This window comes from uncultured Vagococcus sp. (assembly GCF_963518325.1).
Classification (GTDB): Bacteria; Bacillota; Bacilli; order Lactobacillales; family Vagococcaceae; genus Vagococcus_D.
The window spans coordinates 1-92053 of record NZ_CAUQJB010000016.1 but is presented as its reverse complement, the minus strand read 5'-3'; the positions used below and the strand labels follow the sequence as shown (position 1 = coordinate 92053).

Below are 92053 nucleotides of genomic sequence, written 5' to 3'. Positions count from 1 at the left end.
TCATCAACTAATTTAATCACATCTTTTATATAAGTTTTTGCCGTCTCTTGTACCATACCGAAAACAAAACAATCAACCCAATCAACTAACTTAGGTGGGACATTCCCATTAATTTTCGGTAATTCAATAAAAGTCATTTGCATTAAAGAGGTACCATCTTTACTACGTAAAATATGTTGGTGTTCAGCATCATAAATGTGGAACGTACGCCGTAAATCCTGATCATCGGGAAACATCACATAGTCTAGAATACTGATGACAAAAACAGGTTTCAGTGAGCGGTATTTGATATCCTCTTTTTCAGTATGGGCGTAATTAGCATTAAATCGTTCGCCCCAATAATAGAGGAGTCGCTCGGGGAAAAAACGCCGAGACTGGAGTTGCAATTCAATAATAATGGAAATGCCGCCTTGTATTTTGGCGGAAATATCAACGCTAGTATACAACAAACGATTTTGTTTATGGGCGTCACGGAATGTCTGAATGTTAAAGGGATTTTGAATCTCAAGTGACTCAATTTGAATGTCTAAACTATCAGTGAGAAGCCCTTTTAATATGCGCTTATTGGCTGGCGAGCCGAAAATTTTTTTAAACAATAAATCGTTTTTGACTGTCATTCTTTTTTGACCCATCAATTAACCTCAACTTTCTAATGGTTGACTTGAAATCAGAGAGTATTTATTCTTGACGGGTCTTATTTTTATGCCCCCATTATAAGCGGAAATTCATTAAATATCCAGTGTTTTACTAACATTTTTCTAGTTTTTTATGGCATCATGGCAGACCTCCTTTCTTGAAATGATGCGCTTACTATATTATTCGCAAAAAAGGGGTAATTCCGTTTTTAAAATGGTGAAAAATGAAAAGAGGAAGAATGACAAGGTTAAAATAGAGGTTTTGATGGGAATTCATGAGGATAAGAGCTTAAAAGGAACGGTCTCATCTATTCAGACAGGTAACAAACGCAAGCTAAATCATAAAAAGCTGATTAAATCACACGATAATTCACCTTTAATGGCTACCCTCATGGCCTAGTTAGGTGTGTTTAGCAAGTGAACAAACGTCAAGCGATTTCGTGAATTTGCTACGAGGAGTGATAATTGAAGCCTTCTATATCAGTTTAGCCAATAGTTTGAGAGAGACCGTCAACGTCAACAGTTGCCATAACCGTTTTTTAGAAAAGAGAGACGACCTGTTATATGATCGTCATTTCGATTGAAAAACAATTATATGAGACAAGTTGTTATCTAATTTTTCATTGTTTTTTAGCCTAAATCCGAAATCAGATGATGCTGTTCTATGCTAGCTTTTTGATGAAGCAACTGTATAGCGTTGATATGAAGGTATTTCATAACGGTTTAGCTAATTGGGTTATTAGTTTTGTTTTAAGTGTCATTAGGTCATTTGTGGTAACTGATTATTGCAATCAAATCAATTGATTAATAGGTGGATTCTCTTTAGAAAGGTTCATCTCTAGCCTCATTATTTTACGTCATGCATCACTTGTATTGATCAAAGAAGGTATCAAAATAGTGTGCTATCTTAGTATTAGCATATGTTTAGTTTCTTGTAAAAGTAGCTAACCGACTCTTTTTCACTTGTGAATTTTCAGATAGTTTACGTATAGAGTTAAACTATTGAACAGTGAAGGGCTTTGGTTAAAAGAACGAAATGTATCTCATTAACATTAGGAGCAAAAAGAGGTCAGTTAAGCTAGTTGGAAGGATTGTATTAGTTTAAGGCAGAGGTCAACAAAAATACGTTCATATTGAGGCAGCGAAGTGTTTGGATAGGAAGGTGGAAGAATTATTACAAGTGGAGAATAGCTCTTCAGATAAAGGCTACTAAGATGCAAATCACTTGAATATTACAATGAACGAGGCTGTATAATTGTGGTGAAAAGGATATGCAAAACAAATATATACAAGGGAGTGAGTGGTAGCGAATGAAGTAAAAGAGACAAGCTCTAAAGGGGGGATTTAAATAAGGAAAGACACGGCTCATACATCGTGTCTTTCCTTATTTTTATTCAATGATATATTCTACACCATCGGTATCTTTAATTCGCTTGCTATCTACTCTAGTGTAGGTTTCGTTGAAACTATCACCGGTGACGAGGTATTGGTTCTCAGAGATGGTTACCATGATGTGTTGGTAGGTGCGAAAGTCATCCACTTTTCCTGATTCTTTCATATCATTCGTTGTTTTTGATACTTTTTCGGGAGTCGTATCTGGTTTAATTGGTTTATATTTTTTAAAGAGGTTGAGGCTGTCTTTAGAAAAATCCAAATAAGCGTCGGCAATTTCGACTTTGGGATCATACGCAAGTCTAAAACGATGGGATAATAAATCGTTGGGAGCTAAACCATGTTCATTCCGTCGAGAATTACTGAGGCTGGTTATCAGATTTGCGCTAATTATTATCAGTAATATCAGACTTAAGCAAAGAATAAGTCGTTTTCTAGTTTTGCTTTTTTTTATGGCGTTGCTAAAGGTATCCACCATGTCATTGTCTTCTTTAATCAAGTCGTCTAAAGAAATCTTATAATAATCACTCATTTTGATTAGAACATCAATATTAGGATAAGTTCTGCCATTTTCCCAACTGGAGATGGTCTGTCTGGAAACGTGAAAGAGATTCGCCATGTCCTCTTGTGTTTGATGATGATCTAAACGGATTTTCTTTAACTTTTCTTTGATGTCCATTGAGTATTCCTCCATCTGTATCAGGTAAGTCTAGTATAAATGATAAAGGAGCTCGTTGCTAGATTGACTACTGAGCTATTGGGTTTTTAGTGCTTTCCTTGGTGCTCCATTTTGTTGCGTGGCGTCATGAGGGGAAGTGAGCCAAAAAACCATCAGTTATAAACGCATAGAGGCGCGAGGAGTAGTCATTATTTAGCATCGACCTATTAATGTAACCTTTAAACCTACCGATATAGTTAAAATGAGATTTTTTAGTTTATTCAGGTATTGAATAGAAGGAAAAATAAAAATAGTACTAGCGACGAGTAGTCAGAAAGAAGTGACTTATAATGAAAACAATCTGTCAGAGTTGTGGCATGCCACTGCTGAACCACAATCGAGCTGTGGAACAAGGGACCTTTCTATCGGGGAGATATTGCGACAAATGCTACGACAACGGTTGCTTTATTGATCGAGACTTGAGTATCGATGACATGAAAAAAATTGGACTGACACACATAAAAAAAAGCAAAGACCTTTCTGGCTTGAGACGAGCGGTTATGTTGGTTTATTATCCCTTGATGCTAAAACGTTTGGACCGCTGGACTCCTGGCAGTAAATAGGTTGTTTTCTGTTGTGGGAGTGTGTCACGACTTAAGTAGGCGTAAGTAAAATAGAATAATTACCGTGTTTTATCAAGAGGCCTGTCAAATTTCCGACAGGGCTCTTTTTTTACGCACCGATACGTTAATTCGTTCTTGATTATGTTAAACTTACCGTATAAACGCAGTTATCCTAGAAAGGATAAGAGAATAATCCGTTACATCAATGAAGGGAAGGAGACAATATGTATGACGTAATAATCATCGGTTTAGCTTTATTAGTGTTGAGGCCTGTTAAGGCGTTGGCCCAAGGTCACCTTGCTTATTCTAATGAAGCAGGAGTAGAGGTGGAGCGGGCATCGTGGATGGGGGGGATTGGGGATGAGCGGTTATTATCTTCTTTATCGTTGCCAGGAACCCATGATTCGGCCTCTAATGGTCCAGGAGGAATTCTTGTTAGAAATCAACGAAAAAGCATAAGAGATCAATTATTGTCAGGAATCCGATTTTTGGATATTCGGGCCAGGTTGTACCAAGGGGACTTTGCTATTCATCATGATTTGGTTTATTTGAATAAAAATTTTGCTGATGTATTGCGGGAAACCACTGAATTTTTGAAACAGTATCCTAGTGAGACGGTTTATATGCGAGTGAAGCAAGAGTACAGTAAGGAAAGTGATGATGAGTTTGCTAATCGCTTTGAGAGGTATCTCGAGGAGCTTGCTGATTATGGGCTGATTTATATGGCGTCCAATCGAAATCCGCGACTAGGGGATACTCGTGGAAAATTGGTGTTTCTCAGGGATTTTAAAGGCTCATCTTATGGCCTTAATTATGCTGACTTTGAGATTCAGGATAGGTATCAGTTGCGATCGATTTGGGACATGTATAAGCATAAGTGGCTGCCGATAAAAGGACAGTTAATTAGAGCAGATGAGGACCGACAACAGCGTCAATTTATTAATTACCTCAGTGGTAGTGGTGGCGTATTTCCTTATTTTGTAGCCAGTGGGCACATGTTTCCAAAGACAGATGGCAGGCGTTTGCTGATGGGGTTAACGACTCTGAAATGCCAGATTTATCCAGATTTTCCAAGAGTTAGGCTTGTTCTGGGCCTCTCGGCGATTGTTTTTGAAGGAACGAACACACTGACTCAAAACTACATAATGATCCAAGGCCTTCAGCATGTGGGGATTGTGGTGGCAGATTTTCCTGGTCCGGGATTGATTGAGGCGATTATTACACGGAATTACGACAACTAATTGAAGCACGAGAGATATCTTGGGTAGAAAAACAGTCTATTCAAGGTGTCTTTTTCTTTTAATATCTATTAATTTGAAAGGAAGTGGGTGACAAAAAAAGTCATTGAATAAATTGAAAGCGTGTACAGACTTTGCTAACATTGTTCATAGAGAGGTCTGCCTAAGGTCTCGTGTGGTTGGAGGCTTTGGTCATTCGTGGGGAGGTTAGTTGGAAAATATGGAAAAACAGGAGTTGATGTCTCGTGGAAAAAGCGTTAGGAAACTATTCCTTAAGTTTGTCACCGGATATGACAAATGGTCATGTTGAATATAAAGTGCCAATTCCGAAGGGATTAGTGAGGTTACACATCGATTACGTTGTCGAGAAGATTTGGGAGGAGGATCCCAAACGGATTGAGGGGGAATGGCGTCGTTATGTTGGGGCTCATCCCACTTACAGGGAGCACCCAGCAGAAGGTGAGGGTATCCGCAATTTAGTGACGGTTAGTGTTTCTTCACCGTCTTGTTATTTCGGGGCATCTCATCGTTTTATGGAACAGGAGGCCATAACCATTGGCAAGGAGCACTCGTCACTGGGGTTTATACATGGGGAGTTAGAGGCTGGAATGTGGCGGATTTCCTTTAATTGTCATGCAGTCGTGACGGAAAAGCTGGTAGTCGATTGTCGAATTTATGGAGAGTTTGACGAAGTGGAGCCAAGTAAGGAAGCCTTTAAAGTGAACTTGCCTGAGAAAGCGAAAAAGGCCCGTCCTATTCGAGATTTATCGGAAATAAGCTATCACAAGGTTGAATTGCACACTCATACTTGTCACAGCGATGCGGTATTCACGACTCAGGAATTGGTGGATGCAGCCGAGACGGAAAACATTGAATACTTGGCGATTACGGATCACAATACGATGGCTCCCTTTTATGACAAGTTAAAAGTAGAGGTAAGCCTTATTTATGGCATGGAACTAACGACTTTTTTTGGTCATATTTTGCTTCATAAGGGAGAATTTTTTGAAGGGGTAGACTGGACAGAAATCAGTGAAGAGCGAATTGAACAGGTGCTGGCAGATTTAAAAACACAAGGGCTGTTTATTGGGATGGCTCATCCTTTTAGTATGGGGACGCCGTATTGTACTGGCTGTCAGTGGAATTATGTGCTTAATAATTTGGAGTCGTTGGATTATATTGAAGTTTGGAATTCCTTTGGGCCTCACTTAGAGCCGTGTAATTTAGATGCCTTTGCGAAGTGGACTCAGCTCTTGGATCAGGGAGTTCAGATTCCGGCAACTTGTGGGCGAGATTGGCATGGAGTGGAAAGGCAAAAGGCGCCCTCTAGTTTGTATGTTCAATGTGAAGCTGATGCCAGTCCCCGAGCTGTTTTAGAGGCGATTGCTATGGGACAGAGTTATGTGACCGTGGGACCGCGGTTAGAAGCAATGGTTAATGAGTTGTATTCTATAGGTGACTCCCTGCCCCGTGGAGAAATTCAGCTAGTAATGTCTGTGGAAAATGATGGGGTTGAACGAGGGGCGACCTATGTGGTGGAATCTAATGAGGGCGTCTTGGCAATGGGAGAAGTTAGTGAGGTTATGAGTATTCAGTTAGAGGTTCCGGTAGCCTGTCGTTATATGCGCCTTAGTTTGTTTAATGAAGCCGGGCTGCGTGTGGCATTTACTAATCCATTTTATTTTGATTAGGGACGAACTAGGTTAGAGTGAGGAAAGGATGGCATTCAATATGACGAAATCAGTAGCAAAAACTAAAAAAGGGTATTTGTGGAAACGAATAAAAATGCATCGTGCGTTTTATTTTATGTTGTTGCCCTGTCTGGTATTTTTTATTGTATTTTCTTATATGCCGATGAGTGGGTTGGTCTTGGCATTTAAGGAGTTTCGCTATGATCGAAGTATTTTTGGTGGTGATTGGGTAGGTCTGACCTATTTCAAACGTTTTTTTGCCGATCCAAATAGTTGGAAATACATCAAGAACACCTTAATTATTAGCGGGATGAAATTGATTTTTGCATTGCCTTTTCCAATTGTGTTGGCTTTGTTATTTAATGAAATGAAGTTGACTAAGTTGCGAAATGTTTTTCAGAGTATTGTTTATCTCCCCCATTTCTTATCCTGGGTAGTCGTTGTCGGGTTAGTCCAGCGGATCTTGGCTCCCGATGTGGGGTTGGTTAACAACGTGATTAATTTATTAGGTGGCGACGGTTCTCGTTTTTTTATGATGGAAGAAAGCAGCTTTCGTCCGGTTATGTTTGCTAGTTATATTTGGAAAGACATTGGTTGGAACTCCATCATTTATTTTGCGGCAATTATGGGGATTGATTTGTCTTTGTATGAGGCAGCCGCGATTGATGGGGCCAGTAAGTTGAAGCAGATGTGGCATATTACGTTAACGGGGATTCGCCCGACGATTATCATCTTGTTTATCTTGTCATTAGGGAATGTTTTGTCGGCGGGTTTTGATCAAATCTATTTATTGCAAACCCCGGGGAATACGGAACTATCAGAAATTATCGATACTTATGTAATTAAAACTGGGTTACAAGGTGGCCAGTTTGGTTATGCTACCGCAGTGGGAATGATGCAGGGGGTTATTGGATTGGTGATGGTACTAGCAGTTAATACGGTTACGAGTAAAAAGTTTGAGACATCACTTTGGTAAAGGAGAGAAGAAACGATGAGGTTGAAAAAATGGTTGCTGGCATTAATGGTAATTGGGGCAATAGGTTTAGTGGCTTGTGGTAAAAAGGAGGAGCGAAGTCAGGAGAAACCAAAGGACGCACCGGATACATGGATTGCGGATCGTAAAATAACCGGTTTAGTTTTTTCCAGTGATGCAGAGACGAAGTTAAATCCGGAGTTAATGGCTGAAATAAAAAAACGGACTGGGATTGAGTTAGAGCTACAAACGGTTTCGGCTAATAGTTCCTTGGAAGGGTTGACAGCAGGTTTGGCAGCAGGGGATTTGCCAGATTTTGTGTCCTATTATTTAAATAATAGTGGACGTCCTGAGATGCCGGTTATCCTAAAAGCTGCTCGTGAGGGGCAGTTTGCAGATATTGGGCCTTATCTGAAGGAGTCCAATGTTTATGGTAAGTATTTTGAAAAGGGGTATTTGCCGAGAGATACGGAAGAAAATATCATGTTCCGCGAAGAATTTGATGGGAAGGTCTATTTTGTTCATATGGAGATCCCTCGCTATCCGGGAACAGTTAAGCGGAAATTTGTTGGGGGCAGTTATGTCTTACAAGATGTGGTGGATCAGTTAGGCATTAAACCAGAGGAAATTACCACATCGGAACAGGTTCATCAGTTGCTTAAAGAGATTAAAGGACTGGGCCTAAAGGATAATAATGGTCGTGAGATTACGCCCTTGGGACCAACAATCTGGGGTGGAGCGGATCGTCGCTTCATTTACAATGATTTAACGTGGAATGGTGAAAGCGATGAATATTTCTTAGGGGACAAGGATGGAAATTTGGTGTTTGAAAGTCAGACGGATTATCCGGAACGGCGGGTTGCGTATGTCAGGTCATTGCTTGCAGAAGGTCTGATGCACAAGGAGTTTTATACGATGGAAGAGAATAAGGCGACAGAGGGTGTGATTAATAAATCTTTTGGTGTCATAGCCGATATTCACAACTTTATGCCACAAAACAATGAGTTGAAGTATGTGCCTTTGGGGCCACTTGACACCGCAGAAGGTCCCTATCGTATGGCGTTGGCTTATAAGACAGGCTACAATGGCTGGTCGGTACCGGTGACAACTGAAAATCCGGAAGAGATTGTGAAGTTTGCTGATTTCCTAGCTAGTCGTGAAGGGAAGTTATTGGCTCAATATGGCTTAGAAGGTCGGGATTACGATCTGGACAGCGCTGGCAATCCAGTGGTTAAGGACAGTGTCAGACAGTTGTTGAAGGAGAAACCTGATGAAGCTAAAAAATTGGGCTTTGCAGGGGTTGGCAATCATTGGGCGGAAATTTTAGGTAATACTGATATCGCCAGTCAAGAGGATTTTGGGGAAGAGGAGTGGGGAGCTAAGGACGAATCGGGTCCATCCCAAAAGATTATTGAGTTATTTAATTACGATGAAAAGTTTAAGAATGCGGAAGTTGTTGACGGTTTGTCGCCGAAATCTTTTTTATCTGAATTTGATACAGATGACAAATTAAAAATTGCCTTTGATACCTATACTGATAATTTATTGCGGGCTTATTATGCCAAGGACGAGGGGGAAGTGAAAAAGATTTTGAAGGAAAGTCGGGAGTTGTTAAATGGATCGGGCTTGGCGGACTATATCGCCTTTGTGGAGAAAAAAGTGAAGGATGAGAAGTTGGAACTAAGGTATTAACAGCGTGGTGCAGGTGTTAAGTGGTTGGGGGCCTGAACACTGACAACAAAGGAGGTAGGCAGCAGATGAAAGTAAAGGAAACCCTCTCGGAGAAGGTTTTTAAGGTTTTTAATTATACCGTGGTAACGACTCTTTGTTTAACGATTATTTTGCCTTTTCTCAATATTATGGCATTGAGTTTTAATAAAGGGGCCGATTCGGAAAAAGGTGGTATTTATTTTTGGCCAAGGTCTTGGACTCTTGAGAACTTTCAGGAGGTTTTTAAGACATCAGATATTATTAATGCTATAGGAATCTCTGTTTTTCGGACTGTGGTTGGCACTTTTTTTAGTGTCTTTCTGACAGCGATGGCAGCTTATGCCTTAAAGAAAAAAACTTTACCAGGTAGACGGGTGCTGACTTTTTTCGTGTTCTTCACCATGCTATTTAGTGGAGGGACGATTCCTTATTATTTGGTCTTAAAAACCCTTGGCATTACCAATACGATTTGGGTGTATATTTTACCTAGTTTATACAGTGTCTACAATATCATGATTATGCGGACTTTTTTCATGTCGATTCCAGAGAGTCTGGAAGAGGCTGCCCGAATCGATGGGGCTAGTGAATTTGGCATATTTTTTAAGTTGATTTTACCAATGAGTAAACCGGTGGTTACGACGGTGGCCTTATTTAATGCTGTTGGTCATTGGAATGATTGGTTCACAGGGTCTTTTTATGTCAGAAATGCGAATTTACGACCTTTATCGACTTTGTTGCAAGAGATGCTGACGAAGCAGCAGGCGTTAACAGAGGCTTTGCTTAAGGGGACGGCCTCTTATGATTCTCTGTCTAAAATTACGATTACCGGTGAGTCTTTAAAGATGGCCACGATTATTGTGGCGGTGGTACCGATTATTATGGTCTACCCTTTTGTCCAAAAACATTTTGTCAAAGGGGTTTCGATCGGATCGATTAAGGAATAGGAGTGAAGAGGTGGGCAGGCGAGTGTATCAGATCAGTACAGTGATTTACAGTTTCTTCTATTTAAATGTCTTATGGTGTTTTTTTACCTTACTGGGTGGTGGTATTTTTGGGCTTTTCCCAGCGACGCTGACCGTGTATACAATGCTGAGGTGTCAGTTAACCACTGGGGAATGGGTGGTGAGCTTTCGAGAGTTTTGGCTGATTTACCGGGCTAATTTCAGGCCGATGATCAAGCCGGCGTTGTTGATGTACGGTGTGGGGTATGTCTTGCTGTTAAACAATCAGTACTTAGAGGGACTGGCGGGAAGACCTTTAGGTTACGTCAGTTTATTGTTGGGGCTGTTATTTGTTGCTTACTGTCTGATCTTTTTTCCGGTTCACGCTCATTTCAAGTTGAGTTTTAAAGAAGGCATGCTGAAGCCTTTTTATGTCTTGATGGCTAACCCTGTTTTAGGAATGGTGTCAATCTTAATGTTCCTTTTCAGCGAATGGGCTGTAATCCATACAGCTGGAGTATTTTTGTTGTTTGTTATCTCTGTGCCAGCTTATGTTTGCATGCGCTTGTACTGGCTTTACTTTGAAAAACTGACGCTTAAAGGGATGTGAGTCAAGAAAGGGGGGATCTTCGTGCCAATTAAGACGGTGTTAATCAGGTTGTTGCTGGCAATTTTGGTAGGTGGGGTTGTCGGCTCAGAGCGGGAAAATAAAAATAGCCCGGCTGGTTTTAGGACTCATATTTTAGTGTGTCTAGGGACCACGATTATTTCCTTGATTTCCCTTGAGATGTTGGCGGCGTCTTTACTGTTAATTAAACAGAATCCATTAGGGGCGAATGTGGTGAAGGTAGATGTTGGCAGACTGGGGGCTCAAGCGATTACGGGGATTGGCTTTTTAGGTGCAGGGACGATTATTCAATCTAAGGGGTTGATTCGTGGGCTAACAACCGCTGCCACTCTTTGGGTGGTGGCTGTTATTGGTCTGGCTACAGGGATGGGTTATTATCGGATTGTGATCTGGGGGACGGTGGCCGTTTTTTTGACCCTAGTTACCTTAAAAAAGTTTCAAAAGAAATACATGATGCGACCTAAAGTCGAAACAATTGAGGTCTATTTTAATGACGAGGCAAAGGGGGCTTCGTTTATCGATTATTATTTTTCTACCCATAATATGGTAGTGGAAGAGGTTCAGAGGTGTTACGACCCAAAGCGTCGTTTTGAACCTGATGCAGAGGTTATTCGGGGAAGTCGTTACAGCTTTCATTTGCCATCAAATTCGACGATTCAAGGGATAATGGGGGATTTGAATCGGGAGTTAAGTGTCGAAAGGGTTCGTTATCGGGCTGATTTAAAGGGCGGTGATTTGCTGAATTAGAACGATATTTTGATAAACGCTGGCAGACAGTAACTTCCCTGTCTGCCAGCGTCTTTTTGAGGGGAGCTTTTCCTGAAAAATGCTATACTATTAAGACAAGTATTGATTAGGAGGAGCTGGAAAATGGAAATCGTCGTGGCGGAGTTAGAAGATATTAACGAGTTAAGTGAGTTATTTAATGCTTATCGGGTGTCCTCTCAGCAAGACAGTGATTTGGCAGGAGCTGAGGATTTTTTACGACAGGGATTGGAAAATCAGGAGTCTTACAGTTGGCTGGCGATACCGGAGGAACAAGTGGTTGGCTTTGTTATGCTATACCCAAGTTTTTCTTCAGGGAAGCAGGCTCAGCAGTGGCAGTTAAGCGATCTTTATGTTACCCCAAGTGCCCGTGGACAAGGTGTGGCTCAAGCCTTAATTAAAGAAGTGTTGGCTTTTTCTCAGGGGACGGAGAGTCCGATTTTTATAGAAATCCCTGAGGATCAATCGGTGACTCAAGGATTATATGAGTCGATGGGCTTTATTCGTGAAAAAAATGATCTCTTTTTTTATGGTACTGAACGTAACGATTAATAAAAACTTATAGTTAATTATTTTTTTCACAATATCTCTTAAAAACACTTTATTTTTGGCCGACATAGGAGTATAGTAGCAACGTTAGCAAAAATAGCTATCCGAAACAAAATGATGATAGAGAAATAAGTGGTAACCCTTTTGGGTGCCAATTAGATAAGTGTTTAAAAGAAAGAAGGATTAACGATGACCGTTATATTAGCGTCACAATCACCGAGAAGAAAAGAGTTACTGGCTAAAATTATCGAGGAGTTTCAAACGATGCCTGCGGACATTGATGAAAGTATTGTTGGAGAATTAACGCCACTGGATTATGTTCTTGAAATGGCTCAAAAAAAAGCCCAATTAATTTGTAAGCAAAATCCTCACAATTTAGTAATTGGTAGTGATACAATCGTAGTAGTTGGCGATGAAATACTAGGAAAACCTCAAGATGATCAGGAAGCTTTTGAGATGTTACGTAAGTTAAGTGGCAGAAAGCATCATGTTCATACTAGCGTTTATATGATGAATCCAACGCGGATTGAGCAACAGATTGTCTCTGCTGAAGTGACTTTCTTTGATTTAACAGATGCTGAAATTCATGAGTACATTGCTACCGGGGAGCACTTGGATAAGGCAGGAGCTTATGGGATTCAAGGTCAAGGATCATTGTTGGTCGAAGCGATTAAAGGAGATTATTACGCGATTGTCGGCTTTCCAGTGGCTCAAGTTAAACGAATGTTAGCTAAATTCCAAGACTAAGAAAGAAGGATTGCGAATGAAACCGTCAGAAGATGAATTACGTCAAAAATTGACGCCGTTACAGTTCCAGGTAACTCAGGAAAGTGGTACGGAACAGCCCTTTAGCAGTGAGTATGATGCCCTTGATGAAGAAGGGATTTATGTTGATATCGTAGGTGGTGAAGCCTTGTTTTCTTCTAAAGATAAATACGATGCCGGTTGTGGATGGCCTTCATTTACCAAGCCGATTGCGACGATTAAAGAATTAGAAGATTTAAGTTTAAGCCGTGCTCGCGTGGAAGTTCGCAGTAGCGAGGCAGATTCCCACTTAGGACATGTCTTTAACGATGGTCCGGAAGAGTTTGGAGGCTTACGCTATTGTATTAATGGAGCGGCCTTACGATTTGTGCCAGTCAGTCAGCTAGATGCTGAGGGGTATGGTGAATACAAAGTGTTATTCGACTAATTAAAACGTTGGAGAATCTATTAGATATCTCTGACGTTTTTTATTGTCTCAAAGCCTTTCCAGATTAGTCGCGACAATCGGAGCGTCTTCCTTTAAGTTTATTTTTAAGTAAGCCAAGTAACTTTGAACCACAGACTCAACGAGTATTTTCTTAGATCCATTTAGTTCAAAAAGTGTGAGTCAAAGTATTTAAGCGGCGGAAGAGACTTTTAACCGTAGTTTCAGGTATGAAGATTGATTCTTGATGGCAAACCATTCTTTCTCAGAAACTTTTATGGTACAATTGGAGGGAACGCATGTGCTCATATTTGAAAAAAGCCTGAGCCATGGATACTGGAGGAGAAAAGTGTGTACGAATATATTCGTGGGAAGATTACCCATATTAGTCCTTATTATATTGTGGTAGAAGCGGCTGGCATCGGCTATCAAGTGGCGGTGGCTAATCCTTTTCGTCATTCCGCTGATTTTGGCATGGAAACGTTAATTTATGTTTATCAGGCGGTGCGGGAAGATTCGTTAACGCTCTATGGTTTTAGTGGACTGGAAGAAAAACAATTATTTATCAAATTGATCAGTGTATCAGGAATCGGGCCAAAAAGCGCGTTGGCGATTATGGCAGGTGATGATCACGGTGGGTTGGTTAATGCAGTGGAATCGGAAGACTTTAAGTATTTAACCAAATTCCCGGGAGTAGGTAAAAAAACGGCTCAACAGATGGTCTTGGATTTGAAGGGCAAACTTGGGGACTTAGCTATGAGCGAGTTGGCGGTTGAGGCTATGGCGAAAGAGACTAGCCCCAATACCATTTTGGAAGAAGCTTTGGAAGCTCTGGTTGCCTTGGGTTACAGTGAACGTGAAATCAAGCGGATCAGTAAAGAGCTGGAATCCGTTGAAGCGAAGACGACAGATGGTTATCTGCGTCACGGTTTGAAGTTGTTAATGAAAAAATAAAGGAGTTGACGTGAGATGACAGAAGAGGAACGACTGCTGGCAGGTGAAGCAACCCCCGAAGAAGAAGTTATTGAAACGTCACTTCGGCCCCAACGTCTATCCCAGTATATTGGCCAAGAAAAGGTCAAACAGGAATTGAGTATTTACATTCAAGCAGCTCGTAGTCGGTCGGAATCTTTGGATCACGTTTTGTTGTATGGACCGCCGGGATTAGGTAAGACGACGATGGCCATGGTAATTGCCAACGAGATGGAGGTACAAATCCGAACGACCAGTGGGCCAGCGATTGAACGTCCAGGTGATTTAGTGGCGATGCTGAATGAGCTGGAGCCTGGTGATGTGCTATTTATTGATGAAATTCACCGGTTGCCTCGGGTGGTGGAAGAGATGTTGTATTCCGCTATGGAAGATTTTTACGTGGATATTATGGTAGGTCAGGGGACTACCTCTCATCCGGTTCATTTTTCTTTGCCGCCCTTTACGTTGGTGGGTGCCACGACTCGGGCGGGCATGTTGTCGGCGCCTTTGCGGGACCGTTTTGGCATTGTGTCTCATATGGAGTATTATGAAACGGCAGATTTGCGGGAAATTGTTTTGCGGACGGCGGACATATTTAATACGGAAATCGTCGATGAGGGGGCTTATGAAATTGCTCGTCGCTCTCGAGGGACACCGCGAATTGCCAACCGTCTGTTAAAAAGAGTCCGTGATTATGCGCAAGTTCAAAGTGATGGGGTCGTCAATCGTCAAGTGGCGGATCAAGCTTTGGCGATGTTGCAAGTGGATCATGAAGGCTTGGATTATGTGGATCAGAAAATTTTACGAACGATGATTGAACTCTATCAAGGGGGGCCAATTGGCTTAAGCACATTGGCTGTTAATATTAGCGAAGAGATGGAAACGGTGGAAGATATGTACGAACCTTATTTGATTCAAAAGGGCTTTATTAAACGGACTCCCCGAGGTCGTGTGGCGACTCAAATTGCTTATGAACATCTTGGCTATAAATATTTTGGCGAGTAATTATGACGGGTGGGCCTATAAAGTGGCGGAATAAGGTGATTTAAAAGCTTTCTCATTAGCCAGTACTGGCTAATGAGAAAGCTTTTTTTGACGATGATCAATGGATAAAACGGGTGGTAATAAAATCTTGACTGGCGGCAATGCGCTTGATATTTTGCTGAATGTTTTTCCAATCGTGCATGGTTGGCACGGCATTAATACAAATGACATGAGCGTCCTCTGGATCGAAGCAAGATAGGTTGGTAATGAAGAGGTCATAGTGCTGCTTTTCTAGTAAGGCCTCCCTTTCAGTCTGGGCAGTTAAGATTGTGATGTTAATGGAGTTGCCAAAATGAAAAGTAATTAATTGTCCTAAGAAATCGGAGTGCTCGGTGTCATAGTCACAAAAAATGCCAATGGAGATGGTAGCGTAAAACTGTTCCAACTTATTATTAAGATTAGGCCAATGGATTAAAATCATGTAGAGAACTTCGTCCAGAGCCGAGTCGGTCCATTTATGTTCCATAACAGCTGTCAGTTGAATTAATTCGCTTCTAAGGAGCGGAATCAGCAAAGGGTATTCTGCCAAGGCGTTCTGCCGAAAGGCTTTTTTCTTATTAAAGAGGATAAAGTTGTCGATTAAAAAAACCCGCTGAACGTTGTATATCTCCCAAGTGAGAAACTCCTTGTTTTCTAAGGGGATAGATAAACGCTGGGAAAGGCTATCCAAGCTGGTTTCAATGGTCTGGACGATTTTCTTGATTTGAGGATTTGCTGGTACTAAGGACTGATATAGATAGTCGACTGTTAACGCGTAATCGTCTCGCAAGAAAAAATAAAAAAGGTCGATGAGGTCATCGGGTTGTATCGCTAATTGGAACTGATCTGCCAGTCTTTGAATAGCGTCGGTTTGCTTTAGGAGTAGCTGGAAGATTGGGTGCTCACTGGTTTCTAGCTGGTGTTTTTGGACATGGCCATTTTTTATGCGAATGATACCCGTAGCAATCGTTAAGCGAATTAACTTTAGATCGGGAAAGGTCAAGTTGATGTTTAGGGTGCGAGCCAATAGTTTAATAAAGCGATCGATGGTGGTCTGCTGTTCAATCGTAATAGGGGATGCTGTCCCCAAGTATCGTTCATAGAAATAATGAATAAAAAAGAAGCGAATAGCGGCTTCATCACCCTTGAGTTCATAGGGGGAGGTGGCGATAGTAAAGCCTAGTGGTGCTAGTTTGCTGTTAATTTTCTTAATGGTGCGATGAATGGAGGAGGAGCTGATATACAGTTCTTCCGTTAAATCATCCAAGGTGAGGGCATTATTAAAAAAGAGTAATTCCAATAGTTGGAATTCGGTACTGTTTTCTAAAATCGAGGCGTAAATGAAATCGATGGAATAATTTTGTGGGTATTCCAAGAGAATCCCATTTTTTTGGGAGACATTGATATGAAAAGGACTATAGAGCTCGTTAATCGCTAAGAGATCGCTGCGGAGAATGCGACTGGAACAGTCGAGCTCTTTGGCGAAGGAGTCGACTGGTTGCCAGTTTTGGGTCGCAAAAAGAGCTTCTAAAAAAGAAAGTTGTCTTAGGGTGTTAGAATTTAATATGTGTCTCATAGTAGGGTCTCCTAGTTGGTGGTGTGGTTATTTTTAGTTATTATGACTCATTTTTTTTGAAGAAGTCAAGAAAATATTGGCTAGAAAAGGCTTGAAATTACAATCTTAATATTAGTGGAGCGTTTGATGCCGTCTTTTGTTGAATGCTTGCTATAATTGAAAGGTAGTTTTTAGATGAAAGGTAGCGAGAAGATGATTGAAATTACAGGTGGTCTGACCCTTATTGGAACGGATAGTCAAGTAGGTTTTCCAACAGATTTAGAAGGGCCAGCAGTGGAGCTGGTGATTCCCAGTTTTTTTATTGCTGCCACAACTGTGACTAATGCGGAATTTCAGCAGTTTGTAAGGGCTACAGGGTACCAAACGGATTCGGAGAAATTTGGTTGGTCCTTCGTTTTTCATGCTTTTTTGAGCGAGGATCAGCAACGACGCTCACAAAAGATGCCAGGGACAAATTGGTGGTATGCCGTAGTAGGGGCTAGCTGGTGTTGTCCAGAAGGGCCGGGCTCCAGTCTAGTTGACCGGTTAGATCATCCCGTGGTTCATGTTTCACGGAATGATGCGGTTGCTTATTGTCAGTGGTCGGGTATGCGCTTGCCAACAGAAGCAGAGTGGGAAAAGGCAGCTCGTGGTGGTCTAGTAGGTAAAACCTATGCCTGGGGGGACCAGCTACTCGATGGGGAGCACCACTGCAATATTTGGCAAGGTGATTTTCCGCTGAATAATACCCTTGATGATGGTTTCTTAGGGACGGCACCGGTCAGGACTTACGAACCCAATGGCTATGGCTTATATCAAACAGCTGGCAATGTTTGGGAGTGGTGTGCCAATCCTCGCCATCTTCCCTTAAGTGAGTTTCAGCAAAGTGGTCAGGAAATGTGGCAGCAGCACCAAGGCTATAGTACGGCAGCTTTTGCCATTCGCGGTGGATCGTTTTTGTGTCACGAGTCTTATTGCAATCGGTATCGAGTGGCAGCTCGAAATGGTAATACGGCAGATTCGGCTAGTAATAATATGGGGTTTCGCTGCGTACGGGACTAAGGAATTAAGAAAATTAGCGGAATTCAGCGAAAAATGATAAACTAGCATGAGTAAATTGATGGAGAAAGAGTGAGTAGTAAATGACCTTAACAACAGAGGATTTTGATTTTGATTTACCGGAAGAATTGATCGCCCAAACCCCTTTAGAAAACCGGGAAACGTCTCGTTTGCTTGTTTTAGATAAGGCAACGGGAGATATTCAAGATAAACACTTTTACGATATTTTAGATGAATTACAGGCAGGAGATGCTCTTGTCATGAATAATACCCGCGTTTTACCGGCCCGTTTATACGGTGAAAAGCCGGAAACAGGGGGTCACTTAGAGGTGTTATTGTTGACAAACACCAAAGGCAATACGTGGGAAACCTTGATTAAACCAGCCAAGCGAGCTAAAGTTGGCACGATTATTTCCTTTGGTGATGGTCGTTTAAAAGCAGAGGTGACGAAAGAACTGGATCACGGTGGACGGATTGTTGAGTTTAGCTATGAAGGTGTCTTTTTGGAAATATTGGAATCCTTGGGAGAAATGCCTTTACCGCCATATATTAAGGAACGACTGGAAGATCCAGAACGTTATCAAACTGTTTACGCAGAAGAAAATGGGTCAGCGGCTGCCCCGACAGCAGGGTTGCATTTCACTCAAGAACTGTTAGGGAAGATTGAAGCGAAAGGCGTTAAACTGGTTTATTTGACATTGCATGTGGGTCTGGGAACCTTTAGACCTGTTAGTGTGGATAATATCGCCGAGCATGCCATGCACAGTGAGTTTTATAAGCTGACGGAAGAGTCGGCGGCTAGCTTGCGTCAAATAAAAGCTGAGGGCGGTCGAATCGTAGCGGTAGGAACCACGTCGATTCGGACCTTGGAAACGATTGGCACGAAGTTTGGCGGAGAAATTCAGGCGGACAGTGGCTGGACAGATATCTTTATTACCCCTGGTTATAAGTTTAAATTGGTCGATGCCTTTTCAACGAATTTCCATCTACCAAAATCAACTTTAGTGATGTTAGTCAGCGCTTTTGCCACTAGAGAAAACACATTAGCAGCTTATCATCATGCCATTGACGAAAGGTATCGCTTCTTTAGCTTCGGCGATGCCATGTTTGTTAAATAGGTTAATTAAGAGATTTCCTTAGCGGTTTACAGGTAAGCGCACAAAAAAAGAGTCAAGCTTCTCGATTAGCTTGACTCTTTGTTGCTTTGGAAAGGAAACAGAAAATAGTTTGTTGATACTTTTTGATTTTTAAGTCATGTAAAGTATGTCGAATTTCTTTACTTGTTAAACAAATTTTTTGTCTGCTATACAACTTCTCAACATTTGTTCGTTGTTAATTTAACATCTGTATCTAACGTATTCACTTTCTACATTTATTAATTAATTGTTTATTTAAACACGCATTCACTATTCTTTTTATACAACAGTTTTAATACTTTACACGTTTCAACTAACAGTGGTGAATCTGTACATATACAACTTTATTGTTTACCTTCTAAGCTCGTGTAACACTTTTATCGAGAAATTCATCTATTTTCTGTTTATGCTCCTTTCTTATACTCTTATTAAACCATATATATGAAGCGTTTGCAAATGATTTGACTTAAAACTTAATAAAAAGTGAAAATTCTTTCTGTGACGAGCGTGACGACCGGAAAAACTTGCTAAAATCCCTTATCCAGAGTATGATATTTAACGTATCTAAATCCTGAGAATGACAGATCAATGTCTGTCAGGATGGTCGTATGTTAGAGTATATTGAGAGAAAGTAGGGCAACGAAATGACCGAACCAGCCATTCGTTATCGATTAATAAAAAAAGAAAAACACACGGGAGCCCGTTTAGGCGAAATTATTACGCCTCACGGAACCTACCCAACACCGATGTTTATGCCAGTTGGCACGTTAGCAACGGTTAAAACCATGGCGCCGGAAGAGTTAAAAGAAATGGGCGCAGGGATTATCTTAAGTAACACCTACCATTTATGGTTAAGACCTGGAGAAGACTTGGTTGAAAAAGCAGGTGGGCTTCACAAGTTTATGAACTGGGATCAAGGGATTTTAACGGATTCGGGTGGTTTCCAAGTCTGGTCATTAGCGGACATGCGGAATATCACGGAAGAGGGCGTCAATTTTAAAAACCATTTAAATGGCTCTAAAATGTTTTTATCACCAGAGAAAGCCATTCAGATTCAAAATAAATTGGGACCTGACATCATGATGAGTTTTGATGAGTGTGCGCCTTTTTATGAAAGTCACGACTATGTGAAACGTTCAATTGAACGAACGACTAGATGGGCTGAACGGGGATTGAATGCTCATGCGAATCCAGATCGACAAGGGCTGTTTGGCATCATTCAAGGAGCCGGTTTTAAAGATTTACGAATTCAAAGTGCGAAGGATTTAGTCAGTTTAGATTTCCCTGGATACTCCATTGGTGGCCTATCCGTAGGTGAAACTAAAACGGAGATGAATCAGGTGTTGGAATACTTAAACCCACTGATTCCGGAAAATAAGCCACGCTATTTGATGGGCGTTGGTACAGCCGATTCATTAATTGACGGAGCGATAAACGGTGTGGACATGTTTGATTGTGTCTTGCCAACGAGAATTGCCCGCAATGGGACGTGTATGACTAGCCAAGGGCGTTTAGTGATAAAAAATGCTAAATACGCTGAAGATTTCCGACCATTAGACGAGAAGTGTAACTGTTACACTTGCCGTAACTATTCACGAGCCTATATCCGTCACTTGATAAAATGTAACGAAACCTTGGGAATTCGTTTGACGTCTTACCATAATTTGTATTTCTTATTAAACGTTATGAAACAAGTTCGCCAAGCGATTATGGATGATAATTTATTAGAGTTCAGACAAGCTTTTTTTGATGAGTATGGCTTTAATGATGAAAATCCTAAGAATTTTTAGTGAATTTAGAGAAAATACTAGTAGTTTCGACTAATATTTGATAGAGTTATGTAGAGACATTAGAAAAAAAGAGGTGAAGTAAATGGGAGGATTAGGTTCTTTCTTACCGATGATTGTCATCATGGGTGGAATGGTTTGGTGGATGTCACGTTCACAAAAGAAACAACAACAAAAACGTCAAGATTTATTAAACACAATGGATATTGGCAGTAAAGTTGTGACAATCGGAGGATTGCACGGTGTGATTTCTGAAGTTAATACAGATAAAAGCACAGTGGTATTAGATTGTGAAGGCATCTTTTTAGAATTCAATCGATCTGCAATTTCAAGTGTCACACCACCAGAAGTAACAGAAACAATAGTACCTGATGGGATTATGCAAGAAGCACCAGCAATCGAAGTCGAAGAAGAAATCGTAGAAGACACAACTGACGAAGAAGTAACAGTAGTAGACACGATTGAAGAAGAAACAAAAAAAGAAGAAAATTAATCAATTAAAGGAGAATCGTAAAGATTTTCCTTTTTGCTTTGAGACACAGCGATATAGGAGCAACGCGCCTTAATTCTTAGTGCTTTACTACGTTGTCCCTTGCCTCTAAGCATTAAAATGTGAGTGATTGCCAGGCAATGAGCCACCAACACCTATTCAAGAGAGGCTGTTTTGGCGTGGAGAGTGAGTAGAGCACCTAGTCACGAAACGGATGAAAATGACCTCTTATACTATAAGCGAATGGATACGACTTAATGGAAGCTAACAGAAGTTGGAAAGATAAACTTTTTTTAAATAAAACAGTGAAAGCTAAATGCAGAGAATTTCATGAAAATGGCTATCCCAGTGTTCAAGAATTAGATATGTGGGAATATTTAATTACGTATCGATGGGTTAGGAATGATGACTTAGCCTTATCTGAGAAGAAACAAGATGTCTCAAATGTCACGTTCAATGATTTTTTTGATTTTCAACGTATTAAAGCTCAAACGAGAGATGTTAAGCGATTTGATTGGAATGATATTCAAGACCTCTTATAAAAGTTAAATACATCACAATAAAAGTCAGGCAGAGATAATGAATTATCTGTGTCTTTTTTTGTTTTTATACGAATGTAAATACACTAATGGCGGTGTTCGTCATAATTTATGGGATAAACTGTGAAAAACATCACAGAAAACTATTTACAAATAAAAATAAATATAGTATGATGATTGTGAAAGATATAACAAAAGAAATTTTCAAGGAGGATTTACATAATATGGTAGCGAAAAAAGAACAGACAATTGATGTTCCAAAAATGATTGATGAGTTAGTCGTCAAAGGGAACGAAGCATTAGCGATTATGGAAGATTTTGATCAAGCAAAGGTGGATCACATTGTCCATCAAATGGCGATGGCAGCTTTAAATGCTCATATGCCATTGGCAAAATTAGCGGTTGAAGAAACTGGTCGTGGTATTTATGAAGATAAGGCCATCAAAAATATGTATGCCTCAGAATCTATCTGGAACAGCATTAAAGATGACAAAACAGTTGGGATTATCAATGAAGACGATCAAAAAGGGATTATCGAAATTGCGACACCAGTCGGTGTTGTTTGTGGGGTAACACCTACTACTAACCCAACATCTACAACTATCTTTAAATCAATGATTTCAATTAAAACTCGTAACCCAATTATTTTCGCTTTCCATCCAAGTGCCCAAAAATCTTCTGCTGAAGCGGCTCGTATCGTTTTAGAAGCAGCAGTTGCGGCTGGGGCTCCTGAAAATTGTATCCAATGGATTGAACATCCATCATTAGACGCAACAAGCGGTTTGATGAATCACCCTGGTGTGGCAATCGTCTTAGCAACGGGTGGTGGCGCCATGGTTAAATCAGCTTACTCAACTGGTAAACCAGCTTTAGGTGTAGGTCCTGGTAACACACCAGCTTATATTGAAAAAACGGCTAAAATCAAACGTGCGGTGAACGATTTAATCGTCTCTAAAACATTTGATAACGGCATGATCTGTGCATCAGAACAAGGCATGATCGTGGATAAAGAGATTTACGATGAAGTGAAAGCGGAATTCCAAGCACATCAAGTGTACTTTGTGAAACCAGCTGAATTGAAAAAATTAGAAGCAACGGTGATGAATGCAGCTAAAACAGCTGTTAACCCAGCGATTGTGGGTCATTCTGCTGATGCGATTGCGAAACTTGCAGGCATTAAAGTGCCGACTGGTACGAAAATTTTAGTGGCTGAATTAGAAGGCGCTGGAATTGATTACCCATTATCATTAGAAAAATTATCACCAGTTTTAGCCATGATTAAAGCGGATAGCCAAGAACATGCCTTTGAATTGTGTGAAAAAATGTTAGCATTCGGTTTAGGCCATACAGCAGTTATCCACTCTGAAGACCAAGACTTGCAAATTAAATTCGGTATGAAGATGAAAGCATGTCGTGTGCTAATCAATACACCAGCATCTGAAGGTGGAATTGGTGATATCTATAACGAAATGATTCCATCATTAACATTAGGTTGTGGCTCTTACGGTAAAAACTCAGTCTCTAAAAATGTGTCATCAATTAACTTGATCAACATTAAGACATTGGCGAAACGGAGAAATAATATGCAATGGTTTAAACTTCCACCAAAAATGTATTTCGAAAAAAATTCAGTAGCGTACTTAGAAACAATGGAAAACGTTGAACGTGTCTTCCTAGTTTGTGACGAGGGGATGGTTAAATTTGGCTATGCAGACCTTGTAATGGACACGCTAAGAAAACGCAAAAACAAAGTTCAAATCGAAGTCTTCTCCGATGTTGAACCAGATCCATCAAGCAACACTGTTTACAAAGGAACCGAAAGAATGGTTGAATTCAATCCAGACACTGTTATCGCTTTAGGTGGTGGTTCAGCAATGGATGCGGCTAAAGGCATGTGGATGTTCTTCGAGCACCCAGATACAGAATTCTTTGGCGCGAAACAAAAATTCTTGGATATCCGTAAACGGACTTACAAGATTCAAAAAGCCGAAAAAACGCAATTTGTTTGTATCCCAACAACATCAGGTACAGGTTCAGAAGTAACACCATTTGCGGTTATTACAGACAGCGAAACTGGGGTTAAATACCCATTAGCTGATTACGCATTGACACCAGATGTGGCGATTATTGACCCACAATTTGTGATGTCAGTTCCAAGATCCGTGACAGCTGATACAGGTATGGACGTCTTGACTCATGGTTTAGAGTCTTATGTCTCTGTGATGGCATCTGATTACACCCGTGGTTTAAGCTTACAAGCAATCAAATTAGTCTTTGAAAACTTAGAAGCGTCTTGCGATACACCAAACGAAGATAACCGTGAAAGAATGCATAACGCTTCAGCACTTGCTGGGATGGCTTTTGCCAATGCTTTCTTAGGCATTAATCACTCATTAGCACATAAATGTGGTGCTGAGTATCATATTCCACATGGCCGTACGAATGCGATTTTATTACCACACGTGATTCGTTACAATGCGAAAGATCCATCTAAACATGCCATGTTCCCTAAATATGACTACTTCCGCGCTCATGAAGATTACGCAGATGTAGCGAAGTTCTTAGGTCTTAAAGGCAATACAACTGAGGAATTAGTTGAAGCGTTAGCGACAGCAGTTGCTGACTTAGGTAAGCGTGTTGGAATCGACATGAGCTTTAAAGCTCAAGGCGTAACCAAAGCTCAGTTAGATAAAACAGCGGATAATTTAGCTGAATTAGCTTACACTGACCAATGTACGACAGCAAATCCAAAAGAGCCATTAATTAGCGAATTGAAAGAAATCATCGTTCAAGCATACAATGGCATCAAATAATTAATATCAAAGCCAACTCATTGAGTTGGCTTTTTTTATAAGGTTAAAAAGATTATAATGTTTATGTGAATTGGCTTCTTTCTATGTTAAAATTTAACTCATATAAAGGTAGGAGGAGAATCTCTGTGGAAAATGAAACATTGCTGGTTTTTGATTTTGGCGGTTCGGCCATAAAGTATGGGGTCTGGCACAATCAAACTTTAAGGGAACAAAATCAAGTGGCAACACCTAAAACACTGCCCGAATTTTTAAAGACGTTAGTGACCGTGAAAGACGGGTTAGGGAAGTACTCCTTTACCGGTTGTGCCTGTAGCTCACCAGGGGCAGTCAATCAAGAGCAACGGGTGATCAAGGGTAACTGTGCGATTCCTTTTGTCCATGAGTTGACTTTTTATGACTCTTTGGAGCAGGCGCTGAATCTACCAATAGCAATTGAAAATGATGCGAACTGTGCGGCCTTAGCTGAAGTGACTTATGGGACAGCTGCTGGCAAAGAAGATGTTCTGGTCGTCGTAATTGGATCTGGAATTGGCGGTGCGGTCATCAAACACGGCAAAATTGAAAAAGGGCATCATCTATTTGGTGGTGAGTTTGGTTTTATGTTGTTAGAGGGGCAATGGAATTTCAGCCAGTTAGCAACGCCAGTAGCGATGGCGAAACGGGTCTCGGTTATGAAAGGGCTAGAGGAGACGGCTCTAACAGGGAAAGAGGTCTTCGAATTGGCAGAAGCAGGGGATTCGATTGCTAAGGGTGAAGTCCAGCAGCTGTTCTACTATCTGGCTGTAGGCTTGTACAATTTACAAACGAGTATTGATCCAGAAATGATTGTCATCGGCGGGGGGATTTCGGCCCGAGCTGATTTACTGGAAAAAATCGAGGAGCAAATGATGGTTATTTTTAATCGTGGTCAAAAAACAGCCATCAAACCTGATATTCGCTTATGCCAATTTAAAAATGATGCTAATCTTTTAGGGGCAGTGGCTAATTATCAGGGATGATAGCCTAAACGCTAGTGGGTGTAAAGTATTCAGCAAGAATTTTTCTTTATAATTATAAAATTGTGATAAGAATGGTGAAATTGATGATGAATCTTCAAGAACTTTATAGAAAATGCCAGTGATTAATGGTAAAATGGTTGAATGTATGTAGGTGGTTTGTTTCCTATTGTCTAAATAGAACGGAGTAGCCTAAAAAAATCAATCAGATAGTTGATTATTGACAACGCGTCTAAAGAACAGAAAGTATCTTGAGGTGGAACAGTGAAGAAGTTCAATTCTAGTAAAAATATAATTATCGCCATTATCATTGTGATTATTGTGGTGTTTGTTGTGACCTTTAGTTCTCAACAGCGGAATCAGTCAAAAGATTCAGGTGTGGCTCAGTCTCTGACCAGTGACATTGCCGCAACCGTTGACAAAATTGTGTCATTTCCTTTGCGAGCCGTTGAGGGTGGTATTCGATCCATCGGCAATTTATTTAGTACGTATGAAGAAAATGATCGTTTGAAAAAACGCATCGATGAGTTTTCTGCCATGGAAAGTGAAAAACAAAATTTAACAACCGAAAATAATGCATTAAAAGAGCAGTTAGAGTTAAATGCCACTATTTCAAACTATGAGAAAGTGACGGCTAGTGTCATTAATCGTTCACCAGATACTTGGCAAGATATTTTGATTATTGACCGTGGTAAAAATGATGGCGTAGATGTTGGTATGCCCGTTCTTGGGAATAAAGGCTTAATCGGTCGTGTGATTGTGGCCAATGCGGCTTCGGCTAAAGTGGAGTTGCTAACCTCGACGAATCAGAATTCCGATCATTTTCCAGTGATGATTTCGCCGCAAGAAGGTGAGTCGGTTTATGGCTTGATGGAAGAGTACGATGAAGAAGAGGGTGCTTTTATCATTACCCGCCTAACTTCCCTAGATGGGCTTAAAGCAGGCGATAAAGTAACCACATCTGGTTTAGGTGGTGCGTCACCAAAAGGTTTGTTGGTAGGCGAGGTTAAAAAAGTTAAAGACACTAGCTTCGGATTGGATAAGGAAGCCTATGTGACGCACGTATCTTCCATGTACGATATTCCATTTGTGACAGTGGTGAAACGTCTAGCAGGAAGTGATAATTAATATGGAAAAAAAGACCATCATGAAAATTATCTTACCGTTTATCTTGATTGTTCTGATGTTACTTGACGGACAGATTAGTAATTTATTACGTGTGGCAACGAACAATACTGTCTATTTAAATAGTCATTTATTATTAATTGGTTTAATATTAGGGTGCTTAAATTTAAATAAGCAATATATTGTCATTATGTCAGTTATTCTGGGTATTATTTTTGATGTCTATTATTACAGTATTATTGGTATTAATATGGTGTCATTACCTTTAACTGTCATGCTGATTTATGTGGTTTTTGATTATGTACGACCATCAATCCTCTCGATACTACTTAGTCTGGTGATTTTTATAACCATCATGGACAGTAGTGCGTACTTAATTCAAGCTATTTTTAAGTTGATAAATGGAGATTTGTTAGGCTTTATAACAAGAAATCTGGGACCTACTCTGATAATGAACATCTTCCTCTTTATTATTTTAAGCTATCCGATTAAAAAAATCGCTAAGCTGTAATTTATTGAGCAAGAAAGACTCTTTGAAACATTTTTGTAACATAGATATTATCTGACTGACATGTTGCTATGTTACAATTCATTCATTGATGAGGAAAACAAGTTAAATTTGTAATACATATAAAAAACGAGTCGGGGGAATGACCAGTGAAAAAGCGTCTTATATCTGCTATCATGGTAAGCACAATTTTGTTAGGGACAATTGCATTGCCAGTAGTAGGATTAGCAGATGATGTTGATACAAAAATTCAACAGTCTGAAAACAAAATTAGCGAATTAAGTGGCCAGGAAGCAGCAGCTTCAGCACAATTAGAAACGGTAAAATCAAACATTGAGAGCATTAAAGCTCAATCAGCAGAGTTGCAAGAGCAACAAGCTAAATTAAACCAAGAAATCACTAAATTAGGAACTGAAATCGAAGACTTAACAGTTAAGATTGACAAGCGTGATGCAACGATTAAAGATCAAGCTCGCTCAGTTCAAGTTGACGGTAAAGCGACTAATTACATCGACGCTGTCTTATCAGCTGATTCTGTATCAACTGCTATTACACGTGTTTTCGCCGCGTCTACAATTGTTAACGCAAGTAATGACATGATGAAACAACAAGAAAAAGACAAAAAATCTGTTGAAACTAAAAAAACAACATCAGAGACTAAAGCCCAAGAATTAAACCAAACAGTGGCTGATATTGAAGCGACAAAAGGTCAATTAATGGATCAAGAATTGCAACAGCAAGCATTAGTCAGTGGCATTGCTGCTGAACGTTCAACGGAAGAAGGCAAAAAAGCTGGATTCTTGAAAGAAAAACAAGAAGCGGAAGCAGCTCGTGCTGAACAAGCTCGTCTAGTGAAAGTAGCTCAGGAAGCTGCTAAACAAGAAGAAGCTCGTGTAGCTCAAGAAGCGTCACAAGCACCAACTAACACAACTAACCAAGGCTCTGATAACCCGAGCAATGGTAATTCTGACACACCTGCACCGAACCCAGGTAACGGCAACGGTAATGGTAATGGTAACGGAATTGTGACACCTCCGAAACCAGAAATCCCTGCACCAGCACCAAATCCAAGTGGTGGCGCAGCAGCAGTTCTTGCTGAAGCAGCTAAGCACATTGGCAAGCCTTACGTATTAGGTGGTAAAGGTCCAGATGTATTTGATTGTTCTGGTTTTACTTCATACGTTTATCGTATGGCTGTTGGCCGCGAAATTGGTGGCTGGACTGTTCCTCAAGAGGGAGCGGGCACACAAATTGCAGTGTCTCAAGCAGTAGCAGGCGATTTATTGTTCTGGGGTAGCCGTGGTGGTACTTACCATGTAGCTATTTCAACTGGTGGCGGTGGGTATATTCACGCACCAGCACCAGGTCAAAACGTCACTTACGGTTCATCAGCTTACTTTGCACCTGATTTTGCAGTAAGAATGTAATTTAATTAATCAAAGCGAACTCTTGATAGAGTTCGCTTTTTTGATTTAAAAGGGTCTCTGATTAAACTGCCAAATCAAATAGCTGATTAAGGCCCCCGCAAGAAAAGGGACGAATGGAATAGGGGTGGATTTAGTGGCTCTTGTGATTCCCCAAAGTAGAGCAGCGAGGCAGGCCGCTACGATGATTAAGTTCAACCCATAAGCACCTAGAAAAAGGCTCCAGGAGCTTAAAAGCAAAATATCTCCGTAACCCAGACTGTTAGGAAGTAGGAATGAGACAGCTGTTAAAACAGCTGTAGTAAAGAGACAGTCAATTAAGTGGAAGCTGAAAGGTGTTTTCAGTAACCAGATAGCTAGTGCTGTACAAAGGGTCAGTGGGAAAAAAATGAGGGGTTCAACAAGCAAATATAGACTATCAGTGAGACTTAGTAAAAGAGCCATTAGCATTAACAGCAAACCCGGGATAAACATAAGTGTCCAAAGGTGTGAATAGGTTAGTAAGCAAAAAAGTAACCCAGTGACGATTTCAGCGATGAAGGAGGTCTTTGGGTAAGTAAGGTGACAATAGCGACAACGACCGCCTAAACGAAGATAAGAGACTACTGGGACGAGATCACGAGCTTTCAGAGAGGATTGACAGTTGGAACAGTGAGAAGCGGGGGTGATCAGTGAAATTCCCAAAGGAAGTCGCTCACTAATTACTGAAAAAAAAGACCCAAAACAGCTACCAAGCCCAAACAATAGTAGATAAGTTAACATAAATTCACTCCTTTTTAATTTTGCCTATATAATAAGATACGAATAAATAGCGAAAACCTTTGAATTTTTTCAGATAATCAAGGATAATAATAAATGAGTCCCTTGTTAAGGTTGAAATACGGAGAACTATGGAAGGTGATAAGTACATGAAATACACAAAAAGAAATCTATTCATTATGTTAGTCGCCCTTGTTGTCTTTCTAACAGGCTGTCAAAAAGCAATAGAACCAGAAGAGGCTGGCGTTTTATTTGTTAATCGCTTTATATATGAAGTAAAAGATGAGCGTTTTGAGAAGAATTTTGTACAAGGTATGGAGCTTGATATAAAATTAGAGGAACAGCGTAAAGAGTTAATTGAAGACTTGGTGACAAGTTTTAGCGAGTTTGGAGGCGTCATTTCACCTAAACAGACCGAAGCCTTTTTAAAACAGTGGCTTGAGATGGTTCAGAGTCATGCGAAGTATGATGTATCTTCAGTAAAAGAGAATCGCAAAGAAAAAAATGTGACGATTACTTACAGTGTAAGAGGCATTGATTTTCAGGATGTCTACAAGTCAACTATGGAGAAGTTGATCGAACGGATGTTAGCTGATTCTGAATTAATGAGCAACAATGTCAAGTTAGGTGATTTGATTGTTCAGCTGTTGATGGAGTCGATGAAAGACGCGAAGATCATTGATAAGCCAATTAAGGTTTCAGTGACGATGGAGCAAGTGAAGAAAAAATGGCAACTAGGAACCGGTAGCGAAACGGAAACGGCGAACTTATTGCTGGCGTTTATGGCGGGTGTTAAAGATTTGGATACCTATGCGGCTAATATGAGTATTGCGGTTAATGAAGCAATTGCCGAGGCTAATAAACAAGTCGATCAAGAGTTTTCGCCAACACCAGTAGATGGTAAAGAAACTAAAAAAGAAACCAAAGAGGTAAGTGATAAGCTGACGGAAGCTGAAAAAGCTGCGGCTGAAAAGAAAGCAAAAGAGAAAAAAGAAGGTACTGTTGAGACGGTTGAAACAATTGAGACCTATGACGACAGTGAAAAAGATTAAGTGAATGAGACTGATTGTGTCAATAAGGCTATTGTCGACACAGTCAGTTTTTTTAGCGTGTTATTTAATTCGAGTTTAGCGCTACATTTTATCGTTTGAAACTTAACTTTTTAATCGTTCGTCACGTCCTGAACGATTGATGTTACTGACTTTTAGTAGGTAAGTGGTCGCCGTTGCTCATCGATGAGCAAAAATAGAGCAGAAAGTATGTGATGTTATGAATTAGAATGATAGACGTCGCAAAGAAAGGCTGGAGAAATGAAAAGTAAATTAACGAAAAAAATGATCGTCACAATCGTCGTTTTAGCAGTTGCATTAGTGGGTGGGGTTGTAGGCGCATCAGCTATGGCAAATTGGGGTGGCGAGGTTGATGTCGCTGCCATTAAGACTGCTGTTGCAAGTCTAGATAATAAATTAACTGCAAAAGAGCAATTGGCAAAAGAAGGGCAAACAAAAGTAACTGATTTAAGTAATAAGTTAGCAGCTTCAGAAAGCACTTTGAAACAGTCACAAGCAGAAGTCGAAAAGTTAAAATCTGAAAATGACTTATTAAAAGACGCCAAGTCAAGAGCAGATACATTAAATCAAACGATTACTGAGTTGAACAATCAAATCGTTCAACTTAATAATGGGATTCAACAAAAAAATGATACGATTAAACGCAATGAAGACCAGTTTAAGGAGCAACTTCAACAAAAACAAGATGAAATAGCTCGTAAACAACAAGAAGTGGATGGTAAGAATGGCGAAATTAATCAAAAAAATCAAGAGAATGAGCAATTAAGACGAGACGTCGAGGGGCAAAAAGCGCTAGCCGCTCAAAAACAAGCGGAGTTAACGACGGCTCAAAACAACGTAACAAGTATCAATAATGACTTAGTTGCTAAACGAGCAGAACTGACTAGAAAAGAAGCTGAGTTACAGGCTAAACAAGCGGAGTACAATACCTTAAGAGACCAATTAACTGCAAAAGAAACCGCAGTTAATCAGTTACAACAGGAGATTTCTCGTTTAACGGCAGAACGTGAGCAATTGTCTAATCAAAAGAATGATTCAGATGCCAAGCTACAACAAGCTCAAGTAGATGTTAAAACATTAAGAGACTATGTTCAGAGCGTGGATGCCAAACATTAACAACTAAAAGAAAATGCGGATTTGCGACATGATATGGGGGAAAAACAGCTAGGAAGAAGTTCCTGGCTGTTTTTGTGACGTTATAGGAAAGTATCTAGCTTTCTCTATATCGTAGTCGGCGTTAAGCGTAGCTCATCAATCACTACATAAATTTTGTTGTCTTGAACACTACGCAAGTAAACTTGCAAAAGTATGGCTCTCCGCTGCGCATAGATGACCCTTGTCTCTAATTGCAGCCGTTATTCTTAGTGGTTTACCGCTTAGAAATAAAGGACAACGTAGTAAAGCAATAAGAACAACGGCAGCGATTCGTGAAGCTCTTCTGACAAAAAAGTCTGATTGGTCAACTTTTCCTTGAGTTAGTGATATACTAATAGTGAAGAAGTTTGTCAAATAGCCACTTGTATGAGGTGGTAAGTAAAAGGAATGATCAGCCGTGAATGACCGTATAAAAAGTAAATTAGCCTTGCTGCCTGATCAGCCTGGCTGTTATTTAATGAAAGATAAAAACAAGACGATTATCTACGTGGGAAAAGCCAAGATCTTAAAAAATCGCGTGCGTTCTTATTTTACAGGTAGTCATGATACGAAGACTGAAAGACTGGTCAGTGAGATTGACGATTTTGAATACATTGTCACAGAGTCGAACATTGAAGCCTTGCTTTTAGAAATTAACTTAATCCAAAAAAATAACCCTAAGTATAATATCATGCTAAAAGATGATAAAAGCTACCCCTTTATTAAAATAACGAACGAAAAATACCCGCGACTGACCATTACCCGCCAAGTGAAAAAGGATAAGGCTAATTATTTTGGTCCGTATCCAGATGTTAAAGCTGCTAATGAAACAAAGCGCTTGTTGGATCGTCTTTACCCTTTAAGAAAATGTAGTTTGTCTTCTAAGAAACCTTGTTTGTATTACCACATAGGTCAGTGCTTGTGTCCAAGTGTTTTTGATGTGGATCCGAAAGTCTATCAGGTGATGGTAGAAGAAATCAAACGTTTCTTAAATGGAGGCTATACAGAAATCCAAGAGAGTTTGCAAACAAAGATGTTAAGTGCGGCAGAACAAATGGAGTTTGAAAAAGCCGCAGAGTATCGGGATCAAATCAGTTCAATCGAAACCGTGATGACCCGTCAAAAAATGACCAATACAGACTTTGTGGACCGAGATATCTTTGGTTATGCTGTCGATAAAGGTTGGATGTGTGTTCAGGTATTTTTTGTCCGCCAAGGAAAAATCATCGAGCGAGATGTGTCCGTTTTTCCTTTTTACAATGAGGCAGGGGAAGATTTTTTGACCTTTATTGGACAGTTTTATTTGGAAAACCAAAACTTTGTGCCTAAAGAAATTTTTATTCCTGCAGACATCGACAAGGTGAGTGTGGAAGCCCTAGTTAAAGCTAAGGTTTACCAACCCCAAAAAGGTGAAAAGAAAAAATTAGTGGAATTAGCCAGTAAAAATGCCCAAGTCTCTTTAATGGAAAAATTCGATTTGATTGAACGAAAAGAAGAACGAACTATTGGGGCAATTGAAAAATTGGGAGAAGCCATGGGCATTCCGACGCCTATTCGGATTGAGGCCTTTGATAACTCGAATATTATGGGGACTGACCCTGTTTCGGCTATGGTGGTATTTGTTGACGGTAAACCTCATAAAAACGACTACCGAAAATACAAGATTAAGACGGTTAAAGGGCCGGACGATTACGCCTCGATGCGCGAGGTCATTTATCGCCGTTATTCCCGTGTCTTAAAGGATGGCTTGGTTTTTCCTGATCTAATCGTGATTGATGGTGGGAAAGGCCAAGTGGATGTTGCGAAAGATGTCTTGGAAAATCAATTGGGATTGGATATTCCTGTTGCGGGCTTAGCCAAAAATGACAAACATCGAACGAGTGAATTGTTATTCGGACCAACTTTAGAGGTGATTCCCCTAAAAAGGAACTCACCGGAATTTTTCTTGTTACAGCGAATTCAAGATGAAGTTCACCGATTTGCCATTACTTTCCATCGACAATTACGGAGTAAAAACAGCTTTGCGTCTAAATTAGATGGAATTGATGGCTTAGGACCTAAGCGCAAGAAAAATCTCTTAAAAGAATTTAAGTCTTTGAAAAACATCCAAGGGGCGACGATTGAAGAGTTGGAAGCCTCTGGATTACCTAAAAATGTGGCCTTGAATGTATTTGAACATTTTAAGGAACCTGTTAGATAGAATTGCCATAAAGTAGTGATTGAATCAGTGTCAGAATATAACGATCTGTCTGATAAATGACTATCAGGTAGAGATTAATAGAGCCAGTGGAGCGGATTATCTTAGGATGGTCCGTTTTTTTCTGTTGGGGAATGTGGTATCATTTTACTATGAGATTGCTCGGGGGAGTGATTTAATAAAAAAAATGGAGGTTAAGGAATGCTAGAAGTGAAACAGTTAGTCAAGACGTTTGGTGATATGACAGCCGTCGATCATGTGTCATTTACAATTCCTGAAGGGAAAATATTAGGCTTAATCGGACAGAACGGTGCCGGTAAAACCACGACGTTCCGTTTAATCTTAGATTTCCTAACGGCAGATCAGGGAGAAGTATTATGGAAAGGACGTAAATTAACCGAGAAAGATTACAATGTCATTGGGTATTTACCGGAAGAGCGTGGCTTGTATCCGAAGATTAGTATTGAAGAGCAGTTAATCTATTTCGCTCGTTTGCGGGGGAAAACCAAAAAAGAAATTGCGCCTAAAATTGATGAATGGATGGCTAAGTTTCAAGTTAAAGGGAAAAAGACGGATAAAGTCAAAGCCTTATCAAAAGGGAATCAGCAAAAAGTTCAGTTGATTTCAACCTTAATTCATGAACCAGAGTTAATTATATTAGATGAGCCTTTTAGTGGCTTGGATCCTGTTAATGCCGAGTTGTTGAAAGACGGCATCATTGAGCTAAAAGAAAAGGGTTCTTGTGTTATTTTTTCCAGTCACAACATGGATAATGTGGAAAAAATTTGTGATCATTTGATTATGTTACGAGATGGTCAAATGGTCTTGGATGGGGAAGTTCATGAAATTCGTCAAAGTTTTGGTCGAACCAAATTATTTATTGAATCTGAACTATCATTAGAAGCGATTCAAGGAACTGAGGGTGTTTTAACGTCTCATTTGCGCAGCGATGGCATCATTGAAGCGACTCTACGTGATGAACAAGTGGGGCGTGAGCTTTTTGATCAAGCCGTTACATTTGGTTATATGCCGGTCTTTAATCAGCTGCCGCCAACTCTTGAGGATATTTTCAAAATGAAAGTAGGTGAAGGTCGTGAATAAATTTTGGGTAGTGGCTTTAGAAACCTATAAGCGTAATGTTAAAAGTATGACCTTTATTGTGATGATTTTAGCACCATTTTTAATGGTTGGGTTCAGTTTATTAGCGGGGCTAGTAGGAAATAATTTTGCTAAGACGTCTAATATTGCCGTAGTATCTAAAAATGAAGGGATTCGCGACGCCTTTATTAAGCAAACTGATTTTGATGTAGACAAAAAGGTTGAGACGAAAGATGAGGCCGAAAAGGCGTTAAAAGATGAAAAAATTGATGGCTTTTTGGTGATAGAGACGAATGAGGAAGGTTCTCTGATTTCTGGTGACTATTTTGGTAATACCTCTTTAGGCACAACCGATGAGATGAGCATTACGCAAATTCTGACGGGAATTCAAGTAGGATTTGTCTCTCAAGCGTTACAGTTATCAAGTGAGGATATTCAAAAGCTTAGCCAACCGGCTACCTTGGCGACTAAAACGGTTGAATTTAAGGATGGGAAGATGACAGATAAAGGGGTTAATCGCATGGTGATGACGATTAGTTCGATCTTTATTGGGTTAGCCATGTACATGATTATTCTGATGTATTCGCAAGTGACCTCGTCTGAAGTAGCATCAGAAAAAGGGACGCGGATTATGGAAATCATTCTTTCTAGTACGTCAGCGGCGAAACATTTCTATGGCAAGGTCATGGGGATCTTTATGGTGATACTAACGCAAGTAGTGGTGTACTTTGGAATTGGTTTAGGTGCCTTTTTATTTATGAAAGATACCGATATGGTAAAAGATGTTTTGGAAGTAGTCTCCATTAAAGAAATCGTTAAATCACTTCTAGGTTATAATTTAATTTATTTATTGCTAGGTGTGGTAATCTATACCATTTTATCCGCTTTTTGTGGCTCTTTAGTATCGAAATCCGAAGATGCTGGAAAAGCGGTAGCGCCTGTAACGTATTTAACGATGATTGGTTTTTTCCTGACGATGATTTTTGGCATGAGTGACCCGCAACATATCATGATGCGAGTGACTTCCTATATTCCTTTTCTTTCCTCCTTCACGATGCCATCACGGATTGCTAGTGGAACGGTAACCGATGCTGGGGTGATGATTTCATTATTAATTTTAGTGGTCTCAACATTGGTATTGTTGAAAGTGTCAGCTTCCATGTACCGTTCAACGGCCTTGGTTTACAGCGACGACGGCTTATGGAAGGCGTTAAAAAAATCAATCTCAATCATGAAAAGTGAAAAAAGATAATCATAAAAAATGTGAGCTGAGAGGCTCACTTTTTTTGACTACTAGGTACGGATCTGCCTAATTGCTGTATTAACAAAAAAGCCCGAAAAACTGTCGGGCTTAAGAGATTCGATGATATTAGAGATTGGCATAGTCGGTTGTCAGTTGTCTGTGCAAGTCTCTTTTTGCTTGGTCGCTAATGAATGCACCGTCGACAGCATTGTGGTTGAGGGTTTCCATAGTGTCGTAGCTGATGCCGTACCATTGATGAAGTTTCATGTACTCATCAGTTAAGGTAGTGTTTGAAACGGTCCGATTATCAGTGTTGATGCACAAGTTTACCCCAGCATCCAAAAAGGTTTTAAAGGGATAGTCTGCCAAGTTGAGGACGGCTTTTGTTTGAAAGTTACTAGTTGGGCACATTTCCACTAGGGTTTGATTATCGAGACAGGACTGTAAAACAGTTGGGTCTTTTTGAATGGCGATACCATGACCGATGCGAGTGGCACCTAATTTGATGGATTCAGCGACATTCTGCGGACAGCCGCATTCCCCTGCGTGCAAGGTCACAGGAATCTGATGAGAGGTTCCAAGTGAGATCAGTTCGGCAAAAAGGTCGGTCGGATAACCGGCTTCGTCACCAGCTAAATCAAATCCAGCCACACCTCGGCTTAAAAATTCTTTGGCACACTCGATGACCTCTTGGTTGCGTTCAGGGGAGTGATGGCGCATCGCACAAAGCAAGGCATTGCTCTTGACGCCAAAGTCTGTTTCTCCCCGTTTAAGACCAGCTAAAATGGCATCTACGATTTCTGAAATGCTCAGTCCGCCTTTTACAAACAGCATCGGGGCAAAGCGAACTTCAATATAGGTGACATTTTCTTCAGCAACTTGGGCAATTAAATCATAGGCCACTAGTTCCAAGGCAGCGGTCGTCTGTAAATAAGGTAAGACGATGTCAAATCGCTCCAGGTATTCAAGTAAACTTTGGCATTCTTCTGGAGCGATTAGTTTCGCAGCTAACTCAGGGCCAGTCGCTGATATTGGTTTGTTTTGAGACTGAGCTAGTTGTTCCAAAATATGAGGGCGGACGGAGCCGTCGAGGTGACAATGGAGTTCGATTTTTGGTAGGGTTTTGACTATTTCTCTTTTCATGTAAGTCCTCCTTGTTAAGTGTGAGCGGTTTAAAAGTTTATCTATTAAGATACACGTTTTTTTCTGATAAAGCTAGTGTAAGTTAAAAGAATGATAAAATTATGAGAACAATCACCGCTAGCAAAGCTAAAAACAGTCCCTTTGATTGGCAGTTCTCTGAGTTTAAGTGTAAAATAGAAGGAGATAACGAAAGGAATGGATGCTGTGAATATAACAAGTACAAAAAAACTTGCCAATGGAGTTGAAATGCCTCGTTTAGGTTTAGGAGTTTGGAAGGCGAAAGATGATGAGGAAGTTATCAATGCAGTCAAATGGGCCATTGAGACAGGGTACAAATCGATTGATACGGCGGCAATTTATAAAAATGAAAGTGGCGTCGGTATTGGCTTAAAGGAATCAGGCGTGAAACGAGACGATATCTTTGTGACAACCAAGGTTTGGAATGACGATCAGGGATATGAGACAACGTTGTCTGCTTTTGATGAGAGTTTAAAAAAATTGCAACTTGATTATGTTGATTTGTATTTGATTCACTGGCCAGTTGCTGGAAAATACAAAGAGACATGGCGTGCGTTAGAGCACTTATACAAAGAAGGTCGTGTCAAGGCGATTGGTGTTTGCAATTTCCATGAACACCATTTACGTGATGTGATGGCCGATGCTGAGATAATGCCAATGGTCAATCAAATTGAACTTCATCCCTTGTTAAATCAACTGCCTTTAAGAGGCTTTTGTGAGGAACATGGCATTGCCGTTGAAGCGTGGTCGCCTCTGGGCCAGGGCAACTTGTTGACGGACGAGCGATTAGTGGCTATGGGTAAAAAATACGATAAAACACCGGCTCAATTGATTATTCGTTGGGATTTGGAACACGATATTATCACGATTCCGAAGTCCGTGACAGAATCACGTATTAAACAAAATGCTGACGTTTTTGATTTTGAGTTAACAGCTGACGATAAAAAAGCAATCGATGAATTGCATACGGGTGAGCGGTTTGGCACGAATCCTAATGAGTTTGATACAAAAAGAATGTTTTAAGCGGGAAACCAAGTGGAGCCTAAACCTGCTTTGATCAAAAAAACCTCTCAAGCTCTTCAATACGAAGAGATTGAGAGGTTTTTGTGTTTTTGCTAGTTCGTTTATTAGTTAGCTCCTGGGCAGATGACTTAGCCATTTTAAAGGAAGTGATGTTTTTTTGAATACACCACGAAGAAAGTTCAAACCCCCAACTGATTTACTAGCCAGAAAATTCCTAAGAAATGAACGTTACACAAAGTATTTTTTACAAGCTGTTTTAGACTTATAAATCGCTAGTCTGGAGATTCTCGAAGGGAAGCAAATTCACACGGCGACAGATGATGTTAGTGAACAAATTTTCAATACCGAGGTAGATGTTTTAGTGAAACTTGAGGACGGTACAAAAGTCATTGTTGAAGTTTAAGTTAACCCACAGAAACATTCAATGTTGAAACGGTGATTGACTTATGTTGCGAAAGAAGTTATTGATGACTTTGAAAGAACAAGAGCAGAAAGTAAGAATACTCACACAGCATACAGAGGTGTCAAACCTATTTACGCTGTCAGCATCTTGGAATATAATCACTTTGATGACAGTAACCCATTATATGATTTTACTTTCAAAGACAAGCATAGTGATATGCGTTATACAGATATTGATGGCAAAGAACTACAACGCCATGTCTTTTTAGAACTAAAGAAATTTGACAATAATGCTAACATCGAAAAATCGGTTAAGAACTGGTTTCAGTTTTGGGCAAATGTGACAATTGATTCAAATGCGGACAAAGTGATTCTAGAAGCAGATGAACAGGTTTTAGATGAAAGTAAATGGAGTAAGGAGGCGAAGGAAATGTTGGCAGAAAGAGTTCGTAGTGAAAAGAAAAGCTGAACTATACGATGCTAAACAAGAAGGTCTAATAGAGGCTTCTAAGAAGGCTTACCAAGAGAAAGTTGAATCAGTTATTAACTTTACTAAAATTGGCCTAACCCCTGAACAGATAGGTGAAGGGCTCAGCCTTTCTCTTGATGAAATCAAGAGAATTCAAGTGGAACATAGTTTAAGTTCTCAGTAACTCACCTCAACTAGTACTTTAACAAGATGGAACATTAAATCGTTTTATTTCTCGTAGGATGACTCGTCAAAGATAAGCACTGCATGAGTTTTGAGACTTTAACTCTCTCCTATCTCCATGTCATGGCCTTGTCCACTGGCGCTCACCTATCGCACAATAGTCGTTAAAACATTGAAAGGCTGAGACCATGGTCCCAGCCTTTTTACAAATCGATGGTTTCACCAATCGCCACAGGTAATCCTTGTTCCTCAGGCAATAGCTTAAAGAAGTCTTGGGGATCTTGTTCTATAACTGGGAAGGTATTGTAGTGGACCGGCACAACTTTTTTAGCCTTTAGCCATGAGGCAGCAATGGCGGCATCAGCTGGCCCCATGGTGAAATTGTCTCCAATTGGTAAAAAGGCTAAGTCGATGGCGTGCTGCTGGCCGATGAGAGTCATGTCGGTAAACAAGGCGGTGTCACCAGCATGGTAAATAACTTTATCGTCAATAGTTAGAATTAAACCGGCTGCGATTCCTAAAGGATGGACTTGACCATGTTCATCTTCATAGCTGGAACTGTGGATCGCTGGCGTCAGCTTAAGGGTGCCAAAGTAAAAGCTAAATTGACCACCAGGCTGCATGCCGTGTGTTTGATAATCTCTTTTGGCGAAATAACCTGCCAGTTCAAAGTTAGCGATAATTAATGCGCCTGTGCGGTGGGCAATGGCAGCAGTATCTCCCACATGATCGTTATGGGCGTGAGTTAAGATAATCACATCCGCTGCAACGGTTTCTGCATCAAGGTCACTGTAGGGGTTACCGCTGATAAGTGGGTCGATTAAAATAGTTTGCTGTTGATTCGTGACGATTTTTACACAAGATTGTCCGTGCCAAGATACGTTCATGCTTAATCTCCTCCTAATAGGTTGTTAGTCTCAGTATACCTCACTCAGAAAGAGGATTCAAAAAAACGCCTGAGAATCAGACGTAAGAATGGTGTTATAACTGATTGACAAAAAAGTCAAAGAGCTGCCGTTCAGAGGGATGAGCCTGGAAACTAAGTTCGGGATGCCATTGGATAGCCAATACTCGTTGGCTGTCATCGTGCCATTCGACTGCTTCGATAATTTGATCAGCACTAATTGCACTGGTTTTAAGTGAAGGAGCTAGTCGTTTAATGGCTTGGTGGTGGTAGCTATTAACGCGGTAGCTTTCGCCGACTAAATCCCCTAATAAACTATCTTTTTCCACAGAAATACTGTGGGTTGGGTGTTTAGGCAAGGTTGGCTCTTGAACATGACGAACGTTCCAATCGGAATAAAGAGATAAGTCCTGGTAGAGATTACCGCCTAGAGTGACATTTAGGATTTGCATCCCACGACAAACGGCGAAGATCGGTTTGTGCTGAGCGAGAGCTTCTTGAATTAAGGCCTGCTCGAAAAGATCGCGGTCTGGGTTTGTTCCTTGAAGCAAGGGGTGAGGTTCTTCTCCGTAAAGAACCGGATCCACATCTTGTCCACCAGCTAAAAGAAGTTTGTCGATGCTCGACACGTAGGCTTTAGCATTATCTGGGTGTGTAATAGGTAGCAGTAAAGGTAGCCCACCGACGGCTTCTGTTGCAGAGACAAACCCTTGAGGGGTGTAAGTAACAGCATTCCCGTGGAATTCAGTTGAACCAGCAGCCAGTTGATTGGCTGCAATCCCAATAATAGGTTTGGGCATAAAAAAACCTCCAATAAAATAGAATAAATCCATTGTATCATTTATTTATCAGGGAACAACTATTTCGATCTCTTCCTTTGTTTAAATGGAGTATGAAGGATTGATGAGAGTCCTCAGTTTATCACCTGTTAGAGAACGAAAAATTTTGAGAAAAGGGGATGAAATATGGTATACTGATAAGTAAATTGCGGACAGAAATAGCTTTGTTGGCTAATTTCTATTTGAAGGAGGATTTTTGTGTTATGGCAGATAAAAAAACATTTTATATAACAACGCCTATCTACTATCCAAGTGGTAAATTACACATCGGTAGTTCATATACAACCATCGCATGCGATGCTGTGGCAAGGTACAAGCGTTTAACGGGTCATGATGTCCTGTTTTTGACTGGACTTGATGAGCACGGCCAAAAAATTGAATCAAAAGCAGCTGAGATGGGGATTACCCCCCAACAATATGTGGATGAAATGGCAGTGGATGTGCAGAAGTTATGGAAAGACTTGGATATTACGAATGATATTTTTATTCGAACGACTAATGAGGATCATGTCAAACAGATTCAACAGGTCTTTGAACGATTATTAGCTCAAGGAGATATTTATTTGGGTGAATACGAAGGCTGGTATTCTGTTTCTGATGAAGAGTACTTTACTGAAAATCAACTGGCAGAAGTTTATCGCGATGCAGATGACAAGATGATTGGTGGTAAGGCGCCAAGTGGCCATGAAGTAGAATTAGTGAAAGAAGAGACTTATTTCTTTAAAATGAGTAAATACACGGACCGTTTATTGCAACATTATGCGGAACATCCAGAGTTTATTCAACCGGAATCCCGTAAAAATGAAATGTTAAATAACTTTATCAAACCTGGTTTAGAAGACCTTGCCTTAACACGTACGACCTTCTCTTGGGGTGTTTCAGTGCCAAGTAATCCAAAACATGTGGTTTATGTCTGGATTGACGCCTTATTTAATTACATTACAGCTCTTGGGTATGGGTTGGATGATGATAGCTTGTTCCAAAAATATTGGCCTGCCAATGTCCAAATGATTGGGAAAGAGATTGTCCGTTTCCATACGATTTACTGGCCAATCATGTTAATGGCATTAGATATTGAATTACCTGAAAAGATTTATGCTCATGGCTGGATTGTCATGAAAGATGGCAAAATGTCCAAATCAAAAGGGAATGTGGTTTATCCTGATATGTTGATTGAACGTTATGGGTTAGACGCCCTGCGTTATTATTTATTGCGGGCGATTCCTTTTGGGAATGATAGTGTCTTTACACCGGAAGACTATGTAGCCAAGGTTAACTATGACTTAGCTAATGATTTAGGAAACTTATTAAATCGCACGATTGCCATGATCAACAAATACTGTGAAGGCATTGTGCCGAAGTATGCGTCACTTGTGACGGATTTTGACAGTGAATTGTCAACAACCGCAGCTAATGTCATTGGCAATTATCATAAAGCTATGGATAATATGGAATTTAGTGTGGCCCTAAAAGAAATTTGGGTGTTGATTTCACGAGCGAACAAGTACATTGATGAGACTGAGCCTTGGGTATTGGCGAAAGATCCTGAGAAGAAAAAAGAATTGGACAGCGTGATGGTACATTTAGCTGAATCTTTGAGAATTGCAGCGATTTTACTACAGCCAATTATGACGGAATCACCAAAAGAAATTTTCAATCAGTTAGGCTTAACGGGAACTAAATTAGACATGGAGACGATTCGTTTTGGTGAGTTTCCTGAAGGTAAAAAAGTCGTGAGTAAAGGAACACCAATTTTCCCTCGTTTGGATACGGAACAAGAAGTTGAGTATATTAAGATGAAGATGAATGAAACGACTGCGGCGTTAAACGCCGATGATTTTACTTGGAATCCGGAAGAAACTGAGCTGGTATCAGTTAAAGACAAAGAAATCAAATACGATGCGTTTGACCAAGTAGAGTTAAAAGTGGCGGAAGTCATTGATTGTAAAAAGGTTGAAGGTGCCGATAAATTGTTGCAATTTAGATTAGATGCGGGAGATAAAGCCCATCGTCAAATTTTATCAGGTGTTGCTGAATTCTATCCGAATCCCGCCGATTTGATTGGCAAAAAAGTGCTAGTAGTGGCTAACTTATTGCCGCGTAAAATGCGGGGTGAAATTAGCCAGGGCATGATTTTATCAGCTGAATTTGATGGTAAATTACAGATTATTGAAGCGCCAAAAGGCGTGCCAAACGGCTCAATTATTGGGTAAGACAGATCGTAAACGATTGGAAACTGTTGTTTTCAGTCGTTTTCGTCTGTCAGCAGTGAATAGGAGAGGATAACATGATTTTTGATACTCATACGCACTTAAATGTGGCACAATTTTCAGAGGATATACCTGAGACGGTGGCCCGTGCCCGGGAATTAGGGGTAACGGAGATGGCGGTTGTCGGATTTGACACGCCGACGATTGAAAAATCCTTGGAGTTAAGTCGGGATTATGAGGATATATACAGCATTATCGGTTGGCATCCGACAGAGGCTGGCAGTTATTCAACGGCCATTGAATCTGACTTACAGTCCAAACTAAGCTTGCCAAAAGTGGTCGCACTTGGCGAAATTGGGCTGGATTACTACTGGATGGAAGATCCGAAAGAGGTTCAAGATAAGGTGTTTCGTCGTCAAATTGCCATTGCCAGAGAAATGAAGTTGCCGATCAGTGTTCACACCCGTGATGCGATTGAGGATACTTACCAGATCTTAAAAGAGGAAAGAATTCATCAGGTTGGGGGCATCATGCATAGTTTTAGTGGCGATACGGAATGGATGGCACGCTTTTTGGATTTGGGCATGCATATTTCAATCAGTGGCGTCGTCACATTTAAAAAAGCAGTGGAGGTTCAGGAAGTAGCGGCAGCGGTACCTGGGGATAAATTGCTGATTGAAACAGATGCGCCATACTTAGCACCGGTCCCATTTCGAGGCAAGCGGAATGAACCGGGATACACCCGTTATGTAGCAGAGCGGGTGGCAGAATTACGGGGTGAAAGCTTGGAGCAAGTAGCCCAAGTAACCCGTCAAAATGCTCATCACTTATTTGGAATAGGATAATTATGGAAGATAAATTAAAGATTCAAGAAATTATTGTCGTTGAAGGCAAAGATGATACCAAACGAATCCAGGAAGTGGTTATGGCAGACACGATTGAGACAATTGGTTCGGCCATTAATGAGGAAATTCTAGAACGGATTGCCCATGCTCAGGAAATTCGTGGTGTGATAGTCTTTACGGACCCGGATTTTTCTGGTGAGAAGATTCGCAAGATTATTACTGACGCGATTCCGGATGTCAAACATGCCTTTATCTCCAGACGACTGGCCACACCGGCTAAGCGTGGGGCTAGTTTGGGTGTGGAACATGCCAGTGACGAGGCGATCATCGAAGCCCTTAAGAATGTGATGACCCCTCAAGATGAAGGGCAGACCGAGGAAATCTCTCAGGAATTGTTGATTCGCTATGGATTGATTGCAGGCCCTAAAGCCAAAGCGCGGCGTGAAGCATTAGGGGATTGTTTGCGAATAGGGTATACTAATGGCAAGCAATTACGCAAGCGGTTGAAGATGTTTCAGCTTTCGGAAGCAGAATTGGTTGCCGCTATGGAAATCGTGTTAAAAGGAGAAATTGATGGAGTATAAAGATATTGCAACACCTAGTCGGACAAAAGAGATATTAAAGCAGTACGGTTTTGCCTTGAAGAAAAGTTTAGGCCAAAATTTCTTAACAGAACCGAATATTTTACGAAATATTGTGGCAGCTGCAGGACTCTCTGAGGAAACAAATGTGATCGAAGTGGGTCCTGGAATCGGTGCGCTGACAGAACATCTGGCTCGATCGGCTAAACAAGTTTTGGCTTTTGAAATCGATGGTCGTCTGGTAGAGGTCTTGGCTGATACATTAGGCCCTTACGACAATGTGACGATTATCAATGAAGATGTTCTCAAAGCAGATTTAGTGACCTCTGCCAAGGAAACCTTTAAGGAAGACCTGCCTTTAAAAGTAGTTGCTAACTTACCTTATTACATTACCACACCGATTATGATGCATTTGTTAAAGTCGGAATTGGACATTACTGAAATGATTGTCATGATGCAAAAAGAAGTGGCGGATCGAATCAGTGCGAAACCTAGTACGAAAGCCTATGGCTCTTTATCGATTGCGGTTCAGTACTATATGGACGCGTCTGTGGCGTTTATTGTTCCTAAAACGGCTTTTGTCCCACAGCCAAATGTAGACTCAGCGATAATTAAATTGACCAAGCGAGATAAACCAGCAGTGGAAGTGGTCAATGAGAAGAATTTCTTTAAATTGACCAAAGGAGCCTTTTTGCAACGGCGCAAAACTTTATGGAATAATTTACTTGCTAACTATGGCAAAGAAGAGGCCACGAAAGAGCGTTTGATGAAAGCTTTAGAAATCGCGAAAATCGACCCAAAAAGACGGGGAGAAACCCTATCATTACAGGAGTTTGCTGATTTATCTAACGCTTTGGAAAGTTTGCCAGAAGTTTAAGAACTAAATAGCTATAAAAGTGAGAGTGGGATGATTGTCCTGGTCTCACTTTTTGCTTATAAGTGAGATAGGAGAAAGAGTATTAGGTTGTTTAGCATGTGTTGAATCAGGTTTATTTTGATGGAAGCGCTAAGGTGTCTTGACACCTCTGGTTAACTCCTTTACAATATGATATACAAAGGTGTCAAGACACCTTTTGGAGATCAGTTATTTAAGAAGGAGTTTTGTTTAAGATGATGTTTACCTCAGTAAAAAAATTAACTTTTTCAGCTATTTTAATTGCCTTGGGTATTTTAATCCCCATGGTGATGCCCATCAAAATTGTGATTGGACCAGCGTCTTACACTCTTGCTAGTCATGTACCAGTCTTTTTGGCGATGTTTATTTCGCCAGGTGTGGCGGTGGCCGTGGCTTTAGGCACGGCATTTGGTTTCTTTTTATCCTTTCCTGCGATTATTGCCTTAAGAGCCTTATCTCACGTGGTATTTGCGGTGATTGGGGCTTATATTTTACAAAAGAGACCGACGATTGTCTCATCTTTTTGGCAGTTTCAAGCTTTTAGCGCTTTGATTGCCCTGATTCATGCAGCAACTGAATTATTAGTCGTGGTGCTATTTGCCACATCAGGTCAACAAACCGCAGCCACATACTGGTTGTTTTTCTTAACAGTGGGTGTTGGTGGTTTTATTCACAGTATGGTGGACTTTACCATTGCCTATTATCTCGGCGAACGTTTGAGCAGGCAATTTGATTTTCCAGTATTTGCTCATAGCCAACAGTTAACACAATACGTTCAGGCAAAAGCATAAAAAAACAGCTCATCTGGTTAAGGATGAGCTGTTTTTATGTTAATATCTGATCTCAAAACGTTGATGACATGATTAAGAGATCTAGAAAAGGGGGACGAATTAACGGATAACTAATTCTGTTTCAGTATCAAAGAAATGGCTCTTGTTTAAGTTGAAGGCAAGATCAATTACTTCACCTGGACGATAAGCAGAACGAGCATCTACCTTAGAAATAAATTCAGTGTCGCCAACAACGGTATAAAGCATGGTTTCTGCACCTAATAATTCAGATACAACCACTTCAGATTTAACTACTGAATCAGGTGTCGCGTCTAAAACAATCGGCTCACTGTGAATATCTTCTGGACGAATCCCGAAGACTAATTTTTTACCTTCATAGCCCTGTTCTTTTAAGACTTTGTATTTACCTTCTGGCAAGGTTAACTTAACGCCGTGCTCATTAGAGATGACACCATTGTTTAATGTAACATTAAAGAAGTTCATGGCAGGCGAGCCGATAAAGCCAGCAACAAACACGTTATTTGGTGTATCGTAAACTTCTTTAGGAGACCCTATTTGTTGAATAAAACCATCTTTCATAATAACGATTCGATCAGCCATGGTCATGGCTTCTGTTTGGTCATGGGTAACATAGATGGTGGTTGTTTCTAAACGACGGTGCAATTTAGCGATTTCCGCACGCATTGCCACACGTAGTTTAGCATCTAAGTTTGATAAAGGCTCGTCCATTAGGAAGACTTTAGCATCACGAACGATGGCACGACCTAAGGCAACACGCTGACGTTGACCACCAGAAAGAGCTGCTGGTTTACGTTTTAAGTATTCTGTTAAGCCTAAAATTTCGGCGGCATTATCCACCCGAGTTTGAATTTCTTCTTTCGCATATTTACGTAGTTTTAACCCGAATGCCATATTATCAAAAACAGTCATATGTGGGTATAAGGCGTAGTTTTGGAATACCATGGCGATGTCACGGTCTTTTGGCGCAACGTCGTTCATTAACTTGTCACCAATCCACAGTTCACCTTCAGAAATATCTTCCAAACCAGCAATCATCCGTAGGGTTGTTGATTTACCACAACCAGAAGGGCCAACGAAGACGATAAATTCACGATCTTGAATGTCTAAATTAAAATCTGTTACTGAATAAAAGTCATTGTTGTCGTATTTTTTATGAATACTTTTTAAAGCTATTTCTACCATAATATTCCACTCTTTCGTCATTTAATTTTGTTAGTTGATAAATGAAGTATACGTGAAAGCGATACCTTGGGACAATGTTAAGTTGCACAAGAAAAGTGGTGATATTTTCGTCAAAGTGACAGAGAAGAGCTGGAAAACGCGTTGCCTAAGCGTTTATAGGCATAATGAAACAGTTCGATAGATACTATTACAGGTATTCTATCGAACTGGATTTAGTTACGAGTTTAGTTAGGCTGTTCCAGCAGTCGGTTATCAATCAAAGATTGGTACCATCGGGCTGATTTTTTTAAACTGCGAGCGTGGTGGTTCTCTAAGTCAATGCGGATGAGGCCGTAACGATTTTTAAAGGCGTTCATAGGCGAGACGCAATCGGTCAGAGCCCAAAGCATATAGCCTTCACAGCTGGAACCGTCTGCCACTGCTCTTAGTAGACTTGCTAGATGTTGGCCAATAAAGTCGATTCGGTAATCATCTTGAATGACGCCGGTCTCGTCCAAGTAGTTCTCTTCATTTTCACGTCCCATGCCGTTTTCAGTAATCAGCCAGGGAATATTACCATAGTCATTTTTTATCACCATGGCCATGTCGTACATGATGTCGGGATAAATTTCCCATCCCCGAGAATCGTTCATTTGACGACCAGGTAATTCGAAGTTCTCGTAGTACTGCTCTGGATGAAAAGGGGTCTCTGGGTGCCACTGGTAACGAGGTGCTTTGACCCGTTTAGGATAGTACTGATTGATGCCAAGAAAATCAACGGTATTTTCCTTGATTAGTTGCAACTCGAGGGGAGTGGCATCAAACATAATGTCGTGCTTCTGGCAGAGATCAAGTAACTCCTGAGGGTATTGACCGTGAACCAAGGGGTCAAAAAAGACCTTATTAAAAAATAAATCATAAATCCGAGCCGCTTTTTGGTCTGCTTCAGAGGAAGAACGCGGGTAGACCATTTCAGGGTTGACCACACAACCAATTCGACCAGACAGTTTTTTTTCATGGTAAATTTTGACTACCTTAGCGGTGGCAAGGACTTTGTGATAATTCCAAGTCATCCACTTTTGAGTGTCTTGTTCATGAGGGTAACGAATGGCGTCCAAATAGCAGCGGGTTTGGATGACGATTGGTTCATTAAAAGTAAACCAGTGCTTCACTCGATCACCGTAACGGTCGAAGGCAATCTCTGCGTAGCCAGTAAATAATTCCACCACTTTTTTAGAGGACCAGCCATCGTATTTGTCCATTAAGAAGCGGGGCAGTTCGTAGTGTTCCAAGCAAAGCATTGGTTCGACACCTGCTGCAAGTAAAGCATCAATCAAATTGTCGATATGTTGAGCGTATGCTTCATCGACGGTTAGCTGTTCATAGTCGGTAAAAAAGCGTGACCAGTTGATAGATGTGCGATAGTGGGTTAAATGGATGTCGGCCATTAAGGTCACATCTTCTTGATAATGTTCCATAAAATTAGTGGCAATGTCTGGCCCGTAGCCGTTGTGCCAGACGAAGGATTCTTCTTTGAACCAAGCGTCAAGGAAGGAGTCTTGGCCCTCCTTTTTACCTTGCCAGCCTTCTGTTTGCCAGGCGGAAGATGCGGCGCCGATGATAAAGTTTTTGGGAATAGTGAGTGTCATTAAAATGTTCCTTTCTATGCAGCAAGTTGCTGTTTATTTGCTACCTTAACGAACGGTAGATAGATAACGATGGAGACGGCGATGCAAATTAATTGTGTGATGACTGCTCCTAAATCACCGGCTGTGGCTAAATAGGCTGAAATAATCGGAGGTGTTGGCCAGGGAATCATGACGACCGCTTTGGCAGCAAAACCGAAGTAGGTAGCGACGTAACCGATCGTGCCGGTAATCAAAGGGGTAATAATAAACGGAATCGCCAATATGGGATTTAACATGATGGGCATTCCGAAGATCACGGGTTCATTAATATTAAAGAGGCCAGGTGCTAAGGATAACTTAGTGATTTCTTTTAAATCATCTCGTTTGCTAACTAAGAGGATGGAGATCAACAAGCCAATGGTTACCCCAGAACCACCAATGCTCATATACATATCCCAAAATGGCATGGTAATAATATTGGGGACTTCTTTTCCGGCGTTAAAGGCCTCGGTATTGACTGCAATGGAGGCTAATAATAAAGGTTCTCGGATGGGTTTAATCATTTGATTGCCATGGATGCCAATAACCCAAAAGATTTGCGCCACAAAAACCAGAATAAGAATACCAGGCAAGCCTTGTATAACGCTTTCCAGAGGCTTTTGGACGATGTTATAAATGATATCATAGGCATACATCCCTGTACTGATTTTAATTAGAAAGCCACATAAGGCCACTGAGGTAACGGTTAAAACTGTCGGGATTAGTGCTGAAAAACTATTGGAAACATTTGAAGGGACGGTGTCAGGCATCTTAATTTTTAAGCGATCTTGTTTGCCTAGCCAGGAATATAATTCAATCGAGGCAATCGCCACAAACATGCCCAAGAAAAGCCCTTTCGTATCCGTGTACTGTTTCGCCAAGACGTTTTCGGCAATGACGGAAACATCTTCGTTGATTACCTCGAATGTCGTAGGGTTAACAGATAAATAAGACATGACGGCAACAATGCCTGGGAAAAAACTGGAAATGCCGTTTAATTTAGCTAGTTCAATCCCGATAAGAAAGACTGCGTAGATGGTTAAGAAACTAAGGGTGACGTAGTTGACAGAGACGGCAATCGGCTTTAAGGTAACTAAAAACGACAGTGCATCAATTTGGGCAAGTCCGTTCACGTCATCAAAAATCATCGCTGAAAAAAGGGTTGCAAAAGCTCCTGTAATAATTACCGGAATTAAGGCGGCAAAGGCGTTTTTGATAACCATGATATAGCGATAGCTATTCACCTTGTTTGCAAATCTACCTAAGACATCTACCATGCGATCCATCGCACTTGGTTTGTTCATTCGTACCACTCCTATTCTTATTTGATTGAATCCGATAAAAGATATCGGTTTCATTTGTGACGGTATCAGAATGATTTCGCTCCATGGGGTGGAATGAACGAGTTGGATCGACATGTCTGATGTTTAAATCATAAAACATGTCTGATGACTTGTCAATAGGCTAACGTAAAAAAATAGATGAAAGGTGTTTTAGTCAATTTTAACTACTTTTTAAAGGTTTTGAAGAGGGAGATGGTAAATGTATTTGGAATGACATGTCTGATGATTTGGTGAGAGGCCTAAAAATATTAAAAGACCTAGAGTTACTAGGTCAGTTAGTAGGTATTTGTTTTCTGAGGGCACGCCGAATAGTCGTTAAGGCAAGTTTAATGCTGTTTGCGGCTTCTATGGCTTCTTTTTTTTCGATAGCCCAAGCTAATTGACTATAGGCCCGTAGAAGTTGTTGATAATCAGTGATTGTTAAGTAGCGGTGGTTTAACTGAATCGATTCTTGGAAAATAAAAAGTAAATTATGGTAGGCGTCATTGCCACAAAGTTGAATAAACTGAACTAGGATATCTTTATAACTATTTAAAAAATTATCGCTATCTTCTGCTAGTTTGAGAGGTAGCTGGTTCAATAACTGATGAATTAAAGCCAGTTCTTGAGGGGAGGACTGTTCAACAGCAAGAGCCACAATGGTCGGTTCCAACAAAAAGCGGATTTCTAGCAAATCAATGGCTAATTGATGGTGATCGGTCATCAAACCTAATCCTAGTGGATCGAAAACTTGAATGGTTTTATGGCGGATGAAGGTCCCCGCCCCCTGTCTGACTTCTAGCACACTGAGGGAGGCCAAATACTTAATGGCTTCTCGAATCGTACTTCTGCCAACCTTAAGTTGTTGAGCCAGTTCAAATTCATTTGGTAAAGCATCGCCGACTGCTAAATTTGACTCCTCAATATAGGAAAGGATAGCCTCACTTACTAATTCGCTGAGGGTTTGATTATTAGTCATGCTGTTCCTCCTTGAGGTCATCCATTTCCAGACTCACTAAATAACGGGTCAAACGCTCGCGATTATGAGCCATATGGATCAGCATCGCATCATAAGCGCCTTGACTATCTTTTTCCATAATGGCGGTTAGAATATCCTGATGATGACTCCCAGTATTATTGATTTCTCTTTTAGCGGTGAATTCGCCGTAGAGATCGATTGAATTGTTAATGACCGGAATCAAGCGTAGCAGGGCCACATTTTTGCTGGCTGCTGCGATGGTTAAATGAAATTCTTTGTCTAGTAATAAATAGGATTCGTCGCCTTCACTAATAAGCCGAATGATCTCTTCGTGTAACTTTTGCAAGGTGGCGATTTCTATTGTTGAAGCATGTTTAGCTGCAAGTGAGGCCATTGATGGCTCTAATAAATAACGAATATCTATCAGATTCTTAGTTAATTGAATCCGATCTTTGACAGCTGAAAACCCTAAAGGATCCTCACCGTACATATCTGTACTGAGCAGAAAGGTCCCTGCTCCCCGCTTAACTTCCAGAATGTTTTTAGCGCTGAGGACACGGATTACCTCCCGTAACGTACTGCGGCCAACTTGGAGTATTTTTGCCAGTTGAATCTCACCAGGCAAACGATCGCCTGGCATTAACTGCTGGTCATGGATGTAAGTCATCAATTTTCGTTCAGTTTTTTGCCCTAAAGATTCCATGAACCTCTCTCCTGTCATATAATGTAAAAGTAATGTTAGCCTAAATTTATCATAGAATCAGCTGAGGTTCAAGGCAGGGCAGGAAACGAGAGTCATTAAGTTAAGAAAATCAGAATAAGGATCTCATTATGCTACAATAGAGTTAAAGACGGCCACTCTTTGCTCAAGCAGACAGGTGTAGAGAGAGGTAAGGGAAAGAGGTTATGGGAGTGAATATTGCACTAATTGCACATGATCGTAAAAAAAAGACAATGGTTAATTTAACAACGGCTTACAAACGGATTTTAAAGAAACACACCTTATACGCTACTGGGACGACGGGGCAGCGAGTAATGGAGGCGACAGGTTTAGAGGTTCATTGCTTTAAATCAGGACCGCTGGGAGGGGATCAGCAAATTGGAGCGTTGATTTCTGAGAATAAAATGGATTTGATTATTTTTTTGAGAGATCCTTTGGCTTCCCAACCCCACGAACCGGATGTCAATGCGCTTATTCGCTTAAGTGATGTGTATGAAGTACCTTTAGCGACGAATGTCGGGACGGCTGAAGCACTCATTAGAGGGCTGGCAGCAGGTTTTTTGGATTTTCGGGAAATTGTGAAGGAAGAATTGGATAAACCCTTAAGCTCTTATTGAAAACTCAAGACAACTCCATAGTTAAATCATCGTAAGTATGCTATATTAAAAGTGGTAGTAATACCAAAATAAACAGAGTAGGAAATAAAGCGTTAAGTGTTGGAAGGATGGGATGTTGCCTTTCGGACGAAGGACTTTTAGTTCGCGGTTTTATTTTCGCATTCGCTGCAGTTTTTTTGTAGCAACTCTATTAGGAGATGCGCAGGATGAACACAAAAAAAATCAACACCAAGGGAATCGCCTTAATGGGCGTACTAATGGCTATGCAGCTGATTTTAACAAGGTTTCTGGTAATTCAGACACCCTTTGTTAGAATTGGCTTTTCGTTTATTCCCACAACGATAATGGCCATGACATTTGGACCGCTTTTAACAGGAGTAGGTTCCACACTGTCTGATTTTATCGGCATTACCTTATTTCCATCAGTCGGTGGCGGGTATTTTCCAGGTTTTTCATTATCAGCTTTTTTATCAGGAGCCATCTATGGCTGGTTCTTTTATAAAAAGGAGATGACTTGGCAACGAGTCTTAATTGCCAACTTGTTTGTGATGATTCTGATTGACATGATCTTGAATACATTTTGGCTTTATTTGATGATGGGGCCAGGGGTTCTTGCTCAAATCCCCCTTAGAATAGGTAAATCGCTGATTCTTTTGCCGATTCAAGTTGGATTGATGTATGGTCTCGGCAATAAAGGGATTTTAAAGAGTCAAGTAGCACGGTTTCAACCTTAAGTAGGTCTAACGACTAAACATCCACTACTACAACCAAAGCGGTTGTAGTTTTTTTAGCAGTTTTTTACTAGATCGATAGACAGAATTTTTAAGGTTGCCTAAAAAACAATTTATTTGTGCCTGTAAAAACTTGGCTGTGGTCGAAACGTGTGATAAAATGAACATATAAAGACTCTTTATTGAATGGAGGCGCGTAGATGATTGATTGGTTACTTGGTTTGGATGCTTGGCAACAGGCATTGGTAGGGACGCTGTTTACATATGGTATGACAGCTCTGGGAGCTGCATTAGTTTTTTTCTTCAAGGATATCAAAAAAGATGTCTTAAATGTTATGTTGGGATTTGCTTCAGGGGTTATGATTGCGGCTAGTTTCTGGTCGTTACTTGACCCGGCAATTGAACAAGCTAAAGCTAACGGGGATATCCCCTGGTTAGTAGCAGGGATTGGTTTTGCCTTAGGTGGCTTATTTTTATACGCCGCCGACCGTTTAATTCCCCATATGCATTTTGGGCCGAACAATGAGACGGAAGGGTTGCCCAGTCATTTGAAACGAACCATTTTGTTGGTTTTTTCGATTACTCTTCACAATATTCCCGAAGGTCTAGCAGTGGGCGTAGCATTTGGAGCTGCCAATCAGATGGCTAACCCGACTGCCGGTGTTTTGGCCGCTATTTCGGTGGCTATCGGCATCGGGATTCAGAATTTTCCAGAAGGAGCCGCTGTTTCGATTCCTCTCAGACAGGAAGGTCTGAGCCGTACAAGAGCCTTCGCTTATGGTCAGGCTTCGGGGATTGTTGAACCGATTGCAGGCGTTTTAGGGGCATTGCTAGTAACCAGAATGGCGTCTATCTTGCCATACGCATTGGCTTTTGCAGCGGGTGCCATGATTTATGTCGTGGTGGAAGAACTGATTCCCGAAGCCCAGCAAACGACGTCAAGTAAAAATCATTACGGTGTTTTTGGTGTGATGGTTGGCTTTATTATTATGATGGTTCTGGACGTTGCTCTAGGCTAAAACAAAAAGTCTTTCTACCTAAAGGTGAAAGACTTTTTTTAGAAAAATTTCGGGGGAAATAATTCTTTGTATATATAAGCGTTGCCTTAGGGGGTAACGTTATAGTTAACGATAATATTGTTGTTTTTGCTTACGGTCACCGAAGATGAAGCGAACTAACCAGACAACTAAGGCCATTGGAATTAAGATGTGTAAAGCAAAGCCTAAAATGCCACCCAATACTTTCATTAATAGTGAAGCTACGACGATAAACCCGACGATTGTTAAGACTGTTGTTAATGTTGATTTTTTTTCCATGTCTTTCGACCTCCATCTCTGTGTTTGTTTTCTATATACTTATAATAGCATCGGGGATGTTCTTTGGTATCGTCCTTAAGACTGAATTTTTCCTCACCCTTGAGGCTCGGTTTGAATGGGTAAGTTGGAAAGCCAGTAGGAGATGAGGCGCAAGATAGGTTGCCAGATATAAGAAATAAGACACCCCTTCCTGGCTAATGGCTAGGAGGGGGTGTCTTACTTTCAGGGAGAGTGAGTGTGACAAGTGTGCCTCTTTCAATTTTGCTAGTGACCTCAATTGTGCCCTGGTGGAGAGTGACAATTTTTTTTACGATAGCCAGACCTAAACCATTACCACTTTGTTGCCGATTGCGGGCTTTATCAGACTTGTAGAAACGCTGAAAAATAGTTGAGAGTTCCTCTTCGGGGATGCCTTTACCAGTATCCTTAAACGTTATCACGACAGGGCGGCCTTCATCAATGTCAATGGTGATTCTGCCAGAGTCAGGGGTAAATTTAATGCTGTTACTCAGTAGGTTTAACCAGACTTGCTGCAGTAAATCACGATCACCTGAGACTAGAACGGGGACAGGGGCGTTTAAGGTAATCGTAAGATCCTTAGCAGACCACTGGGGCTCTGAAGCCACAATGACTTGGCGAATTTGTTCGGCCACATCAACAAATTCCGGGACAAAGGGATGATGTTCCGAGTCTAGAGAGGCTAATTTTAGGAGATTATCTCCTAAGCGCGACAGTCGCTTGCTTTCAGCAATAATGATATTCAGGTAATAGGGACGTTGTTCTGGGCTGACCAATTTTTCATTTTTTAAGGCTTGAGCAAATCCTGAAATTGAAGTCAGAGGTGACTGGATTTCATGAGAGACATTGGAAACAAAGTCCTGACGCATTTGTTCTATTTGTTTCAAGTCATGGGCCATTTTGTCGAAACTTTGGGCTAGTTCGCCGACTTCATCTCGTCGTTTTAAATCAAGGGCGACATCAAAGTCCCCTGTTGCAAGTTTTTCAGTTGCCTCTTTTAATTGTCGTAAAGGACGGACTAAATAACGGGCGGCAATTAAAATACAGAGACTGCCAATCAGAAGGGCGCAACCTAAGACAAACAGCATCAATAGATTAATCAGTCGTTCATTTTCGTAAGAATACTGTAAAAACATCGCGTATGTCTGTCCGTTGAGGGAAATGGGCATGCCGATATAAGTCTCTTCCTGACCGGGGCGAGAGTGATAGATTGAGCCTCCTAGCACCTGTTTAATCCCAGATTCGGAAATCGTGGCAATGTTGTTGTTGTTTAAGCTGAAAAATGTCACCTGCTGTTGCTGGTCGTAAAGATGAATGGGATACGTCGATAACTCGGCCATTTGTTGTAAAAACTGATCTCTATCAACCGGCTGAGACTGGTCATAAAGCTGGCTAATTTGTTCGCCAGCTTTCAGCATATCCACTTGACCAGCGGCGTTGAAACGTTGCTTAAAAAGAGTGACCCCAATTATTGAGGCTAAGGTTAAACTAAAAAGGATAATCCCAAGAAAGGCGAGGACGACGCGGGAATACAAGGTCTTGGTCATGTGACAACCAACCGATAACCGAGGCCGCGAGCCGATTCTATGTGAAAAAACGCTCTGTCGTCCATAAATTTTTCGCGAATCCGTTTGATGTGAACGTCAACGGTGCGATCATCTCCTTCGTAATCCATCCCCCAGATTTGTGTAATGAGCTGCTCTCGAGTGAAAATCTGTCCGGGATAACTAGCCAAGGTAAAGAGGAGCTCAAACTCTTTTAAGGGCAATGTCAGTAATTGACCTTGCCGCTTGACGTCATAGGTTTGTCGGTTAAGTTCAAGAGAGCCTAGCTGGATAATCTGAGAGGCGTTGATCCTAGCTCGTTTTAAAAGGGCTTTGACGCGCATGACTAATTCCAAGGGATCAAAGGGTTTGGTTAAATAATCGTCGGTTCCCAGTCGGAATCCTTTGATCTTGTGGGTGGCTTCTCCTTTGGCCGTTACCATTAAAAGAGGAATGACCTCGTCAAATGAACGAATTTCTTTAACCAGTTGCCAACCGTTCATTTCTGGCATCATGACATCAAGAATGACAAGGGCAATCGTTTCAGCCTCCATAATGGCCAAAGCCTTTAAGCCGTTTTCTGCTTCAATCAAGTCAAATCCTTCATTTCTTAAGAAAAGTCCCATTAATTCGCGAATATGCTGGTCGTCGTCGACAATCAGTAATTTAGTCATCTTGTCCTCCTAAAATAGGTTAGTCCTTAGACATCGGCTGAGGGCATGGCTCGGCCGATGCTGAATATCTCTAGTATACGATTAAAGCTGGCGGATAGGAACTGTTTTACCCGTTATTAGCCAAATTGCCAACCTAACAGGTTCCAGTGATAAAAGAACCAGCTTAGAGTGAGAGCGGCCACTGGAATGAAGCTAAAAAGCAGACGACCTATTAAGGAGAATTGGCGACGACGCCACATCATCAAGGTCTTAGCCACTAAGAGGGCCGTCAATAAGACGATTAGCAAAGGTAGTACTAAAAATAGGTTTAAGGTCAGTGAGACACTACTAAGTCGTTCCAGAACATCCATGTTTAAAACTTGTGTGACCGTTAAGACCATGGTCAGGACGGCAATCAGACTGGTGGCAAAGCCCAACCAAATAGCTTGTTTATCACGCTTATCACGGTTTTTTAATTGGCGGATACGGAATAAAAAGGTGCCAATGGCTCCTAGAAAAATTAGCAGAGAACCACCTAATAAAGGTAACCAGAACATGCTTTGGTCGAGTAAATGGGTTCGCTCTAAAGGCATATCGGGCATGATGTTTAGCAACATCGCCGTCCCTTTACCCGCTTTATCTGTCTTAAAGGCACGGGTTTGTTGGCCGCCAACTTGTTGGAACAGGTTCTCGCCAATCTTGCCAAAGAGTTCTTGTTCCGCTCCCTGACCGATAGCGAGCTGACCATTGACTTCTTTGACGGTCATTTCTGTTAATAAGCTGAAAAATTTGTCGATGTCGCTATAGTTTCGACGAGAAAATTTGTAAGAACCGGTCAGTTGAGATAACTCTTCAGTTGTCACAGGCAGAAAGGTGGTCTTTTCCGTTTCAGGAACAGGGAAATAGTGGTCAAAAAAAGCAGTTCTCATTGAAGCTAAGGCACCGTCGCCATCGCCCCCACTATACGACAGGAATATCCCTAATTTTTGTTCAGGAATTAAGGATAGATCGGTAATAAACATCGTATCTGCACCAGCGTGAGAAAGGAGTTTTTGACCGTTGAGTTCCCCTTCCTGAAAGCCTAATGCAGAGCCTGGCAAGCGATCGTCAAAGCGGAAAGCTGTCTCATGCATCAATTTGGTAGTCGCTGGTTTCAGTAGTTGATGACCGTCGGTTGAGCCATTATTAAGATGTGCTAACATAAATTTGGCCATGTCATCGGCTGATACCGTTCCAGAACCTGCTGGTCGAAACCCCCCTTCATATGTTGGAATTCCAGGAACAAAGGCGTCTCCTTCAAAATTGTAGCCGAGAACGCGGTCTTTAAAGAAGTGATCTGGCAAAGGTTCGGCTACCGTGGCCTGAGTCATTTTTAAGGAATCGAAGACATGTTCTTGGATGTAATCGTCGTATGGCTGACCGCTGACTTCTTCCACAATTAAGCCAGCTAGAGAGGCGCCATAGTTCGAGTACGACGCTAGCTGTCCCACGGGACGAATGCGAGCTAATTGATGTTTTTTTAGGGTCTCTTTAAGAGATGCCGGTAATTTTTTTTCATCGGTGGTAATCTGATAGCCGACACCGCCCTCCTCAAAGCCTGCCGTATGGGTCATCAAATGTCTCATGGTAATCGGCTCTGGAAACGTAGCGGGAATCTGAAAGGCAGTCAGATAGTGGTTGATGTCTTCGTCTAAATCGATTTTGCCTGTTTCTACCAGTTGCATCACGGCTGTCCAAGTGAAAAGTTTGGTTGTGGAAGCGATTCGGAACAGGCTGGTTTGGGCATCGACGGGTTGATCGTTCTTTATGTTGGCCATTCCGTAGCCCTTGGAATAGAGCAGTTGACCATCTTTGACGATGGCAATAACGGCTCCTGGGAGATGATAGGTGTCTAAGTCGGCGGTCATCTGTTGATCGATAAAGTGGCCCACTTCTTGGGCATCATTTAAAGAGGGTGTTTCTTGGGCCAGAGCATGGTTGCCAATAAACAAGCTGATTAAAAGTGTTAAGAGTAACGTTTTTTGTTTAAAGTGTCTCATATTAATTCCTCCTAAAGTAAAATACTGTCTGTCACTGAAGGATAACAAGCCTATATGAACGGAGTGTGAACTGGTATAATAGACCAATGGAAATGAGGCGAATCAATTGAAAATAAGAAACTATCGAGAAGAGGATTGTCAGGCAACGTACCAGCTGTTTTATGAAACGGTTCAGCGGATTAATCGTCACGATTATCCACCAGCACAACTGGCAGTTTGGGCCAAGCCTGAGATGGGACCGGACTGGCATCGATCGCTGGCCCAACATTATAGCCTTGTGGCTGAAATTAATCAGACAATTGTGGGCTTTGGCGATATTGATCAGGGGTATTTGGATCGGTTGTATGTCCATCATGCCTATCAGGGCCAAGGAATTGCCAAAGCACTTGTGGAAAATTTGGAGCAGCATGCCAGCCAAGAGCATAGGCAGGTAACAGTGGCAGCTTCCATCACTGCCAAGCCCTTCTTTTTAAAGAGGGGCTATCAGGTAGTGAGAGAACAGCAGGTCGAACGTCAAGGGCAGTGTTTAACTAATTATTTAATGGCTAAACAGCTGATAAAGAATGAGGATGAGTACGGAGAGAAAGAAGCGAACCAGCAGATGACTGAGGGTCGTTCGACCTAAAATTATCCGCCCATTAAGGAAAGCACCCAGCAGTAATAGGCTTAAGCCAAGAGAAAGAAATCCGGGGCGAATAGGCGTCGCAGATAGGCAGACCACACTCAGCAAATTTAGGCTAGTTAGCCAAAAAGGAGCTTGCTTTAAACAAGCCAGGATTGCTAAACACATGGAACCACCATACAAGTAAATCAATAACCACACAAGATAATGCATTAATTGTCACCTCCAAGGGCCTTAACTTGATTAAACCACAGGGGGTTCACCCCCTAGCAAGAAAAGAATGAAAGAAGGTCTTAAATGAAAATCGGACAGTTTATTCAAGTTAATCAAACCACTCGGGATACGGTTCGTTATTACATTGAAGAAGGCTTACTAACACCACGAAAAAAAGAAGGAAACTATTGGTTTTCTGAGAAGGAGCAGGCGGATTATCAAGCCATTCGGGAATTGCGTGAACTGGGCTTTTCGATAAAAGGCATTCAGGCAATTCAAGCTAATCGCTTAATTCACGGTTGTGGCAGTCAGGAACAATGGTCGGGCAATCGGCCAATAGTGGCGAATGAGCTAAGAGAGATCAAAGAGGAACTAGCGGTGTTGTTGGATCGGCAAACAAGGCTGCAGACCTTACTGTTAACACTGGATAAAAAAATAAACGACGAAATCACGTGATTTCATCAAAAAGACTTGAGAAACTGTCTGACAGTTTCTCAAGTCTTTTTTTAATACAAGCGAATCGGTGGCTGCTCTTTTCGGTCATCAAAGAGGACCACACGTCCGAAAATAGCTCGTTCATTGACCCAATAGGCACGACGAGAATCCTGGTCCTCTTGGTGATTGATTAAAAGATAAAGAGGGGCATTTTGGCAGTTTAGACTTAAACAGGTAACTATTTCTGGAGCTCGAGGCATCCCGTACTCATGTTCAATTGCTATAGGTGCAATTTTCAGTATGGTGGGGTCAGCAATCGGCTGAGCGTGAAGAACGGTAGTGAGAATCGTTGGACCTGTCTGCTCAAACTGAAAAATCGCTTTTTTACTCGTGTATTTAGCGTTGTAGTCATTTGAAATTTGACAGTCCTCCAGACGCCAAGTACCACCAGTAGACAGTGAGTAGAGGGTTAATTTAGCTGTCTTACCTTGATAGTGAATCCGTTGAGCATCCAGTTGTGTGACCGTTTTTTGATTAAAGTGAAAGTGTTGTTCGTAAGTATGATGACCTTGGGTAAAAAATTCATCGGTGATGACCCAAATATCGGGTTTGATAAAAACTACCTTACGATTGACGAGTACAGGGCTATCGAGGCTTAAATAACCGGTGTGTCCCCCTTCTACAAAATCTGCCACGGACTGAAAGCGATGCTTCTGATTGATGGGAGAAGCGACTTTACTGGCGGACCAAGCATTGAGATGCCGATTAAAGGGTTGACCATCAACAACAGTAGTGTTGTGGGCAGTTGCCAGTTTGAATGCTAATCGATCGTGGTGTTTTTCTTCGTAGTTGTAGCGACCGGAATCAACTAACAGGTCTTCTCCGTAAGCCGAGATAGCCAGGTGAAGTAAATCGTCGTGTCCGTGCCCATGACCTAAAAACCCACATTTAAACAAGCTAAAGGTCGCCAGCGGCTCAAAACCTGTCCGCATAAAGTAGAGGCCAGTGTCAGGAAAGGCCATGGAGGTCTCCGGACGATAATCTGTTCCCAGCCATTTATAATCTCGCCAGGTATTCCTCCCGTATGCAAAAAAAACATCTAAACCAGGAGAGGTTTGTCCAATGGTCATGGCGAGAGTGGGGTCTTTAAGTACTAGACTGGCAAGTATTAGCAAAGGGCCCAACGATTCACTGTCGCTGTCGCCGTAATTACTTTGGGTTCCATCGGGTTTAGTCATAAAGAGCGTCGCCGTGGCCATTTTTTTTATAATAGCCAAAAGAGCGTAAGGCAAAGGGCAGGTATTTCGCTGACCGATGAGCCAGACCTCGATCAATTTCAAAAAAACTTCGTTGTGGTACTGGAAAGACTGTTCCCAATGGAGACCATCATTAGAAATTTGAGAGTTAGCAGCTAAATTAAGCATGTCGACATTTTTTTTAATGAAGGAGGGCTGACTCAAAAATTCAGGTAAAAAGCAATTAGCGAGATAAGCACCATTAGTTTCCAAAATAAGCCAATTTGTCTGAATACGTCGTCCATTAGCGTGTTGTGCAAGATAGAGCAACTGCTCATGGATGGAGACTAAAATATCGGCTAATAAATTTTCTGGGAAGTTCTCGTGATGGATGAAAATTTCCAGTGACTTGATCCAGTTTCTCAGGCGGATACCCGTGTCGATTGTCCGCCAGCTTGTCCATAATCGCGACTCATCAAAAAGCTGAGTCTTCATCCAGTGGTTAATTTGGTAACAAAAGACATCAAAAAAAGACGCGTCACCTGTGAGCCAATAGGCGTGTGCGTAAAGAGGGAAATAAGCTTGGCGATTGAGCATATAAGTCCATTCGGGATCTCCTTTAGGGGTGTAGTCCCATTGGATTTCACCTTCAAAGGTCACCGTTTCATGAGTGCGTTCCATGTCCCAGGCTTCCTGAAAGAGAAAGTGTTGTTCTGAAAAAGCCTGAGCTTTTTTGACGATTAGTTCCGATGCTTGCAGGTGTTCAGCCTTATTCTCGAAGGAAGGGTCCGGATAAATACTGCCTTCTAAAAAGCCGGTGTAGCTTTTGCGTTTGGCGTAATAGTTACGCAACAACCGCAAGGCCTCACCATTTTTCTTGGACGTGACAGCCGCGGCCACGTCGCGGAGTTCTGGTAGTGATAAGTTGAGTAGACGAAAGATCTTATGCATGTGTTCCCTCCTGTGGGGTTAAAAAAATTATTTTTTTCTCGTTGATGGATTGATACGCAAGATTGGCAATTTCAACGGTATACTTTCCTGCTTCGCCACTGACTGGCACTGGCAAATCATCATCGATACATCTCTGGAAATCGGCTAGCATTTGATAGTCCATATGATTTTCATAATGAGAGTAAGTCATCTGTTGATTGAAGTAGATGATTTCCGACTTGCGGCCAAAACCGTCAACAAAAATCCGTCCACGATCGGTAATCAGTTCCATAGTAGCACTCCCCCAAACAGGGTAATTACTGGGACGGTTCCAGGAGGTATCCAGACTCATAAAGACATTATTGGTAAAGGTGATGTGAATTAAACCAGAATCCTCAATTTTACTAGATGGTTGATTGTTGGCACTGCGAGCGTAAATGGATTTGATGTCAAAATCAAAAAGCCAGCGGGATAAATCAATTAAATGAATCGTGTGGTCGATAATTGCCCCACCGCCCGCTAATTCTTTATCAAGAAACCAACCACTGGGTCGCTTTCCTCGATTTGAGCCATTGATGGCTAACACGTTTCCTAATTGCCCCGATGTCATCAGTTCTTTTAAGTGTCTGATAGTTTCTGAGTAGCGAAGAGGGTGGGCGATTAAGAGTTTTACATGATGTTCCCGACAAACAAGAATCATCTTCTCAGCTTCTTCCACACTAGAGGAGATGGGTTTTTCAACGATGACATGTTTACCATGAAAAGCGGAAACCAAGGTGTAATCATAGTGATAAGAGTTTTCAGAACAAATCAAAACGGTGTCCATATCGGTTAAAAGAATCTCATTAAGGTTGGCAAAAAAGGGAATATCGAAACCTTTGGCAAAGTCTTGCCCTCGTTCAGTATTGTGATCAAAGACACCAACCAACGGCACCCCTAAAACCTTTAACTGATAAGCGTAACTTTTTGCCTGCATGTGAGCGCAACCCAAAATACCGACTTTCATACTAATGACCTCCCTGCTGATCAAATGTGATAAAGCTGTTGTTAGTAATGCTAGTATCAATTCCTAGTAGCAATTCCTTGATTTGTTGGTCATAAGGATTTTCTTGTTCGTAATCGGGGATGTAATTCCCATTGAGAATGTAGTCTGAATAAAAAGCATCTTCGGTGGACGAGTCAAAATTATAAATGCTGTTATCAGACACAATTTCGATTTTCCTGATATGTTGTTGACGCTGATTAGTAAAATCAACCATGATATTGGCTAAGCTTTGATCCTTAAACTGGAGGGTAATTAAATAAATACTTTTATTTGGTGTGGCGGAGGCATAGAGTGTCGCTACTTTTGTTTGATGGCAGTGAAATAGCAAATAAAATATTTCGCTAAAAATAGCTGTCTTAAGGGCCTCAGAAGACACAGTTGCCGATAAGAAAATGCGGGAAAACTGAATGTTAGTTAGATGTTCTTTGGCTAGGTGAAAGAGGATATTTTTATCAACGAGGTTCATGATCTCATCTCCTTTTGACTGGTGGCAGCTTGTTTCAATTTGCGTTCAATGCTTTTGACTGAATTAGCATAGGATGTAGGACTAAAACCAGAATATTTTTTAAAGCTATTAGAAAAGTGATGAATGGAGTCAAAGCCCAAAAGTGAGGCTATTTCTGTAAAGGATTGGCGATCTTCGCGAATCCACTTTTTAGCTTGCTCCATTTTCAGCGTTTTAAAGTAAGTGATAATGCTGTATTCGGTCTCGTCTTTAAAAATTTTTTTTAAATAAGAACTACTAATATAAAAATGTGCAGCAAATTGATCAATCGAAATATTTTCTGACAGATGTTCTTCCATAAATTGGACGATGTTATTCACGATTTCCTTCGTAAAGGTTTTTTTTATGACCCGTTTTTCCGGTTCAAGCACCAGTGGCTCTTGTTGGTCTCGAACCAAGGAGATGAGGAACTGTGTCAGGTAAATATAAATCATTTGTTCTGCCCCAGGAAAGGGTTGTTCTAAGCGGTTTTCTTTAAGGTGAAGGCGGCCTAATTCAGGCTTAAAAACAAGTTTGGCTTCGTTTAAAATAGCGGCGAGCATTTCACGATCGTTTTTTGACAGACTCATTATTTTTTTTTCGAAGAGAGCCATAATTGCTGAACGACAAGTGAAGCTGATCACAATAACATTTGCAGCTTCTTCGCCATTTGTGTGGAGTTGATGAAATTCATTAGGTTGATGAAAGATAATATCTCCAGCTTGCAAGGTGGAGCAATCATTGTCGGCAACGACTTCCAAGAGCCCATTGTCAACATAGACCAGTTCCCAAGAATCGTGTTTCTCACCGGGAAAGGCATAATCTTTTGAAAATTCGAAGTAATAAATGGTGTGAATATATTCAATTGTCAAGAAATTAAAAGCTGAATTAAGTTGGTTTGTAACCACGATAGTAATCACTTCCTTTTACTAGGTTAACGGAATGGCGTAAAGGTTGAAAGCGTTTAATTTATTATGGCATATAATCAGCTAAAAACCTTCATTTTTTTTTGTTCAATAGCTTATTTTGTAAATAGATAATACTAATGTCTAAATCAGGAATATCTATTCAAATGTAGTGTTAGAGGTAGAAAACGCATTCTTTTAAGCGTGTTGAGGGGAAGGGGAAAAATGGCACAGTTAGTGACAAAAAGATGGGTTGAGCAAGAGCTTGAGTTTGTATTGGCTCGTATTGATGAAAACATGAAAGAATTTAGTGATGCTTTTCCATCACCAAGCTCAGAAAATCTAATGTATGAAGCTTGGGAGAATGTGGAATGGACGCCAGGGTTTTGGACGGGGATGATTTGGCTAGCCTACGAGTATACGGGTAAGAAACGCTATTTAGACGGTGTTGAGCGTTTAATGCCAACCTTTGAGAGACGATTAATTGAAAATACTACTTTGGATACGCATGATATTGGGTTTATTTATTCTCTGTCTGCTATGGCAGGTTACCGTCTAAGGGGAAAAGGAGAGGATCGGCAACTGGTCGTTCAAGCTGCGAATCGTTTACTTGAGCGATACAGTTGTAAGACCGGTATCATTCAAGCTTGGGGCGATTTAAGCAATCCTGATCAACAAGGCCGGATGATTATTGATTGTCTCCTGAATTTGCCCTTACTTTATGACGCAACTTCCTTAACTGGTGATGAGCGTTATTATCAAGCCGCACTTTCTCATAGCCGGCAGGCTGGAAAGTATTTAGTAAGAGCCGATTTTTCCACCTATCACACTTTTTATATGGATCCGGAAACAGGCAAACCACTAAAGGGTAAGACAGCCCAAGGGTATTCAGATGACAGTCCTTGGGCTAGGGGCCAAGCTTGGGCCGTTTATGGGTTTGTGGTGAGTTATGTTCACACAGGGAAAGACGAATTTCTGAGACTGGCTAAAAGGACGGCAGATTATTTTATCCAACGCCTTCCAATAGACGGTGTTCCATATTGGGATTTGACCTTTCAAGAAGGCAATCAGTACCGGGATAGTTCGGCAGGGGCAATACTGGCTTGCGGCTTATTAGAGTTGGCGAAAAACTTGCCGCTGTCTTCTAGTAAAAGAGCAACTTATGAAAAGACTGCAGTCAAGATTGTTAAGACCTTAGCGGATACGTATACGACTAAAAAGGATCAGTCTAACGGGGTGCTTAAACATGGTGTGTATTCAATCCCTCATGGAAATGGGGTGGATGAATGTGTCATTTGGGGAGATTATTTTTATATGGAAAGTTTGATTCGTTTGGTTAAAGCGTGGGAGATGTATTGGTAACGGGCTTAGGATGAAAGGAGCAAAAAGATGACGAACAAAACAAAAAAAATGATTGTGGCAGTGATGGGTCTAGCACTATTGGCAGGTTGCAGCGGGAAAGGTAATGATGGAAAAAAGCAGGCGGATATCGGCGATTTCGAGCCTTATTCCAAGTATGAGGAGCCAGTCACATTTACGATTGGTCGTGGACAACGAGACCTGGATTTACTGCCGGAAGGAGATACTATCGAAGATAACACTGCGTCACGCTTCATTAAAGAACAGGCTAACATTGATGTCGAAGTAGCTTGGATTTCAGCCGAGGTAGGAAAAAAAGTCTCGTTATCATTAGCGACAGGGGATATACCTGATGTCTTAGTGGTAGGGCGAGAGTTATTGCAACAATTAGTTGACAACGACCTGGCAGCCGACTTAACTGAAGTTTATGAAAAAACCGCTTCAGATGATTTAAAGGCTCGTCTGAACTCTACCCAAGAAACGTTAATGGAAACAACGACGTTTGATGGCAAGTTAAGAGCGATACCTGTCCCTAAAATGGAATACGAGCACTCCATTGTTTGGATTAGAAAAGACTGGGTGGAAAAAGTTGGGGCTAAAATGCCAGAAACGAAAGAAGATATTTATCGATTAGCTCGGACCTTTGTTGAAAAAGATGCCAGTGGTACAGGTGAGACACTAGGCTTATCCATTGGCGAGGAGGTCGTGGGGCATTTTGGCGCTAATTTTGAACTGGACCCGTTGTTTAATGAAAGTAATGCCTATCCGAGACAGTGGTTAGTCGATGAGTCAGGAAAAGTCAGCTACGGTAGTAACACTCCAGAAACTAAAGCAGTTTTAGAGGAGTTAGCCGCTTTATACAAAGACGGGGTGATCGATAAACAGATGGCTGTCCGCAAAAATGATGATCGGGTCGCGTTAATTTCTTCTGGTAAATTAGGGATTCACTTTGATGGTTTTTGGTCGTCAAAATATGATTTACCTGAATCTGTCAAAAATGATCCAAAAGCAGAGTGGGTGGCAGTTAATGTACCAAAAGACGACAATGGGATTTTTAAGACTTATTTTGGTCGGCCAGATACTGGCAACTATATTGTGGTTAAAAAAGATTATGCCCACCCAGAGGCAGTGATGAAGGCTCTCAATCTCAATAATGACTTCTTTTTTGGCTCAACAAAGGAAGCCAAAGCTTATAAAGAGGAACATCTTAAGGGGCAAACTTTTGCCTGGTTCCACTTACCAATTCCAGTAAAACTCGCCTTTGCAGATGCGAATAAAGTCAATTATCAAAGTTTTGTTGAAGCTGTTGAAACTAACGACGGCGATAAATTAAGTCCAGATATTCGTCCGGTATTTGATAAGTATCAAAAATACGCAGATGGTGGAAAAGTTCCCAGTAATGACACCGTGGCTTGGGGAGAAATTACAGCGATTCTTGAAGGCATGAAAGCAACAACGGCTGATGACACGGATATTAAACAAGTGGGATATTTTGATCAGACAGAAACCATGTTGGAAAAATGGGTTAATTTGGAAAAGATTGAAGATGAGATGTACCTCAAAATCATTACGGGAGAAGAGCCACTTAGTTACTTTGATCAATATGTTAAAGAGTGGAAAAAAATGGGTGGTGATCAAATAATAGAAGAAATTCAACAAGTGATGGATCAAAAGTAACGAAAATGAGCTGGCTTGATTTGAGCTAGCTCTTTCTAGGGGAAGAAGGTGGCGGAAGTGTTTCAGTTTATCAATGAAAAACAGGTGGTCTCACGATTTTGCCAATTTGCCAGTCAGTTATTTGCTGCGAATCTCCTCTTTATTTTGGCCAATTTATTTTTGGTGTTTAATCTTTTGATACTGCCCAATAAACTCGCCAATTTATCTTGGATTGTGCTTTCCTTATCACTGACCGGTCCGTCTTTAACAGGCCTATTTTACAGCTTATTAAAAAAAATAGAGGGCGGGACAGAATCCGTATTCAAGTCTTTTATCAAAGGGTATTGCAAGAAATTTTGGTCATCCTTAGCCATGTTCATTTTAGATCTGTTTGTTCTTTATGTTTTTATATTTAATATGGTTAGACTGGAACAAGCCACATTGATGAATCTGTTGGCAAAAGTTAGTGTGTTGCTTTTGGCTTTGTTGACTGTCGGTGTCCTACCCGTTCAATTCCTCCTTCTAGCAAGATTTGAAACTACTTTTTTAGGGGTAATGGTTAATGCGTGTCTTTTAGCGTGTCACTATTGGCGAGTCAGTGTCTTAAACGGGGTGATAATCGGGTCGATGCTTATTATTGGCACTATCCTTCCTGTTTCACTCTATATCGTTTTTTATTTTAGTTTCTTAGTCTGGGGGCTCTTAAGAAATATGAAAGCAATGATTGACAAAATCGACAATGAGATAGCTTCTCAAAAAAAGAAGGAGTTGAGGAAACATGATTGCAAAGAGTGGACTTGAAAAGAAAATAAAAACGAAAAAAGTGACAAATACTCAGTGGTATTATCATGTGATGTTGTTGCCGGGAGTGGTGTTATTAACCATTTTTCATGTTATTCCTATGTTTGGGATTGTCATGGCATTTCAAGATTTTGTGCCAGCTAAGGGGTTTTTGAACTCACCTTGGGTTGGGCTAAAACATTTTAAATACATCTTTGAGATTCCTGATAGTGGGCAAATATTTTCCAATACGCTGATCATTGCTATTGGGAAAATTGTGCTAGGAATGATTGTGCCAATTACGTTTGCCCTCATTTTAAATGAAGCTCGCCTAAAATGGTTTAAGAGTTCCGTGCAGACAATCGTCTATTTGCCGAATTTTTTGTCTTGGGTGGCCTTAGCCACCGTGTTGACCATGGTCTTTTCTTACGATGGCATGTTTAACAATTTTTTGGAAGCCATTGGATTTGAACGGATTATGTTTTTGGCCAGTAATAAATGGTTTAGGCCGTTTCTAATTATGACAGATGTTTGGAAAGGTTATGGTTACGGGACGATTATCTATTTAGCTGCTTTGACAGGCATAAATCCTGCTTTGTACGAATCTGCGGCCATGGATGGGGCAGGCCGGTTGAAACAGATGCTGCACATTACGCTACCGGGAATTTTACCAACCATCATCTTATTGGCTACTTTAAATTTAGGCAGTGTCTTGAATGCAGGCTTTGATCAAGTGTTTAATTTGTATAATCCCCTTGTTTATAAGACCGGGGATATCATTGATACTTATGTTTATCGAATGGGACTAATCAATATGAAATACTCCTTTAGTGCGGCTATTGGGTTAATGAAATCAGTGATTAGTTTTATCCTAATAGTGACATCCTACAAATTAGCCGATAAATTTGCCGGTTATAAGCTGTTTTAGAAAAGGAGATAGAATATGGTTCAATCCAAGAGTTTGTCTTATCGAATTGTAACGTTTTTTATTTATGTGATGTTGATTGTGGCAGCCTTTCTTTCGCTGGCCCCCTTGGTCAACACGATCGCTATTTCATTTAGCTCTAAAACAGCTGCTATGAGTGGCATGGTATCATTTTGGCCAGTTGAATTTTCCTTATCGTCCTATGAAAAAATTATGAAAGATCACGCTTTTTGGCAGGCTTTTATGGTGTCGATTAAACGGGTTATATTGGGTGGCGGTCTAAATTTGATTTTAGTGATTTTAATGGCTTTTCCTTTATCGCGCTCGGTAAAGCAGTTTAAATATCGCAATCTTTACATGTGGTTTTTAGTCTTTAATATGCTATTTAGCGGGGGCATTGTCCCAACTTATTTTGTGGTTAGTAAATTGGGAATTATGAACAGCATTTGGGCCTTGATTTTGCCAGGGGCCGTTCCTATTTTTAACGTCATCTTAATGATGAATTTTTTTAAGGGCATCCCTGATTCTCTCGAAGAAGCGGCCATTATAGATGGGGCTTCACCACTCACGGTTCTCTTGAAGATCTTTTTGCCAATTTCCTTGCCATCTATTGCGACAATCACTCTTTTTATTATTGTGGGTCACTGGAATGCCTTTTTTGATGGTCTGATTTATATAAATGATCAAGCTAAAATACCCCTGCAATCGTATTTGCAACAGTTGGTTTTGGCGACACAACAAACCGATGGGCTGACCGCAGAGGAGTTAGCAAGTGTGGCCAATTTATCGTCCATGACGTTAAACTCAGCGAAAGTATTGGTGTCACTTGTGCCGATTTTAATGATTTATCCCTTCTTACAGCGGTACTTAATCAACGGGCTAGTTTTAGGCTCAGTAAAAGAATAGAGTAGGAGAAAACCGATGGTAACCCATGATATTACCTTTGAACAAGTTGAAAATGATTGGGTTAATAGCTTACCTTATAAATGTTATGCTACTTATTAGTGGTCAGCCTGAAATACTCAACTTTTAGTTTAAACCAGTCAAAAAAAGCGAGCAGATCCCTTGGGGCTGCTCGCTTTTTTTGATTTTAAAGGAAGACTTGTTCACCTTTAGCATCAGCTGATAGTTGTTCTTTTTCAGCAATGTAAATCGTTTGTTTGGCGCTGTCAGATGGCACTCGGCGATCTGCTTGAGTATTATGGAGAATACTCTCTGCAAAGTGTTTGATCTCTAAATAGTAGCCACTTTCCTTGCTGATTTCAGGTTCAAAACTGCTTTTTCCGTGAGGGTAATCGGTAAATTTTCCGTTTTCCAAAATAATCGTGCCACTTTCGAAGTTCACTCGGAAACGCATTTCAAAACCGAAATCCTCATTGTTAATCGTCCAATCATCCTCAGCGTTGATCACTTTGCCATCGGCATAATAATAGTTGGAAGAAACGATATCGTAACCGTTCCCTTCATGGATCACTTTGCCGCTTGTTGAAACAGATTCAGGTGGACCAAATAGCCAGTTAATCGTGTCCACATCGTGAATGTGCTGATCCAGCAAACAGCCGCCTGATTTATCTTTTTTGAGCAGCCAGTTTTCCCACGACCAAACGGGAGTGGTGCCGCCACGGAAGAATGAGCCTGCCACAACCTTGCCATAGCGACCTGAATCAATTGTTTCTTTGAGATAAAGGTAGCTTGGGAAAAAGCGCAATGTTTGACCAATCATCAACTGTTTACCGTAGGTTTCTGAGGCCTCAATCATCTCCTGAGCTGCAATGGAGGAAATCGCCATTGGTTTTTCACAAAAAACATGCATGCCGAGAGCCATGGCCTCGACCGTTTTTGGTGCATGTAAATAAGTCGGTAAACATAAATCGACATAATCCAAGTCTTCCTGTTCAATCATTTCTACCATGTCGCTGTAGAAGTTATACTGGCTGAAATCCACAGGACTAAGGCCTGTTGGTAGATTACCTTCAACTAAAGCGCCACCCTGTTTAGCCTCATCCACATCGCAAATGGCCACTAACTTAATGGGCAATCCTTCTGCTTCTAACCGAATGTAATTTTGTAAATGTGAGTTTCCCATAAATCCTAATCCGACTAATCCGACCTTTAACATCTATCTAACCTCCTAAAGTGATAAAACGTTTTCTTTTCCACGTTCATCATAGCAAGAGAAGGCTTTTAGAAGATTTAGAATGAAGGCTTTAGTTTTTGCACAAAAAGCCCAACTGAAAGTTGAGCAATTTGTGAAATGAGCTATTTTGGCATAAGGCTCGAAATTTTATACAAAAAGGCCAACAGCGACAGAGCTACTATTCAACCGGCTGTTTTAAGGTAATAATGAGGGTATAAAAAAGTATCTCTATTCAACTCGACAGAGGTTTTGAGTGTTATTCTATAGATGTAGCTTTAGTGCTAACAGGATGAAAATGAATGGTGGTATAAACATGACACAGCTAGATGGAGAAAATATTGAAGACAGATTGCAGATGCCTAAATTTTTGATAGAGATCGAGAACATCATTACTGTTTATTACAATGAGTTCACGAAAAGCTATTTTTTTGAAGGTGAAAAACACGATTTTTGGGAGTTTGTTTATGTGGATAAAGGTGAAATTGAAGTATCGGCTGATGGCATTAATTATCAGCTGTCAGAAGGTGATATTATTTTTCACCGGCCAAATGAGTTTCATACAATTGGCGGAAACGGCATTGTAGCATCCAATGTACTGGTGATTAGTTTCATCTGTCAATCAACGGCGATGGCCTTTTTTGACCAAAAAATAATGACATTAACAGAGAATGAGCGCAAGCTCTTAGGTCGTTTTATCGGGGAGTCCAAAAGTGTCTTTGTCAGTGAATTAGGGCGTTTGTATCAGGCGGGAAATCGCTTGAAACATCCCTTAGTCGGTGCCGAGCAAATGATGTATTTATATTTGCAACAATTTCTGATTACCTTGATCAGAGCCGAGTTAGATCCAGTTAACCTGGCGCGTTCATCAGGCTTGCTGAAAAAGAATTTTCGGGACGATGTGATTAACCGAATCGTGCGCTACTTGGAAAAAAATTTACACGAGACGATTTTATTGGATGATTTGTGCAATGAATTTTATTTAAGTAAAACCTATTTAAAGCGCTTCTTTAAAAAAGAAACAGGCTACACGGTGATGCAGTATTTAAAGGCCTTGCGCATGGAGGCTGCTAAAAAATTAATTCGCGAAGCCAATTTAAGCTTTACTGAAATTTCTCAGTTAACGGGGTTTGATTCCGTTCACTATTTTTCAACCAGTTTTAAAAAATACGAAGGTCAGACTCCTAGTGAATATCAACGGTCAATCAAAGTCTATGAAGAGACTACTCTAGCCAGTCAGACTTAGCCAAGAGGTCTTGTTAGAACGAGTGGATATGAAAGCGCCAACTATTGTGAATCTTGTGTTCCTTGAGACCTTAGCCGTTTTAAGGCACACACTAAAAATATGGAAAAGGGAGGCAGTTAGTATGGAAAAAGGGATCGTGAAAGGTAGAAATAAGACAGGGATAATTTTTTTATTAGGGCTTTTAAGTTTAGTGTTAGTGGCAGCTGTTGGCTGCGGAAAGAAGGAAGGCGGCAGTTCAAAAGGAGGCAAAACCGAAATTTCTTATGGGTTATGGGACAAGTCTCAAGCCCCAGTTTTTGAAGAATTAGCGAAAGAATTTGAAAAAGATAATCCAGAGCTGAAAATTAAAGTGGAAATCACACCTTGGGCCCAATACTGGACAAAATTAGAAACAGCGATTACCGGTAAAAATGCGCCTGATGTTTTTTGGTTGAATATTCCAAAATCAACGGATTATATTGAAGCCGGAGTGGTGGCCCCTCTTGATGAATTTGAGATTGACGTTTCCAATTTCCCAGAGCAATACTTAGACTCTTACACCAATAATGGCAAATTGTACGGTATTCCCAAAGATTTTGATACAAATGGACTATGGTATAACAAAAAAATATTTGATGAGGCGGGAATTGCTTATCCGGATGATACCTGGACATGGGAGACTTGGCAGTCGGTTGCCAAAAAGTTAACAAATGCGGATAAAGGCATTTATGGTATGGCCACACCGGTAACGTGGCAAGGAGGGTATTACGAAACAATCTATCAAAATGAAGGTCAACCCTTTACCGATGATGGTAAAAAATCAGCATTTGATCAACCAGCAACGATTGAGGGAGTTGAATTTTGGCATAAATTCCAAGAAGAAGGGTCAGCAGTTCCACTGGAAATGATGGCAAACAGTTCTCAATCAGAACTCCTGCAATCGGGAAAGGTGGCGATGGCAATCGATGGTTCATACATGACACCAGTTTTCTTTGAAGAAGCGTACGGTAAGGAAAACTTAGACGTGGCACCCTTGCCAAAAGGGAAAGTAAGAGCGACGACTTCCAATGCCTTAGCCAATGTGATGTCGGCCCATACGAAACATAAGGAGGCTGCCGCTAAATGGATCGCCTATTTGTCTACCGAAGCGGTCAATAAAAAAGTGGCTGAAACCGGTGTGGTAATCCCCGCATATAATGGCTCTCAAGAAGCCTGGGTCAATGCGTATCCAGATAAAGATATTCAAGTATTTGTTGACGCGGTGGAATATGCCGTACCACTTCCCAATAATAAAAATGGCATGGCCGCTATTGCCATTGAAACAGAGATTTTTAATGAAGCATGGTTAGGGAATATGACAGTCAAAGAGGCTGCTACTAAGTATGTGGAGCAGGCGAATGTCTTATTAGCAAAATAGTAAAGGGTGACTAGAATGAAAAAAGGAGCCATCAGGATTTTTGGTAAAAAATACGACAAAGAAGGTCTCTTGACTGCAATTGTTTTCGCTGGGCCCTTATTGGTGGGAATACTGATATTTTATTTAATCCCCATGGTTCAAAATGGGTTTTATTCCTTTACTCAATGGGGACAATTTGGTGGCTATACGTTCACCGGATTGGCCAACTATCAGAAGTTATTGACAGATTCAACGGTTCTGGTAGCACTTAAAAACACCGTCACTTATGCTATTTTTACGGTGCCGATTGGAGTGGTCATTTCAATCGTAATCGCAGTTTTGTTAAATAATAAGATTAAAGGTGTTAGTTTCTATCGCGTGATTTATTTTTTACCAGCCGTGACCATGACCTCGGCTGTGGCGATGATTTGGAAGTGGATGTTTAATTCCGAGTATGGCATCATCAATCAACTGTTGTCTTACATCGGGATTACGGGACCGAATTGGTTAACAGACAGCCGTTGGGCCATGCTTGCCTTAATTACGGTGGGGGTCTGGAGTTCTTTAGGAACGTCGATTGTGCTGTATTTGGCTGGTTTACAAGGTGTCTCCAGCAGCTTTTATGAAGCGGCAGAGATGGATGGCGCTGGACCGTTGCGCAAGTTTTTTTCGATTACGCTGCCCTTATTAACGCCGACAATCTTTTTTAATTTGATTACGTCATTAATTTCAGGCTTACAAGTCTATGATTTAATCTTCTTGATGTATTCTGAAACCAATCCAGCCTTGAAAAGTGTTCAGTCCTTGTCTTATTTATTTTACCGCAACGCCTTTGTGTTTAATGACAAAGGGTATGCCGCTGCTATTTCAGTGGTGCTGTTATTAATGACATTGCTGATTACAGTGATTAATTTCCGTTTCCAGAAAAAATGGGTTCATTACTAAGATAGGAGAAAAAAATGAAAGAAGCTAAGGGTGGTAGAAAAATCGGGATCCATGTCTTGTTAATTTTAGGCTCAGTGATGATGGTATTTCCTTTTTTATGGATGGTGTTGACAGCTTTAAAAACCAATACTGAGGCGATTGCAGTACCGCCGACGTTTTTACCGGCGAATCCTCAATGGCAACATTTTTCCAGTATATTTACGGAACTAAATTTTGGCCGCTTTTACTTGAATACATTTGTCTCAACAGCTGTCATTACAGTGGGGCAAGTTTTCTTTTGTGCCATGGCCGCATACGCATTTGCTCGGTTGGAATTTCCCTTTAAAAACGGGTTATTCATTCTGTTATTGTCGGTTCTAATGGTGCCAGGTCAAGTCTTTTTGATTCCACAATACTTGATTATTCAGAAGTTAGGCTTGCTTGATTCTATTCCGGCCCTGTTTATGCCCGGTTTGTTTTCAGCATTTGGCACCTTCTTATTACGGCAATTTTTTATGAGTATCCCTAAAGAGATTGAGGAAGCAGCGATTATTGATGGCTGTTCTCGAATTAAAATTTTCTTTACGATTATTTTGCCACTGTCTAAATCGGCTTTGATTTCTTTGTCAATCTTTTCATTGCTGTACGGCTGGAATTCCTTACTTTGGCCATTAATTGTGAACACATCACCAGAAAAAATGACCCTTTCGGCAGGATTGGCCTCACTAAGCGGACAACATGCCACCAATTATCCGTTGCTGATGGCAGGTTCCTTTTTAGCGATTGTGCCATTAATTATTGTTTTCCTGATTTTCCAAAAACAATTTATTGAAGGCATTGCTTTAAGTGGATCGAAGAGTTAAGTGTAGCAGGGGGAGTTCGTGCTCTCTCTGTTTTTGATTGCCAAGACAGATAAGGAAAGAATGTTTAATGAAAGACTTAGTATGTATAGAAAAAGATTATTTGGCAGATAGAGGGTTCCAAAAGGGATCGTCCATTGAGATAATCAGGAGGACATAGGCTCATCCCAAATGAAAGGATGTAAAAAATGACGATAAAATTTGGTGTTATTGGGTTAGGGAATCGTGGAAGTAAATTTGCTTTACACAGCTTAATTCCCCATGCTGAAATTGAGGTGGTAATGGTCAATGATGTAACAGGTAACCACTTTGAACTGTTTGAGAACCAGGGAATTGCTACAACAACCGATTATCGTGAACTTTTAAGGAATCCCCAGGTGGAAGCAGTCTTTATTGCGACTCCTGATGACACCCATGGAGAAATCGTTCTGGAGGCGATTAAGTATCAAAAACACATTATTTGTGAGAAGCCATTGGAGATCAGTGAAGCAAAAGTAGCGGAACTGGAAGTGGCTTTAAGTACTTATCAAAAGGTTTTTTTAGTGGGGTATGTTTTGCGATACGCCCCCCTTTATGCTAAAGCTAAAGAGTTGATTGCTGGTGGGGCCATTGGAGAGATGTTCCTGGCAAATGGTGTCGATCATATTGATTACGGTGGTTATGCTTTTTTTCATGACTGGCATCGTACTCAGGCTAAAGCACACAGCTTACTGCTGCAAAAATCAACTCACAGCTTGGATATTTTAAACTGGTTGATCGATGGGGAACCGACTCAAGTGGCTGGACTAGGAGGCTTAGAAGTCTTTGGGGAGCCTGGGGCTATTCGTAAATTTGGTGCCCCTTTAACCGAACCCTTGAATTGCCGAAGTTGTCCCATTCAATACGAATGTGAAGAGAGTTTATTAAATCTGAAAGTCCACAAAGGGAAAGAGTGGCAAGTGGACTGGCCGGATAACTGCGTTTTTGAGTCTGAGATCGACGTTCAAGACCACCAAGCCTTATTGATCAATTACCAGAATAAAGTCAAGCTGACCTATTCAATCTGTCATTTCAGTGCCTACTATCGCCGGGAGTTCCAGTTTTTTGGGACTAAAGGTGAACTTTATTTTGACGATCAGCGGAACGAAATCATCGTGGACGATCGTTTAAAAGCAGAAAAGCTGACCTATAAAATTGTTGATAGTGGCGGGCATAGTGGTGGGGACGACGAGATGATTCAGGAGTTTATCCGCTGCATGAGACAGGGGGGCCAACCTCGTTCTGATTTGACTAGCAGTGCCAGTGTCACACGGTTAGTATTGGCGGCCCAAGAGTCTATTGACCGTAACCAAATTGTGACGATTCAGTCAGGCAATCATTTAAGGAAATGAGGAAGAGAGATGAGATTAGAAGATCAAGCAGGAATTCAGCTGGCGCTAAGAGGGGACCTCGGTGCTGTCACTTTTTTTCGTTATTCACTAACCCTAAAGGGGCAGGTTCAAGACCAGGATCCACTGCTAAGTGACGTTCTTGACTGGATAAAGGCGGCAGGTGTGACAGAGTTAAAATCTGTTTCGGCCAGTTATGGTAAAGGGAAACAAGTCTTAATAGTGACAATGGCTTTTTCAAATAATGTCTTGGCAAATATCTGTCTCAATATGACAGGAAAAGGTCTAGGCTACATCAAAAAAACCGAACTGGTAGGAACCAAAGGTCTATATGTCTTTGACTCAGAAAGTGAAACAGCCTTTACCTCAGATTGTGTTGTCCCAGACAACTATGACTTAATGGCTGTTAATCCTTTAAATCAGCAGTGGTTAAATGTGATTAATACAAGTTTGATGTCAGGGGAAATGGAGGTGGTCAAATGAAAGTCGGGATTGTTGGCAGTGCCCATATGCATGTTGACAGCTATCTTCGTTGTCTCAAAGAATTAGGTGTGCCGTTAACAGGTGTTTACGATCATCGAGAGGTGGGACGTGAATGGGCTCAAGATCATGGACTGCCTTTTATGGATAACTTAAGTGAGCTGTTGCTCACCTGTGATACGGTGCTTATTTGCTCGGAAAATGCCTATCATAAAGAGTATGCCATTGTAGCAGCCAATCAAGGATGCCATGTGATTGTGGAGAAGCCGATGGCCATATCCCTTGAAGAAGCCGATGAGATGATTGCCGCAACTGAAAAAAATGGGGTTAAGTTATTAGTGTGTCACCCTGTTCGTTTTGCACCGACCATGCAAGAGTTAAAACGAGTGGTCGATCAGGGACAGCTTGGTCAGATTTACGCGATAAACGCCAGCAATCATGGCAAGATTCCCGGAGGCTGGTTCGTCGACAAAGCACTATCCGGTGGGGGGGCAATTATCGACCATACCATTCATATGGCGGATTTGGTTAACTGGCTGTTTCAACTTGAAATTGGCAGCGTCTCAGCTTATGGCGTCACAGCAGTTAGTGACATTCCAACTGAGGACAGTGGCTTGCTGCATGTTCGCTTTAAGACCGGAGAAGTGCTGAGTCTAGATACTTCATGGAACCGTCCAGAGCATTACCCAGTTTGGGGCGATGCCCTATTGGAAATTATTTCTGAAAAAGGTCGAACAGTGGTGGATGGCTTTGGTCGCAAAGCGGCCTTATACCAAAGTGGGAATCAGCAAAATCAATGGGTTTATTACGAAACAGATATGGATATGGCCATGTTTAAGGTCTTTAAAGACGTAATTGAAAAAGACTTACCGTCACCAGTTGATGGGCATGCGGGTCGTTTTACCATCGAAATGGTTCAATTGGCTTACGAATCCATCACACAACAAAAAAGAAACGAGGTTAAGGGATGAAAATTGGGATTAACAGTTGGACATTGCCAACGAACTTAACGATTGAAGAGACATTTAAAGCTGCTAAAGAAGCGGGCTTTGAAACGATTGAGTTGAATATGGCTGAAGAGGTGAAACACGACACCATAGTTTCAGAATTAGGATTGGAAGATAGCCCACATGTCACATTGAACATGAAAGAAGCCGATTTTGCGGCGATTAAAAGAGTGTCGGATCACTATCAGTTGCCAATTTCTAGTGTAGCTACAGCCCTTCACTGGAAATACCCGCTAAATTCACCAGATCCAACCATTCGTGAGCAAGGGAAAGAAGTGGCACGGCGGATGATTGATGCCTGTCAAATTTTTGGTGGAGATACGGTGTTAATTGTACCAGGGGTGGTCACAGCTGAAAATGATTATGAAACTTGCTACCGTTTGTCTCAGGAAGCCTTCAGGGAATTGGCCCCTTATGCTGAAAAAAAAGGCATCGTGATAGGTGTGGAAAACGTCTGGAATAAGTTTTTATACAGCCCATTGGAAATGCGCCAGTTTATTGATGAGATTGCTCATCCATTTATTAGAATTTACTTTGACGCGGGCAATGTGTTGCAATTCGGCTTTCCAGATCAGTGGGTTAAGATTTTAGGGAAGCGAATTGTCAAAGTTCATGTCAAAGATTTCAGTACAAACATAGGAAACATAACAGGTTTCACCCCTTTGCTAGCTGGCGATTTGGATTGGCCGAAATTGGTATCTGCCTTGAAAGAAGTCGGCTACGACGGCCCGCTGACAGCCGAATTAAGCCCTTACAGAGAGGCTCCATTACAATTGGCTAAGGATACGATGAAAGCGATTGATATTATTATCAATTTAGCCTAAATCATTCTATAATAGAGATAGTAAGCTCGACGAATGCATGAGAGAAGGGTAATTCCTGATCTCCTTTGTCGAGCTGTGAATCATGGAATAAAAAGGTGGAGGGATTGTTAATGAGCAAGGAACTGAATTTATTTTTAGAAACAAATTTGAATGAGCTAAAGAGTAAAGGTCTCTATAACCAGATTGAACCGTTGGCCAGCCCTAACGGCCCACTGATCACCATTGGTCAGCGTGACTTAATTAATTTGTCTTCCAATAATTATTTAGGATTAGCAACGGATAGCCGCGTAGTTGCCGCTGCTAAGGCGGGGTTAGAGAAATGGGGAGCAGGAGCTGGTGCCGTTCGAACGATCAATGGCACCTTGCAAGTTCATTTGGACTTGGAACAGGAGTTAGCTCACTTTAAAGGCACAGAGGCCGCCATTGCGTACCAATCAGGTTTTAATTGTAATATGGCAGCGATTTCAGCAGTTATGGGGAAGAACGATGTTATTTTATCAGATGAATTAAATCATGCCTCAATCATCGATGGCTGCCGTCTGTCAGGTGCCAAAGTTATTCGGGTGAATCATTCGGATATGACGGATTTTAGAGAGAAAGCCCAAGCAGTCAGAGATTCAGGCCTTTATGAAAAGGCGATGTACATTACGGATGGTGTTTTTTCAATGGACGGCGATATTTGTAAATTACCGGAAATTGTAGTCATTGCCAAAGAATTTGATTTGATGGTGTATGTCGATGACGCCCATGGCTCGGGAGTCTTAGGTCATGGCCACGGAACGGTGAAACATTTTGGTCTGGAGCAAGAAGTCGAGTTTCAAATCGGCACTTTGTCAAAAGCGATTGGCGTTGTGGGTGGCTATGTAGCGGGAACTCAAGAACTGATTGATTGGTTAAAGGTGCGGTCACGTCCGTTCTTATTTTCGACATCAATGACGCCAGCAGATGCGGCTGCCGCAATTAAATCACTGCAAATTCTGGATCAGGATACTCGATTAAATGATGACTTGTGGGACAATGCCACTTACTTTAAGACTAAATTGACTCAACTTGGGTTTGAAACTGGTATTACGGAAACACCGATTACCCCTGTGATTATTGGCGATGAGCAGTTAGCTCAAGACTTTAGTAGACGGTTGTATGAAGAAGGGGTATATGTGAAGGCGATTGTTTTTCCGACGGTACCATTAGGGACTGCCCGTGTCCGTAATATGCCAACAGCCGGTCATACAAAAGAAATGTTAGATCAGGCCTTAGCTGTTTATGAAACCGTCGGGCGAGAATTTGACTTGATTTAAGGGTCACTATTAGAAAAAAGGAACGTGTTCTAATAAGGGAATGTGAGAGGAGCCCGTAAAATGAAAAAAATATTGATTACAGGTGCTTTAGGGCAAATTGGTTCAGAACTAACTCGCGCATTGCGAGCTAAATATGGGGTTGAGAATGTCATTGCGACCAATGATGTAGCCAGTGACCGTTCGGCCATTGTCCGTGAGGGACCCTTTGAAGTATTAGATGTGTTGGATTATCAGCGCTTTTTAGCGATTGCCGAAGACTATCAAGTGGACACACTGATTCATTTAGCTGCGCTGTTATCAGCAGTAGCGGAAACGAAACCACAGTTAGCTTGGAAGGTTAATATGGAAGGCACGATGAATGCCTTAGAAGTTGCCCGTGAACGAGATTTACTTTTCTTTACGCCCAGTTCAATTGGCGCATTTGGTCCTAGCACACCAAAAGACTTAACGCCTCAAGTGACCATCCAACGACCAACCACTATGTACGGAGTCAATAAAGTGGCTGGAGAGTTATTGTGTGACTATTATTACGAACGCTTTGGCGTGGACACTCGAGGGGTCCGTTTTCCGGGGTTAATCTCCTACCTGGCACCACCAGGAGGCGGCACCACCGATTACGCCATCGAAATTTGTTACGCGGCGATGGACGCTGGAACATACGAATGCCCACTTTCAGCTGATACGCGTTTAGACATGATGTATATGCCTGATGCCATCCATGCCATCATTGATTTATTAGAGGCAGACGGTTCAAAATTGGTTCACCGCAACGCCTTTAACATCAGTTCCATGAGCTTTACGCCAGAAGAGATTGCGGCTGAGATTCGCCAGATTTACCCTAGTTTTGAGATGACGTATAAGGTTAATCCGATGCTGCAAAAAATTGCTGACAGCTGGCCCAACAGTTTGGATGCGACGTGTGCCAAGGAAGAGTGGGGCTTTAGTTATCATTATGGTTTACGGGGGATGTTGGAGGATATGTTTGCTCATCTTCCAGAACGTCAACCAGCTAAACGAACCAAAATGTTGATGTAGAAAAGACCCTCATCAGTCGCAAGTTCGACTGATGAGGGTCTTGTTTATCGTCTTTTTTTTAGTTCAGTTTCGCGTTTGCGCTTCTCTAAATAAGCCAGTTCCCGCTGTAGTTTCTGATAGTCTTTAAAGCGTTCAGCACTTAAGCGTCCTTGGGCAATAGCGCTAGTAACGGCACAGCCAGGTTCGCTGCCATGAGCACAATCGCCAAAGCGACAGCTTTCAGCCAATTCAGCGATATCTTCAAAAGTCTGATTCAGCTGTTCGCCGGTGGACCACAAACCAAATTCCCTCATTCCCGGAGTATCCACCAGCCAGGCATGTTGGACCGCTAATAAATTGCGGGAAGTCGTAGTGTGGCGGCCGCGACCGTCGTCTTCACGAATGTCGCCAGTTAACTGTAGGTCTCGACCTGCTAATTGATTAATCAAAGTCGATTTGCCAATTCCCGAAGAACCGACTAAGGCAATCGTGCGGTAATGGGTTAAACGGGCTTGTAAGTCTTCGAGCCCCACCCCGGTTTTAGCACTGCAAACCAGCACATCAATCCCTGGATGTTCCAGCTGAATCTCTTTAATAATCATTGTTGAATCGGCGATTAAGTCGGCTTTGGTTAAAATAATTACTGGCAGGGCACCACTGTCCCAGGCGTTAATAATATAACGGTTTAGACGAGGTAAATTCAAATCATGGTTCAGACTCATGACTAGCCAGATTTCATCTAAATTGGCTGCAATGACCTGCCGCTGGTCTTGGTTACCAGCCACATTGCGGACAAAGCTAGAGCGTCTAGGGATAATCTGTTGAATGACTTGCTGATGGGGATCCGTGACCACCCAATCACCAACAGCAGGCAAATCGTATTTTTCGGTAATCGAATGGGAAACTTTTCCCGTGAGTTTTAAATGGCAGGGGCCGTTAATGGTCAGACCCTGATAGGTATTTTGGCCAGTTGTGATGATTCTGGCAAGCTGTTCTTTTTCGGCGTAACACCCGAAGGCCTCATTCCAGCCTAATGTTAGTAGTGTGTTCAATCAAGTCTCCTTTTCCAGGAGAAGATGGATTAGTTGTCCTGCTCCTCCTTGTGCGTGTTGTGATGAGCGTGTGTATAGGCAATTAGTTTTCTCATATCCATCATCCTTTCGATTCTTGATTGACTCAAGTTATTACAAAAATTATCTCAGAATTACCAAACTGATGCAAGGGCTTTTGCGAATTAGTTTTCCCTTTCGTCGCAAAGGATCTCAGTCAGTTCTGTTGTGGGAACATTGGTCAGCCCCCATTGGCAGATCACATCCAGAACGGGCATAAGGGATTGACCTTTAGCTGTCAGCTGATATTCTACTCGTGGCGGTATTTCGGGAAAAATTTCCCGCTGGATTAACCCGTCCTGTTCTAATTCTCTTAACTGACTGGTTAATATTTTATTGGAAATATTAGGCAGACTACGGGACAGCTGGTTAAAACGAGCAATTTGATTTTCGGCAATTTCATAGAGTAAATATATTTTCCACTTGCCTTGAATCAGTTGCATGGTGGCATCAAATTCGTTTAAGTACATGTCTGTGCTCCTTTATCGATGGTTTCCTTTAGGTTACTGAGTGACCTGAAAGTGCGTACTAGTATTACTGTCTATTCAATGTATACTAATTTTATGGATACGTCTACTCAATAGAAAATGGAGGAAATAAAATGTCTCAACAATTAATCGTCATCACCGGTGCCAGTAGCGGATTTGGGAAAGAAATGGCTCACTTATTTAGCGCAAAAGGGCATCCTTTGTTATTGATTGGCCGTCGAACAGAAAAAATGCTCGAGTTTAATTTACCTCGCACGCTAGTAAAACAAGTGGATGTTAGTGATCGACTCGCTTTCGCAGAAGCCATTCAAGAAGCGGAAGGGTTATATGGTCCAGTGGACTTGTTGATCAACAATGCCGGCCAGATGCTCCTAGGAGACGTGGCAGATCAAGATCCTACTGAATGGTCACGGATGCTCGACACGAACGTCTTAGGGACGCTCAATGGCATTAGTTGTGTTCTGGGAGGTATGAAGGAGCGCCAAGGCGGTACCATTGTTAATGTCTCATCGATTGTTGGTTTTAAAGCATTTGGAAATCATGCGGCTTACTGCGCAACCAAATACGGGGTTCATGGTTTAACGGAAACCGTGCGGATGGAAGCCGCAGCTGCCAATGTGCGGGTCTTGTTGATTTCCCCAGGGGCAGCTGAAACGGAATTATTAAGTCACACAACCAATCAGGAGATGAAAGACGGCTATAATGACTGGAAAGAAACCATGGGCGGTGCCGCACTGGATCCAATTAAAGTAGCTGAAAGTGTGGCCTATATGTATGAAATGCCCCAAAGTGTTTCAATCCGGGAGTTAGTCATCGCTGCTACGAAACAAGATAATTAGAAGGTGTTGAAAGACTGGGAAACTGGTCTTTTTTTTTATAAAAGAGTGAAAGTCTATTAATTTTTAGTAGGAAATAGTACCATAGGTAGAGAGATACTTTCTTAAGGAAGGTATTAACAAGGAGGTCACGAAATGGAAGAAACCAAACAATTAGCGCTAATAGCGGACTATGCTCAAAGGGTTCTGGAAAAAGATGCTTCTGGCCATAGCATGGATCACATTGAACGAGTGGTTAAGATGGCAAAACGCTTAGCTAAAAGCGAAAACTGCGATTATTTTCTGGTAGTTGCCGGGGCGTATTTACACGATGTGACTGATGATAAATTAGTACCGGATGTAGCGCAGGCCCGCCAAGAACTAACAAACTTTTTGACGTCAATCGATCTAGCGGATGATCAAATCAAGACGCTTTTTTATATCATTGATCATGTATCGTTTAGTGCTAGTCTTGGCAAAACGCCTGAAGAGTTGACCATGGAGGCGCAAATTGTTCAAGATGCTGACCGTTTGGATGCAGTGGGAGCCACGGGGATTGGCCGCACTTTTTATTACGGTGGCCACACGGGTCATAAAATATACGACCCAGACATTCCGCCACGGGAATTAAAAACGAAATCGGAGTACCGGGTCAATGAGACCGTGATCAATCATTTTTATGAAAAGCTATTACGGTTACCAGATATGATGCACACGGCATTAGCCCGTGAAATTGGTCAAGAGCGTAAAGCGGTGATGGAAGCTTTTTTAACCGCCTTTATGAAAGAATGGCAAGAGTGACTCTCGTGAGGAGGTAAGTCGGTGGCATGAGTGATAGTGAAATCGAGCAGTCCCGTATGTTTGTCGGCCTAGATTGGTCGAACCGTGATTTAAGTGGCCAGGATTTTAACAATGTGTGCTTTAAACAGATGAATTTCAGTGGAACAAATTTCAGAGGGGCTGATTTAACCAACAGTTTATGCCGTGACTGTCAGTTTATTCAGGCCGATTTAAGTGACTGCCAATTAATAGGGGCTGATCTACGTGGCTGTGATCTAAGTGGTAGTCTTATGAAAGGCGCAAACTTCTATCGAGCCATACTGGAAGAAGCGAACCTGACCGCGGTTCAGGCGGATAAAGAGACCCGCTTTTTTGCACAACACTGTCCTGAAAGTGGTCCCTTTGTGGCTTACAAAAAGTGTTTTGATGACCGGCTAGTCCAATTGCTTATTCCAGCTGGGGCTCAGCGAACATCGGCCACAGATTATAGTTGTCGGTGTGAGTATGCTAAAGTATTGACGATTAAAAGTATCGATGCTAGCCAAGGCTATCAAGAGGCGGTGTCTTATGCTGATGAACGATTTATTTATCAAGTGGGACAGGTCATGTATGCTGAGCAGTTTAATCCAAACCGTTGGGCAGATTCAACAGGAGGCATTCATTTTTTTATGACACGGCAAGAGGCGATTGATTACTTGTAAATTGGAGGGATTGTAATGGAAAAAGGCATCATTAGCAAACAAGAGGATCACTTGGTGGTCGCTTGGCAAGTTGAGCTCCCAATAAGTCTGGACAATGCTTGGCATTTATTAACAACCGATAAGGGACTAGCCAGTTGGTTTCCAGAGTTAAGAGTGGGAAGCTTGGCTGAAGGAGGTCAGTTATTATTTGTGATGACAGAAACGGAACAACTGAAGATGCCTATCTTCAGTTATCGGGAGTTGGAAACCATCGGATTTGAATGGGGAGCAGATCAGGTGATCTTTAGATTGGCCCAGTTGTCTGATAAACAAACCAGACTTGAATTAGAAGAAACGCTAACTGCGGTGACCGAGCACACGCCGCGAGATTTGGCAGGTTGGACCTTTTGTTTGGAACGACTGAAAAAGGTTGATCAAGGAGAGGAATTTGAGTTCTCAGACGTTCTTTTTGATGAATGGTATCAGTATTATGCGAAAGAACTCCATCAGAAGGACTAACAGATATGGCTTGTTACAAGGCTTAGTATAGATGCTTGATGAAAAACAGCCAGCAAATCATTGATTTGCTGGCTGTTTATTAGTTATTAGATTGGGGTTGGTTTAAAGGTAATGGTACACAAATCTTTGTAATGGAAGTGGTAGCTGGCTCTAAGTGATTTATTATCAATTAGTGTCGTTGCAGTATCCATCACGTCTTGTTGATCGAAGTTAGGATAATTTTTGGTGTGAGACACTAAAGGTGGTAACTCTTTTCGTGCTTCCTCAAGTAATAATTCTTCAATCGTTTCACGGTATGCCATTTTATGCAACCTCCTCTGCTTGTTTACTATAACATGAATACGTAGGGGAAAATAAATCATTCCTGCGACATTATGACAAAAATAGCCTTGATTTTGTTTTATTGACGCTTGTTTGTCATATTCAAAAGACTAATATTCCCATAATTTCCCCATTTAGCTAAAAAGATTAAGAAAGCCAGTCATATTATTTTCATGCCTTTTGAAAAAGAGGTAAAATAACAGTGGAAGCTTAATAAGATGATTTATCAGAAAAGGGGTCATTGTTATGAGTCAGAGAAAAGAAAAAGAAAAAATAATATTAGTTGGAGCCGGAGATGTGGGTTCCAGTTATGCATTTGCCTTAGTGGCCCAAAATATCGGCCGGGAACTGGGGATTATCGATTTAGATACAGGAAAAAGTGAAGGAGATGCCCTTGATTTATCAGATGGTCTGGCCTTTACGTCACCTAAAAAAATCTATGCGGCAACGTATGATGATTGCAGTGATGCGGATTTAGTTGTTCTCACAGCGGGAGCTGCCCAAAAAGAGGGCGAAACTCGTCTTGATTTAATCAATAAAAATTTAAAAATTACTAAAGGCATTGTTGACAGTATCATGGCCAGTGGCTTTGATGGGATTTTTTTAGTAGCCAGTAATCCAGTGGATATTTTGACCTATGCCGTTTGGAAATTTTCAGGCTTGCCAACCAATCGAGTAATAGGGTCAGGAACCTCTCTTGACAGTGCCCGCTTTAGACGGGCCTTAGCCAATTTAACTGACGTGGATGCCCGAGATGTCCACGCTTATATCATCGGTGAACACGGGGATACGCAATTCCCAGTCTGGTCTCATGCCAACATCGGTGGGCTGCAAATTTATGAATGGGTTAGAGAACATCCGGAAATTACGGAAGATAGCTTAATCGAGCTGGTAACAGGCGTTCGTGATGCTGCTTATAAGATCATTCAACGCAAAGGATCGACCCACTACGGGATTGCCATCGCTTTGGCCCGAATTACGAAAGCAATCTTTGATGATGAGAATGCGATTTTACCACTATCAGTCTATTTGGATGGTGAGTATGGCGAAAAGGATATTTACATTGGATCACCCGCCATCATTAACCGTGAAGGCATTAAGAGTGTCCTTGAAATTCCATTAAATGATTTGGAAAAACAAAAAATGCAAGACTCAGTTTCAACAATCAGAGACATGCAAAACGATGCCTTTGATAAATTAGGCTAAACCATACTAAATCAAACAAGCAAGATGCGAGAAGGCATCTTGCTTGTTTTTAGTTAATTGGAAAGCGCAGAACGGTTTTAAGTTTACTGGCTTCGACTTTTTCTGCATTTGATAAATAAATTTCTTTATGAATATGACCGATGCGTTTAAGGCCATGTTCCTCGCAATAGTCAGCCATATGAGCGAAGCTAATTGGCTCAGAATCATAACTACCGAGATGAAGCATTTGCAAATTTTTGCCTTCATCAATGGTTTCCAACTGGACCAGTTCGGCTCGCTCAGGGCCGATTTTTTTGATAACCCCTTCTTTAAGAACTGCCATTAATTCCTTGGTGACAAATTCTGGTTGGCGAATCATCAGGTGGTAAATAAACTGGTCTTTATCTAATGGTTGACCTTCAATAGGTGCTACCTTTGAATCCCAAAAGGCTTCAAGAGGGAAGACCGTATAGTCAAAATAGCCCTCGGTTTCAATGCCTTTTCTTGGTGACATTTTGATGGCATAAGAAAAGGCATAAAGTGCTTGGATAGCAGACTTGAATCCTTCCCCATTAGGATTGCCTTCCCCTCTAATTGTTAGGTATTGCAGTGGTGGTAAGTCAATAATAGTTGGGATGGCTTTTGGGAGATACCATCCTTTATCTTTTTTGCGCCATTCATATTTCATGTGTGTTGCCTCCATCTTTAAATAATGTGATAGGTTTAGTTTAAGCTCTCTAGTGCAGAGGAGAGTCAAGTAAATTAATTAATGACGATTAAAAGGGATCGTAATCTGAGTTTCATAAGAATGGGGATTTCCCCAAAAGGTTTTACCTGGTCCTTTTAAATAAACCTCTCTCGATGGGAAGCGAAGGGTGTAATGATGTTCTTTCCCATAATCCAACAGTCGTTTATAAGATGTGGATAAGGTATCGTATCCACCGTAATGCATCACTTTTAAGACCGATTCTTGAGGTAATTGCCAAAACTCGATGCCTGATTGTTTAAGTGAAAAGCGTTGTTTAACGGGCAAACAAACGCGCATGGTGGCTTGTTCCTGATAATTATCATCGTAAAGCAAGGTCGTAACAGGCCCAGCAACGTATTTTCCTGCTGCTTTAAATAAGGAAGCAATCACCAGACCGATATCCTCATAACGGCCATAAAATGATTGACTGATAGTTAGCTGTGAAAGGCTGTCTGTTTCCTCAATTGGGCTAATCTTAAGGTTAGTGGTAGGTGAATGCTGCCCTTTGATTTCTTGTTTAAGCATGTCCAACAGCAGTTGGTCAGCGGCCATTCGCTTTTGGATCCGTTGTTGTTTTTCTTTTAGAAAATAACTAAAATCATGTTCCGATGACTGATTAAGGACATCTTTGATTTCCAGAATGGAAAAGTCTAGTTTCCGTAACAAAGAAATGGTTTGGGCTTGTTGATAGTTAGCCTCATTATAGTAGCGATAGCCCGTATGCTCATCCCGCTTATAAGGAATCAGTATGCCCTCTTTATCGTAATAGTGGAGTGTTTTGACAGTTAATTTAGTGATGTTGGAAAATTCACTGATTAAGTACATCTGAAGCCTCCTTTAATAAGTTTCTTTTGTTTCATCATAGCACAATCACCGATAAAAAAAGAAGCCTGTTAAGGCTTCTGGTTTGTTTCCTTATTTAATAGGAACGATATAGCGAAACTTAATGCCGTTGGGATCGTGAAAAATCAAGTCTTGATGATCCTGGTGGTAGGGATAGTGTTGTAAATCCATCTTAGCTTTCGTCTCAGTCATGACTTCCTTGGAAACGCGGACCAAAATTTCATTCATGCCCGGTGCTTCATCCTGATTCTTAGGGAAGTTGCGGGTCGTCCAAATGTTCCCTGCAAACTGATGATGATAGCCGTCTTTCCCATAAAAAGCGGCTTGGCTACCAAACTCCGTGGTAATCGTGAAAGCTAAAATATCATGGAAAAACTGACTGGTTTCAGGAACGCTTGAGACGGCTAAATGGACGTGGCCAATAAAGGTACCCTCTGCCAGATAATCGAATTCTTGAGTGGCAGCGGCTAAGACCCCCTCCACATCCATTGCTTCGGTGACGCCAACGATAATGCCGTTGTCTTTGATATCCCATTGACTTTCAGGTTTATCAGCGTAAACTTCAATGCCATTGCCTTCAGGATCAGCCAAGTAAACAGCCTCACTGTAACCATGATCGCTGGCCCCTTGAATCGGGTACTGTGTGATAGCTAAATGACGCAAGAAGTTACCTAAAGCGGCTCGATTAGGCAATAAGTAAGCAATGTGATAAAGACCGCTTGTTTGGCTTTGTGGCCGTGAGGTTTGCGTCAGCTTTAATAAGATTTCACCCGTCTGTTTAATGCCTAAAGCCACCGTGCTATCAGTTGCTTCCAAGACAGAAAGACCCATTATTGTTTCGTAAAAATCAGTCATTTTGGTCAAATCAGTTGTGTTTAAGGTTACGGTTTGAATTTTATAATTAGTTAAGTTCATTCGAATGCCAACTTTCTATGATTAATTGATACCATAAGAATACACCAAAATAAAGTTACTTACAAATAATAAGTTTCGTGAGCTAAGTGACTGTCTCAAAAATTGACTTAGTTAGGAATAAAAGTTGAGAAAAATTAGCGTGTAACCTTGATATACTTAGTTTATTGTTAGGAAGAAGACTAGATAGTTTGAAAAATGTGTACCAGAGTCCCCCCTCGAAAACCTTATCTAAATGAGTGGTCATGAAGCGCTTCTTTCTAATCAATTTAAAACCTGAAACCTAGCTGAAAAGTTAGTTTTTTTACGTTATCATCATCTTCAATCATTAGACAGTATCGGTATCTTTCTTTATTTCATCAAGCCGGATGTCTGAATACCTGTCTTGAAATAATTCTACAAGGCTACAATGGTGATCTCCAGATAGGCAAAGAGGGGGCCTTTCATTTCGTTTTAGCTGGAAGGCCAGTGATTGATGAGTTCGTGACTTGCCTCTCATAGTCATTTAACGGACAAGACAAGGGAATCCCTTTTTAGAATGAATTAAAATGGAGGAGCTAGTTATGGAATTGTTGCTAAAAAAAACGACGATGTCCGCTTAAAGCGTACATTAAAAGAAGTTGTTTTGTTATGTGGTGAGCTGTCAAACCCTTGATAACTATCAGTTGTTCGGCTGAAAGTAATTAATGAAAGGTTGTTTCAATCAATCCCTTTAAAAGCGACATGCCAGCGATTGGGTATAGGTGAGTTGTTATTTCTTCGATCAATAAGAAGCATTCGATCAGAGTGTTATGACTAAAGAAGCTTAGCACGTCTAGAATGTTATCCAAACCGCTGCCAAAAAAACGACGATGTCCGCTTAAAGCGTACATTAAAAGCAGTTGTTTTGTTATATAAAAAGAGGCTAAAACCTTGATAACTATCAGTTGTTCGGCTGAAAGTAATTAATGAAAGGTTGTTTCAATCAATCCCTTTAAAAGCGACATGCCAGCGATTGGGTATAGATGAGTTGTTATTTCTTTGATCAATAAGGAGCATTCGATTAGAGTCTTATGACTAACGAAGCATAGCACGTCTAGAATGTTATCCAAACCACTCTCAAAAAAACGACGATGTCCGCTTAAAGCGTACATTAAAAGCAGCTGTTTTGTTATATAAAAAGAGGCTAAACCCTTGATAACTATCAGTCGTTCGGCTGAAAGTAATTAATGAAAGGTTGTTTCAATCAATCCCTTTAAAGGCGACATGCCAGCGATTGGGCACAGATGAGTTGTTATTTCTTCAATCAATAAAGTTCAATCGATCAGAGTGTTATGACTAACGAAGCTTAGCACGTCTAGAATGTTATCCAAACCACTGTCAAAAAAACGGCGATGTCCGCTTAAAGCGTACATTAAAAGCGGCTGTTTTGTTATGTGGAAAGTTACCAAACCCTTGCTAACTATCAGTCGTTCGACTGAAAGTAATTAATGAAAGGTTGTTTCAATCAATCCCTTTAAAGGCGACATGCCAGCGATTGGGTAC

The 92053-nt window shown here is 41.1% G+C and carries 88 protein-coding genes and 1 riboswitch; of the genes, 61 read left to right on the top strand and 27 right to left on the bottom strand.

Annotated elements, in window-relative coordinates:
• Both RWN13_RS13815 and RWN13_RS13810 read right to left on the bottom strand, forming a co-directional pair.
• A partial coding sequence (locus tag RWN13_RS13815; protein ID WP_314064711.1) for an Rpn family recombination-promoting nuclease/putative transposase occupies positions 1-632 on the bottom strand: 632 nt, incomplete at its 3' end.
• Positions 633-2025: 1393 nt separating this feature from the next.
• Positions 2026-2706: a helix-turn-helix transcriptional regulator gene (locus RWN13_RS13810; protein WP_314064707.1), complete on the bottom strand. Its 681-nt coding sequence runs from the start codon at positions 2704-2706 to the stop codon at positions 2026-2028.
• A gap of 329 nt (positions 2707-3035) precedes the next feature.
• Here RWN13_RS13810 and RWN13_RS13805 point away from each other — a divergent pair, with 329 nt between their 5' ends.
• The 13 genes from RWN13_RS13805 (at position 3036) to ruvB (ending at position 14969) form a co-directional block, all read left to right on the top strand.
• A complete protein-coding gene (locus RWN13_RS13805; RefSeq protein ID WP_314064704.1) occupies positions 3036-3308 on the top strand; it encodes a zinc ribbon domain-containing protein in 273 nt (90 codons plus the stop codon).
• Positions 3309-3532: 224 nt separating this feature from the next.
• Entirely contained in the window at positions 3533-4549 is a 1017-nt protein-coding gene (locus tag RWN13_RS13800; RefSeq protein WP_314064701.1) for a phosphatidylinositol-specific phospholipase C, read from the top strand.
• A 242-nt stretch (positions 4550-4791) separates the two neighbouring features.
• Entirely contained in the window at positions 4792-6237 is a 1446-nt protein-coding gene (locus RWN13_RS13795) for a CehA/McbA family metallohydrolase (RefSeq protein WP_314064698.1), read from the top strand.
• 40 nt (positions 6238-6277) lie between these two features.
• Complete coding sequence (locus RWN13_RS13790; protein ID WP_314064695.1) at positions 6278-7213, top strand: ABC transporter permease subunit; 936 nt, start codon at positions 6278-6280, stop codon at positions 7211-7213.
• Between the two features lie 15 nt (positions 7214-7228).
• A complete protein-coding gene (locus tag RWN13_RS13785; protein ID WP_314064691.1) occupies positions 7229-8902 on the top strand; it encodes an extracellular solute-binding protein in 1674 nt (557 codons plus the stop codon).
• 65 nt (positions 8903-8967) lie between these two features.
• Positions 8968-9864, top strand: coding sequence for a carbohydrate ABC transporter permease (locus RWN13_RS13780; protein WP_314064688.1), 897 nt, complete (start codon positions 8968-8970; stop codon positions 9862-9864).
• A gap of 22 nt (positions 9865-9886) precedes the next feature.
• Positions 9887-10471: a DUF624 domain-containing protein gene (locus RWN13_RS13775; protein WP_314064685.1), complete on the top strand. Its 585-nt coding sequence runs from the start codon at positions 9887-9889 to the stop codon at positions 10469-10471.
• 21 nt (positions 10472-10492) lie between these two features.
• Positions 10493-11236 carry an MgtC/SapB family protein gene (locus RWN13_RS13770; protein WP_314064682.1) on the top strand — a complete coding sequence of 248 codons (744 nt, stop codon included), beginning with the start codon at positions 10493-10495 and terminating at the stop codon, positions 11234-11236.
• Between the two features lie 123 nt (positions 11237-11359).
• Positions 11360-11806: a GNAT family N-acetyltransferase gene (locus tag RWN13_RS13765; protein ID WP_314064680.1), complete on the top strand. Its 447-nt coding sequence runs from the start codon at positions 11360-11362 to the stop codon at positions 11804-11806.
• A gap of 186 nt (positions 11807-11992) precedes the next feature.
• Positions 11993-12550 carry a Maf family protein gene (locus RWN13_RS13760; protein ID WP_314064678.1) on the top strand — a complete coding sequence of 186 codons (558 nt, stop codon included), beginning with the start codon at positions 11993-11995 and terminating at the stop codon, positions 12548-12550.
• A gap of 16 nt (positions 12551-12566) precedes the next feature.
• Positions 12567-12995, top strand: a complete 429-nt coding sequence (gene msrB, locus RWN13_RS13755; protein ID WP_314064675.1) for a peptide-methionine (R)-S-oxide reductase MsrB — start codon at positions 12567-12569, stop codon at positions 12993-12995.
• Between the two features lie 348 nt (positions 12996-13343).
• On the top strand, positions 13344-13946 hold the full coding sequence (gene ruvA, locus RWN13_RS13750) for a Holliday junction branch migration protein RuvA (protein WP_314064672.1): 603 nt from the start codon (positions 13344-13346) through the stop codon (positions 13944-13946).
• 15 nt (positions 13947-13961) lie between these two features.
• Positions 13962-14969, top strand: coding sequence for a Holliday junction branch migration DNA helicase RuvB (ruvB, locus tag RWN13_RS13745; protein ID WP_314064670.1), 1008 nt, complete (start codon positions 13962-13964; stop codon positions 14967-14969).
• 97 nt (positions 14970-15066) lie between these two features.
• Here ruvB and RWN13_RS13740 read toward each other — a convergent pair whose 3' ends face one another.
• Complete coding sequence (locus tag RWN13_RS13740; protein WP_314064666.1) at positions 15067-16563, bottom strand: helix-turn-helix domain-containing protein; 1497 nt, start codon at positions 16561-16563, stop codon at positions 15067-15069.
• Positions 16564-16755: 192 nt separating this feature from the next.
• Here RWN13_RS13740 and RWN13_RS13735 point away from each other — a divergent pair, with 192 nt between their 5' ends.
• The 10 genes from RWN13_RS13735 (at position 16756) to RWN13_RS13690 (ending at position 28421) form a co-directional block, all read left to right on the top strand.
• Positions 16756-17604, top strand: a complete 849-nt coding sequence (locus tag RWN13_RS13735; protein WP_399553673.1) for a formylglycine-generating enzyme family protein — start codon at positions 16756-16758, stop codon at positions 17602-17604.
• A gap of 80 nt (positions 17605-17684) precedes the next feature.
• Positions 17685-18719 (top strand): tRNA preQ1(34) S-adenosylmethionine ribosyltransferase-isomerase QueA, encoded by a 1035-nt coding sequence (queA, locus tag RWN13_RS13730; RefSeq protein WP_314064661.1) that lies wholly within the window; start codon positions 17685-17687, stop codon positions 18717-18719.
• 662 nt (positions 18720-19381) lie between these two features.
• Positions 19382-20527 (top strand): tRNA guanosine(34) transglycosylase Tgt, encoded by a 1146-nt coding sequence (gene tgt / locus RWN13_RS13725; RefSeq protein WP_314064659.1) that lies wholly within the window; start codon positions 19382-19384, stop codon positions 20525-20527.
• An 82-nt stretch (positions 20528-20609) separates the two neighbouring features.
• Positions 20610-21017, top strand: a complete 408-nt coding sequence (gene yajC, locus RWN13_RS13720; RefSeq protein WP_314064657.1) for a preprotein translocase subunit YajC — start codon at positions 20610-20612, stop codon at positions 21015-21017.
• A 254-nt stretch (positions 21018-21271) separates the two neighbouring features.
• Complete coding sequence (locus RWN13_RS13715) at positions 21272-21556, top strand: post-transcriptional regulator (RefSeq protein WP_314064656.1); 285 nt, start codon at positions 21272-21274, stop codon at positions 21554-21556.
• 221 nt (positions 21557-21777) lie between these two features.
• Positions 21778-24366 (top strand): bifunctional acetaldehyde-CoA/alcohol dehydrogenase, encoded by a 2589-nt coding sequence (gene adhE / locus RWN13_RS13710; protein ID WP_314064653.1) that lies wholly within the window; start codon positions 21778-21780, stop codon positions 24364-24366.
• Between the two features lie 125 nt (positions 24367-24491).
• On the top strand, positions 24492-25364 hold the full coding sequence (locus RWN13_RS13705) for an ROK family protein (protein ID WP_314064652.1): 873 nt from the start codon (positions 24492-24494) through the stop codon (positions 25362-25364).
• A 261-nt stretch (positions 25365-25625) separates the two neighbouring features.
• Positions 25626-26489, top strand: coding sequence for a rod shape-determining protein MreC (mreC, locus tag RWN13_RS13700; RefSeq protein WP_314064650.1), 864 nt, complete (start codon positions 25626-25628; stop codon positions 26487-26489).
• Between the two features lies 1 nt (position 26490).
• The gene (gene mreD / locus RWN13_RS13695; protein WP_314064647.1) at positions 26491-26997 is read left to right on the top strand and encodes a rod shape-determining protein MreD; all 507 of its coding nucleotides are present in this window, start codon (positions 26491-26493) and stop codon (positions 26995-26997) included.
• A 146-nt stretch (positions 26998-27143) separates the two neighbouring features.
• Complete coding sequence (locus RWN13_RS13690) at positions 27144-28421, top strand: NlpC/P60 family protein (protein ID WP_314064644.1); 1278 nt, start codon at positions 27144-27146, stop codon at positions 28419-28421.
• 45 nt (positions 28422-28466) lie between these two features.
• Here RWN13_RS13690 and RWN13_RS13685 read toward each other — a convergent pair whose 3' ends face one another.
• Positions 28467-29180 (bottom strand): prepilin peptidase, encoded by a 714-nt coding sequence (locus tag RWN13_RS13685; protein WP_314064641.1) that lies wholly within the window; start codon positions 29178-29180, stop codon positions 28467-28469.
• Between the two features lie 146 nt (positions 29181-29326).
• Here RWN13_RS13685 and RWN13_RS13680 point away from each other — a divergent pair, with 146 nt between their 5' ends.
• The 5 genes from RWN13_RS13680 to RWN13_RS13660 all read left to right on the top strand — a co-directional run bounded on the left by RWN13_RS13680 (position 29327) and on the right by RWN13_RS13660 (position 35928).
• On the top strand, positions 29327-30229 hold the full coding sequence (locus RWN13_RS13680; RefSeq protein ID WP_314064638.1) for a hypothetical protein: 903 nt from the start codon (positions 29327-29329) through the stop codon (positions 30227-30229).
• A 258-nt stretch (positions 30230-30487) separates the two neighbouring features.
• Positions 30488-31363, top strand: coding sequence for a hypothetical protein (locus RWN13_RS13675; protein WP_314064636.1), 876 nt, complete (start codon positions 30488-30490; stop codon positions 31361-31363).
• A 436-nt stretch (positions 31364-31799) separates the two neighbouring features.
• A complete protein-coding gene (uvrC, locus tag RWN13_RS13670; RefSeq protein WP_314064633.1) occupies positions 31800-33581 on the top strand; it encodes an excinuclease ABC subunit UvrC in 1782 nt (593 codons plus the stop codon).
• A gap of 198 nt (positions 33582-33779) precedes the next feature.
• Positions 33780-34679, top strand: a complete 900-nt coding sequence (locus RWN13_RS13665; protein WP_314064630.1) for an ABC transporter ATP-binding protein — start codon at positions 33780-33782, stop codon at positions 34677-34679.
• Entirely contained in the window at positions 34672-35928 is a 1257-nt protein-coding gene (locus RWN13_RS13660) for an ABC transporter permease (protein ID WP_314064627.1), read from the top strand. Before RWN13_RS13665 ends, RWN13_RS13660 begins: the two co-directional genes overlap by 8 nt.
• A 117-nt stretch (positions 35929-36045) precedes the next feature.
• Here the strand turns inward: RWN13_RS13660 and add are convergent, their stop codons facing one another.
• Entirely contained in the window at positions 36046-37062 is a 1017-nt protein-coding gene (gene add / locus RWN13_RS13655) for an adenosine deaminase (protein WP_314064625.1), read from the bottom strand.
• 195 nt (positions 37063-37257) lie between these two features.
• On the opposite strand from add, the gene RWN13_RS13650 reads away from it, so the two are divergent.
• The 3 genes from RWN13_RS13650 to RWN13_RS13640 all read left to right on the top strand — a co-directional run bounded on the left by RWN13_RS13650 (position 37258) and on the right by RWN13_RS13640 (position 39158).
• The gene (locus RWN13_RS13650; protein WP_314064622.1) at positions 37258-38103 is read left to right on the top strand and encodes an aldo/keto reductase; all 846 of its coding nucleotides are present in this window, start codon (positions 37258-37260) and stop codon (positions 38101-38103) included.
• A gap of 439 nt (positions 38104-38542) precedes the next feature.
• Entirely contained in the window at positions 38543-38974 is a 432-nt protein-coding gene (locus RWN13_RS13645) for a hypothetical protein (RefSeq protein WP_314064619.1), read from the top strand.
• A complete protein-coding gene (locus tag RWN13_RS13640; protein ID WP_314064617.1) occupies positions 38958-39158 on the top strand; it encodes a hypothetical protein in 201 nt (66 codons plus the stop codon). Before RWN13_RS13645 ends, RWN13_RS13640 begins: the two co-directional genes overlap by 17 nt.
• Positions 39159-39360: 202 nt before the next feature.
• On the opposite strand, the gene RWN13_RS13635 is transcribed toward RWN13_RS13640, so the two are convergent.
• Positions 39361-40044: a metal-dependent hydrolase gene (locus tag RWN13_RS13635; protein ID WP_314064615.1), complete on the bottom strand. Its 684-nt coding sequence runs from the start codon at positions 40042-40044 to the stop codon at positions 39361-39363.
• Positions 40045-40138: 94 nt separating this feature from the next.
• Positions 40139-40861: a gamma-glutamyl-gamma-aminobutyrate hydrolase family protein gene (locus RWN13_RS13630; protein WP_314064612.1), complete on the bottom strand. Its 723-nt coding sequence runs from the start codon at positions 40859-40861 to the stop codon at positions 40139-40141.
• Positions 40862-41103: 242 nt separating this feature from the next.
• On the opposite strand from RWN13_RS13630, the gene metG reads away from it, so the two are divergent.
• The 5 genes from metG to RWN13_RS13605 all read left to right on the top strand — a co-directional run bounded on the left by metG (position 41104) and on the right by RWN13_RS13605 (position 46222).
• Entirely contained in the window at positions 41104-43113 is a 2010-nt protein-coding gene (gene metG / locus RWN13_RS13625; RefSeq protein WP_314064608.1) for a methionine--tRNA ligase, read from the top strand.
• Between the two features lie 74 nt (positions 43114-43187).
• The gene (locus RWN13_RS13620) at positions 43188-43955 is read left to right on the top strand and encodes a TatD family hydrolase (protein ID WP_314064605.1); all 768 of its coding nucleotides are present in this window, start codon (positions 43188-43190) and stop codon (positions 43953-43955) included.
• A 2-nt stretch (positions 43956-43957) separates the two neighbouring features.
• Positions 43958-44539: a ribonuclease M5 gene (gene rnmV / locus RWN13_RS13615; RefSeq protein WP_314064603.1), complete on the top strand. Its 582-nt coding sequence runs from the start codon at positions 43958-43960 to the stop codon at positions 44537-44539.
• Positions 44526-45413 carry a 16S rRNA (adenine(1518)-N(6)/adenine(1519)-N(6))-dimethyltransferase RsmA gene (gene rsmA, locus RWN13_RS13610; RefSeq protein ID WP_314064600.1) on the top strand — a complete coding sequence of 296 codons (888 nt, stop codon included), beginning with the start codon at positions 44526-44528 and terminating at the stop codon, positions 45411-45413. The genes rnmV and rsmA overlap by 14 nt, the downstream gene beginning before the upstream one ends.
• A 233-nt stretch (positions 45414-45646) precedes the next feature.
• Positions 45647-46222: a hypothetical protein gene (locus tag RWN13_RS13605; RefSeq protein ID WP_314064597.1), complete on the top strand. Its 576-nt coding sequence runs from the start codon at positions 45647-45649 to the stop codon at positions 46220-46222.
• A gap of 99 nt (positions 46223-46321) precedes the next feature.
• On the opposite strand, the gene RWN13_RS13600 is transcribed toward RWN13_RS13605, so the two are convergent.
• The 5 genes from RWN13_RS13600 to RWN13_RS13580 all read right to left on the bottom strand — a co-directional run bounded on the left by RWN13_RS13600 (position 46322) and on the right by RWN13_RS13580 (position 52075).
• Positions 46322-47425 (bottom strand): sn-glycerol-3-phosphate ABC transporter ATP-binding protein UgpC, encoded by a 1104-nt coding sequence (locus RWN13_RS13600; RefSeq protein ID WP_314064595.1) that lies wholly within the window; start codon positions 47423-47425, stop codon positions 46322-46324.
• A gap of 224 nt (positions 47426-47649) precedes the next feature.
• Entirely contained in the window at positions 47650-49053 is a 1404-nt protein-coding gene (locus tag RWN13_RS13595; protein ID WP_314064592.1) for a glycoside hydrolase family 1 protein, read from the bottom strand.
• 14 nt (positions 49054-49067) lie between these two features.
• Positions 49068-50375, bottom strand: a complete 1308-nt coding sequence (locus RWN13_RS13590) for a PTS transporter subunit EIIC (RefSeq protein WP_314064590.1) — start codon at positions 50373-50375, stop codon at positions 49068-49070.
• Between the two features lie 310 nt (positions 50376-50685).
• Positions 50686-51372: a GntR family transcriptional regulator gene (locus tag RWN13_RS13585; RefSeq protein ID WP_314064587.1), complete on the bottom strand. Its 687-nt coding sequence runs from the start codon at positions 51370-51372 to the stop codon at positions 50686-50688.
• Positions 51365-52075, bottom strand: a complete 711-nt coding sequence (locus tag RWN13_RS13580; RefSeq protein WP_314064584.1) for a FadR/GntR family transcriptional regulator — start codon at positions 52073-52075, stop codon at positions 51365-51367. Before RWN13_RS13580 ends, RWN13_RS13585 begins: the two co-directional genes overlap by 8 nt.
• Positions 52076-52284: 209 nt before the next feature.
• Between RWN13_RS13580 and mgsA the strand changes: the two genes are divergently transcribed.
• From mgsA to RWN13_RS13565, 3 genes are all read left to right on the top strand, one after another.
• Entirely contained in the window at positions 52285-52710 is a 426-nt protein-coding gene (gene mgsA / locus RWN13_RS13575) for a methylglyoxal synthase (protein ID WP_314064582.1), read from the top strand.
• A 71-nt stretch (positions 52711-52781) separates the two neighbouring features.
• A riboswitch (THF riboswitch) is annotated at positions 52782-52880 on the top strand.
• 36 nt (positions 52881-52916) lie between these two features.
• A complete protein-coding gene (locus RWN13_RS13570; RefSeq protein ID WP_314064578.1) occupies positions 52917-53444 on the top strand; it encodes a folate family ECF transporter S component in 528 nt (175 codons plus the stop codon).
• Positions 53445-53641: 197 nt separating this feature from the next.
• Entirely contained in the window at positions 53642-54460 is an 819-nt protein-coding gene (locus RWN13_RS13565; protein ID WP_314064576.1) for a ZIP family metal transporter, read from the top strand.
• Positions 54461-54565: 105 nt separating this feature from the next.
• Here the strand turns inward: RWN13_RS13565 and RWN13_RS13560 are convergent, their stop codons facing one another.
• From RWN13_RS13560 to RWN13_RS13545, 4 genes are all read right to left on the bottom strand, one after another.
• Entirely contained in the window at positions 54566-54757 is a 192-nt protein-coding gene (locus RWN13_RS13560; protein WP_314064573.1) for a hypothetical protein, read from the bottom strand.
• 194 nt (positions 54758-54951) lie between these two features.
• The gene (locus RWN13_RS13555; RefSeq protein ID WP_314064570.1) at positions 54952-56322 is read right to left on the bottom strand and encodes a HAMP domain-containing sensor histidine kinase; all 1371 of its coding nucleotides are present in this window, start codon (positions 56320-56322) and stop codon (positions 54952-54954) included.
• Entirely contained in the window at positions 56319-56993 is a 675-nt protein-coding gene (locus RWN13_RS13550; protein WP_314064567.1) for a response regulator transcription factor, read from the bottom strand. Before RWN13_RS13550 ends, RWN13_RS13555 begins: the two co-directional genes overlap by 4 nt.
• Positions 56994-57109: 116 nt before the next feature.
• The gene (locus tag RWN13_RS13545; RefSeq protein WP_314064564.1) at positions 57110-59011 is read right to left on the bottom strand and encodes a serine hydrolase domain-containing protein; all 1902 of its coding nucleotides are present in this window, start codon (positions 59009-59011) and stop codon (positions 57110-57112) included.
• Between the two features lie 106 nt (positions 59012-59117).
• On the opposite strand from RWN13_RS13545, the gene RWN13_RS13540 reads away from it, so the two are divergent.
• Positions 59118-59636, top strand: a complete 519-nt coding sequence (locus RWN13_RS13540; protein ID WP_314064561.1) for a GNAT family N-acetyltransferase — start codon at positions 59118-59120, stop codon at positions 59634-59636.
• Positions 59637-59930: 294 nt separating this feature from the next.
• Positions 59931-60302: a MerR family transcriptional regulator gene (locus RWN13_RS13535; RefSeq protein ID WP_314064558.1), complete on the top strand. Its 372-nt coding sequence runs from the start codon at positions 59931-59933 to the stop codon at positions 60300-60302.
• A gap of 50 nt (positions 60303-60352) precedes the next feature.
• Here RWN13_RS13535 and RWN13_RS13530 read toward each other — a convergent pair whose 3' ends face one another.
• The 4 genes from RWN13_RS13530 to RWN13_RS13515 are packed head-to-tail and all read right to left on the bottom strand — an operon-like array spanning position 60353 to position 64883.
• A complete protein-coding gene (locus RWN13_RS13530; protein WP_314064555.1) occupies positions 60353-62467 on the bottom strand; it encodes an alginate lyase family protein in 2115 nt (704 codons plus the stop codon).
• Positions 62460-63452, bottom strand: coding sequence for a Gfo/Idh/MocA family oxidoreductase (locus tag RWN13_RS13525; RefSeq protein ID WP_314064553.1), 993 nt, complete (start codon positions 63450-63452; stop codon positions 62460-62462). The genes RWN13_RS13530 and RWN13_RS13525 overlap by 8 nt, the downstream gene beginning before the upstream one ends.
• Before the next feature lies 1 nt (position 63453).
• Positions 63454-63957 carry a hypothetical protein gene (locus RWN13_RS13520; RefSeq protein WP_314064551.1) on the bottom strand — a complete coding sequence of 168 codons (504 nt, stop codon included), beginning with the start codon at positions 63955-63957 and terminating at the stop codon, positions 63454-63456.
• Complete coding sequence (locus tag RWN13_RS13515) at positions 63954-64883, bottom strand: AraC family transcriptional regulator (RefSeq protein WP_314064548.1); 930 nt, start codon at positions 64881-64883, stop codon at positions 63954-63956. The genes RWN13_RS13520 and RWN13_RS13515 overlap by 4 nt, the downstream gene beginning before the upstream one ends.
• A 222-nt stretch (positions 64884-65105) precedes the next feature.
• On the opposite strand from RWN13_RS13515, the gene RWN13_RS13510 reads away from it, so the two are divergent.
• The 5 genes from RWN13_RS13510 to RWN13_RS13490 are packed head-to-tail and all read left to right on the top strand — an operon-like array spanning position 65106 to position 70506.
• Entirely contained in the window at positions 65106-66242 is a 1137-nt protein-coding gene (locus tag RWN13_RS13510) for a glycoside hydrolase family 88 protein (protein WP_314064546.1), read from the top strand.
• 27 nt (positions 66243-66269) lie between these two features.
• Positions 66270-67916: an extracellular solute-binding protein gene (locus RWN13_RS13505; protein ID WP_314064543.1), complete on the top strand. Its 1647-nt coding sequence runs from the start codon at positions 66270-66272 to the stop codon at positions 67914-67916.
• A gap of 48 nt (positions 67917-67964) precedes the next feature.
• Positions 67965-68696, top strand: a complete 732-nt coding sequence (locus tag RWN13_RS13500) for a YesL family protein (protein WP_314064540.1) — start codon at positions 67965-67967, stop codon at positions 68694-68696.
• Positions 68674-69603, top strand: a complete 930-nt coding sequence (locus tag RWN13_RS13495) for an ABC transporter permease subunit (protein WP_314064537.1) — start codon at positions 68674-68676, stop codon at positions 69601-69603. Before RWN13_RS13500 ends, RWN13_RS13495 begins: the two co-directional genes overlap by 23 nt.
• A 15-nt stretch (positions 69604-69618) precedes the next feature.
• Entirely contained in the window at positions 69619-70506 is an 888-nt protein-coding gene (locus RWN13_RS13490) for a carbohydrate ABC transporter permease (protein WP_314064535.1), read from the top strand.
• Positions 70507-70690: 184 nt separating this feature from the next.
• Here RWN13_RS13490 and RWN13_RS13485 read toward each other — a convergent pair whose 3' ends face one another.
• Positions 70691-71719, bottom strand: coding sequence for a Gfo/Idh/MocA family oxidoreductase (locus RWN13_RS13485; RefSeq protein ID WP_314064532.1), 1029 nt, complete (start codon positions 71717-71719; stop codon positions 70691-70693).
• Positions 71720-72050: 331 nt separating this feature from the next.
• Between RWN13_RS13485 and RWN13_RS13480 the strand changes: the two genes are divergently transcribed.
• From RWN13_RS13480 to RWN13_RS13435, 10 genes are all read left to right on the top strand, one after another.
• A complete protein-coding gene (locus RWN13_RS13480; protein WP_314064530.1) occupies positions 72051-72980 on the top strand; it encodes an AraC family transcriptional regulator in 930 nt (309 codons plus the stop codon).
• Positions 72981-73101: 121 nt separating this feature from the next.
• Complete coding sequence (locus RWN13_RS13475) at positions 73102-74376, top strand: sugar ABC transporter substrate-binding protein (protein WP_314064528.1); 1275 nt, start codon at positions 73102-73104, stop codon at positions 74374-74376.
• A 15-nt stretch (positions 74377-74391) separates the two neighbouring features.
• The gene (locus RWN13_RS13470; protein WP_314064527.1) at positions 74392-75300 is read left to right on the top strand and encodes a sugar ABC transporter permease; all 909 of its coding nucleotides are present in this window, start codon (positions 74392-74394) and stop codon (positions 75298-75300) included.
• A 14-nt stretch (positions 75301-75314) separates the two neighbouring features.
• Positions 75315-76142 (top strand): carbohydrate ABC transporter permease, encoded by an 828-nt coding sequence (locus tag RWN13_RS13465; protein ID WP_314064525.1) that lies wholly within the window; start codon positions 75315-75317, stop codon positions 76140-76142.
• A gap of 185 nt (positions 76143-76327) precedes the next feature.
• Positions 76328-77509: a Gfo/Idh/MocA family oxidoreductase gene (locus RWN13_RS13460; RefSeq protein WP_314064522.1), complete on the top strand. Its 1182-nt coding sequence runs from the start codon at positions 76328-76330 to the stop codon at positions 77507-77509.
• A 9-nt stretch (positions 77510-77518) separates the two neighbouring features.
• On the top strand, positions 77519-77989 hold the full coding sequence (locus RWN13_RS13455) for a hypothetical protein (RefSeq protein WP_314064520.1): 471 nt from the start codon (positions 77519-77521) through the stop codon (positions 77987-77989).
• Positions 77986-78957 (top strand): Gfo/Idh/MocA family oxidoreductase, encoded by a 972-nt coding sequence (locus tag RWN13_RS13450; RefSeq protein ID WP_314064518.1) that lies wholly within the window; start codon positions 77986-77988, stop codon positions 78955-78957. The genes RWN13_RS13455 and RWN13_RS13450 overlap by 4 nt, the downstream gene beginning before the upstream one ends.
• Positions 78954-79817: a sugar phosphate isomerase/epimerase family protein gene (locus tag RWN13_RS13445; RefSeq protein WP_314064516.1), complete on the top strand. Its 864-nt coding sequence runs from the start codon at positions 78954-78956 to the stop codon at positions 79815-79817. The genes RWN13_RS13450 and RWN13_RS13445 overlap by 4 nt, the downstream gene beginning before the upstream one ends.
• Before the next feature lie 110 nt (positions 79818-79927).
• Positions 79928-81115 (top strand): glycine C-acetyltransferase, encoded by a 1188-nt coding sequence (locus tag RWN13_RS13440; RefSeq protein ID WP_314064514.1) that lies wholly within the window; start codon positions 79928-79930, stop codon positions 81113-81115.
• Between the two features lie 60 nt (positions 81116-81175).
• Entirely contained in the window at positions 81176-82150 is a 975-nt protein-coding gene (locus RWN13_RS13435) for an NAD-dependent epimerase/dehydratase family protein (protein ID WP_314064512.1), read from the top strand.
• A gap of 44 nt (positions 82151-82194) precedes the next feature.
• Here the strand turns inward: RWN13_RS13435 and rsgA are convergent, their stop codons facing one another.
• Both rsgA and RWN13_RS13425 read right to left on the bottom strand, forming a co-directional pair.
• Positions 82195-83181: a ribosome small subunit-dependent GTPase A gene (gene rsgA, locus RWN13_RS13430; RefSeq protein WP_314064509.1), complete on the bottom strand. Its 987-nt coding sequence runs from the start codon at positions 83179-83181 to the stop codon at positions 82195-82197.
• Positions 83182-83363: 182 nt separating this feature from the next.
• Positions 83364-83708 carry a helix-turn-helix domain-containing protein gene (locus RWN13_RS13425; protein ID WP_314064507.1) on the bottom strand — a complete coding sequence of 115 codons (345 nt, stop codon included), beginning with the start codon at positions 83706-83708 and terminating at the stop codon, positions 83364-83366.
• A 131-nt stretch (positions 83709-83839) separates the two neighbouring features.
• Here RWN13_RS13425 and RWN13_RS13420 point away from each other — a divergent pair, with 131 nt between their 5' ends.
• The 4 genes from RWN13_RS13420 (at position 83840) to RWN13_RS13405 (ending at position 86520) form a co-directional block, all read left to right on the top strand.
• Entirely contained in the window at positions 83840-84565 is a 726-nt protein-coding gene (locus RWN13_RS13420; RefSeq protein WP_314064504.1) for an SDR family oxidoreductase, read from the top strand.
• Between the two features lie 132 nt (positions 84566-84697).
• Positions 84698-85342, top strand: a complete 645-nt coding sequence (locus tag RWN13_RS13415) for an HD domain-containing protein (protein ID WP_314064501.1) — start codon at positions 84698-84700, stop codon at positions 85340-85342.
• A 26-nt stretch (positions 85343-85368) separates the two neighbouring features.
• Positions 85369-86022, top strand: coding sequence for a pentapeptide repeat-containing protein (locus RWN13_RS13410; RefSeq protein ID WP_314064499.1), 654 nt, complete (start codon positions 85369-85371; stop codon positions 86020-86022).
• A 15-nt stretch (positions 86023-86037) separates the two neighbouring features.
• Positions 86038-86520, top strand: coding sequence for an SRPBCC domain-containing protein (locus RWN13_RS13405; RefSeq protein ID WP_314064497.1), 483 nt, complete (start codon positions 86038-86040; stop codon positions 86518-86520).
• An 86-nt stretch (positions 86521-86606) separates the two neighbouring features.
• On the opposite strand, the gene RWN13_RS13400 is transcribed toward RWN13_RS13405, so the two are convergent.
• Positions 86607-86822, bottom strand: coding sequence for a hypothetical protein (locus RWN13_RS13400; RefSeq protein WP_314064495.1), 216 nt, complete (start codon positions 86820-86822; stop codon positions 86607-86609).
• A 265-nt stretch (positions 86823-87087) separates the two neighbouring features.
• On the opposite strand from RWN13_RS13400, the gene RWN13_RS13395 reads away from it, so the two are divergent.
• Positions 87088-88047 (top strand): L-lactate dehydrogenase, encoded by a 960-nt coding sequence (locus RWN13_RS13395; RefSeq protein WP_314064492.1) that lies wholly within the window; start codon positions 87088-87090, stop codon positions 88045-88047.
• Between the two features lie 49 nt (positions 88048-88096).
• Here RWN13_RS13395 and RWN13_RS13390 read toward each other — a convergent pair whose 3' ends face one another.
• The 3 genes from RWN13_RS13390 to RWN13_RS13380 form a co-directional block, all read right to left on the bottom strand.
• Positions 88097-88714 carry a GyrI-like domain-containing protein gene (locus tag RWN13_RS13390; protein WP_314064489.1) on the bottom strand — a complete coding sequence of 206 codons (618 nt, stop codon included), beginning with the start codon at positions 88712-88714 and terminating at the stop codon, positions 88097-88099.
• Positions 88715-88792: 78 nt separating this feature from the next.
• Complete coding sequence (locus RWN13_RS13385) at positions 88793-89599, bottom strand: MerR family transcriptional regulator (RefSeq protein ID WP_314064487.1); 807 nt, start codon at positions 89597-89599, stop codon at positions 88793-88795.
• A 90-nt stretch (positions 89600-89689) separates the two neighbouring features.
• Complete coding sequence (locus RWN13_RS13380; protein WP_314064485.1) at positions 89690-90532, bottom strand: VOC family protein; 843 nt, start codon at positions 90530-90532, stop codon at positions 89690-89692.
• Positions 90533-92053: the final 1521 nt, after the last annotated feature.

What these genes read in the sequence shown, in the direction of transcription:
- RWN13_RS13810 (WP_314064707.1), bottom strand. Translation starts at nt 2,706, where the DNA reads ATGGACATCAAAGAAAAGTTAAAGAAAATCCGTTTAGATCATCATCAA.
- RWN13_RS13805 (WP_314064704.1), top strand. Translation starts at nt 3,036, where the DNA reads ATGAAAACAATCTGTCAGAGTTGTGGCATGCCACTGCTGAACCACAAT.
- RWN13_RS13800 (WP_314064701.1), top strand. Translation starts at nt 3,533, where the DNA reads ATGTATGACGTAATAATCATCGGTTTAGCTTTATTAGTGTTGAGGCCT.
- RWN13_RS13790 (WP_314064695.1), top strand. Translation starts at nt 6,278, where the DNA reads ATGACGAAATCAGTAGCAAAAACTAAAAAAGGGTATTTGTGGAAACGA.
- RWN13_RS13785 (WP_314064691.1), top strand. Translation starts at nt 7,229, where the DNA reads ATGAGGTTGAAAAAATGGTTGCTGGCATTAATGGTAATTGGGGCAATA.
- RWN13_RS13780 (WP_314064688.1), top strand. Translation starts at nt 8,968, where the DNA reads ATGAAAGTAAAGGAAACCCTCTCGGAGAAGGTTTTTAAGGTTTTTAAT.
- RWN13_RS13765 (WP_314064680.1), top strand. Translation starts at nt 11,360, where the DNA reads ATGGAAATCGTCGTGGCGGAGTTAGAAGATATTAACGAGTTAAGTGAG.
- RWN13_RS13760 (WP_314064678.1), top strand. Translation starts at nt 11,993, where the DNA reads ATGACCGTTATATTAGCGTCACAATCACCGAGAAGAAAAGAGTTACTG.
- msrB (WP_314064675.1), top strand. Translation starts at nt 12,567, where the DNA reads ATGAAACCGTCAGAAGATGAATTACGTCAAAAATTGACGCCGTTACAG.
- ruvB (WP_314064670.1), top strand. Translation starts at nt 13,962, where the DNA reads ATGACAGAAGAGGAACGACTGCTGGCAGGTGAAGCAACCCCCGAAGAA.
- RWN13_RS13740 (WP_314064666.1), bottom strand. Translation starts at nt 16,563, where the DNA reads ATGAGACACATATTAAATTCTAACACCCTAAGACAACTTTCTTTTTTA.
- RWN13_RS13735 (WP_399553673.1), top strand. Translation starts at nt 16,756, where the DNA reads ATGATTGAAATTACAGGTGGTCTGACCCTTATTGGAACGGATAGTCAA.
- queA (WP_314064661.1), top strand. Translation starts at nt 17,685, where the DNA reads ATGACCTTAACAACAGAGGATTTTGATTTTGATTTACCGGAAGAATTG.
- tgt (WP_314064659.1), top strand. Translation starts at nt 19,382, where the DNA reads ATGACCGAACCAGCCATTCGTTATCGATTAATAAAAAAAGAAAAACAC.
- yajC (WP_314064657.1), top strand. Translation starts at nt 20,610, where the DNA reads ATGGGAGGATTAGGTTCTTTCTTACCGATGATTGTCATCATGGGTGGA.
- RWN13_RS13715 (WP_314064656.1), top strand. Translation starts at nt 21,272, where the DNA reads ATGGAAGCTAACAGAAGTTGGAAAGATAAACTTTTTTTAAATAAAACA.
- adhE (WP_314064653.1), top strand. Translation starts at nt 21,778, where the DNA reads ATGGTAGCGAAAAAAGAACAGACAATTGATGTTCCAAAAATGATTGAT.
- mreD (WP_314064647.1), top strand. Translation starts at nt 26,491, where the DNA reads ATGGAAAAAAAGACCATCATGAAAATTATCTTACCGTTTATCTTGATT.
- RWN13_RS13685 (WP_314064641.1), bottom strand. Translation starts at nt 29,180, where the DNA reads ATGTTAACTTATCTACTATTGTTTGGGCTTGGTAGCTGTTTTGGGTCT.
- RWN13_RS13680 (WP_314064638.1), top strand. Translation starts at nt 29,327, where the DNA reads ATGAAATACACAAAAAGAAATCTATTCATTATGTTAGTCGCCCTTGTT.
- RWN13_RS13675 (WP_314064636.1), top strand. Translation starts at nt 30,488, where the DNA reads ATGAAAAGTAAATTAACGAAAAAAATGATCGTCACAATCGTCGTTTTA.
- RWN13_RS13665 (WP_314064630.1), top strand. Translation starts at nt 33,780, where the DNA reads ATGCTAGAAGTGAAACAGTTAGTCAAGACGTTTGGTGATATGACAGCC.
- add (WP_314064625.1), bottom strand. Translation starts at nt 37,062, where the DNA reads ATGAAAAGAGAAATAGTCAAAACCCTACCAAAAATCGAACTCCATTGT.
- RWN13_RS13650 (WP_314064622.1), top strand. Translation starts at nt 37,258, where the DNA reads ATGGATGCTGTGAATATAACAAGTACAAAAAAACTTGCCAATGGAGTT.
- RWN13_RS13635 (WP_314064615.1), bottom strand. Translation starts at nt 40,044, where the DNA reads ATGAACGTATCTTGGCACGGACAATCTTGTGTAAAAATCGTCACGAAT.
- RWN13_RS13630 (WP_314064612.1), bottom strand. Translation starts at nt 40,861, where the DNA reads ATGCCCAAACCTATTATTGGGATTGCAGCCAATCAACTGGCTGCTGGT.
- metG (WP_314064608.1), top strand. Translation starts at nt 41,104, where the DNA reads ATGGCAGATAAAAAAACATTTTATATAACAACGCCTATCTACTATCCA.
- RWN13_RS13620 (WP_314064605.1), top strand. Translation starts at nt 43,188, where the DNA reads ATGATTTTTGATACTCATACGCACTTAAATGTGGCACAATTTTCAGAG.
- rnmV (WP_314064603.1), top strand. Translation starts at nt 43,958, where the DNA reads ATGGAAGATAAATTAAAGATTCAAGAAATTATTGTCGTTGAAGGCAAA.
- RWN13_RS13605 (WP_314064597.1), top strand. Translation starts at nt 45,647, where the DNA reads ATGATGTTTACCTCAGTAAAAAAATTAACTTTTTCAGCTATTTTAATT.
- RWN13_RS13600 (WP_314064595.1), bottom strand. Translation starts at nt 47,425, where the DNA reads ATGGTAGAAATAGCTTTAAAAAGTATTCATAAAAAATACGACAACAAT.
- RWN13_RS13595 (WP_314064592.1), bottom strand. Translation starts at nt 49,053, where the DNA reads ATGACACTCACTATTCCCAAAAACTTTATCATCGGCGCCGCATCTTCC.
- RWN13_RS13590 (WP_314064590.1), bottom strand. Translation starts at nt 50,375, where the DNA reads ATGAACAAACCAAGTGCGATGGATCGCATGGTAGATGTCTTAGGTAGA.
- RWN13_RS13585 (WP_314064587.1), bottom strand. Translation starts at nt 51,372, where the DNA reads ATGACTAATAATCAAACCCTCAGCGAATTAGTAAGTGAGGCTATCCTT.
- RWN13_RS13580 (WP_314064584.1), bottom strand. Translation starts at nt 52,075, where the DNA reads ATGGAATCTTTAGGGCAAAAAACTGAACGAAAATTGATGACTTACATC.
- RWN13_RS13570 (WP_314064578.1), top strand. Translation starts at nt 52,917, where the DNA reads ATGAACACAAAAAAAATCAACACCAAGGGAATCGCCTTAATGGGCGTA.
- RWN13_RS13565 (WP_314064576.1), top strand. Translation starts at nt 53,642, where the DNA reads ATGATTGATTGGTTACTTGGTTTGGATGCTTGGCAACAGGCATTGGTA.
- RWN13_RS13560 (WP_314064573.1), bottom strand. Translation starts at nt 54,757, where the DNA reads ATGGAAAAAAAATCAACATTAACAACAGTCTTAACAATCGTCGGGTTT.
- RWN13_RS13555 (WP_314064570.1), bottom strand. Translation starts at nt 56,322, where the DNA reads ATGACCAAGACCTTGTATTCCCGCGTCGTCCTCGCCTTTCTTGGGATT.
- RWN13_RS13550 (WP_314064567.1), bottom strand. Translation starts at nt 56,993, where the DNA reads ATGACTAAATTACTGATTGTCGACGACGACCAGCATATTCGCGAATTA.
- RWN13_RS13545 (WP_314064564.1), bottom strand. Translation starts at nt 59,011, where the DNA reads ATGAGACACTTTAAACAAAAAACGTTACTCTTAACACTTTTAATCAGC.
- RWN13_RS13535 (WP_314064558.1), top strand. Translation starts at nt 59,931, where the DNA reads ATGAAAATCGGACAGTTTATTCAAGTTAATCAAACCACTCGGGATACG.
- RWN13_RS13530 (WP_314064555.1), bottom strand. Translation starts at nt 62,467, where the DNA reads ATGCATAAGATCTTTCGTCTACTCAACTTATCACTACCAGAACTCCGC.
- RWN13_RS13525 (WP_314064553.1), bottom strand. Translation starts at nt 63,452, where the DNA reads ATGAAAGTCGGTATTTTGGGTTGCGCTCACATGCAGGCAAAAAGTTAC.
- RWN13_RS13520 (WP_314064551.1), bottom strand. Translation starts at nt 63,957, where the DNA reads ATGAACCTCGTTGATAAAAATATCCTCTTTCACCTAGCCAAAGAACAT.
- RWN13_RS13510 (WP_314064546.1), top strand. Translation starts at nt 65,106, where the DNA reads ATGGCACAGTTAGTGACAAAAAGATGGGTTGAGCAAGAGCTTGAGTTT.
- RWN13_RS13505 (WP_314064543.1), top strand. Translation starts at nt 66,270, where the DNA reads ATGACGAACAAAACAAAAAAAATGATTGTGGCAGTGATGGGTCTAGCA.
- RWN13_RS13495 (WP_314064537.1), top strand. Translation starts at nt 68,674, where the DNA reads ATGATTGCAAAGAGTGGACTTGAAAAGAAAATAAAAACGAAAAAAGTG.
- RWN13_RS13490 (WP_314064535.1), top strand. Translation starts at nt 69,619, where the DNA reads ATGGTTCAATCCAAGAGTTTGTCTTATCGAATTGTAACGTTTTTTATT.
- RWN13_RS13485 (WP_314064532.1), bottom strand. Translation starts at nt 71,719, where the DNA reads ATGTTAAAGGTCGGATTAGTCGGATTAGGATTTATGGGAAACTCACAT.
- RWN13_RS13480 (WP_314064530.1), top strand. Translation starts at nt 72,051, where the DNA reads ATGACACAGCTAGATGGAGAAAATATTGAAGACAGATTGCAGATGCCT.
- RWN13_RS13475 (WP_314064528.1), top strand. Translation starts at nt 73,102, where the DNA reads ATGGAAAAAGGGATCGTGAAAGGTAGAAATAAGACAGGGATAATTTTT.
- RWN13_RS13470 (WP_314064527.1), top strand. Translation starts at nt 74,392, where the DNA reads ATGAAAAAAGGAGCCATCAGGATTTTTGGTAAAAAATACGACAAAGAA.
- RWN13_RS13465 (WP_314064525.1), top strand. Translation starts at nt 75,315, where the DNA reads ATGAAAGAAGCTAAGGGTGGTAGAAAAATCGGGATCCATGTCTTGTTA.
- RWN13_RS13460 (WP_314064522.1), top strand. Translation starts at nt 76,328, where the DNA reads ATGACGATAAAATTTGGTGTTATTGGGTTAGGGAATCGTGGAAGTAAA.
- RWN13_RS13455 (WP_314064520.1), top strand. Translation starts at nt 77,519, where the DNA reads ATGAGATTAGAAGATCAAGCAGGAATTCAGCTGGCGCTAAGAGGGGAC.
- RWN13_RS13450 (WP_314064518.1), top strand. Translation starts at nt 77,986, where the DNA reads ATGAAAGTCGGGATTGTTGGCAGTGCCCATATGCATGTTGACAGCTAT.
- RWN13_RS13445 (WP_314064516.1), top strand. Translation starts at nt 78,954, where the DNA reads ATGAAAATTGGGATTAACAGTTGGACATTGCCAACGAACTTAACGATT.
- RWN13_RS13440 (WP_314064514.1), top strand. Translation starts at nt 79,928, where the DNA reads ATGAGCAAGGAACTGAATTTATTTTTAGAAACAAATTTGAATGAGCTA.
- RWN13_RS13435 (WP_314064512.1), top strand. Translation starts at nt 81,176, where the DNA reads ATGAAAAAAATATTGATTACAGGTGCTTTAGGGCAAATTGGTTCAGAA.
- RWN13_RS13425 (WP_314064507.1), bottom strand. Translation starts at nt 83,708, where the DNA reads ATGTACTTAAACGAATTTGATGCCACCATGCAACTGATTCAAGGCAAG.
- RWN13_RS13420 (WP_314064504.1), top strand. Translation starts at nt 83,840, where the DNA reads ATGTCTCAACAATTAATCGTCATCACCGGTGCCAGTAGCGGATTTGGG.
- RWN13_RS13415 (WP_314064501.1), top strand. Translation starts at nt 84,698, where the DNA reads ATGGAAGAAACCAAACAATTAGCGCTAATAGCGGACTATGCTCAAAGG.
- RWN13_RS13410 (WP_314064499.1), top strand. Translation starts at nt 85,369, where the DNA reads ATGAGTGATAGTGAAATCGAGCAGTCCCGTATGTTTGTCGGCCTAGAT.
- RWN13_RS13405 (WP_314064497.1), top strand. Translation starts at nt 86,038, where the DNA reads ATGGAAAAAGGCATCATTAGCAAACAAGAGGATCACTTGGTGGTCGCT.
- RWN13_RS13400 (WP_314064495.1), bottom strand. Translation starts at nt 86,822, where the DNA reads ATGGCATACCGTGAAACGATTGAAGAATTATTACTTGAGGAAGCACGA.
- RWN13_RS13395 (WP_314064492.1), top strand. Translation starts at nt 87,088, where the DNA reads ATGAGTCAGAGAAAAGAAAAAGAAAAAATAATATTAGTTGGAGCCGGA.
- RWN13_RS13390 (WP_314064489.1), bottom strand. Translation starts at nt 88,714, where the DNA reads ATGAAATATGAATGGCGCAAAAAAGATAAAGGATGGTATCTCCCAAAA.
- RWN13_RS13385 (WP_314064487.1), bottom strand. Translation starts at nt 89,599, where the DNA reads ATGTACTTAATCAGTGAATTTTCCAACATCACTAAATTAACTGTCAAA.
- RWN13_RS13380 (WP_314064485.1), bottom strand. Translation starts at nt 90,532, where the DNA reads ATGAACTTAACTAATTATAAAATTCAAACCGTAACCTTAAACACAACT.